We start from the raw sequence: 110,150 nt of genomic DNA, 5'->3' as shown, positions 1-110,150 counted from the left end.
ACGCTCCCGCATTCGGTCTCTTCGTCGTCGGTCTTCGCGCTGTAGGACAGCAGCGACTTCAGCGGCTCGTACGGCTGCCCGAAGTCGCGCGGCATGACCTCGGTCCAGTAGGCCTGCGCGTCGGCGATCGCGGCGATGGCGAGCTGGTCGTCTTCGGAGCCGTCCTCGTTGCGGACCTGCAGATCCGGCTTGGGCGCGTTCGGCTTCAGCCCGCTCTCGAAATGGGTGACCGGCAGGCCCGCGATGTCACCGGCGCCCGGCTGGCTGCCCTGTTGACCGGTCGAGCTTCCCTTGTCGCTGCAAGCGCTCAGCCCGAGGGCCAGCACCGTCGCGACCGCGATCAGAGCCGGGCGGCGAAAGCCTCGGACTCCCCCTTGGATCATGTTCACTCGCTTGTCGTCAGGGCCCCGACCGGGCCGCGTACTCCGGCAAGCAGGCACCCTACCCAGCGCTTATGGCCCGCGTGCAGGTAATCCCCGAAGTGGGTCTTGAGCGGGGCGGGGTCCCTGCCGATATGGTCGCTCCTCATGAGAGCAGTCCGCCGGTTCACCGTCCGCGCGAGCCTGCCGGAGTCGCTCTCCGGCCTCGGTGACCTCGCCACGAATCTGCGCTGGACCTGGCATCCGCCCACGCGCGACCTGTTCGCGTCGATGGACGCGGAGCTGTTCAACCGCGTCCGCGACCCGCTGCGGATGCTCACCGCCCTGCCCCCGGCCCGCCTCGACGAACTCGCCGTCGACGACGCCTTCCTCGCCCACGCGCGCGAGGCGGTCGCCGATCTGGAGCGCTATCTCGCCGAGCCGCGCTGGTACCAGAAACAGGACGACGCCGACCTCCCGCCCGCCGTCGCGTACTTTTCGATGGAGTTCGGCGTCACCGAGGCGCTGCCGAACTACTCGGGCGGTCTCGGCGTGCTCGCCGGGGACCACCTCAAGGCGGCGTCGGACCTCGGCGTGCCGATGGTCGGCGTCGGGCTGCTGTACCGCGCCGGGTACTTCCGGCAGGCGCTGTCGCTCGACGGCTGGCAGGTCGAGCACTATCCCGTGATCGATCCGAACGCCTTCCCGCTGGAGCTCGTGACCGACGGCGGCGAACCGGTGCTGGTCGACGTCGCGATGCCCGCCGGTCGCACGCTGCACGCGCAGATCTGGAAGGCCCGCGTCGGCCGGATCCCGCTGCTGCTCCTGGACACCGACACCGAGGCCAACGACGAAGACCTGCGCGCGGTCACCGACCGGCTGTACGGCGGCGACGCCGACCACCGCATCCGGCAGGAGATCCTGTCCGGGATCGGCGGCTTCCGCGCGGTGCGGCGCTATTGCGAGCTGACCGGGCATCCGCAGCCGAAGGTGTTCCACACCAACGAAGGCCACGCCGGCTTCCTCGGGCTGGAACGCGCCCGCGAGATCATCCAGGCCGACGGGCTGGCGTTCGACGAGGCGCTGCCCGCCGTCCGCGCCGGCACCGTGTTCACCACGCACACCCCGGTCAGCGCCGGGATCGACCGGTTCCCCGTCGACCTCGTCCAGCGGTACTTCACCGACGGCAGGCTGGTCCCGGACGTCGATCCGCGCCGGGTGCTCGCGCTCGGCGCCGAGGACAACCCCGGCCTGTTCAACATGGCGCATATGGGCTTGCGGCTGGCCCAGCGCGCGAACGGCGTCTCCGCGTTGCACGGCCGCGTGTCGCGGCGGATGTTCTCGCGGCTGTGGCCCGGGTTCGACTTCGACGAGGTGCCCGTCTCGTCGGTCACCAACGGCGTCCACGGGCCGACCTGGGTGGCGCGCGAACTGAGCGCGCTGCTCGGGCGCAACCACGAGGAGCTGGGTCTCGACGGCGTGCAGGGCAAGCCGCTGCGGGACGGCGTCAGCGACGATCAGCTGTGGGCGCTGCGGCGTGAGCTGCGGGAGAAGCTGGTCGCGGAGGTGCGGCGCAGGGTGCGGGCCGCGTGGATGCAACGCGGAGCGTCCGCGCTCGAACTCGGGTGGACCGACACGGTCTTCGACCCGGACGTGCTGACCGTCGGCTTCGCGCGCCGCGTGCCGACGTACAAACGGCTCACGCTGATGCTGCGCGACCCGGATCGCCTGCGCGCGCTGCTGCTGGACGAGCGGCGCCCGATCCAGCTCGTCGTCGCGGGCAAATCGCATCCGGCCGACGAGGGCGGCAAGCAGCTGATCCAGCAGATCGTCCGGTTCGTCGACGATCCCGAGGTCCGGCGCCGCATCGTCTTCCTGCCGGACTACGACATGTCGATGGCGCGCTACCTCTACCGCGGCTGTGACGTCTGGCTGAACACGCCGGTGCGGCAGCTGGAGGCGTGCGGCACCTCGGGGATGAAGTCCGCGCTCAACGGCGGGCTCAACCTGTCCATCCGAGACGGCTGGTGGGACGAGTGCTACGACGGCAGCAACGGCTGGGCTATCCCGACCGCGGACGGTGTCACCGACCCGCTGCGCCGCGACGAACTCGAGGCCGCGGCGCTCTACGACCTGCTGGGCCACCAGATCGCGCCGTTGTTCTACGACCGCGGCGCCGACGGCGTTCCCGGCGGCTGGATGTCGATGGTGTGGCACACGCTGGAGACCCTCGGGCCACGCGTGCAGGCCGCGCGAATGGTGCGGGAATACGTCGAATCGGGTTATCTGCCCGCCTCGCGCATGGTCGCCGAAGCCACGGGTGACGGATACCGCGGCGCGCTGTCGCTGGCCGACTACCGGACCAAACTGGACGTCTCGTGGCCGCGGGTGCGGATCTTCGACACCGAACTGCTCGTCGAGGGTTCCGCGCCGATGGTCACCGGGACCGAGGTGACCATCCGGGCGCGGATCGACCTCGCCGGTCTCGAACCGTCCGAAGTGGACGTTCAGGCCGTCGTCGGGAAGGTGGGCGACGGGGACGAACTGAGCGACCCCGTCACCGTCGGCATGTCGGGCGACGGGATCGGCGCGTTCGCGGCGCGGCTGAAGCTGCCGCATCCCGGCTCGATCGGCTACACCGTGCGCGTGCTGCCGAAGCACCGTCTGCTGGCGACACCCGCGGAACTGGCGCGGGTCGTCCACGCTTAGGCCGGTACCGAACAAAAGAAACAGCCGATTCTCGATTTCCGCCGGACAATGCGGAACGGCCCGGTGAAATAGACTTCGCCGGGCCGGTCCGAATGGCGGAGGAATGGTGGCTTCGGCTAAGGAAACGAAAACATCGCGCAGAGCCAAGGACCGGCTGCACCATGTCCACGCCCGGGCCGGGATCCGGCAGGAAGGGCTGCTCCCCGCGCTGGGGCCGGAATTGCGCGGCATCTGGGGAATCGCCGAGGACGCCGAGCCCGGCCGGGCACGCGAAATCGTTCTTCTCCGGCTGAACCGCGTTCTCGAACGGTTCACCGACCCGCTCATGCCCGAGATCGTCTGGACCGCCTACAACCTCGGCGTGGATCCGGTGCACGGTGGGGCGGGCATGGTCGGCCGGATCAGGACCATGGTCGGCCGGGGCCGGGTGCCGGTCTCCGAGCGCACCTGCACCCGGCGGTTCTACGACTTCCTCGGCAGCGTCAAGAACAGCCTCGACGGTTTCCAGGAGGACCTCACCGGCGAGGACTTCCGGCTCGCCGCGCGGTGGCTCGCCGAGAACACGCGCCCGGAGCGGGAGCAAAGCCCCCGCGAACCCGTTCCCTCGGTCATGCGGATGTTCCTCGACGGCACGGTGTGCGGCCCGGCGGACGAGGCGGGCGCCCCGGTCCCGGCCCGGCTCGGCGCGCACGGCGACTGGCTCTGCGTCTTCACCGACGAGCGGTTGCTGGCCGAGTACCGCGCGGTCACCGGCGCGGGCTGGGGCCGGATCCGGCACCGGACCGGCCGCGAGGTCGTGCTCGCGGCCGCCCGCCGTGCCGCGGCGACAGGCGTGCTGGTCAACCCCAGGCCGACACGGGGAGCCGGGATCCACGCCGCGCTCCCGCTCTCGCCGGAGTCGGTCGCCAGGCTGGCGGTCCGCCGCTAGGGGACGGCGGGGGTGGCGCCTTCCCGGACCGGGAGCCCCGCCGAACGCCAGGCCCGGAACCCGCCTTCGAGGTCGGTGGCCCCCGGCAGGCCGAGCCGCTGCAGGTCGGCGGCCGCGAGGCTCGACGAGTACCCCTCGTTGCACACGACGATCACCGTCGAATCCGGTTTCACCTGCGGCAGCCGCCATTCGCTGTCCGGCGCGAGCCGCCATTCGAGATGGATCCGCTCGACGACCACCGAGCCGGGGATCTCGCCCTCTTCGGCCCGGTTGACGTGCGGGCGGATGTCCACGATCAGGGCGCCGTCCCGTTGCAGCCGCAGCGCCTGCTCGGGTTCCGCCCGGTCCAGTCCGGCCCGGGCGGCGGCCAGCAGGCTGTCGATCGCACTCATCGGCCCAGTATCGGGGCCAGCGAGGGGATCTCGGCGGGAACGTCGGCGAGCGTGGCGTATTCGCGCGTCGCGACCAGCGGCGGCGAGTAGGCGTGGACGCTGGCGGCGGGCTCGGTGCCGATACCGGTCACCTGATGCGCGCGTCCCGCGCCGAAGCCGATGCCCTCGCCCGCGACGTGGGTGCGGCGCCGGACCGGGCCGCCGGGGTAGCGGTACTCCTCGCCGATCTCGCCCTGCAGCACGGTGAACGACCCGGACGCGCCGCCGTGGTCGTGCGGTTTGGTCTGCTGACCGGGCAGCCACGACAGCAGCCACAGTTCGACGCCGTCGGTCAGCGCGAGCCGCGCCCACCATCGTTGGCCGGCGTCGAAGCGCAGCAACCCGCGCAGGCCCGAGGTCAGCTCGGTGGTGACCGTGGAGGTCAGCTCGGCCAGTTCGCGGGGCGTCCAGAGCAGGCGATCGGGGTGCAGCAGTTCGGGAAGCAGCGGGTCGGTCAGCTGCGGGTGGATCTCGAAGTCCTGGCGGGGCGTGATGGATGTGGTCACGGAGAGGCTCCTCGTGAGATTCGCGGGCGCGGAAGGCAAGGCGCGGCGCGACACGGGGAGTGCCGTCGGGAAGAGGAACTCAGCCGTGTCGCGCGGTGGTACACCCGCACGAGGCGACGAGGAGCAGGTCGATGGTCCGGCGGCGCCAGAAAGAGCCCCCGATGACGGGGAAGGCGGCGGACACGGACCTGATCACGTCGCCGATGGTGCCACAACGTCCCGCCGGAGGTCGCGTCGTCCCACTTCCTGGACCAGCCGGTTTCCGCCGACCGGCGGCCCGGTGCACACACGCGCGCGAGTGCGGACACAATGGGCGCGTGAGCGAGCCGATCCAGCCCAGCGAACTTGACGACCTCGTGGTGAGGATGACCGGTGTCGGGGTCCGCCGAACAGGCAACGACCTCCTCGCCGACCTCGATTGGACCGTGGAACTGGACGAGCGCTGGGTGGTGCTCGGCCCGAACGGCGCGGGCAAGACCACCCTGCTCCGGCTGGCCGCGGCCGAGCTCCACCCGACCACCGGAACGGTCGATCTGCTCGGCGACCGGATCGGCAAGGTCAACATCTTCGAGCTGCGCCCGCGGATCGGGTTCACCTCGGCCGCGATCGCCCAGCGTGTGCCGGGTGAGGAGCGCGTCGTCGACGTCGTGGTGAGCGCCGGGTACGCCGTCGTCGGCCGCTGGCGTGAGGAATACGACAGTCTCGACACCGACCGCGCCATGGAGCTGCTCGGCGCCCTCGGCATCGCGCAGCTGGCGGACCGCACCTTCGGGACGCTGTCGGAGGGCGAGCGCAAGCGGGCCCTGATCGCGCGTTCGCTGATGACCGACCCGGAGATGCTGCTGCTCGACGAGCCCGCCGCCGGGCTCGACCTCGGCGGCCGCGAGGACCTCGTCGCCCGCCTCTCCGAGCTGGCCCTCGACCCGGAGGCCCCGGCCATGGTGCTCGTCACCCATCACGTGGAAGAAATCCCGCCGGGATTCACCCACGCGCTGTTGCTGCGCGACGGCCGCGCGGTCGCCTCCGGCCTCGTGGACGACGTCGTGACCAGCGACAACCTGTCCAAGACCTTCGATCAGGACCTCCTGCTCGAACGGTCCGGTGATCGCTTCTTCGCCCGTCGCCGCTGACGGGTCGTACTGACCGGTAGCCTGCACTCTGTCTTGGACGGTTAAGGAGGACGGCGTGGGAGAGTTCGTAAGTCTCGAGGTCGAAGGCGGGGTCGGCACGATCCGGCTGGACCGCCCGCCGGTCAACGCGCTGAACAACCAGGTGCAGGCGGAGCTGGCCGAGGCGGCCCGTGAGGCCTCCGAGCGCGACGACGTGCGCGCCGTGATCCTCTACGGCGGCGAGAAGACCTTCGCGGGTGGCGCGGACATCAAGGAGATGGCCGAGCGCACCTACCCGGAGATCGCGAAGTTCGGCGCGGCGCTGACGGCGTCGCTGGCCACCATCGCGAACATCCCGAAGCCGGTCGTCGCGGCCATCACCGGCTACGCGCTGGGCGGCGGCCTCGAACTCGCGCTGACCGCCGACCGCCGGATCGCCGGCGACAACGTCAAGGTCGGCCAGCCCGAGATCCAGCTCGGCGTCATCCCCGGCGCCGGCGGCACGCAGCGCCTGGCGCGGCTCATCGGCCCGAGCAAGACCAAGGACCTCGTGTTCACCGGCCGGTTCGTGAAGGCCGAGGAGGCCCTCGCGCTCGGCATCCTCGACGAGGTCGTGGCCCCGGACGACGTCTACGCCGCCGCGCACAAGTGGGCGTCGCAGTTCGCGAACGGCCCGGCCGTGGCGCTTCGCGCCGCGAAGGCGGCCATCGACGGTGGTCTCGACACCGACCTCGCGAGCGGCCTCAAGCTCGAATCCCACCTCTTCGCCGCGCTCTGGGCGACCGAGGACCAGCGCAACGGCATGAAGTCGTTCATCGAAAACGGCCCTGGCAAGGCCACCTTCGAGGGGAAGTAGGCGCGATGACGCAGGTGAACGATCCGGCGCCGAATCCGCACGCCACCGCCGAAGAGGTCAAGGCAGCCTTCGACGACCCGAAGCTCGCCAACGTGCTCTACCACGACTGGGAAGCCGGGACCTACGACGAGAAGTGGTCCATCTCCTACGACGAGCGCTGCATCTCCTACGCGACGGACGTGTTCAACGCCGTCGCCGGTGAAGACGGCCAGCCGTACCCGACCGCGATGGAACTGGGCAGCGGCACCGGTTTCTTCCTGCTGAACCTGATGCAGGGCGGGGTGATCAAGAAGGGTTCGGTCACCGACCTCTCGCCGGGCATGGTGCAGGTCGCGCTGCGCAACGCCGAGAACCTCGGCCTCGACGTCGACGGCCGGGTCGCCGACGCGGAGCGGATCCCGTACGAGGACAACAGCTTCGACCTCGTCGTCGGGCATGCCGTGCTGCACCACATCCCGGACGTCCGCGCGGCGTTCGCCGAGGTGCTGCGGGTGCTGAAACCGGGCGGCCGGTTCGTCTTCGCGGGCGAGCCGACGAAGGTCGGCGACTTCTACGCGCGCAAGCTCGGCCAGGTCACGTGGTACCTCACCACCAACCTGACCAAGCTCCCGGTGCTGAACGGCTGGCGGCGTCCGCAGGAGGAGCTCGACGAGTCCTCCCGCGCGGCCGCGCTGGAGGCCGTGGTCGACATCCACACCTTCGACCCGTCCGAACTCGAGTCGATGGCCCGCGGCGCGGGCGCGCAGGACGTCCGCGCGGTCACCGAGGAGTTCGCCGCCGCGCTCGCGGGCTGGCCGATCCGGACCTTCGAGGCCGCCGTGCCGCAGGAGAAGCTGACCCTGCGCTGGCGTCTGTTCGCGTACCGGCTGTGGCTGCGGCTGTCCGCTTTGGACAAGAAGCTGCTCGCCAAGGTGCTGCCGCGCGAGCTGTTCTACAACGTGATGATCACCGGTACCAAGCGATCGTAGGTTGCCGTACCAGTTCACCCTCGACGACGTCGCCTTCCTGCGCTCCGGCGCGGGAAGCGCGGCGCTCGCCGAATGCTCGTCCCTGCCGCTGACCGACAGGACCCGCATCGCCGACGTCGCCGCCGTGCGCCGGATCGCCCCGGACCACGCGGCCGCGGTGCTGGAAACGGTGGTGCTGCGGCGGAAGTCGGCGTACAAACTGGACGCCGCCGGCTCGTGGCTGTTCACCGGCGACGCCCTCCAGCAGGCCAGCGCCACACTGGTCGCCCGGCACCGGGCTTCGCGGCTGGCGGGTCGTGACGTCCACGACGTGACGTGTTCCGTCGGCGCCGACCTGATCGAGATCGCCCGCGTCGCGGAGAAGGCGCTGGGTTCGGATCTGGACGACGTCCGCCTGGCGATGGCGCGCCACAACGCTTCCGAGGCCGGGGTTTCGCCGACTCTGCTCAGGGCCGACGCGTTGCGGCCGGTCAGCCGGGCTTCGGTCGTCGTCGCCGACCCCGCCCGCCGTGACTCCGCCGGGCGCCGCGCGTGGAAGCCCGCCGATTTCCTGCCGCCGCTGGACAGCCTGGTCGACGCCTATCCCGGACGCGAGCTTTCGGTCAAATGCGCGCCTGGCCTCGATTTCTCCATCGCGCCCTGGGCGGACGAGGTCGAACTGGTCTCTTTGGACGGTCAGGTCCGCGAGGCGTGCCTGTGGCGCGGTGCGGGCTCGACGGTGTCGCGCCGGGCGACGGTGCTGCGTTCCGACGGTACACAGTGGACGGTCACCGACGCCGACCCCGACGAGATCCCCGCGCGGGAGCCGGGCGAATGGATCGTCGACCCCGACGGCGCCGTCGTCCGGGCCGGACTCGTGCGGCACTACGCGGCGCGGCACGGTTTGTGGCAGCTCGACGAGCGCATCGCGTACCTCACCGGGGGCACCCCGCCGCCCGGGATCCGGGCGTTCCGGGTGTTCGAACACGGACCGTACAGCGAGAAGAGCCTTCGTGCGTCGCTGAAGAAGCACGACATCGGCCGGTTGGAGATCCTCGTCCGCGGTCTCGACGTGGACCCCGACGCGTTGCGACGCAAGCTGAAACCTCGCGGTGGTGCGGAAGCGACCCTGGTGCTGACCAGGATCGGTCGTGCCGGAGTGGCGTTCCTCTGCCGCGCGGAAGTACGCGCCTGAGGGAATATCCGTGCGGCCGGCGTCGCTGTGCCCGGTATCGGAAACCTTCGAGGGAGCTGATCCATGTCTGACAAGAAGGTGTTGAAGCCCAGCGCCGCCCACCCGATCACGGTGGAGCCGAACAAGGCGCGGGTGGTCGTCACGGTCGGTGGGAAGGTCGTCGCGGACAGCGCGAACGCGCTCACCCTGCGGGAGGCGAACTACCCGCCGGCGCAGTACATCCCGCGCGCCGACGTCGACTTCGGCCTGCTGGAGCGGACGGACCACTCGACGTACTGCCCGTTCAAGGGCGACGCGTCGTACTACAGCATCCGCACCGGTGACGGCGTCGCCGAGAACGCAGTCTGGACCTACGAGGCGCCGCACGACGCGGTCGCCGAGATCAAGGACCACGTGGCGTTCTATCCGACGAAGGTGGACGCGATCGAGGAGCGCTGACCGTCACGGGAGCTGGTTGATCCGGTCCCCGTCGGCCGCGAGCGAGGTGTCGGATTCGATCGGCCACACCTCCAGCCCCGGTGCTTTGACCAGGGCATCCACCAGGGCCTGCTCGCCGGCGACGAGGGTCGAATCGAAGTCGACTTCGGTGGCGACGCACCACGCGCGGTCGTCCGGCCAGAACAGGTTGGGCGACCGCGCCTCGAACCAGTTCGGCCGCGGCCGCCAGCCGAGTTCCGTGGCGGACGTCAGCGGTCCGGTGAAGAGCAGGTAGTCCCGGCCGGGGTGGCGCAGGCGCGGCGCGTCGAGGTGCTCGCGGGAGAACGCCGCCTCGTCGGCCCAGCCGTAGCCGTCCCAGAGGCAGAACCAGGCTTCCGAAGCGGACGTGTGATCGCCGAGAACGGCCAGCAGCGCGGTGAGGCAGTGCGACGGAAGCGTTCCGCGTCCCGGCGGCGAGCCCCGCCAGAGCGAGCCGGTGAGATTCACCGGATCCGGGGAGCCGACCAGCGCGTGCCACTGCATGGCCCCGTGGGCGCGCCGTCCCGTCTCGGCCGCGGCTTCGCTCCAGCTCGCCCAGCCGCCGCGGTCGCGCTCGGCGGGGTGGCAGAGGCGCGCGTAGGCGGCGTAGCCACGCGGAACCGTGCGGCCTGCCGCGCCGAACGTCCCGCCGAGCCTGGGGAAGATCCACTCGGCGGGGGACGGGTCGAGCACCGGTCGCAGCACGGCGGCAAGTCTTCAGCAAGATCAGGTGCGGCGCATCTTGTCGGTGGGCGGGGGCATACTGCCGGACGTGGGTGTTCCGCTGCGTCGCCGTTCGGGCCGTTCGGTGTACCGGGAAAGCACGCCGGGCGCGGCCGTGGCCGGCGTGGTCGAGCGCGCCTGGACGGGTCTGGTGGGCTGCCGCCGGCCGCTGCGGGTGTTCCCGGACGGCTGTGTGGACCTCGTCTGGGACGGGACGGTGCTCGCCGCGGTCACCACGGTGCGCGGCGTGCTGCGGCACGAGCTGCCGTCGGCTGAGTGGACCGTGGGGTTGCGCCTGAGGTGCGGCACCGGGGGCGCGGTGCTGGGACTGCCGATGACGGAGCTGGGCGCGGGTGCCACTCCGTTACGCGACCTGTGGGCCGCTGGGGCGCGCGCGGAAACCAGGATGGCCGGCTGCGGGACGCCCGGCGAGGCGCGCTCGGTCCTGGAAACGTTGGTCGCCGAGAGACTCCAGGACGTCGAGATGGACGGCCTGTCTCTCGCGGCCGCTCGCGCGCTGCGCGTGCCCGGTGCTCGGACCGACCGGGTGGCCGCGGAGCTGGGCGTGAGCGAGCGCGGCCTTCGGCGGCATGTGCGGCACGACGTCGGTGTCGGTCCCAAGGAGTTGCAGCGGGTGCTGCGGTTCCACCGGTTCGTCGGACGCGTCGGGGCCGTGGCACGGGACGAGGCGTCGCTCGCCGACGTCGCCGCCGATGTGGGCTACGCGGATCAGTCCCATCTCGGGCGCGAGTGCCGGCGGCTGTCGGGCACCTCGCCCGGCGCGCTCGTGCGGTCGTGGACTGGCCGAAACGTTCCAGACTGAGCCGGTCCGCCCGGGCGAAGATCGGGTGGTGCCCGAACCTTTCCGCGTCACCATCGCCATCCGCACGGACGATCTCGACATCAACGGTCACGTCCGCGGCCCCGCCTACCTCGCGTACGCCGATCACGCGCGCTGGGAGTGCGTGTGGGCGGCCGGTGTGGACCCGTTGGCGCTCAAGGCCGGGAATCTCGGCCCGGTCAACCTCGAAACGACGATCCGGTTCCGCCGGGAGCTGCATGCCCGCGCGCGGATCGACGTCCTGACCACGTTCACCTGGGAACCGGGCAAGGTGTCACGGGTCGTCCAGGAATTCGTCGCGCCGGACGGCGCCGTCGTGGCCGAGGTGAAAAGCCTTTCCGGGCTGCTGGATCTCGAAAGCCGCCGCCTCGTCGCGGATCCGGGACGGCACTGGCGGCGATACGCGTCACGGCCGGAAATCCTCGGCCTGCCGTGATCCCGCCCGCTTCTGGTAGAGACTGGTGGGCCATCTCGCCTCCGGCGGGTCGGCCACGTGCTCGAAACCCCTGCGCTCGTAGAACCCGCGCAAGGCGGCGTTGTCCCTCGTGGTCGCTACGCGGACGAAGGCTTTGTGGTCAGCTGTGGCCTTCTCACCGACCCAGTCGAGGATCCTGTTCCCGAGCCCGGCTCCGGCCGCTTCCCGCGCCACCGCGAGGCGGCCGAGGTGGTAGGCCGGTTCCGCTTCTCGGCCCCAGAGTTCGGGATCCGCCTCGGTCACCACACAGGTCGCGATCGGCTCGCCGTGCCCGACGACCAGCACCACCTCGCCCGTCTGAATCCGATGCTGTACCGACTCGCGGGGGAAGCGTCGCGGCCATTGGTGGATACCGCGCCCGGCCAGCCAGGCTGCGGCTTCGGCGAGGAGGTCGAGTACGGCGTCCTCTTCGCCCGGCCGGGCCGGACGGATGGTGAGCTCCGCGGTGAGCGGCTCGGGGCCGGTGAGGATCGGCATGGCATCGATGATGCCCGTGCGGTGGTCGAATATCCGTCGCGGGACCGACGAGGCGATGGCGGGGAACGCGAGGCACGTGATCCGGGCGTTGCTGGACGAAGCGTAAATCGCTTGATCCTTCGAACTACGGTTCGATCATGACGAAGACACTCCGGTTGGCCGAGGTCACCGCCGCCAACTTCGAGGCCGCGATCGAACTGCAGGTCCACCCGGCGCAAGCCCATTTGGTCGCGCCGGTCGTGAAGTCCCTCGCCGAGGCCTACGTGCACCCCGGCGTCGCTTGGCCGCGCCTCATTTTCGACGGTGACCGGCTGGTCGGCTTCCTCATGGCCTTCCTGGACATCGACTTCGCCGGCGACGGCACGGGCACGGACATCCGCTCGGGCCTGTGGCGACTCAACATCGCGGCAGGCGAGCAGGGAAGAGGGTACGGCCGGTTCGCGGTCGAGGCCGTGGCCGCCGAGATCCGCCGCCGGGGCGGCGACCGACTCACCGCCTCCTGGCACCCAGGCGACGACGGCCCCGAGCGCTTCTACCTGAGGCTCGGGTTCCGCTTGACCGGGGAGACGAGCGGGGATCAGGTGGTCGGGGAGCTGGCGCTGGACTAGGGATTACGCCTGGCGCCGCGTTGGGGACGCGCAGGTGAGGTGAAGGGGACTCTCCTCGCATCGGATGTGGGGAAGGGCCTTTGGTGCCGTGGTTTCCGGCAGGTGGTGGCGTGGGCGGACCGCGGGGTGGCGGGGCAGGGTGGCCGGTCGTGTTGCGACTGCGGTGAGCGGCCGCCGCGGCGAGGGGTGAGTGGGCGGCGCCGCGGCGGGGCGAGGCGTGAGTGGGCGGCGCCGCGGCGGGGCGAGGCGTGAGTGGGCGGCCCGCGGCGGGGCGAACTGGTCGCGTTGCGAAGAAGTTCGCGCGGCGTAGCAGGGGCGTTCGGCCTGAGGTGGGCTCTCGAGGGCGGAAAGACATGACATAGCCCCCGCCGAACAGGCCTTCTTCGCTCGTCTCAAGAGAAGCAGTCCCCGCGGCGTGGTTCTGGACTGGCTTGCGGGCCGTTCGTGCTTTTCCGGGACACACTCTGGTCGCAGGATGCCCGATTGGTGTCGCTGGGCACGCTTCGCTGCCGACACTTGTGAAGTGTCGGATCGGGTACCGCGACTACTGTCTCATGTGGACAGTCTTGCTCCCCGGCAAGTCGTTCGGCTTCCGGTTCGGCCTACGTTCTGAGGTGCATGGTGTTGCGTCTGGGTGTGCCGGTGGGGTCGAGGTAGGCGGGCGGGGTGAATTCCGGCAGGCCGTCTTGGGCGATCTGGACTTTCCATTCGCTGTGGTGGATCAACCGGTGATGCTTGGTGCACAGGAGCACCAGATTGTCGATCTTCGTTTCGCCGTGGTGGCGCCAGAAGACGATGTGGTGGGCGGTGCAGCGCGGCACCGGCATGTCGCAGCCCGGGAAGGCGCAGCCACCATCGCGGAGGGTGAGTGCGTATTTCTGGGCGAGGGACACGGTCCGTTTCGATCGGCCGATGTCCAGTGGTTCGCCTGCGGTGCCGAGGACGCCTGGTCGCACCCGCGCGTCGCAGGCGAGGATGCGGGCGTCGGTGGCGCTGATCGGCCCGACGAGATCGAGGTGGGCTTCGCCGATGTCCCGGATGAGGTCGTCGTAGGACATGGTGATGAGGATGTGGGTGGCTTCGCCGGCTTGGCCGGGGAGGTTGCGGCTGGTGGTTTTCAGTCGGACGTAGTCGGTGAAGGCGTCGCCGTAGCGTTCGTCCTGGCTGCGGGAGTCTCGTATCCCGTCGATGGCTTTGTGCGGTTTGGCCATGGGGTCGAGGTCGGATTTCAGGCGGGCGTAGGTTTCCAGGTCGAGCCGGGCTTTGAGGCCGAGCGAGCCGTCGCGGTGTTTGACGAATCGCAACTCGGGGCGGGTGTCTTTCGGGTCCTCGTTACGGGGCTCTTTCCCGTCTGGGTCGAGTTTGTCCAGCAGGCGCCGTCCGGCACGGGCGATCTGCCGCGGCCCGGCCCGGCGAGCCAGCTCCACCAGGATCTTCTCTCCGGTCCGCACGTCTTCTTCGGGCACGGTGGACGGGATCCGGGCGAGGGTGCGGATGATCGCGTCGATCTGGCCACCGCCGATCGCGCCTTCGGCGGCGGCCAACGCGGTCAACGGTGCCAGGGGTGGTTCCGCCTCACCGCCGAGGGTGGGGCCGGGATGCAGGGCCAGGACGCGGTCGGCGCGGTCGCCGGCTTCCTTGTCTGTCACGAGGAAGTCCTCGAAAATCAGTGCCGCCAACGTCGAATGACCGGAGCATCCGCGTACGCCGCGGGAGTTGATTTCCGCGAGGATCGCGTTCTGCTCCGCATCCGCCCGGCGCTTCAAGATTTCGAGTTCTTGTTTGCGGGCGTGCAGCGTCGCGGTGTCGACGCGCCACCACTCGGTGGACGTCCCCTGGGGTGCATCGTTGCTGGCCACGACACCGAAGCTACTCCGTATCGAACACTTGCGCTAGCCCAAACGGCCCAATACGAGAAATTGCCGAAAAAATGGCAACAGCGAAGGGAGTCTTAAGCGTGCGAAGCGTCTTTAAGTAAGCGAAGAGCCTTAAGTGCGCGAAGCGTCTTCAAGTAAGCGAAGCGCCTTTAAGCGCGCGAAGAGCCATAGGCCGCCGAACCCATTCGGTCGAGCGAAAGCGTGAGGCAAGAAGATGCGCATCGGCCCAGGCTCGTGCTAACGTCGACCTCGAGCCCCGTATGGGCCTACGCATGGAGGTAGCGGCTACTCGGCCATCAAGAGATCGGCACACACCGTCTCTCGTATTCAGTCATCCCCTTGTGGTGGGAAGACGCCTCCATGTGGTGCGCCCGAAATCGGGCGCGTCCAGGCTCGTGTGCGCTCTTTCGGTGGCGGTTCCGCGCCCTCCTGACGACACATCGACGGGAAGGACCGCATTGACCGGCTTCAACGACCAGGTGATCGAGGAATTCAGGCGGAACAAGGGAAAGCTCGGCGGCACGTTCGAGGGGTGGCAGCTGCTCCTGCTCACCACCACGGGCGCCAAGAGTGGTGTGCGGCGGACGAATCCGTTGGGGTATCTGGAAATCGACGGCAAGATCGTCGTGGTCGCTTCGAACATGGGGGCGCTGGCGCATCCGGGCTGGTATCACAACATCCGGCGTGATCACCGGGTCACGATCGAGCTGGGGAGCGAGACCTGCGAGGCCATCGCGGCCGTTCCGCCCGCGGCGGAGCGCGACGCCTTGTTCGCGAAGATCGTCAGAATGGAGCCGGGTTTCGCCGAGTATCAGGCCAAAACGACACGTGTGCTGCCGGTCGTGATCCTGCATCGGATCGACGATCGGGTGCGGGGGCTGGGGGACTTCCTGGTGGAGGTCCACGGCTGGCTGCGAGACGAACTCAAGACACTGCGCGCCGGGGTGGACGACGTCGTGGCCGGGCGCGCGGACACGCTCCTGATGGAGAAATCCCTGCGGGCGCACTGTATTTCGTTCTGTGAGGCGCTGACCAAACATCACACCGGTGAGGAAATGGGCGCGTTTCCCCTGCTGGCGCAACGGTTTCCGGGGCTCGCTCCGGTGCTGACGAAACTCGGGGAGGACCACGTCGTGGTCGCGGGCCTGCAGAAGCGGATCCGGGAGCTCGTCGAAGGGTACGTGCATGGCGAGAGCGACCCCACCCGCTTGCGCGAAGAGTTCGACGTGCTCGCGGGGACGCTCGAAGCGCATTTCGCCCACGAAGAGCGAACGGTCGTGGCGGCGCTCAACGTGACGGCGCCCGGCTGAGCGATGCGGACGCCCTGGGGTTCCGGCCCCGGGGCGTGTATCGTGAGTGCCGCGGCACGAGGCGGGTGGAATTCGCCCCCGGCCTCGCCGAAGATCGCGAACCCAGCGGTCCCTTCGAAAGGTTTCACAGTCAAAACTCACAGCACCGACGGTGCGCTGTTCAGTCATCCGCTCGACAACCAGGTCGAGCGACAAGAACCCCCGGCCCCGCAAGGCGAGCGATACACGGATCTTTTTCGCGAACCTTCTCACCCCGCACCGGAACCTTCGGCCGACGCCGTTCGTTGACCGGTCAGACCAACGTTTTGGGTGTCGTGTTGTCCAAGCACGCTCGCGCAGAATTCGTCGCGGGCGTCGCTTTCCGCGCGTCGCGCCGTGACACCGGCTGACAGCCGGTACCAGGCTGGCAACGAGCACAGTCCTGGCCATCGACGAGAAGCGGCGATATGACTTCAGTTCTAAGACCCCCGGACAGCGAAGAGCGCCGGGCACCACAGCCCATGCTGTCCGGGGAGCAGAGCACCACCGAAAATCTCCTCGTCAAACTCTTCGCGGTGGTGCCGTTGCTGGCGCTGGCCGCGTCCGTCCCCTTCGCGTGGGGCTGGGGCCTCGGCTGGGTGGACCTCGGCCTGGCCGCCGGGTTCTACTTCCTCACCGGCCTCGGCGTGACCATCGGTTTCCACCGCTACTTCACCCACGGCGCCTTCAAGGCCGGCCGCGGCCTGCGGATCGCCCTCGCGGTCGCCGGCAGCATGGCCATGCAGGGCCCGGTCATCGGCTGGGTCGCCGACCATCGGCGCCATCACGCCTTCGCCGACCGCGAGGGCGACCCCCACTCCCCGTGGCGGTTCGGCAGCGGCCCGGCCGCGCTGGCCCGAGGCTTCTGGCACGCCCACATGGGCTGGCTGTTCGAGCGCGAGAAGACCAACGCGCACCGGTTCGCCCCCGATCTGCTCGCCGACCGTGACATCGTCCGGATCGATCGCCTGTTCCCGCTGCTCACCGTCGTGACGTTGCTCGCGCCCGCCGTCCTCGGCGGCGTGCTCACGATGTCGTGGTGGGGCGCGGTCACCGCGTTCTTCTGGGCGAGCCTGGTCCGCGTGGCGCTGCTGCACCACGTCACCTGGTCGGTGAACTCGCTCTGTCACCTGATCGGCGACCGGCCGTTCGCCGCCCGCGACAAATCCGCGAACTTCTGGCCGCTCGCCATCGCCTCGATGGGCGAGTCCTGGCACAACTCCCACCACGCCGACCCCACCGGCGCCCGGCACGGCGTCCGCCGCGGTCAGCTCGACATCTCGGCGCGGCTGATCTGGCTGTTCGAGAAGGCGGGCTGGGCGACGGACGTCCGCTGGCCCAAGGCCGATCGCCTCGGCCGGAAACTCAACCCGGGCCACGCCCTGTCACTGGGCCGGAGCGCGAACCGGGCCTGAGCCCGTCAGCGAACCGCGCCCGCGATGGCGCCGATCAGTTCCGGTCCGTCGGACAACACCGGATCGTTGTGATCGGCGCCGGGGACCTCGATCGCCGTGGCACCGGCCGCCCGCGCCACGGCACGGCTCTGCTCAGCCGGGACGATCGAGTCCGCGGCGCCGTACACGACGGTCACCGGCGCTTTCACCCGTGCGACGTTCTCCCTCGTCGGGAACTGGTCCCGCAGCAGCCAGCGGACCGGCAGGAACGGGTAGTGCCGTCGCCCGACCGACGCGAGGTCGACGAACGGCGAGCGCAACACGAGCGCGGACGGCGGGCGCTCGGCGGCCAGTTCTGTGACGACCGCGGAGCCGAGGCTCTCGCCGAAGTAGATCAGCGGCGTCCCGGCCTCGCGGGCCAGGAAGTCCTGTGCGGCGCGGACGTCCAGCGCGAGCCCGTCTTCGGACGGTTCACCGGGATTGCCGCCGTAGCCGCGATAGTCCAGGAGCAGCACCGAGAGCCCGCGCGCGGTCAGCGCGCGGGCCATCGGCACGCGATACGACCGGTTCCCGGCGTTGCCCGGCGCGACCAGCACGGCCGCTTTCGCGCCGGTGGCCGGGAAGTACCAGCTCGAAAGGCTCAGCCCGTCCGAGGTGGTGAGTGTGACGTCCCTGCCGCCGGGCAGTAGGTCGGCGGCGCCGGCGAGCGGACCTCCCTCGGGGAGGTAGATCAGCTTGCGCTGGAAGGCGAAGGCGCCACCGAAGACCACGCCGACGATGGTGACGGCCACCGCCAGCGCGATCAACACCCTCTTGCGCATGCTCAGGCCTTCGCCTGGGGAAGGCCGAACCGCGCGAACAGGTCCGCGTCGAGGAACGAGGTGATCTCGCCGATCCGGTCTTCGCGCGGGGTGAGCACGTTGATGGACCAGGCGCGATGGACGGCGTCGGCCGATTCGCCCAGGTAGCAGGCGACGGCGGGCTGCCCGTTGGCCGTGAGGATCTCGGTGCGCCAGCTCGGGCACCGGCCCAGCGGGACGGCGATGGCGAAGGCGGTCACCGCGTCGATGCCGCTGTACCAGCGCGTGAGCGGTGGCATGGACCAGGTGACGTCCTTGGTCAGCAACGCCACGAGCGCGTCGGCGTCGCCACGCTCCAGCGCGGAGGCGAAGTTCGCGGCGAGCTCGCGTGTCCGGCCGTCTTCGAGCTTCTCCGGCGCCGGGATCTTCTCGCCGACGATCGCCCGCGCGCGTTGCAGCGCGCTGTTCACCGCCGCGACCGAAGTGTCCATTGTGGACGCGATTTCGGCGGCGGTGAAGCCGAGGACCTCGAAGAGCACCAGCGCGGCCCGCTGGTTACCCGGCAGGTGTTGCAAGGCGGCGACGAAGGCCAGCTCGACGGTCTCGCGCCGCTCGTACCGGGTGTCGGGCGCGTCCGGATACGGGCCGAGCCACGCCACCTCGGTCGCCGGGGCGTCTTCGAGCACGACTCGCTCGCTCGCCGGGCCCAGGTCCATCGGCAACGCCCGCTTGCCGCGAGCGGCCGCGATGTCCAGGCAGGTCCGGGTGACGATGGTGTAGAGCCAGGTGCGCATCGAGCTGCGGCCCTCGAACCGGTCCATCCCCCGCCAGGCTCGCAGGAGCGCGTCCTGCAGGGCGTCGTCGGCGTCGTGGACCGAGCCGAGCAGCCGATAGCAGTGGGCGTGCAGCTCGCGGCGAAGCGGCTCGACCAGCCGATCGAACGCCGCGTCGTCGGTGGGCACGACGGCTACTTGGCGCGGAGCGCGGTGACGGCGGGCGTGAACATCGTCGTCTTGATCGCGGACAGGGTGCCGCGATCCTTGCCTGCCAGCGGGCGGACGAGTTCGGCCGCGTACTCGAGCAACGCGGGCTTCTCGGCGACGGCGTCGACGAGCCCCAGATCCCGCGCGTCCGTCCCGCCGAACCGGCGTCCGGTGGTCATCGACGCGATCGCGGCGGCGGGGGTGAGCTTGCCCTGGATCAGCGCCGCCATCCCCGGCGTGAACGGGATGTTGATATCCGCTTCGGGGAAGCAGAAGTACCCGCGGTCGGCGCGCATCACCCGGAAGTCGTGCGCCATCGCCAGCATGGCCCCGGCGCCGAACGCGTGCCCGTTGATCGCGGCGACCGTGTGCACGCCGAGGGTGAGCACACGGGCCAGCAGCTCGTGGACGTCGGCGACGTAGTGCGCGGCCTGAGCGGGATTGCTGGTGAGCCATTCGAGATCGAGGCCGTTCGAGTAGAACTTCCCGGAGCCGACGGTGACCAGCACGGCCGGATCCGGATAGGCGACGACGGTGTCCAGCTGGGAATGGACGGTTTCCAGCCAGGAGGGCGAGAAGCGGTTCTCGTCGTCGCCGAGGTCCAGCAGGAACACCGGGGCGTCGTGGCGCAGTGTGGGCATTTCAGTCCTTCCGTGGGGGTGGGAGCAGGAGTATGGCGCGGACCGCGGCGGTGAGCCGCGCGCGGGAGTCTTCGGAGATCGGTTCGCCCGCACTGAACGCGCGGCGGAACAGGGCCGTCGGCAGATCGACCACGCAGGTGGTCAGCACCTCGACGGCCAGCGCGTCCCGCCGGTTCCAGAGCCGGTCGGCGAGCCGGACCAGGAGCGCGACCAGGCGCTTGTCGAGTGCCAGAAGGTCGCCCGCGAGGTCGTCGGGGATCTGTGGGCCGAGCAGGTGCTCCTTCTTGACCGTGATGAGCAGTCGGGCGGCTTCCGGCCTGCGGTCGGCGAACACGGCCGGCGCGCCCGCGGTGGCGGCGACCGCCGCGGCGGGGTCTTCGGCTTGGGCGGCCAGCTCGGTCTGGAGGTCGAGGAACTCGCCTGCGGCGCGAAGCCAGACACGGGCCAGCAGCGCGCCGAGGGAGCCGAAGGCGTGATAGATCGTGCCGTTGGACACGCCCGCGGCGGTCGCGAGCGACCGGACGGTGACGCCTTGAGCGCCGGCCTCGACGACGAGGCGCTCGGCCGCGTCGAGCAGCCGGTCCAGGTCGTGCACGCGGGGGCGGGCCATCACGCGAGAATAACAGAGCACTCGCTCTAAAACTTTGTCAGGCGGAGAAGCCCGCCATGGCGGGATGTGACGGGGGTCATGAACGGCTCTGCGGCCAGGTTGTCACATCCGGTGGACGGCCGGGGTCAACCCGCTGAACCACCGAGAAGCCAAGGAGAAACCGAAATGACCACCGCCTATGTCATCGTCACCGTCGTCGGAGCGTTCATGGCCGCGTTCTCGGCCGCCTCGATCTTCTTTCGCGCCAAGTGGGTCGTGCGGCCGCTGGCCGACTACGGCGTCCCCCGCGGCTGGTGGACGCCGCTCGGCGTCGCCAAGGCGGCGGGCGCGCTCGGCCTGATCACCGGCCTGTGGGTGCCCGCGCTCGGCGTCGCGGCCGGGATCGGCCTGGTGCTCTACTTCACCGGCGCGGTGATCACCGTGCTTCGCGCGCACTGGCCGTCGCACGTCGCGTTCCCGCTGATGTACATGACGCCCGTCGCCGCCTCCTTGGTGCTCGGCTTCGCCGCTTGAGGTCAGGAATCCGGGGACCACACCGCGAGTTCGGCGCCGCCGGGCTCGCGGAAGTGGAACCGGCGCCCGCCGGGGAAGGAGAACGGCTCGACGGTGACGACTCCGCCCGCGGCCTCGACGGAAGCCTTCGCCCGGGCGAGGTCGTCGGTGCGGATCGTCACCAGTGGCGCGGCCGTCCGCTGCGCGGCGTCCTGCTGGAAGCCGAACGAGACCACGCCGCCGCTCTGGACGTCGGTATACGTCGGGCCGTAGGCCGCGGCCGTCCACCCGAAGGCCTTTTCGAAGAACTCGCCCGAGCCCTCCGCCGAACTCGACGGGAACTCGACGAAGTCGATTTCGTACATGGCCCGGAAGCTACTCCGGACCACCGACAGAAAGTCTCAGACGCTGCGCAGGACCGACACCACGACGCCGAGCACGGTCGCGCGGTCCCCGTCGATGACGTCGTAGGCGGGGTTGCGCGGTTCGAGGTACACGTGGCCGTCGCGGCGGCGGTACACCTTGACCGTGGCCTCCTCGTCGATCATCGCGGCGACGATCTGGCCGGAATGCGCCTCCCGCTGCTGCTTCACCACGACGATGTCGCCGTCGCAGATCGCCGCGTCGACCATCGAATCACCGCGCACCCGCAACCCGAAGACGGTGCCGCGGCCGGTGAGTTCACGCGGAAGGGTCATCACGTCGTCGACGTGCTCGACGGCCGAGATCGGCGTTCCCGCGGCGATGTCACCGACGACGGGGACCGGCACGGAGTCCTCTGTGGACGCTTTCGGCGAGGTGCCGTGCAGGAAGGCGCGGACGTCGATGGGGCGGGAGATCGAGCTGCTGCGGCGGAGGAAGCCCTTCTCCTCCAAGGCCGCGAGATGCTTCGACACCGAGGACGTCGAGCGGAGCCCGACCGCTTCACCGATCTCGCGCGTGCTCGGCGAGTATCCGTACTCCGTCACCCATTCGCGGATGGTCAGCAGGATCTTCTGTTGCCGCTCGGGCAGGGAAGCGGCTTCCTCGAACAGCTCGAGATCTTGGTAGGCGGTCATCAGCGGAATGGTAGTTCGTGCGGACCGCCGCGATCGCCGCGGTATCCGGCTCGCGGGCGCGCGGGGAAATCGCCGTCGAGATCGGCCGGATGGCGGCGCGGGCGGGCCGAAAGTCCGATCCCGTGGCCGGTTCCGCGAGGTTGACTCGATCGTATGAACACGAAGATCACCACGGCGGTTCTCACCGCCGCGACGGCCGCGGTCGTCCTGTCCGGATGCGGTCTCAGGGAAGGACTGACCGAAAAGGCGAACGGACACGTCAAGACGGTCGGCTACGCGACCGGCGCGGAGGGCAAGCGGGACGAGGACGCCCGGCTGCCGGAGTGGGTGCCGGACGGAGCGACGTCGATCACGGAGGTCATCCGGACCACGGGTTCGGAGCGGATCCTGAGATTCACCGGCGGGACGCTGCCCAGCCTCTGCGTGCCGGGGGCGGCCGCGACCCAGCCCGCCACCCTCGCCGCCCAGTGGTGGCCGGTGGGGTTGGAGAGCCGGACCGACCAGGTCTGCGGTGAATGGCACGTGCTGGTCCAGGGCGCCGACGTGTACGCGTTCAAACCGGAAACACTGGTGAGCAAGAGGTCCTGAGTCATTCCTCGGGGGCGAGCGCGTCGGCGCAGGCGGCGAGGTCGTGGAGCAGCCGGTCCCGTTCGTCCGCCGAGAACGGCGTGAGCATCCGGTCCTGGACCGCGCGTACGACGCCGCTGGCGGCGTGAAGCCGTTCGCGTCCCTCGGGAGTGAGGGTGCTGGGGAGGGCCCGGCCCTGGGGCGCGGTCGCCGGGCGGGTGATGAGCCCTCGGTCCTGCAATCCACGCAGGACCAGGTTCATCGACTGCCGGGTGACGAACACGGCCCTGGCCAGTTCCGCGTTGGACAGCCCCGGCCGCTGCGAGAGCACTTCGAGGCAGGAGTACTGCGGCACGGTCAGATCGAGCGGGCGCAACGCTGTGTCCATCGCCGTCCGGAGCGCCGTCGCCGCTCGTTTCAGCAGGTATCCCACCGCTTGGTCCAGAGGGCCGACAAGGTCGCCTTGACTCATGTCAGCATCATGACATACATTGCCTATGTCAACACACTGACATGGAGGCCGACATGACCGTCACCGGACCCGATTTCTTCTCACTGCAGGTGCGCGACCTCGACCGCGCGGCCGCGTTCTACGAGACCCACCTCGGGCTGAGCAGGCTGCCCGTCGCGCCGCCGCACGCGGTGGTGTTCGGCACGAAGACGATCCCGTTCGCGGTGCGGGAACCCGTGCCGGGTACGGATCTCGACGCCATCTCCCCGCGGCCGGGATCAGGGGTGGCGATGTGGCTGCACGCCGACGACGCGCAGGGGCTGCACGACCGGCTGGCCGACGCCGGCGTCACCATCCTCACGGAGCCGTTCGACGGGCCCTTCGGCCGTACGTTCGCCTTCGCGGACCCGGACGGCTACGCGATCACCGTGCACGACAAGGCCTGAGCTCGCCTGCCGCAGCAGCGTGAGGGCCCGCGCGTCCGACGAGCCCGAGGGAGTCGTGCACACGATCAGCAGCTGGTCCGGCGAACGGGCGATCGACAGGGTCTGCTGGGTCACGCTGACCGCGCCGACGACCGGATGCCGCAGTTCGTAGCTTTCGGCGTCGCAGGGGCGGACACGATGGTCGCTCCAAAGCGCGACGAACTCGGTGCTCTTCATCGTCAGCTCGCCGATCAGCTCCGCGAGCAGCGGGTCTTCGGGATGCTTGCCGACGGCGATCCGCAGGCTGCCGACCACCGCGCGGATCTTCCGCTTCCACTCGGCGTACAGGTCCCGGGAGTGCGGATCCAGGAACGCCATCCGCGCCATGTTCGGCCGTCGAGCCGGGTCGTCCGGGGCGTGGAAGTCCAGATGTCCGGCCAGCAGGGCGTGGCCGAGGGGATTCCACGCCAGGACGTCCGAGCGGCGGCCGAGCACCAGCGCGGGAGCGTCGACGGTGGCCAGGAGATCCCGGGTCTCGTCGTGGAGCTTCTCGGGCCGCGGACGGCGTGCCCGCGGGGTGCGGCGGGCGGCGGTGGCGAGCCGTTCGAGGTGTTCGCGTTCGTGGCCGTCGAGCCGGAGCGCGCGGGCGATGGCGTCGAGCACCTCGGCCGAAGCTCCGCGGGACATGCCCTGCTCCAGCCGCGCGTAGTAGGAGACGCTGACTCCCGCGAGCTGGGCCAGTTCCTCCCGGCGCAGCCCGGCGACCCGGCGGCGGGCCCCGAAGTCGCGCAGGCCGACGTCTTCCGGGCGCAGCCGGGCCCGTCGCGCCCGCAGAAAGTCCCCGAGCGGGCCAGGTCCGTCCATGAGCCCGAGTATCCGTGGCGCGGTCCGCGTCAGCCACACCCTCCCGGTGGGAGGAAAAGCCGGGCGTGGCCCGCGTCCGGCCGGGACTCCAGGCTCGGTGGCATGGACGAGATCACCATCGGAGACGTCACCGTCACCCGGGTCAAGGAGTTCTACGGTTCGCTCGGCATGACCCCGGCCGAGTTCCTGCCGGACAGCCCCGGCGGCGCGTGGGACGAACATCGCGACTGGCTCGCGCCCGATTTCTGGAACCCCGAGACCGGCGAGTGCCTTGCGGCGCTCCAGTCCTGGCTGATCCGCAGCGAAGGACGCACGATCCTCGTCGACACCGGGGTCGGCAACCACAAGGACCGGCCGTACGCGGCGGTGTGGAACCGCCTCGACACCGCCTACCTCGACAACCTCGCGGCCGCCGGGGTGCGGCCCGAGGACGTCGACGTCGTGGTGAACACCCATCTGCACATCGACCACGTCGGCTGGAACACCCGTCTCGACGGGCGCACCTGGGTGCCGACGTTCCCGAACGCCACGTATCTGATGCCGCGCCCCGATTTCGACTTCTGGAATCCGGCCGAAGCGCACGATTCCGTGCTGGGGCGCGGAAATCAGAACGTCTTCGAGGACAGTGTCTCGCCGGTGCACGAGGCGGGGCTGACCCGTCTGTGGGACGGCACGCACCGCATCGACCGGAACCTGCGGCTGGATCTCGCCCCCGGTCACACTCCCGGATCGTCGGTGCTCACGCTGGAGTCGGGCGGGGAACGGGCGTTGTTCGTGGGCGACCTCGTGCACACCGCGCTGCAGATCGTCGAGCCGGACACCAATTCGCCCTATTGCGAAGACCCGGCCGGCTCCCGGGCCACCCGGCACAAGCTGCTCGGTCAGGCCGCCGACGACAACGCACTCGTCTTCCCCGCGCATTTCGGTGCCCAGGGCGCCGTGCGGGTCGAGCGCCGCGGATCGAAGTTCGCGATCGCGCGGTGGGCCGGGTTCTCTTCCCTCTCCTGAGGAGTTTTTCGTGTACGTGCAAGCAGAAACCCCGTCCGGTGCGGTGCGCGGCAGCCGTGATTCCTTCGGCGAGCTCTACCGCGCCATCCCCTACGCGGCGGCTCTGGCCGGGCCCGGTCGCTTCCTGCCACCGGCGCCACACCCGGGCTGGTCCGGCGTCCGCGACGGCACGCGGCCCGGCCCGACGGCTCCCCAGCCGCCGCGCGACTTCGGCGGGCTCGACATGACCCCGTATTTCGGCCCCGGCTGGGTACGCGGCGAGGAGTACCTCACCGTCGACGTCCGGACGCCCGCGGCGGACGGTGGCCGTCGTCCGGTCATGGTGTTCGTGCACGGCGGCGGTTTCGTCACCGGGTCGGCCCGTGCCGCGCTCTACGACGGCCGGGCGTTCGCGCGCGACGGTGTCGTCCTGGTGACGGTGAACTACCGCCTCGGCGTCCCCGGTTTCCTGGACCTGGAAGGCGCCCCGCCCAACCGCGGGCTGCTCGACGTGCTCGCCGCGCTCGGCTGGGTGCGGGACACGATCGCGGTGTTCGGGGGCGATCCGGGCAACGTCACCGTCTTCGGGCAGTCGGCGGGAGCGACGCTCACCGGCGCGCTGCTCGCGACGCCGGAGGCCAAGGGGTTGTTCCGCCGGGCGATCGTCCAGAGCGGCAGCGGAACCGGCGCCTTCACACCGGAGCAGGCGGCGAGGGTCACCGCGGCGGCCGCCGCGGCGCTGGGAGCGGAGCCTGCCGCGAAAGCGTTCGGGGAGATCCCGGACGAGCGGTTCGTGGCGATCCTGCCCGCGCTGGCCGGTCTCGATCTGCGGACCGAAACCGCCGAGGATCCGCTGGCCGGGCTGAGCCCGTTCAGCCTGGTATCGGCGGTCCAGCCCGCCGACGGCCCGCTCGACGGCGACGTCGCGCTGCTCATCGGCACCAACACCGAGGAAGGAAACCTTTACGGCCGAACAGATCTCGGGTACACGCTGTTCGGCGCCGGTACCGAGCGGCTGGCGTCGGCGCACTCACGGGCCTCGGGCGGCCACACCCACCGGTACTCGTTCGGTTATCGCTCGACGGCGTTGGACGGGCGGCTCGGCGCCGCCCACACGGTCGAATTGCCGTTCGTCTTCGACGTCGCCGACGAGCCGTGGCTGCACGGGGAGTCGGGCCTGCTCGGGCCCGATCCCGCTCCGGACGGGCTCGCGGCGAGGATGCACGGCGCGTGGGTCGGCTTCGCGAGGACCGGTGACCCCGGCTGGTCCGGAGACGCTGCCGAGTTCTTCGGCTGACAGCGCTTCGCGATGGCCTGAGTCAAGCCTTGCCGGCGGCGAGCGTCTCCAGGCCGCGGACGATCGTCTCCGCACCGGGGGCCCGTTCCGGGGCGACGAGGTGCTGCAGCATCACGCCCGCGATGAGGGCGAACTGGACGGCGCCCGCCGCGTCGGCGTCGGTGGCGGACAGCCGTTCGCCGAGGACCTTGCGCGCTTCGTCCTGGGCGTCGGCGAGCCGTTCGCGCAGTTCCGGGAAGCGGATGGCCTGGGTGGCGCTCTCCAGGACGGCGGTCCACAGGTCGCGCTGCTCGCTGAAGGAGTCGACGAGGCCCTGCCAAGTGGTGGTGAGCGAAGTGTCCTCCGGCTCGCGCAGGTGCTCGACCACCTCGGTGGACAGCTCGATCATGGCCTCGTTCATGAGGGCCTCTTTGGACCCGAAGTGGTATCCGATGGAGCCGAGGTTCGCTCCCGAGGCCGCGGTGATGTCCCGCGCGGTGGTGTGCGCGTAGCCGCGTTCGATCAGGCAGCGCTTGGCCCCGTCGAGGAGGTCCTCTCGTTGTCCCATGCGGCGATCCTACCGGCAGGCTGTGACAAGTGTCTTATACAAATGTATTATACAAATGTTCAAGACACCTCGCAGCAAGGAACCCGACGATGAACCGCTACGTCCTGGGCAACTTCGCCCCGGTCACCGAAGAGATCACCGCCTTCGACCTGCCCGTCACCGGGAAGATCCCGGACGACCTCGACGGCCGCTACCTGCGTATCGGCCCGAACCCGCTCGGCCTCGAAGACGCGTCGGCGCATATCTGGACCCTCGGGGAGGGCATGGTCCACGGCGTGCGCCTGCGCGACGGCCGCGCCGAGTGGTACCGCAATCGCTGGGTCCGGTCGGCCTCCGTGGCCGACCGGCTCGGGGAACCGCGGCGCGGTCAGGTCGCCGACGAGCGCCTGGACTTCGCGCCGAACGTGCAGGTCGCGGGCCACGGCGGCCGCCTCTACGCGCTCATCGAAGGGGGCCTGGCCCCGTACGAGCTGACCGGCGAACTCGACACCGTCGGGCCCGCTTCCCTCGGTGCGACGGAACAGGGTTTCTCCGCCAACGCGCACAGCAAGTACGACCACGCGACCGGCGAACTGCACTCGCTGGCCTTCCGGTACGGCGCGGATTTCGTGCAGCACATCGTGATCGGCCCCGACGGGCGCAACCGGAGCGTCACCGACATCAAGGCGCCCACGTTGCCGTACATGCACGACTTCGCGCTCACCGAGCACTACGTGGTGGTCTACGAGTCCCCGATGGTCTTCCTGCCCGAACGCCTGGCAACGGGTGTTCCGTTCGGCTGGAACCGGGAACTGCCGGCACGGCTGGGATTGCTGCCCAGGGTGGGCGGGACGGTGCGGTGGTTCGAGACCGCGCCCGTCATGGTCGGTCACACCCTGAACGCCTTCGAGGACGACGGAACCGTGGTGGTGGATGTGATCGTGCATCCCCGGCCGATCGACTTCGCCGACATCGGCGCCTCGAAGCCCGTGCTCGAACGCTGGACGGTGGACCTCGCGGCCGACCGGGCCACGCGCGCGCCGCTGCACGACCGTCCGCAGGATTTCCCGCGGCTCAACGGCCGGTTCGCCGGGAAGCCCTACCGCTACGGCTATTCGGCGGCCGCCGAGCTGTACGCCACCCCGAGCGCCACGGAACCGGACCGCCCCGACGAGGGTTTCAGCAGCGCCCTGCTCAAACACGACCTCCTGACCGGCGTCACCGAAGCCCACGAATTCGGCCGCGACGCGAGCGCGGGGGAGACCGTGTTCGTCCCGTCGGCTCGCGCGGTCGCGGAGGACGACGGCTACAACCTCGTCTACGTCCACGACCGCGACCGCGGTGCGGCGGATCTGGTGATCCTGGCGTCGCAGGACTTCACCGGCGAGCCCCTGGCGAGGGTCCATCTGCCCGCCCGTGTCCCGCTGGGACTGCACGGCAGCTGGATCCCCGCCGCCTGATCGCCGGCTTCCCGGCCGGGCGGTTTTCAGGCCCAGCCGAGCTTTTCGTAGAACGGCGTGATCCACGCCCGGAACCGCTCCCCGTGGGCCTCCTGGGCCGCGGCCACGACGCCGTCCGGATCCCCGGCCGGCGTCAGGCCGCGCTCCCGGAGCCAGCCGACGTACAGCTCGTGCGAGCCGCTGTGGTCGTCGTCTTCCTCGCGGTAGTAGTACGCCGAGTCGTGGTCGACCATGATTTCGGCGTCGAAACCCAGCAGCCGCAGGAAATCCGTGAAGTCGCGGGCGATGATGTGCTGACCGCCTTCGTCGCCGAAGACCACGATCGGCGACCGGGCGACGTCTGTCTCGTCGTCGGCTCGCCAGAACGCGTACGTCGAACCGCTGCCGTTCGCCTGGGCGAAGGGGAGCAGCCGCGAGAGGAACTCGGGGTCGTCCAGCTCCTGGGGGAACCGGCCTTTGTCGTCGTAGTCGTGCAGCTCGAAACCGTCGGCGAGATAGTCGCGCGTCGAGTCGTGAAGGTCCTTGAGCTCGTTCAGGACCGGGATCGGTGAATACACGCGATCACCCTAGGCCGGTGCTCTTGACAAAGCGGGTGCCTCCGCTTATAAAACCATCAGGCTATGAAACCGGAGGGTTATGGAAATGGTTGCAAGCGACACGCTGGACGCGACGTTCGCGGCGCTCGCCGACCCCACCCGGCGGGCCATCCTGGCCAGGCTCGCGGCCGGCGACGCCACGGTCACCGAGCTGGCGGCGCCGTTCGCGATGAGCCAGCCGGCTGTCTCCAAACACCTGCGAGTGCTCGAACGGGCGGGCCTGATCAGCCGCAGCCGCGACGCGCAACGACGGCCATGCCGGCTGGTGGCCGAGCCGCTCAAGACGGCAACGGACTGGCTGGCCGACTACCGCGACTACTGGGAAGCGAGCTACCGGAAACTGGACGCCCTGCTGGACGACCTGCAGGACGGCAGGCCGTGACCGCATCGCACCCCGGCCTCGGTCTGCGCGTCGCCGCGTCCGGGGCCACCGACCTCGTCCTCACCCGGACCTTCGCCGCTCCCGCGCCGCTGGTCTTCGCCGCGCTCACCCAGCCGGACCTGCTCCGCCGCTGGTACGGCGCCCGCGGCTGGCAGCTCACCGTGTGCGACGTCGACCTGCGCCCAGGCGGTGCCTGGCGATTCGTCTCGGCCGGGCCGGGCGGCGCCGAGATGGAACAGCGCGGGCTGTTCCGTGAGGTCGTGCCACCGGTTCGGCTCGCGCAGACCGAGATCCACCGTGACTGGGCCGACGGCGCGGCACTGGTCACCACCGTTCTGGAGGAGTCGGACGACCACACCACCATGACCGTCACCGCGCGCTATTCCTCGTCCGAAATTCGCGACATGGTCGTGCGCGGCCCCATGCGACGCGGTGCCGGCGAAGGATACGACCGCCTCGCCGCCGTACTCGCCACCCTGCCGCACCACCCCGAAGAAAGGCGCCATCCATGACCGACGCACCCGCCCCCGTCACCGAGATCCCGGCCGACCTCGGGGAAGTTCCCCAGGACCCCGGCAACCCGCCCGTACCGCCTGGCACGCTGCTGCTGGAGCTCGTGCCGGTCCCGGTCACCGACATCGAACGGGCCAAAGCCTTTTACCAGGACCGGCTCGGGTTCCGCCTCGACGTCGACGTCAACCCGAAGCCCGGTATCCGCATCGTCCAGCTCACGCCGCCCGGTTCGGCCTGCTCGATCACCCTCGCCGAAGGCCTGCCCACCCTCGACATGCCGCCGGGCACCCTGCGCGGCCTGCACCTGGTGGTGGCCGACATCGAGGCGTCCCGCGCCCAGCTCGTCGAGCGTGGCGTCGAGATCAGCGAGATCGAGGACTCCGGCGGCGTGTTCTACGCGCACTTCGCCGACCCGGACGGCAACACCTGGTGCCTCCAGCACATGCCCTGGCGTTAGGTCGGCCGGCCGGCTCCGGCGTAGTCGTCGCCCTGCTTCCGGTAGGTGTGGACCTGCACCGCCTGCCCGGTCTGCGGGGCGTCGATCATCTGCTGATTCCCGATGTACAGCCCGACGTGGTGGATCTTCGTGTTCGGCTCGCCGTAGAAGATCAAGTCGCCCAGCTGGGGATCGGTCACCTTGTTCACGCTGTGGTACTGCGTGTGGGCGGTGCGCATGAGCTTGACGCCGGCACTCGCGTACGCGGCCGTCGTCAGGCCTGAGCAGTCGAAACCGGGGTCGCTGCCGCCGGTGCCGTTGCCACCCCAGACGTAGGGGAGCCCGATCTTGTCGATGGCGAAGTTGACCGCGCTCAGGGCCGCCGCGTTCGGCGGCTGCGGGCTCTGGCCGACCGTGCCGTAGACGTTCACCGTCGCGAGCGTGCGGTGCATCAGCAGCGGCGCGGGCTGCAGCGTGCTCACCGCGTTCCACCACGTCTGGCCCTGGCCGAGGTCGCGGCCGCCCGCGCACAGGGCCCGCCCGGCGGTGAGCGTGGCGTCGTCGACGTTCTGCGGATCCGGCTTGCCGCCGCCTGCCGAGGCCTGGAACTGGTTCCACACCGACGGCGTCAGCTGCAGCGGGCCACTGGCGTTCGCGGAGGAGACGACCTTGTCGTAAAAGTCGCGGACCTCGACCGCGCCGAGCGGTTTGGTCATCACGCCGTCGGCGTTCAGGCCGGACCCGGCGGCGCGGCCGTGATCGGAGGCGATCTTCCCGAGCGCGGCCAGCGTCACCCAGGAAAGGCGGCACCCCGGCGTTTCCTTGCTCAGCGTGACGGTGGTCTTCGCGTATCCGGTCATCGCGCGCAACGGGATGTCGAGCCAGCCGCTGGTCTTCGACACCCAGGCGTCGAACTCCTGCCCCATCTGCTGCGGGACCTTCGGCTGTTCCTTCGGCATCTCCGCCGGGGCGGACGACGACGGCGGCGGAGGTGTGGGCGGGGCCGACGACTGGACCGCGGCGGCTTCCGTCTTCGGCTCGTCCTTCGGCGCGAAGGTGATGGCGGCGACCAGGGCCGCGGCCGCGACGACCACGGCCGCGCCGATCACCGGAAGCCTGCGTCGGCGCGAGGTTTCCTGTTCCATCACCGGCCCCCGGTGATCCGGCCGAGGACGAATTCGCGGAAGCCGTCGATGTCGGTGGACAGCGCGACGTCGATGGTGCGGCCCGGTACGGCCTGCGGATCGGTGCTTCGCAGCCTTCGCCGGTCCACCAGCGTGGCGCCGCGCGCGGGGCCGAAGCCGCACTCGACGTCCACGGGGTACGCCTCGACGTCGAGGATGCCCGGCCGGATCGCCTCGGCCACCGCGACCGCGTCGTGCATGACCATCCCCGGCATGCCGAGGATCGGGGTGTAGTGCTTCACGTACGTCGGGGTCAGTGCTTCGAGCGCCGCGCCGAGCGGGCCGGACGCGGCGAGTTTGCCGAGCCAGTCCGTGTCGACCGAACACTGGTGCGTGATGTCCAGCGGGACCAGCACCGTCGGGATGTCCTCGTCGACCAGCACCCGGCGCGCGGCCTCGGGGTCGCTCCAGATGTTGAACTCGGCCGCCGTGGTGGAGTTCCCCTTGGTCACGCCTCCGCCCATGACGACGATCCGCCCGATCTTCTCGCGGATGTCCGGATGGGCCGCCAGCAGCAGCGCGATGTTCGTCAGCGGGCCGATCGGGGCGATGGTCACCGGTTCGTCGGCGGCTTCCAGCAGATCCACCAGCAGGCGGACGGCGCCGCGTTCGTCGAGCGGGCGCTTGGCCTCCGGAAGCGTCCCGGCGTGGCCGGACAGGCCGTCCTCGCCGTGGACGAACCCGGCGGGCTTGGCGTTGTCGTAGACCATCGGCCGCGCGGCACCGGCGGCGACGGGGACGTCGTCGCGGCCGAAGAGTTCCAGCAGGCGGCGGGCGTTGGCGGTGGTGTGGCTCAGCGGGACGTTGCCGAACACCGTGGTCACGCCGAGGAGTTCGACGTCCTCCGATTGCGCGGCCAGCGCCAGCGCGAAGGCGTCGTCGACCCCCGGGTCGGTGTCGATGATCAGCTTGGTGCCCATGCGCGTGCTCCCCTTTGCGGTCGGCGGCCTGAACACAGGTTACGGTCACCGGTATGACGTCCATGTGGGGTGCGCCCGCGCTGTCGCGGCTCCGCGCTTGGGGCCAGGCCCGCCGTGATCCGCGCCAGGCGAAGTTCCTGACCAAGGACTCGCTGCGCTGGGTACTGCGAAACCGCGCGTACACGCCTTGGTACCTGGTCCGCTACTGGCGGCTGCTGAAGTTCCGGATCGCGAACCCGCACATCATCCTGCGGGGGATGGTGTTCCTCGGCAAGCACGTCGAGATCCACTGCCGCCCCGGCTACGGGCGGCTGGAGATCGGCCGCTGGGTGCACATCGGCGACGGCAACGCGATCCGCTGTCACGAGGGTTCGCTGCGCATCGGCGACAAGGCGGTGTTCGGGCGGCAGAACGTCCTCAACGGCTACCTCGACATCGAGCTCGGCGCGGCCACGCTCGTCGCGGACTGGGTGTACATCTGCGACTTCGACCACGTCACCACCGACATCACCGTCCCGATCAAGGATCAGGGCATCGTGAAGTCGCCGGTGCGGATCGGGCCGGACACCTGGATCGGCACCAAGGTCTCCGTGCTCAAGGGCACCCGGGTCGGGCGCGGCTGCGTCCTCGGCGCGCACGCCGTGGTGCGGGGCGAGATCCCGGACTACTCGATCGCCGTCGGTTCGCCCGCGCGCGTCGTCCGGAACCGGCAGGACGACTACGCCGCCGACGCCGCCCGCCGCGAAGCCGTCGCCGACATGGCGCGCAAGGCGAACAAGGCACTGCAGAAAACCCTGGGCGTCGACTCGTAACTCGCGTGATCAGAGACGTAACTCGCGTGATCAGAGACGTAACTCGCGTGATCGGAAGCCGCACACACGAGTTACGCCTCTGATCACGTGAGTTACGCCTTCAAACACGCGAGTTCGGCCTCTGATCACGCGAGAACTAGCCGCGCAGCTGTTCGCGGACCTCCATGAGCGCGAAGCCCAGGAGGTTCTGCCCGCGCCAGTAGTCGGGGCGGGTGGCGTTCTTGTCCTCGCGGGCGAGGCCGCTGCCCCAGACCAGGTCCATCCTGGACGCCTCGACGATCACCTTGTCGCCCGTGCTCAGCAGGAACTCGCGCTCTTCGGCATGCTGGCGGAACTTCTCGAGGTTGCCGTCGATGACGATGTCGAAGCGGTGCCGCTCCCAGACCTCGGCGTCGAAACCGGCGACCTCGCGGCCGAGGATCTTGGCGGTCTTGGGATCCGGCGCCTGACGGATGTTCGCCGCGGCCTCGTGATCGCCGAACAGTTCGGCCTTGCTCGCCATCATGTAGTGCTCGGCGGTCGGGTACCGCTCGCCGCCCGCGACGAACGGCGCCAGCCACCACTGGCTCAGGCAGGCCGCGTTGACCCGGCCGCTCTTGAGCGGGGTGTGGCCGTAGAAGAGCTGGTACTCGGGCTCCGCGCCGCTGTGGACCAGCTCGCGCAACGCATCGAGACTCCGGACTCCGTCGACCTTGCTCACCATGCCGACCAGTGGACCACAGGCCACCGACAAGTCCCTCAGTGGCCCACCGCGGCGGTTCAGACCAGGAAATGGAACAGCGGGCTCCCCGGTTCCACCCGCTCCACCTGCAGCGGGCTCGCCTCCAGCCGGTGCAGCAGCCCTTCCAGGTCACCGGGCCGCGCGAGTTCGACGCCGATCAGCGCCGGGCCGGTCTCGCGGCTGTTGCGCTTCACGTACTCGAACCGTGTGATGTCGTCGTCCGGCCCGAGGACCTCGTCGAGGAACCGCCGCAGCGCGCCGGGCTCCTGCGGGAAACCGACCAGGAAGTAGTGCTTCAGTCCTTCGTGGATCAGCGACCGTTCGAGCACTTCGCCGTAGCGGCTGACGTCGTTGTTGCCGCCGGAGACGACGCACACCACGATCTGCCCGGGGTCGATCTTCACCGCCGTGCCCAGCGCGGCGGTCGCGAGCGCGCCCGCGGGTTCGGCGATCACGCCGTCGGACTGGTACATCGCGAGCATTTCGGTGCAGATCGCGCCCTCGGCGACGTCGGTGAGCTCGACGCCGCCGTCGCGGACCAGCGGGTACGTCACCGATCCGGCCTGCGCCACCGCCGCGCCGTCGACGAAGGTGTCGACGTTTTCGAGCCGCACCGGCTCTCCGGCCGCCAGCGCGGCCGCCATACAGGTCGCGCCCGCCGGTTCGACGCCGACGATCCGCATCTCCGGCGCCCGTTCCGCGGCCCACGCGGCGATCCCCGCGAGCAGCCCGCCGCCGCCGACCGGCACCACCATGACGTCCGGGACGAACCCGAGCTGCGCCACGACCTCCATCGCGACCGTGCCCTGCCCGGCGACCGTCTCCGGCGCGTCGAAGGCGGGGACCAGTGTCGCGCCGGTGCTCTCCGCGTCGTGCTTCGCGGCGGTGAAGGCGTCTTCGTAGGTCTCCCCGACGACGATGACTTCGATGTGCGAGCCGCCCAGTGTCGCGATCCGCTCGCGCTTCTGCCGGGGGGTCGTGCCGGGGACGTAGACCCGGCCGTTCGCGCCGAGGCGGCGGCACGCGTACGCGACACCCTGCGCGTGATTGCCCGCGCTCGCGCAGACGACGCCGCGCTCCCGGTGCTCCGCGTCGAGCTGGACGATGAAGTTGTACGCGCCGCGGATCTTGTACGAACGCACGGTCTGCAGGTCTTCGCGTTTGAGCCAGACCCGGGCGTCGACCCGCGCCGAGAGCCGCTCGTTCGGTTCGAGCGGCGTGCGGGTCACCACCCCGGCCAATCGCTTGGCGGCCTCTTCGACCGTTCGGGCGCTCACCGTTTCGATCCCTTGCACGAATGCTGAATGTACTGACCGGCCCCGGCCACGACGGAGACACGTCCGCTTTCCGCCGGGCGCGGTGCAACCGAACCGGCCAGGACACCGTCTCCCGGTCATGACGGTGTTCACCCGGTCCCTCGCGCTCGGCCTGGTCGTGGTGCTCACGGCCTGCGGAGCGGAACCCGCCCGCGAAGAACCGCCATCGCCGCTGCCCGTCACCCAGCAGGTGACCTCCGGCACGGCCGCGGCGGTCAAGGCGGCCGACGCCTTCGGGCTCGACCTGCTCACCGCGCCGGCGCTGGCGGGCGGGGCGAACCTGGTGCTGTCCCCGGCGAGCGTGTCCACCGCGTTGCAGATGGTCGGCGCGGGCGCGATGGGCGAAACCGCCGCGCAGATCCGGAGGGTGCTGCGGCTTCCCGAAGACGGGCCTCCCGTCCCGCCGGTCTCCGGTCACGAGGATCTGAAGGTGTCGAACACCGCCTGGATCCAGCGGGGGCTCGGCATCAAACCCGGCTACCGGGACGTCTTGCGCGACCGGTTCGGTGCGGCGACGAGCGACGAGGACTTCGTCACCGACCCCGGCGGCGCCCGCGAACGGATCAACCGGACGGTGGCGGACCAGACCGAGGGGAGGATCGAAGACCTGTTCCCGGAGAAGTCGATCACCGGCGAAACCCGGCTGGTCCTCGCCAACGCGCTGTACCTGAAAGTGCCCTGGGCGCGGGAATTCCCCCGCGACCTGACCGCGGACGCGCCGTTCACCAGGGCCGACGGGTCGACGGTGACGGTCCCGATGATGCGCACCGCGCCGGAGGCCCGGCTCGGCTACGCCGAAGGGCCGGGCTACCAGGCGGTCACGCTGCCCTACCGCGGCGGGCGGCTGGCCTTCACCGTGATCGTTCCCGCCGCGATCGACGCCTTGCGCGGCAAGGGGATCGCCGCCCTGCTCGGCGAGATCCGGCCGGCCACGGTGGAACTGGCCATGCCCAGGTTCACCGTCCGGTCCGCGCTGGATCTGACGGCGCCGCTCAAGGAGGCGGGCATGCCCACGGCGTTCGAGCCCGGCGCCGACTTCAGCGGCATCACCGACGAAGCCCGGCTACGGATCGCTTCGGTGCAGCACAAGACCTTCGTCCAGGTGGACGAGGAGGGCACCGAGGCCGCGGCGGCCACGGGGGTCGACGCCCGTGCCGTGTCCGCGGAGCTGCCGCGCACGGTGACCGTCGACCGTCCCTTCCTCTTCGTCATCACCGACACGGCCACCGGGTCGCCGCTGTTCCTCGGCCGGATCGGCGACCCGGCGGCGTGACCCCCTCCCGCGTTTCGTCCTCTAGTTGCGGTCGTTGCACGTGCAACGACCGCAACTAGAGGACGAAACGCGCCTAGCGGAAAGCGGCCAGATGCGTCCGTGCCCAGGTCGCGAACGGCCGCGGCGCCCGTCCGGTGAGGTCCTGGACGGCACCCGTGACCGCGGAGTCGTCGAACTCGCCCTCGGCGAAGAAGCGGAAGAAGGCGTCGACGTACTTCTCCGGCATCTCCGCGCTCATCGTCGCGCGGGCCTCGGCGTCCGGAAGCGGCTCCAGCCGTAGCTCCCGCCCGAGCAGCTCGCTCAGGACACGCAGCCGATCGCCGGGCCGGAGCGAGCCCGGCCCGGTGATGGCGTACGCGAGCCCCTCGTGTCCCGGCGTGGTCAGCGATTCCGCGGCGACGGCGGCGATGTCGTACGGGTCGATCGTCGCCACCGGCACGTTCGCGAACGGCTCGCGCACGATGTCCCCCGCGCGAAGCTGCGGGACCCACTGCAGCGAATTCGACATGAACCCGCTCGGCCGCAGGAAGGTCCACGCCAGCTTCGAAGCGCGCACCGCCGCCTCGGCCGCCATGTGCATCCCGGCGACGGCGTTGTCCGCGTGCCCGCCGACGACCGAGCGGGACGACAGCAGCGTGACGTGCTCGACGCCCGCGTCCCGCATCACCGCGAGCGCGCCCGGCATGTCCTCGTAGCCGCCGAGCAGGAAGACCGCCCGGACACCCTCCAACGCGGGCTTCAGGCTCGTCGCCTCGTTGAGATCGCCCACCACCGCTTCGACGCCGTCCGGCAACGGCCGCGGCGTGCGGACCAGCGCCCGGACGGGATGCCCGCCGCGCGCCAGGATTCCGGTCAGTTCCGAGCCGACGTTGCCGCCTGCCCCGGTCACCAAGATCATGTGTTTCTCCCCAGTGCGGTGGCCGCCGTCACAGGCCGCGGCCGTCGCCGGTCACCCTGCCAGGGAGATCAGGGCGGCTCAAGGCGACTTGGGCACCGCCGGGTACGGGACGAAGGTGCTGGTGTTCTCGTCCACGGTCAGCTGTTTGCCGATCGTCGGGAACGCGCGCTGCGAGCAGGCCGGGCGTTCGCAGACTTTGCAACCCATGCCGATCGGGGTGGCCGCGGCGCGGTCGTCGAGATCGAGCCCGGTGGAGTAGATGAGCCGTTTCGCGTGCCGCAGTTCGCAGCCGAGGCCGACGGTGAACGTCTTTCCGGGGCTGCCGTAGCCGCCGATGTTGCGGGACACCGTCCGCGCGACCCAGAAGTAGCTCTTGCCGTCGGGCAGGGTCGCGATCTGGGTGAGGATCTTGCCGGGCTGGGCGAACGCCTCGTAGATGTTCCACAGAGGACACGCGCCGCCGACGCGGGAGAAGTGGAAACCCGCGGCGGACTGGCGTTTCGACATGTTCCCCGCCCGGTCGACCCGCACGAACGAGAACGGCACACCGCGGTTCTTCGGGCGCTGCAAGGTCGAGAGCCGGTGGCAGACCGTCTCGAAGCCGACGCCGAAGTGGTCGCAGAGCCGCTCGATGTCGTAGCGGAAGCGTTCCGCGCTCGCCAGGAACGGTCCGTAGGGGAGGATCAGCGCGCCCGCGAAGTAGTTCGCGAGCCCGACCCGGGCCAGCGAACGCGCGGCGGGCCCGGAGAACGCCCACGAGTCGGCCAGTTCGGTGATCAGGTCGTCGTATTCGAGCAGCGCGATCTGCGAAGCCATCCGGAACGCCTGCTGCCCGACCCGCAGGCTCGGCGCCAGCCGCAGCACCCGCGGCCCCGGTTCGTAGCGGTGCTGTTCGCCGTTGGTCTCGTCGATGCCTTCGCTCGTGACGTCGACGCCGTAGCGCTGGATCAGCGTCTCCTTCAGCGCCGCGAGCACCTGACCGCGTTGCAGCGGGATGTCGTGCGCCATCCGTTCGGCGCGCTCGTCCAGCTCGGCGACGTAGTTCTCCCGCTCGTAGAAGAAGTCGCGGACCTCTTCGTGCGGCAGGGCGGTGGCGGCGCTTCCGTGCAGGCCCAGGCCGTTTTCGGTGGTCAGCGCGGCGGTGTTCTCGACGGCGTTGCGATAGCTGCGGTGCAGTTTGACCAGTGCCTGGGCGATCGTCGGCAGGTTCGTGGCGAGGTCGTTGAGTTCGCTGTTCGTGACGTCGACGCCGAGGACCTCGTCGAGCAGCGCTTCCTTCACGTCCGCGACCAGCCGCGCGGTGTCGTTGTTCGCGAAGAACTCGGTGTCCACTCCGAACGCCTGCGTGATGCGAAGGAGCACCGGGACGGTCAGCGGACGCGAGTTGTGCTCGATCTGATTGAGGTAACTGGGTGAGATCTCCAGCACACGAGCGAGATCCGCCTGGCTCATCGACCGGCTTTCGCGCAGATGCCGCAGCTTCGCTCCGGCGAAGGTTTTGTCCACTGAGGCCTCTCTGTCCGCAAGGTTTCCGGGCCTGAACGATTCAGTGAACGGTCAAGCACGGGAAATTTCGCTCCGCTTGCGAATCTGCGATTCGCAACCTTTGCAAGATGCTACGGAAGCTTCGCAGAAATTGGCAAATTGGAGGCCTGGATCGGATTTCCCCTGTCATGTCAGGGTCGGATCAGGAAAGGCGATCACTCGCAAACTTCGCAACACCGGGAGAATCCGATGACTCAGCACGCGCAGCAGCTGGAGCAGGCGGCCGCCGAACTGGCCAAGCAGTGGGAGACCGACCCCCGCTGGGCGGGCGTGAAGCGTTCGTACTCCGCGGCTGACGTGGTCAAGCTGCGCGGCAGCGTGGTCGAGGAGCACACGCTCGCTCGCCGCGGCGCCGAGAAGCTGTGGGACCTCCTGCACAACGAGGACTACGTCCACTCGCTGGGCGCCCTGACCGGTAACCAGGCCGTGCAGCAGGTGCGCGCCGGCCTGAAGGCCATCTACCTGTCGGGCTGGCAGGTCGCCGCCGACGCCAACCTCTCCGGCCAGACCTACCCGGACCAGAGCCTCTACCCGGCCAACTCGGTGCCCGCCGTCGTCCGCCGCATCAACAACGCGCTGGGCCGTGCCGACCAGATCAACTGGGCCGAGGGCAATACCGACATCGACTGGTACGCCCCGATCGTCGCCGACGCCGAGGCAGGCTTCGGTGGCCCGCTCAACGCCTTCGAGCTGATGAAGGGCATGATCGCCGCCGGTGCCGCGGGTGTGCACTGGGAGGACCAGCTCGCTTCCGAGAAGAAGTGCGGTCACCTCGGTGGCAAGGTGCTGATCCCGACCAAGCAGCACGAGCGCACGCTGAACGCCGCCCGCCTCGCCGCGGACGTGCTGAACGTGCCGTCGCTGATCGTCGCCCGCACCGACGCGCAGGCCGCCACGCTGATCACCAGCGACGTCGACGAGCGTGACCGCAAGTACGTCACCGGCGAGCGCACCGCCGAGGGCTTCTACAACGTCACCAACGGCATCGACCCCTGCATCGACCGTGGTCTGGCCTACGCCGAGTACGCCGACCTGCTGTGGATGGAGACCTCCAAGCCGGACCTCGAGGTCGCCCGCCAGTTCGCCGAGGCGATCAAGGCCAAGTACCCCAACCAGATGCTGGCCTACAACTGCTCGCCGTCGTTCAACTGGAAGAAGCACCTGGACGACGCGACGATCGCGAAGTTCCAGCGCGAGCTCGGCCACATGGGCTACAAGTTCCAGTTCATCACCCTGGCCGGCTTCCACGCCCTGAACTACTCGATGTTCGACCTGGCGCACGGTTACGCCCGCGAGGGCATGACCGCCTACGTCGACCTGCAGGAGCGCGAGTTCGCTTCGGAGGACCGCGGTTACACCGCCACGAAGCACCAGCGCGAGGTCGGCACCGGCTGGTTCGACAACGTCGCGACCGCGCTGAACCCGGAGAGCTCGACCACCGCGCTCGCCGGCTCCACCGAAGCCGAGCAGTTCTGATCCCTCGCAAGTAGGTGCCAGGTGGCGGTCTCCGGACTCCCAGCGGAGACCGCCACCTCCCATCCCCTTCTATCTCTCTCGCGAAGCCCAGCGGAGGCACACCATGGTCGAGAAGCTGAACTACCGGATCGACGTCTGCGGACCCGCCGGTGACCGGTTCGACGAGATCCTCACCCCGGCCGCGCTGGACTTCGTGGCCAAACTGGACAACGCGTTCGCCGGCCGCCGCCGCGAACTGCTCGACGCGCGCCGTCTGCGCCGCGAGAAGCTGCAGTCCGGCGAGGAGCCGCTGGGCTTCCTGCCCGAGACGCACGCGATCCGCGACGACAGCAGCTGGTCGGTCGCCCCGGCCGCGCCCGGTCTCGAAGACCGCCGCGTCGAGATCACCGGCCCGACCGACCGCAAGATGACGGTCAACGCGCTCAACTCCGGCGCGAAGGTCTGGCTCGCCGACTTCGAGGACGCGACCTCGCCGACCTGGCACAACGTGATCGACGGGCAGCTCAACCTGTTCGACGCGATCCGCCGCAACATCGACTTCACCACCGCTGTGTCCAATGCCGCCTCCGCGGGAGGGAGTACGTCGGCGGAGGGCAAGCGCTACACGATCGGCGACGAACCCGCGACGATCGTCGCCCGCCCCCGCGGCTGGCACCTGGTGGAGAAGCACATCCGCATCGACGGCCGCCCGGTCTCGGCGAGCCTGGTCGACTTCGGCCTCTACTTCTTCCACAACGCGCGCCAGCTGCTGGCCCGCGGCAGCGGCCCGTACTTCTACCTGCCGAAGCTCGAGAACCACCTCGAAGCGCGCCTGTGGAACGACGTCTTCCTGCTGGCGCAACGGGAACTCGGCATCCCGCGCGGCTCCGTCCGGGCGACCGTGCTGATCGAGACGATCACCGCCGCGTTCGAGATGGAGGAGATCCTCTACGAACTGCGCGAGCACGTCTCCGGGCTGAACGCCGGCCGCTGGGACTACATCTTCAGCGTCATCAAGAACTTCTCCTCGCACGGCGCGGACTTCGTGCTGCCGGACCGCGCGCAGGTGACGATGACCGTCCCGTTCATGCGGGCCTACACCGAACTGCTGGTGCGCACCTGCCACAAGCGCGGGGCGCACGCCATCGGCGGCATGGCCGCGTTCATCCCGAGCAAGGACCCGGAGATCAACGCGACCGCGCTGGAGAAGGTCCGCCAGGACAAGGAACGCGAGGCGAACGACGGTTTCGACGGCTCGTGGGTCGCGCACCCCGGCCTCGTCCCGGTCTGCCGCGAGGTGTTCGACGAGGTGCTCGGCGGCTGGCCGAACCAGCTCGGCAAGCTCCGTGAGGACGTCGTCGTCACCGCCGAGGACCTGCTCGACGTCGCCAGCGCGGGCGGCGAGGTCACCGAAGCGGGTGTCCGCGCCAACATCAACGTCGCGCTGCGCTACATCGACGCGTGGCTGCGTGGCACGGGCGCGGCGGCGATCCACAACCTGATGGAGGACGCCGCCACCGCCGAGATCGCGCGGTGCCAGGTGTGGCAGTGGATCCGCAACGGCACGAAGCTCGAAGACGGCACCGCGCTCACCCGCGAGCTGGCTGTGTCCTATTTGGACGAAGAGCTGGCGTCGGTGCGGGCGGAACTGGGCGAGGGCAACCGGCTCGGCGACGCCTACGAGATCTTCACCGAGACGGCGCTGGGCGAGAAGCTGCCGAGCTTCCTCACCACCGGCGCGTACGCGCGATACCTGACCGCGCGGTGACGCAGGCTCCGGCCGCCTCTACCTGACGCGGGGCGGCCGGGTTCCACACCGGTTTGGGACGGTGTGGCCCAACGGGTCCGGTGGCGGCGGCTCCCCGCCACCGGACCCGCTTCACGCGCGCGCCCCTCCGGTAGCGCTGTCGGGCGTGCGCTTCGCCGCGGAGGCCCCGTCCTCACCACACCACCGTGGACGGGGCCTTCGCGGCTTTCTCATGCCGTAACTCGCGTGATCGAAGGCGTAACTCGCGTGATTGAAGGCGCAACTCGCGTGTTTGGAGGTGGATCATCGTGTTACGCCTCCAAACACGCGAGTTACGCATTCAGACACGCGAGTTACGGCTCTGATCACGCTCACGGGACCGGACGAATCCGTCACGGACCGCGAATAGGTAGGGGTACCTAGTGAAGCCCCCGTTGTTTCGGCGGCGGGGCGCGCGGATGCTCGGCGCCGGGTGGGGATTCCGCCCGTTTCCCCGAGGAGTCACCATGAAGAAGCAGTTGAGGGCCCTCTTGGCCGCGACCTTCGCCGTCCTCGCCGTCGCCCTCGCCGCCCCGGCGGTGTCCGCTTCGGCCGGGGTCTCGGCGCAGCCGGACTGTGTCCGGCCCTGCCACTTCTGATCTTCGCCACCTAGAGCAGCCCCGGGGGTCGCGCCCCTCGCGACCCGCGACGTTCGTGGAGGGGGATCCGGGGCCCCCGACGTCCCGGATTCCCCTCCGCCCCACTGCCCGTGCGCGCATGTCGCGAAAGCCACTTTCGGGACATCAGACGTCGCGAAAGTGGCTTTCGCGACATGCTCCGGCCGACCGCGGTGAGTGCTCAGGGCTCGAAGGCGTTACCGGTCGCGATCTTCGGCCGCCCCAGCTCCACCGGCTCCCCGACGCGAGCCCGCCGGTAGACCGCCACGGTCGCCTCGGCGATCCGTCCCCAGTCGAAGTCCGCGGCCAGCCGCGACTGCGCGGTCAGCGCTCGCCGGGCGGCGGCGACCTCGTCGTCCAGCACCGCCTCGACGGCGTCCCCGAGGGCGTCGACGTCGCCGGGGCTGAACGCGAGGCCGGTCTCGCCGTCGACGACGACCTCGCCGAGCCCGCCCGCGGTCGAAGCGACCAGGGGTGCCTTCGCGGCCGCCGCCTCCAGCGCGACGATCCCGAACGGCTCGTACCGGCTGGGCAGCACGACGGCGTCGGCCGCGGCGAGCACGGCCCGCAGTTCGCGGTCGGACAGGTGCCCGACGAAGTCCACCGCGCGCCGGACGCGCAGCTTGCGGGCCTGGTCGACCAGTTCCTCCAGATGCCGTCCCTTGCCGGCGACGACCAGTCGCGTCCCCGGTTTGGCGCGGCGGATCCGCGGGAGCGCGGCGAGCAGGTCCTGCACGCCCTTCTCCCACTCCAGCCGTCCGAAGTACAGCAGCAGTGGCGCGCCGGAGGGGCTGTAGACCTCGCGCGCGTGCGCGACCTCTTCGGCGGGCACCTGCCAGGTGCGTTCCTCGATGCCGTTGTGGATCACGGTGACCGCGTCGGCGTCGACCTCGAACAGGTGCGCCACCTCGCGGCGCATGGCCTGCGAACAGGTGATCAGCGCGTCCGAGCGGTTCGCGAGCCACCATTCGACCGAGTGAACCTGCTGATTCAGCGGATGCGAGAGCCAGCCCGAGTGCCGTCCGGCCTCGGTGGCGTGGATCGTGCCGACCAGCGGCACGCGCGCCGCCTCCGCGATCGCGATCGCGGGATGGGTGACCAGCCAGTCGTGCGCGTGCACCACGTCCGGCTGCCAGGTGCGCAGCAGGTCGGTGGCGGCGCGGACCATCGCGTGCCCCATGGCCAGCGTCCACGCGACGAGGTCCCGCTCGAAGGTCACGTGCATCGGATCCTCGGCGACCCGGATGATCCGGACGCCCTCGACCACGCGATCGGTCCTCGGATGGGTCTCGGCGTCGGTGCCCGCCGTGTGACGGCACAGGACGACCACGTCGTGCCCCTGCCGGGCGAGATGCCGGGCCAGGGCGTGGACGTGCCGTGCGAGTCCGCCGACGACCACGGGTGGGTACTCCCACGACAACATCAGCACGCGCATGGGTGGAGGTTACTCGTGAGTCGGTCGTCACCGGGACGGGGCGATCACCCCTCCCGGTGAACCCGATCGAGGGCGACAGGAGCGTCGATCTTTGCCACCATCGGGTCGATGACGTCCTCGGTGAACGCGCCAGGCCCGGCCTTCAAGCCCGTCGAACCGGTGCTCTCGACGCCGTGGTCCGCGCAGGTCGGGCCCGCCGGCGCGCTGCCGGAGTACCCGCGTCCGCGACTGGTCCGCGAACGCTGGCTGAACCTCAACGGCGTCTGGGAGTACGCGGGCAGCGGCGCGCCCGGCCGGAACGGATACGGCGAGCGGATCCTGGTGCCGTTCCCGCCGGAGTCGGCGCTCTCCGGTATCGGACGGCGGGACGAAACCCTCTGGTACCGCAAGGTTTTCGAGGTCCCGTCCGGCTGGGACGGTCAGCGCGTGCTGCTCCACTTCGGCGCCGTCGACCAGTCCGCCGAGGTCTGGGTCAACAACCAGAAGGTGGCCGTCCACGAAGGCGGATACACGGCCTTCGGCGCGGACGTCACCGACGTGCTGCGTCCGTCCGGATCGCAGGAACTGACCGTCCGCGCGACGGATCGGACGGACGCCTCGACGCACCCCGTCGGCAAGCAGCGAAACGACCCGGAGGGGATCTTCTACACCGCCGCGTCGGGGATCTGGCAGACCGTCTGGCTGGAGCCGGTGCCGTCCGCGCACGTCCGGGATCTCCAGGTGACGCCGGATCTCGATGGGGTGACGGTTGTGCCCAAGGTCACAGGCGGCGCCAGGGTGGAGCTGATCGTCAGCGAAGCCGGCGGCGCGGAGGTGACACGCGTCGAAGGAGAGGCCGGACAGCGGTTGCGCGCGAAGGTGCCTTCGCCGCGCCTGTGGACCCCTGACGATCCGTATCTCTACGACCTCCAGGTCCGCTTGCTCGACGAGAGCGGCAACCCGATCGACGTCGTCGAGTCCTACACCGGGCTCCGCACGATCGGGACGGTGACGGACGCGCAAGGCAGGCCGCGGATCGCGCTCAACGGCCGGATCACCTTCCTCCACGGCCCGCTCGACCAGGGGTACTGGCCGGACGGGATCCACACCGCGCCCACCGACGAAGCGTTGCGGTTCGATCTGGAGAAGACCAAGGAGCTCGGCTTCAACTTCGTCCGCAAGCACGTCAAGGTCGAACCGGAACGCTGGTATCACTGGACGGATCGGCTGGGCCTGCTCGTCTGGCAGGACATGCCGTCGCTCACCGTCTCCTTCGACGGCCCGCCCGGCACCGCGCCGGACCCGGTCCCGGAGGCCCAGGCGCGGTTCGAAGCCGAATTGACCGAGATGATCGAGCAGCTGCGCGGGGTGACCTCGATCGTCGGCTGGGTGCCGTTCAACGAGGGCTGGGGCGAATTCGACACCGCGCGGATCGCGAAGCTGGTGAAGGACCTCGACCCGACCAGGCTCGTCGTCGCGAACAGCGGGGTGAACTGCTGCTTCTCGCGGCCGGACGCCGGCGCGGGCGACGTGTACGACGACCACACCTACGTCGGGCCGGGGATTCCCGCGCTGCGGGACGGCAGGGTGATCGTCGACGGCGAATACGGCGGCCTCGGCCTGGTCCTCGACGAGCACCGCTGGCCGGGGGAGCCGCAGGCCTATGAGATGACGCCGACCTCGGCACAGCTGACGAAGCGCTATGCCGAGGTCAGCGAACAACTCGAACGGATCATCGCCGGAACCGGCCTCTCCGGCGCGATCTACACCCAGACCACCGACGTCGAGAACGAGGTCAACGGCCTGCTCACCTACGACCGGCGGGTGGTGAAGGCGGACGCGGCGACCGTCGCGGCCCGCAATCGCGCGGTCATCGAAGCGGGTCAGTCCGGCTGAGCCTGGACCGGGCCGCCCGAATCCCGGATCCGGACGGGCACCCCGAGCAGCTGAGAAGGCAGCTGCCCGGGGTCGTGACCGGGGTTCATCCACACGTCGATCGTGGGTGCCCCCTCGGTCTCGCCCTGCCCGACGCCGACCACTCCGGGGACGTCGTCGAGCCACCGGGACGCCGCCACCAGCGCGGCGTCGATGTCGGAGACTTCGTCGGCCACTACGGGTGCACCCGGATCCCGAGCGACGCTTCGACCAGCGAGATCCGGTTGATCACGGTGACCACCGGCGAACCGGCGAACAGCAGGCCGACGGCGTTCTCGCTCAGGTCGGCCACGAGGCTGCCCGAGTCGCCACCGGCCGACATGTCGGTGGTCAGCAGCTGCTGCGCGAACCGGGCCACCCGGCCGCCGCCGTAGTTCACGTCGACGGTGGCGTTGATGTTCGTGATCCGCCCGGTCGTCCAGTTCGTGGTCCGGCCGGTCTTCTGCACCAGCGTGCCGACCGTGGGCGCCACGTTGGTGCCCTTGAGTTCGCCGACCCAGAAGATCCGGCGGTCGAGGTCGTGGAACTGGCCTTCGGCGATCGCGGCGTCGACGAAGTTCAACGGCACCGGCTGCCCCGGCTGGATGAACTTGATCGGCACGAACCGGCTCAGCCTGGCGATGACGTCGGTGGGGACGACGCCGCCGTCGAACGGGCCTGGCTGCAGGATCGGGTCGCCGATGGCGGCGGCGTTGGAGTTCGCCAGCACGTGGTTGTTGCTCAGGATGTAGTACCTCGGCGGTTTGCCGGGCAGCGCCGTCGCGTCGTAGACCGCGGTGCCGTAGGTACCGGCGGTGATCTTGAAGTGGCCGACGCTCAGCCCGCCGAACGCCGGACGGAACTTCTTGGCGAGGGTGAACGGGCCGACCTGCTCACGGGCGAGTTCGTCGGGTCGGCTCAGCGCCGGCGCCGGTACGTCGTCGAGCACGGTGGACGAGCCGTTCACCTTCGGCGGCGCGATACTGCGGCCCGCCTGCAGCACGCCGACCTCCTGGACGTCGGTGGGCACGCCCGCCAGCGTCGCCGGGACGAGGTCGTCGTCACGCAGCATCTCGTGCGGCAGTTTCGTGTCGACCAGCACGGTGATCGCCTTCTCGCCGGTGTCCCTGCCCCCGGACCATTTGGTCCCGAGCGCGACACCCACCACGTTCTGCCGGTTCAGCAGCGTCTCCTCCTCGGCCGCCTGCACGCTCGCGAGGGAGAGGAAATCGTCCGGGATCATATTGTTTTCGATCATGTCGGCCACACTTTTCTGGTTGTCGGCGTTGAAGAAGTGCGGGAGTCCCGACGAAAGAGTCTTCCCCTGTCCACGGGTCGGCGCCATAGTGCAATCGGGTACGGCGCTTCACTGATGAAAGTCAGTCTTTCCCTTGTGTGGCAAGGGTTTGTGACCGGGTAACCGGCCATCGCGCGAGTGGCCGGGATATTCGGGGACTTTGGTCACCGGATATCCGGAAAAGGAAACAGGCCGGCTGCGAGAGCCGGCCTGTTTCGAGGGAAGCGGGGATCAGCCGATCGTGGCGTCGATCGCCTTGGTGATCGTCTCGTCCTCGGGTTCGGTGCGCGGGCGGAATCGTCCCACCACTTCACCGGACGGGGCGACGAGGAACTTCTCGAAATTCCACTGCACGTCGCCGGCGGCGCCTTCCGCGTCGGCCGCCTTGGTCAGTTCGGCGTAGAGCGGGTGCCGGGTTTCGCCGTTCACGTCCAGCTTTTCGAACAGCGGGAACGAAACGCCGTACGTGGTCGAGCAGAAGGTCTGGATCTCCTCGGCGGTGCCCGGCTCCTGGCCCGCGAACTGGTTGCACGGGAACCCGACGACGGAGAAACCCTTGTCCGCGTAGCGTTCCTGCAGTTTCTCCAGTCCGGTGTACTGCGGCGTCAGCCCGCATTTCGACGCCACGTTCACCACCAGCAGCGTCTTGCCCTCGAGCGCGCCGAGCGTCGTGTCCTCGCCCGCGAGCGTCTTCAGCGGAATGTCGTGGATCCCCATGCTCTCCCTTTCGTCATTTCCTCAGCAGATCACGCGCGTCGACGTGGCCGAACGGTCCGTCGTCGCGCCGGAACGCGGCCGCGGTCTCCCGCGCGCGGCCGAGCGCACCTTCGCGGAGCAGCCCGGCGAGCGTGTCGAACCGTTCGGTGTGCACCTTCGCCCGCCGCCGCGCGTAGTCGGCGGCGGAATCCTTGGTGACCATGAACGCCCAGTCGCTCGAAAGCGCCAGCATCGCTTCGGCGACGGCCTGATCGCGGACGGCGTCGCGGGTCGCGGTGTCCATCCCGGCGACCAGGTCCAGCATCCGGTGCTGCAGCGCGCTGTTGTCGCGCACCATGTCGGCGACCTGCTCGCCGTCCCAGACCCGCCAGTCCTTGCCCGAGCCCCACGACGACGCCGGGAGATCGACCTTCCCGCCGAGGTGGCCCGCTTCGAGCGCGCCCTTGAGCGTCGTGACGCGGACGCCCGCCTCGGGCAGTGCGCGCAGGACGCCTTCGAGCCAGGCCGGGCCCTCGTGCCACCAGTGCCCGAACAGTTCGGTGTCGTACGCGGCGACGACGAGCGATTCGCGGCCGTGCTCGGCCTTGAGCGAGCGCAGCCGGGCGACGACGGTGTCGACGAAGTCCTGGACGTGGCCGCCGAGGGTGGCCGTCGCCATCGCCGGGTCGTACGGCGCCTTGTCCGGCGGCTCGACGGTCTTGCCGGTCACCCGCGACGGTTTGAGGCCGACTTCGTGCGCCCAGGTGTGGAAGTCGCGATACGCGGCGTTGCCGGGGTAGCCGGCCTTCGGCGACCAGACGCGATACGTGACTTCGAGGTCGCGGCCGAAGCAGACGACGTCGGAGTCGCCCACGGTCCGGGCCGCCGAGGTGTCGCCGTGCAGGGAGGGCCCATCGACCATGAACCGCCGGACGCCCGCGGCGGCGTAGCCGGCCTCCATTCCGGGCGCGTAACCGCATTCGGGTGCCCAAATGCCCTCGGGCCGCCGCCCGATCCGGAGCGCGGTGTCGGCCAGCCCCCCGCGCAGCATGAAGTCGCGGACGGCCGGGTCGAGCAGCGGCTGGAACGGATGCGCCAGCGGGCCGCCGAGCAGTTCGATCGTCCCGTTGTCCACAAAGGACCGGAGGATCGGCGAGAAACCGTGCCGCCAGCTCGTTTCGAGTTCTTCGGATGCCTTCAGCGCCGTCCGGTACTCGCTCGCGGCGAGCTCGCGCAGCAGCGGGTCTCCGCGCCAGAGCGTGGACGCGTGCCAGGAGCGCAGCTGCCAATGGCCGAGCCAGTCGTGGAAGGCGTCGATGCAGTACGGGTCGTCGAGCTGGGCGGCGAGGATCGGCGTCATGCCGAGGGTGAGGACGTCTTCGCGACCCTCGTCGGCGAATCGGCGCAGGAGATCGACCATCGGCAGATAGGAATGCGCCCACGCCTGATAGAGCCATTCCTCGCCGACCGGCCAGGATCCGTGATGCGGCAGCCACGGCAGGTGGCTGTGCACGACGAGGCAGAACGTGCCCTCGTACTCGCTCACCGCCGCACCGCCACGGCCACGAGGTCGAGGCTGGCGTCGAGATCGTCACCATGGATCGCGAAGTCCGCGGCCTGGATGGCTTCGACGTCGGCGAGCAGTTCCGCCGGCCAGGCCGCCTGCCCGGGCAGCTGCCCCATGACGACGTCGAGCTGTGCGTCGATGATCGAGCCGCCGTACTTCGTGTCGAGCTTCGCGACGCCTTCGCCGTGGTGGAGACCGTGCAGCGTCTCGACCTCGAAACCGGCGTCACGGAGCAGTTCGTCCAATTCGGACGGTGCGAGTTCCCTGGTGTGGAACGGGTTGAGCGGGGTGTCGCTGTCCGGGGTGAAGGTCAGCCGGTTGGGCGTGGTGACGATCAGCCGTCCGCCGGGGGAGAGCACTCGGCGGCATTCGGCGAGGAAGGCGCCCTGGTCCCAGAGGTGCTCGATCACCTGGAAGTTGGCGACGACGTCGACCGAGGCGTCGCGCAGCGGCAGGAACACCAGGTTCGCCCTGGCCACGCCGATGCCGGGGTAGCGGCGGGCGACGTGTTCGGTGGTGGGGACGTCGTAGTCGAGGGCGAGCACCCGCTCGGCGACCGTGGCGATGAGCCCGGCGCCGTAACCCTCGCCGCAGCCGGCCTCCAGGACGATCTTGCCTTCGCACAGGGGGAGGAGCTGTTGATACGCGGCCTCATGGCGGCGGTACCAGTAATTCTCCTCGGCGATGCCCGGCACGGTGCGTTCACCGGTGAGGTGCAGCGCTTCGGCCCTGGTGGCTGGGGTGGTCACGCCGCGACCCTACCGGCCGGTCACTTCCCGCTCCGCCGCAGTTGGTCCTCTAGTTGCGGTCCTTGCACGCGCAAGGACCGCAACTAGAGGACTAAACGCGTGTCACGTTTCGCGGCGCTGTCCAGTCCAGGAGGTATGCAACGGACATTCACCCGCGTACTGCTCGTCGTCTTCGGCCTCATCGAACTGCCCGTCGGGCTGTGGCCGCTGTTCAGCCCGGAGGGCTTCTACCGGGACTTCCCGGGGTTCCGCACCGGCTGGGTGGCGATGGACGGCCCCTTCAACGAACATCTGATCCAGGACTTCGGCGGCCTCAACCTCGCGCTCGCGGCCATGCTGATCGGCGCCGCCGTGATCGGGACGACCGCCGTGGCCAGGCTCGCCGCGCTCGCCACCTTCTGTTTCGGGCTTCCGCATTTCCTCTACCACCTGGGGCACGTCTCGCATTTCGAGCCGGTGGACCAGGTGCTGATCATCGTGACCACGGCGCTGGGCGCGGTGCTCCCGATCGTGTTGGCGCTGATCCCCTCGAAGCGCGCTACACCGGCGACACCGTGATGCCGATGGCACCCGGCCCGAGGTGGGCGCCGAGGATCATGCTGGCGTCCACCAGGGTGCTGTCGACCATATGCGGCAGCCGCGCCCGCAGCCGTCCGCCGATCTCCAGGTCGCGTTCGTCCGGGCCGAACCGGGTGATGGCGACCTCCACGTCCTGATCGCCCGCGCAGTCCACCGCGAGATCGACGAGTTTGTTGAGCGCCCGCCGCTGGCCCGGGACCCGGGTCAGCGGGGCGACCTCGCCGTTCTTCACCGTCAGCAGGGGTTTGATCGAGAACGCCGAGCCGAGGAAGGCCTGCGCGGCGCCGATGCGGCCGCCTCGGCGCAGGAACTCCAGCGTGTCGACGTAGAGGATCTCCCGGCTGCCGCGGAACCGGCGCTCGGCCGCGTCGATGACGCGGGTGGCCTGCCCGCCGGCGGCGGCGACCTTGGCCGCCGAGGTCGCCGCGAAACCGAGGCTCATCCCGGTGGTCCCGCTGTCGAGGACGTGCACCGGGACGTTCACCTGCTGGGCGGCCTCGCGGGCGGCGTTCACCGTCTCCGACATCCGTCCCGAGATGTGGACGCTGACGATCGCGGACGCGCCCTTGCTCGCGGCGTCCTGGAACGCCCAGAAGAACGCGGCGACCTCGGGCGGTGCCGTCTTCACCGGCGTCCCGGCCCGGAGATGGCCGATGATCTCCTCGCGGTCGTAGCGGTTCTCCTCGTCGAACTGCTCGCCGACCTGCAGTTGGACCTGAACGACGCCGATTCCCCAGCGTTCGGCGACCGGGGCGGGAAGGCAGGCGGTCGAGTCCGTGATCACGGCGACGGGGCCGGGCATGGAACGCATGGTGGGGCAGGTTATCCCCTCACCCTCTCCGCGAGTACCCCGGAATACGGCCGTTCGGGTTAGTCGGCCGGTTACACTCACTTCCGGGTGAATTACCTGGACGATGGTCCCACTAAAACGTGCATCCAGGTGAATGAGGTCACCTCGGCGGGCCGGGGCGCTGAAATGGCCCTAATCTACCGGCCAGTAGAGCTGTTGCCCCGTGGCCGACGCCGGCCACCAACGGGAGGTCGAAGTAGACCCATGACGAACATCGTTGTCCTGGTCAAGCAGGTACCGGACACCTACTCGGAGCGGAAGCTCTCCGGTGCCGACAACACTCTTGACCGCGAATCCGCCGACGCCGTGCTCGACGAGATCAACGAGAAGGCCGTCGAAGAAGCCCTGAAGATCAAGGAAGCCGGCGAGGGCGAGGTCACCGTCGTCTCGGTGGGTCCCGACCGCGCGACCGACGCGATCCGCAAGGCGCTGTCCATGGGCGCCGACAAGGCCATCCACGTCTCCGACGAGGCCCTGCACGGCTCCGACGCGATCGCCACCGCCAAGGTGCTGGCCGCCGCGATCTCGAAGGTCGAAGGCTTCGACCTGGTCATCACCGGTAACGAGGCCTCCGACGGCCGCGGTGGCGCCGTGCCGGCGATCATCGCCGAGCTGCTCGGCCTGCCGCAGCTGACCCACGTGAACGAGCTGACCGTCGACGGCACCTCGATCAAGGCCGACCGCTACACCGAGGACGGCGTCACCCACCTCGAAGCGAACCTGCCCGCGGTGGTGAGCGTCGGCGAGAAGATCAACGAGCCGCGCTACCCCTCCTTCAAGGGCATCATGGCCGCGAAGAAGAAGCCGGTCGAGACGCTGACCGTCGCGGACCTCGGCGTCGACGCCGGCGAGGTCGGCCTCGGCAACGCCTGGTCGTCCGTGCTCGAAGCCTCCCCGAAGCCGCCGCGCACCGCCGGCGAGCGCGTCGAGGACGAGGGTGACGGCGGCAGCAAGGTGGCCGCCTACCTGGTCGCGCAGAAGCTCATCTGAGACAGGTTTCGAGGAGGAATAGGGAAATGGCTGAAGTACTCGTCCTCGTCGACCACGTCGACGGTGAAGTCAAGAAGGTCACGCTCGAGCTGCTGACCGCCGCTCGTGAACTGGGTGAGCCGTCCGCGGTCGTCGTCGGCCCGACCGGCACCGCCGCCAAGGCGAAGGAAGCCCTCGCCGCGCACGGCGCCGCCAAGGTGTACGTCGCCGAGGGCGACAACGCCACCGGCTTCCTGGTCACCCCGAAGGTGGACGTCCTCGCCGCGCTCGTGGAGCGGACCTCCCCGGCCGCCGTGCTCGTCGCGGCCAGCGCCGAGGGCAAGGAGGTGTCCGCCCGGGTCGCGGTCCGCCTCGGCTCCGGTCTGCTGTACGACGCCGTCGGCGTGAACGGCGACGGCAGCGTCGACCAGTCCATCTTCGGTGGCGCGTTCTCGGTGAAGTCCAAGTCCACCAAGGGTGTCCCGGTCATCTCGGTCCGCCCGGGCGCGGTCGAGGCCGCCCCGGCCGAAGGTGCGGCCGCCGAGGAGACCGTCGAGGTTCCCGCGGGTGACCCGGCGAAGTCCGCCAAGATCACCGGCGTCGAGCCGATCGTCGGTGGCGACCGGCCGGAGCTGACCGAGGCCTCGGTCGTCGTCTCCGGTGGCCGCGGTGTCGGCTCGGCCGACAAGTTCGACGTCGTCGAGGCGCTCGCCGACTCGCTCGGTGCCGCCGTCGGTGCTTCCCGCGCCGCCGTCGACTCGGGCTACTACCCGGCGCAGTTCCAGGTCGGCCAGACCGGTAAGACGGTCTCGCCGCAGCTGTACATCGCGCTCGGCATCTCCGGCGCGATCCAGCACCGCGCCGGTATGCAGACCTCGAAGACCATCATCGCGGTCAACAAGGACGCCGAGGCGCCGATCTTCGAGATCGCCGACTTCGGTGTGGTGGGCGACCTGTTCAACGTCGCGCCGCAGCTGACCGAAGAGGTCCAGAAGCGCAAGGGCTGAGGTCCTCGATCGAAGCGGGGCCGTCCGGGATTTCTTTCCCGGGCGGCCCCTTTTCTGTTACCCGGAAGTGATCTTCCATCCTGAGAGAAGCCTGAGAACCCGCAATTAACTGAACGTGCACTATTCGGCCATCGGGCGCATTGTCGTTGGTACCCCCCGGGGAGTAGACCTTGGGTCATGACGACGTCACAGCTCCTCGTCAGTACTGACCAGGCAGGTGTCGAACTCCCGGCCGACGCGCCGCGCTACTCCCTCCTCGTAGCGAATGGGAACGAAGAAGTCGTTGCCGCGCAACGCCTTCGCCATCAGGTGTTCGCCGAGGAAATGGGGGCGACGCTCAATTCCCTCGAACCCGGGCTCGACGTCGACTACTTCGACGAGTTCTGCGACCACCTCGTGGTGCGGGACGACAACACCGGCGACATCGTGGGCACGTACCGGATGCTGCCGCCCGATCGGGCCGCGCGGGCGGAAAAGCTGTACTCCGACAGCGAATTCGACCTCACCGCGCTCGATTCGCTGCGTCCTTCGCTGGTCGAGACGGGGCGTTCGTGCGTGCACCCCGACCACCGCAGCGGCGCCGTGGTGAGCCTCGTCTGGGCGGGGATCGGGCGCTACATGCTGCTGGCCGGGCATCGGTATCTCGCGGGCTGTGCCTCCGTGCCGCTGACCGACGGCGGGGCCTACGCGGCGGGCGTCTGGGATGTCCTGCGCGCCAAGCACTACTCGGATGACTCCCTTCGGGTGACACCGCTCAACCCGTGGCCGACCGAGGGTGTCGAGCGGCCCGCCCGCGCGATCCTCCCGCCGCTCATCAAGGGCTACACCCGCCTGGGCGCGAAGGTCTACGGCCCGCCCGCGCTCGACGCGGACTTCGGTGTCGCGGACTTCTTCGTCCTGCTGGATCTGCACAACGTCGACGAGCGGTACCTCAAGTTCTTCCTGGGAGAGCAGGGATGAGCCACGCCTGGATGCCGAAGTCGCCGTGCGGCGACGGCTGCCTGAGCGAAGGGGCGCCGACCGTGGCGTTCGGCCGGCGCGTCCTGCGGTTCACCGCGGCGATCGGCGTCATCTTCGGCGCCTTCGTGAGCGCGCCGCTGGTGCTCGTGCTGCGCGGCAAGCCCCGGGAACGGTTGGTGCGCCTGCTTTTCGCGGGGATCCTTCGCTCGTTCGGGGTGAAGCTGCGCGTGCTCGGCGACGAGCGCTTCCGCGCCGTGCCCGGCCGCGGCGCGCTCGTGGTGAACAATCACATCTCGTGGCTGGACATCATCGCGGTCAACGCAGTCCAGCCGATGCGGGCGCTCGCCAAGAAGGAGGTCGGCGCCTGGCCGGTGCTCGGCCTGCTGGTGCGCCGCGGCGGCAGCATCTTCCTCGACCGGGAGAATCTGCGGAGCCTCCCCGCGACGATGGACGAACTCGCCGCCGCGATGCGCGGCGGATCACTCGTCAACGTGACGCCGGAAGGCACCACCTGGTGCGGTCTCGGCTCGGGCCGGTTCCGCCCGGCGACCTTCCAGGCCGCGATCGACGGCGGTGTCCCGGTGCGGCCGCTCGCGCTGCGCTTCCGGCTCGCCGACGGGCGGGAGACGACCCAGCCGGCGTTCATCGGGCCGGAGTCGCTCATCGCCTCGCTGCGGCGGGTCGCGGCGCTGCGCGGTCTGGTGCTGGAGGTGCACGTGTGCCCGGAGATCGCGCCGGGCCGCGCTTCGGACCGGCGGGAACTGGCCGCACTGGCGGAATCCGCCGTGCAGGCGGCGCTGGGGCGGGTGCAGATCCCGGCTCAACGGCGACGGCGCCCTGTTCCGGCCCCGGCCCCGGCTCCGATCGCTCCTTCGGCGCCTTCCGCACCCGAGGCGGTCTCGCAGTAACTCCCGGATGTGTCATGAAAGGGTCGTTCAGGACGTTTTTCGTCCTGAACGACCCTTTCATGACATCCGCCACGGGTTGTGCGACCGCGGTGGCAGCTGTGGCTTTGGTCGAGGTGGTCGTGAGTGGCGTTTCGTGTTCTCACCCGAATCGCCACTCACGACCACCCGGGTCGGGCACCTGAAGTACATGAAGGGCCCCTTCCTTGCGCTAGACGCAGTGAAGGGGGCCTTCATGTACTTGGAGAGGGTGTGAAGGCCTCCATCACTACCTTCAAGGTAGGCAAGGAGGCCTTCACGGACCCGACCCGCGATCAGCCACAGCCAAAGTTCAGTAGGTACCTAAGGCACCCTTCGCCCTAACCCGAAACGCCACTCACGACCACCTGTACCGATCGGCCGCACTCGCGTGATCGAAGGCGTAACTCGCGTGCTCAGCGGCGTAACTCGCGTGCTCAGCGGCGTAACTCACGTGTGCGGCCTCCAAGCACGCGAGTTACGTCCCTGATCACGCGAGTCACGCCTTCACGCACGCCGCGCAGTCACTCACGACCCGGTCGCGAAAGTCCCTCTCGGCACCTCGCGCGTGCTAGGAACGGTCCTTTCCTTGCACATTTCGCTAGGAAAGGACCGTTCCTAGCGTCCGGGGTTGACACAGCCCGGCATCACTCCAGCGTCAGCGTGATCTTCCCGCCCGCGTGCCCCGTCGCGCTTTCCCGGTGCGCCGAGGCGGCATCGGCGAGCGCGTAACTCGAACCCAGCTTCAGTTTCAGCCCCCGCGCGACGAGATCCTCGAGCACCGCGACGGTTTCCGAGCCGCCCGCCGAGAACTTCAGCCCCTGCGCGTAGGCCGCCGGATCCGCGATGGTGATCAGCCGGTCGGGTGAGCCGAGCAGCTCGACGGAATCACCCAGGACGCCGAACCCGGCGGCGTCGAACACCGCGTCCACGCCGTCCGGCGCCGCCGAGCGGACCCGCGACACCCAGCCGTCGCCGTACTGGACCGGGACCGCGCCGAGCTCTTTCACCTCGTCCAGCGACGAAGCCCCGGCGAGCCCGACGACCGTGGCGCCCAGTGCGATGGCGGCCTGCGTCGCGATCCGGCCGACCTGGCCGCTCGCGCCGTGGATCACCAGCGTCTCGCCCGGCTTGACCTCGAGTTCGCCCAACACCCGCAACGCCGTCTCGCCGACGATGGGCAGCGAAGCGGCTTCGGCCCACGTAAGGCCGGCGGGTTTGCGGATCACCTTGCTCGCCAGCGCGTACTCCGCGTACCCGCCGGTGTCGGACCAGCCGAAGACCTCGTCCCCGACGGCGAAATCGGCGCCTTCGCCGACCGCGTCCACGACGCCCGCCAGTTCCAGGCCGAGGATGTGCGGGAATTCGACCGGGCGGACCTCCGCCATCGCGCCGGACCGGATCTTCCAGTCGATCGGGTTGACGCCGGCGGCCTTGACCGCCACCCGCACCTGGCCAGGGCCGGGCTCCGGCAGCGGCGCGTCGGTGAGCCGCAGGACGTCCGGTTCGCCGTACTGGGTGATGGTGATCGCTCGCATGTTCACTCCTATTGGGTTTCTTCGCTGCGATCAGTCAACCGGCGCCCGGACTCCGCCCGAATCAGCCGGACGAGCAGTGTTCACTAGCCGGGAGAGCAGCGTCCCCGAGCCGGGACGGGCCTACTGTGGACTCATGGATCCGCTGCACGTGCTGAGCCAGGTCGAGTACATGCTCGCCGCTCCGCGTCCCGAACTCCTGCCGCGTTTTTCCGCGACGGCCGCGGCCGTGTTGCCGCACCACGCCGCCGCCATGGAGACCGGTGACTGCTCCCGGCTGCCGATCAAGGTCCACGGCGATCCGGAGATCACCGGCGCGGTCACGAGCGCCGAGCTCCGGCGGCTCGCCGCGCTCGGTGTTCCGGGCCGGGCGGTGGTGGCCGAGGAGACGCTCGGCGGGAAGCGCCGGAAGCTGGTCGTCCTCACCTCGGCGCCGGTGATCGGCAAGGGCGCGATGATCGCGCTCGTCCCCACCGAGGACGAACCCGCGGACGGCCCGCTCGAATTCGCCGCCAAGCTGTGGGACATCGTCAGCGTGAACGCCGCCCAGCGCGCCACCGACCCCGAACCCGCCGTCCTGGAGAGCAACATCGCGGCGGCCACCGCGCGGGCGCGGGCGATCACCGATCTGGGGCAGACCCACGCGACCACGTTGACGTCGTTGCTCTCGGTGCTGCGATCACGGCGCCTCGGCGACGCCGCCGCCCGGCAGACCGCGACCGACCTCGCCGCGACCGCCCTGGTCGAACTGCGCTCGATCGCCGACCGCGATCAGGAGCTCTCGGCGGAGCCGGCGTCGGAGGCGTTCGGCACCCTCGTCACACAGCTGGCTCCTTTGGTGCGCCACAACGACGTGACCGTCGATCTCGCCGGGCCGGACGACGAACGGCCACTCCCGCAGGACATCGCGCACACCGCGCGCACGGTCTCGCGCGGTCTCGTGCTCGCCGCGCTGGAACGGGATAGCGGCCGGGTCCGGGCGTCCTGGCGGATCGACGGGCAGCACCTCCGGGTGACCGTGCGCGACGACGGCCCGGACGTCGCCCGCGCCGTGCCCGCCACGGGCCTGACGGAGCGGATCACCCCGCTGGGTGGTCGCTGGGAGGTCGACGCCGTCCCGGACTGGGGCGCCACGATCACCGCCGTCCTGCCGCTGGGCGTGCAGGAGACGCCGGAACCGCGCCCGCTGGACCGGCTGAACCCGCGTGAACTCGAAGTCCTCGCCGGGATCGCGCGCGGGAAACGCAACCGGCAGATCGCCGACGAGCTGGCGCTGACCGAGCACACGGTGAAGTTCCACGTGCGGAAGATCCTGGGGAAGCTGGAGGTCACGTCTCGCGGCGAGGCGGCCGTGCTGGCGCGGGAGCTGCGCCTGGAGCCGGCGTCGTGAGCTTGACCTCCACCGGGCTGGAGGTTGCAGGCTCGTCGTATGACGATCACTGGGGACGAGGCCAAACCGAAGGGTGTGCTCTGGACACCTGAGCACCGCGTGACCACCGTCGGGCTGCTGCTCATGGTCACGCTCATCGCGTTCGAGAGCATGGGCGTCGCCACCGCGATGCCGACGATGGTGGCCGATCTCGACGGCCTCGCGCTGTACGCCTGGCCGTTCACCACGTTCCTGGTCGCCAGCGTGGTCGCGACCGTCCTTTCCGGACGCCTCGGCGACCGCAAGGGACCGGCGCCCGCGTTGCTCGCCGGTACCGCGTTGTTCGCGGTCGGGCTGCTGGTCGCGGGGCTCGCCCACGACATGCCGCTGCTCCTGCTCGGCAGGGCGTTGCAGGGTTTCGGTTCCGGGCTCCTGCTGGTCTCGGTCTCGCTGCTGATCGCGCTCACCTTCAGCGACCGCGAACGTCCGGTGATCTACGCGGCCAACGCCGCCGCGTGGGTGCTGCCCGCGGTGATCGGTCCTTCGATCGCGGGAGTGGTCACCGTGAGCGTCGGCTGGCGCTGGGTCTTCCTCGGGCTGATCCCGCTGACCGGGATCGGGCTCGCCCTGCTGATCGTGGTCACGCGCAAGCTGCCCCGGCACCTGGCCGCCGAATCCGCGCGGCGCGCCGGGGTCGTGCCCGCGGTGGTGGCCGCCCTCGGCGTCGCCGCGCTCACCTGGGCCGCGCAGCACCCGTCCCTCGTCGCGCTGGCCTACGGCGGCGCCGGCTTGGCCGCCCTCGCGTACGCGCTCCGCAAACTCCTGCCCGCCGGGACGCTGACGTCGCGACCGGGGTTGCCCACAGTGATCGCCTCGCGCGCGCTGATCGCGGGCGCGTACGCCGGGATGGAGGCCTATCTGCCGCTCACGATGACCGAGGTCCACGGGTACAGCCCCGCGCTGGCCGGGCTGCCGCTGACGGTGACCGCGCTGGGCTGGTCGGCGGGGTCGATGCTGCAGGGCCGCATGCTCGACTGGTCGCGTGAGGCGTCGTTGCGGACCGGGTTCGCGCTGGTCGCGGCCGGTCTGGCGATTTTCGTCTTCGTCCCGCTGCCTTCGTTCCCCGGCTGGATGGCGTTCGTGGCGTCGGCTGTCGGCGGTTCCGGGATGGGGATCGCGATGCCCGCGATCTCGGTTCTGCTGCTCCGGTACTCGCCGGAGGCCGAACGCGGGTTCAACACCTCGGCGCTGCAGCTCGGTGACTGGGTCGGATCGGCTCTGACCATCGGTTTGGGCGGGGTTCTGCTCGCTTCGCTGGCGTCGGCGAAGGAGCCGTCGGTGGCGATCTTGGTGCTTTCGGTGGTGCTGACCGGCATCGCGCTGCTGGGGGTGCGGCTGACCGGCCGGTGGCCGTCGGATATGAGCGCCGCCACCCGCTGACCAGGGTGGGCTTGGTCACGCCCCGGAACGGGCTACCCTGAAGGATGCGATGACCTATCTCGACCACGCGGCGACCACCCCGATGTTGCCCGAAGCCGTAGCGGCGATGTCCGAGGCGCTGTCCACAGTGGGCAACGCCTCCGCGCTGCATTCCTCGGGACGCCGCGCCCGCCGCCGGGTCGAAGAAGCCCGCGAGGTGATCGCGGAGGCGCTGGGCGCCCGGCCGTCGGAGGTGATCTTCACCGCGGGTGGCACGGAGAGCGACAATCTCGCGGTCAAGGGCATCTTTTGGGCCCGCAACGGCGAGGATCCGAAGCGGATCAGGGTGCTGTGCGGCACCGTCGAGCATCACGCCGTGCTCGAATCCGTCGAATGGCTGGAGCAGCACGCGGGCGCCGAGATCACCTGGGTCGAGGTCGACCAGACGGGCCGGGTCACTCCCGAGTCGCTGCGCACCGCCATCGGCGACAGCCCGGAGACGGTCGCGCTGGTCACCGTGATGTGGGCGAACAACGAGGTCGGCACGGTCAACCCGGTCGCCGAGCTCGCCGCGGTCTGCGCCGAACACGAGATCCCGCTGCACACCGACGCGGTCCAGGCCGTCGGCGCGATACCGGTCGATTTCGCCGAAAGCGGCGCCGCGGCGCTGACCCTCACCGCGCACAAGCTGGGCGGCCCGTACGGCGTCGGCGCGCTGCTGCTCGGCCGCGACACCGCGTGCGTCCCGGTCCTGCACGGCGGCGGCCAGGAACGCGCCGTGCGCTCGGGCACGCTCGACGTTCCCGCGGTGATCGCGTTCGCGACGGCGGTGAAGGTCGCGGTCGACGGCCGCGAGGAGTACGCCAAACGCGTCGCCGAGCTGCGGGACGACCTGATCGAGGCCGTCCGGCGCGAGGTGCCGGACGCGGTGCTCAACGGCGGCGAGGGCGAACGGCTGCCCACGCACGCCCATTTCACCTTCCCCGGTTGCGCGGGGGACAGCCTGTTGATGCTCCTGGACGCCAAGGGCATCGAATGTTCCACCGGTTCGGCGTGCACGGCGGGTGTCGCGCAGCCGAGCCACGTGCTGCTGGCCATGGGCGCCGAACCCGCGGCCGCGCGCGGGTCGCTGCGGTTCTCGTTCGGGCATACCTCGGCGCCGGAAGACGTTGAAGCGGTTTCGAGGGAGATCGCGGGCGTCGTCGACAGGGCGAGGCAGGCGGGGCTCGCCGGAATGCGCAAGCAGACGCAGAAGCAAGAGGTGTGAGGAAGATGCGCGTACTGGCCGCGATGAGCGGGGGAGTGGACTCGGCGGTGGCCGCCGCGCGCGCCGTGGACGCCGGGCACGAGGTCGTCGGGGTGCACCTGGCGCTGTCGGCGAAGCCCGGCACGCTGCGCACCGGATCCCGCGGCTGCTGCACGATCGAGGACTCCGGTGACGCGCGGCGCGCGGCCGACATCCTCGGCATCCCGTTCTACATCTGGGACTTCGCCGAACGGTTCACCGAAGAGGTCATCGAGACCTTCGTCGGCGAGTACGCCGCCGGCCGGACGCCGAACCCGTGCGTCACCTGCAACGAGAAGATCAAGTTCGAGGCGTTGCTGGACAAGGCGATGGCGCTCGGCTTCGACGCCGTCGCCACCGGGCACTACGCCCGCCTGTCCCTTGTGGACGGTGTGCCGGAGCTGCGGCGCAGCGTCGACACGGGCAAGGACCAGTCCTACGTGCTGGCTTCGCTCACCCCGGAGCAGCTGCGGCATTCGCTGTTCCCGCTGGGTGATTCGTGGAAGACCGACGTGCGCGCCGAGGCCGCGAGCCGGGGCCTGTCGGTGGCGAAGAAGCCGGACAGCCACGACATCTGCTTCATCCCGGACGGGGACACGAAGAGCTTCCTGGAGAAGCGGCTCGGCCAGCGTCCCGGGCAGCTCGTCGACGCCGAGACCGGCGCCGTGCTCGGCGAGCACACCGGCGTGCACGGTTTCACCGTCGGCCAGCGCAAGGGCCTCGGCATCGAGGCGCCGGCGCCGGACGGGCGGCCGCGCTACGTGCTTTCGCTGGAGCCGGTTTCGGGGACGGTGAAGGTCGGTTCCGCGCGGGACCTCGGCGTGGACGTGATCGAGGCGGACCGCCCCATCTGGCCGAGCGAGCGGCCGCTGGACGGCCCGACCGAATGCGTCGTCCAGGTGCGCGCGCACGGCGGGATCGTCGAGGCCGTCGCGGAGGTCTCCGGCGACTCGGTCACCATCCAGCTCCGTGAGCCGCTGCGCGGCGTCGCTCCGGGGCAGGTCGTCGTGCTGTACCGCACCGATGCCGCCGAAGGCGACCTGGTGCTCGGCAGCGCGAAGATCTCCGGAACCCGCTGACCGCCCGCGTTTCGTCCTCTAAATGCGGTCCTTGCGCGTGCAACTACCGCATCTAGAGGACTAAACGCGGGGCGGGCTAGAACTTCAGCTTGAAGCCGGTGTGCGTGGCCTCGAAACCGAGGCGTTCGTAGAACCGGTGCGCGTCCTCGCGTTTCACGTCCGACGTCAGCTGCACCAGCGCGCAGCCACGCCGCCGCGATTCGTCGATGGCCCACGTCATCAGCTCGCCGCCGAGGCCGGAGCCGCGATGGCTCGCCCGCACCCGGACGGCCTCGATCTGCCCGCGAAGCGCGCCTTTCCTGGCCAGGCCGGGGATGATCGACAGCTGGAGCGTGCCGACGGCCTCCCCGCCGTCGTCGGCGACGATCAGCAGCTGCGCCGGATCGGCGTCGATCTGCTCGAAGGCCTTCAGGTACGGCGTGAGGTCGTCGGCGGAATCACGGGTGCTGCCGATCTGGTCGTCGGCGAGCATCCCGACGATCGCCGCGACGTCCCCCTGTCGCGCTTCACGGATGATCATGAGGCGTAGTGTCGCACCCCGTCGGTCTCGGCCGCGGTGAGTTTCCCTTGAGCCACCAGCAGATCCAGATGCGAGCCGGTCTCGAGGACGGCGAGCATCTGGTTGAACGGGTCCATGTCGGGAAGTTTGCGCTGCCTGCGCGTCCAGCCCAGCCGCAGCGCGACTTCGTACGCGGTCGTGACTTCCGCGGTGATCTCGGCGCCCATGACTTCGAGCCGGTCCTGGTGGTGCTCCAGCAGTTCGTCGACGCGGGCGTGCACGCTGCCGGTGACCGGCCCGTGCGCGGGGAGCATGCGCCGGTCCGGCATCTCGCGGACCAGCCGCAGGGAGTCGAGGTAGTCGCTCAGCGGCAATTCGGTGGGTACCGGCTGGAAGCCGATGGACGGCGTGATGTGCGGCAGTACGTGGTCGCCGGAGAACACCAGCCCGGCCTCGTCGTCGACGAAGACGACATGCCCGTCCGTGTGGCCGGGCGTGTGGACGATGTCGAACTCGCGGCCGGGCACGATCGGGCGTTTGCCGGGGACGAGCCACTCGTCGGGCTGCTCCCACAGATGCGCCTCGGTGTGCCGGACTCCGCCGAAGGCCTTGGCGAGTTCCTCGACGACCGGCCCCGCGCCACAGCGTTCGAGCAGGCCGACCTGCGCCTCCATCGGGAAGCGGTCCGGGTCGCCGGAGCGGACCAGCGACGGCTCCTCCCGTTTCCCGAGCCCGAGCGTGCCGCCGAATTCGCGGCGCAGTTCCACGGCGAGGGTGTAGTGATCGCGATGCACGTGGGTGATCAGGAATTCGTCGATGTCGCCGAGATCGGCGCCAAGCGCCTTCAACCCGCGCGAAAGCCGCTCGCGCGCGGACTCCAGTGCCCAGCCCGAATCCACGAGGACCAGGCGTGTGCCGTCGGTGACGACGTAGACGTTGACCGCGCGCAACGCGTCGTGCGGCAAGGGCAGCGGGATCCGGTGGACCCCCGGCGAAACCGTGTAGACGCCTGGCTCGGCCCAGTCCCGTTCGCCGTCTTCGGGCAACGGCTCCATGGTGACCCTCCGTCCCGGACGCACTCCAGCGTGCCGCCTCAGTCCCTCCACCTTGTGCCGCCGGAAGCCGAGTGTCCACTTCAGGAGTGTGAGACCCCGGTCACTCGCCCGCGTTTAGTCCTCTGGATGCGGTCCTTGCGCGTGCAACTACCGCATCCAGAGGACTAAACGCGGTGTGTCAGCCCTTGTCGTCCTGCTTCAGCGCGGTGTCGATCGTCAGCGCCGAGGCGACCACCATCGAAGCCAGCGGATCCCGCAGCGGCCGGTGGATTTCGACGACGTAGTTGTCGGCGGTGGTGAACGCGGCCTTCACGAAACCGCCCCAGGTCTTCGTGATCCGCGCGATCTCGACGTCCGCCTCGTCCTTGATCACGAAGTTCCACGCCCGCCAGTTCTCCGCGAAGATCCCGCCGACCTTCCGCCCGTCGACGACGAACCCCAGCCGGATCTTGCCGAAGACGTTCTCCTGAACGATCTCGCCGATCGGGGAGTCGTCGGCCTTCGTCACCAGGAACCGGGATTTGAACACCTTCGCCGGCCGTGTCACCTTCAGCACGGTGCTGTGGTTCGCGTCGCGGATCTCGAAGCGGTGGGTCAGGAACTGGTCGTAGTTCGTGAGCAGCCGGATGGCCTTCTTCAGCGTGCTCTGCCCGACCTGGACGACGCCGCCGAGGCGGTTCCCGTTCTGGTCGAACACGCCGAACTCGTTCGACATCTCGATGAGTTTCGCGCGCTGGTTGACCACCAGCACGGGTTCGGAGAACAGCGTCCCGCCGCCGACGACCCCGCTGCCGCGGCCTTGGGTGCCCCTCGCCGCCTGTGCCCGGATCTTGTCCGGGTCATGCGCGCCTTCGATGTCCAGCTCGATCATCTCGGCGTCGTGCGACGGCCGCGTGTTCGCGGTCCAGGCCTGCCCGTCCCACCACCGGTACATCCGGGGGTTCTGCTGGTCGGGATACCAGCCGGCGGGCTGTGGAGAGCTCGTCATGGCAGGTCAGCGTAGTGCGCTCGGTGCCGTCTCGGGCTCGTCGACGGCAATTGCGTCGAATGTCCGTGTCCTCCCGTGCCCCGCCTCCCCGCACAGTCGGACCAAGGGGAGAATCCGGGTGTGAACGAACGACCTTGGCCTCGTGGCGCGGCCACCGCGATCGGTTCCCTCCCCGGTACCGATCCGGTCGAGGCCGCTTCGATCGTGTTCGGCGAGCTGCCCGAATTCCCCTGTATGCCCGAACTTCCCGCCCGCGGCGTCGGGGCCGACATGATCGGCCGGACGGCGGCGCTGCTGGTCGACCTCGCGGTCGAGGTGGTGCCGAGCGGTTACCGGGTCGCCGCCCGTCCGGGGCACGACCACCGCCGCGCCGTGGACCTGATGAGCTGGGACCTCGACGCCGTCCAGGAAGCGCGGGAAAAGGCGGGGGCCGCGCCGCCCGCCTTCAAGATCCAGGTCGCCGGGCCGTGGACGCTCGCCGCGAACGTCGAGCTTCCGCGCGGGCATCGGATCCTCACCGACAAGGGCGCGCTGCGCGATTTCGCCGCGTCGTTGCTCGACGGACTGGCGGAGCACGTCGCGGAACTGAAGTCCCGGATCGGCGCACCGGTGGTGATCCAGTTCGACGAACCGTCGCTGCCCGCGGTGCTCGCCGGAGACCTCCCGACCGCGTCCGGCTACGGCACCGTTCCCGCCGTGCCCGCACCGGAGGTGCGCGAACTGCTGTCGACGGTGATCTCCGGGGCGGAGCGCGTCACCGGTCAGCCGGTCGCGGTGCACTGCTGCGCCGAAAAGCCGCCGATCTCGTTGCTGCGCGCGGCGGGGGTCCAGGCGATCGCGTTCGATTTCACCCTGCTGAAAGGCGCTTCGCCCGCCCAACTCGACGAGATCGGCGAGGCGCTGGATTCCGGGACGACGCTGCTGCTCGGCCTCGTCCCCACGAGCGACCCCGGTGTCCCCGTGGAGCTGCGTGACGTGGTCAGCCCCGTGTTCAAACTCGTCGACCGGCTGGGTTTCCGCCGCGAGATCCTCGCCGACCGGGTCGTCCCGACCCCGGCGTGCGGCCTCGCGGGTGCCACTCCCGAGTGGATGCGCCGCGCGCTCACGCTCAGCCGGGAGTCCGGCAAGGCTTTCACCGAACCGCCTGAAGGCTGGTGAGCGGCGCGGTAGCGTGCCCGTCATGCGTTTGTTCCGCCGCTCCCGCAAAGCCGAGGACGTCCCCGACCCCCGCACCGCCTGGCCGGAGCAGCCGGTCCCCGAGGACGCGGCCGCCGCGGCGGAGAAGTTCTGGGAGGCCTGGTTCGCGCTCCTGCCCGAGGTCAGCGCCGCGCTCGGCGACCGTGAACCGCATCGGGTGGAACACGATCTCTGCACCATCGTCGAGGCGCTGCATCCCCGGCTGCACTTTTCCCTCGATCGTGGGCACCGGGCGATCTACTCGCTGGTGCTGACCGGCCAGGAGGATCCGGAGCTGCGCCCGTACACCGACGCGTGGAAGGCCGCGGCGCCGCCGGAGGACGCCATCTGGGAGTACCACGACTCGGTGCCGCCGGTGCCCGATCCGAGTGAGGTCACCGTCAACCTCGGTGAGACGCGGATCGCGCTCGCCGACGTCCGGGTGACCGCGAAGGTGGACGAATCAGCCGGACGGGTGGACGTGACCGTGTTCCATCCGCTGATCGGCGAGCTCGCTCCGGAGGCCCGGACGACCATGACCTTCCTGCCGCTGGACGCCACGCTGGGTGAGCGTGTCGCGGCCGAACGCCTCGGCAAGGTCGAGCTGGTGACCGAGGCCCAGGACGGGCGGCTGACCCTCTTGGAACTGCGCGAGGTGGTCGGCAGGTTGTCCGAAAATGTCGGTACCCCCGACTAGGGTTACCCCCGTGAGCAGCGAACTTCCCGAAAACCTCGAGCCCGCACAGGACGTCACGGACGTACCCGCCGACGTCCGTGAAAGGCATGCCGAGCTGGCGGAGGAGATCCGCGGTCATCAGTTCCGGTACTACGTGCTCGATTCACCGATCGTGTCCGACGGCCAGTTCGACGAGCTGCTCAACGAGCTCCAGGCCATCGAAGACGAGCACCCCGGGCTGGTGACGCCGGAGTCGCCGACGCAGAACGTCGGCGGCACGTTCTCCACCGAGTTCGTCGCGCACGACCACCTCGAACGCATGCTCAGCCTGGACAACGTCTTCGACACCGGCGAGTTCGAGGCGTGGGTCGAGCGCGTCCAGAAGGAGATCGGCGCGACGAAGTACCTCGCCGAACTGAAGATCGACGGGCTCGCGATCAACCTGCTGTACGAGAACGGCCGCCTGACCCGCGCGCTGACCAGGGGCGACGGCCGCACCGGCGAGGACGTCACGCTCAACGTCCGCACGCTGGAGCAGGTGCCCGAGCGGTTGACCGGGACGGACGAGTTCCCGGTTCCCGCGCTGGTCGAGGTCCGCGGTGAGGTGTTCTTCCGCGTCGAGGATTTCCTGGCGCTGAACGCGAAGATGGTCGAGGCAGGCAAGGATCCGTACGCGAACCCGCGCAACACCGCCGCCGGGTCGTTGCGGCAGAAGGATCCGAAGATCACGAAGTCGCGCAATCTGCGGCTGATCTGCCACGGTCTCGGCAAACGTGAGGGCTTCGAGCCGAAGCGCCAATCCGAGGCGTACGACGCGCTCGCCGCGTGGGGCCTGCCGGTCTCGCCGCACAGCAAGGTGCTCGGTTCGGGCAAGGAACTGCTGGACCACATCGAATACTGGGGCGAACACCGGCACGACGCCGAGCACGAGATCGACGGCGTCGTCATCAAGGTCGACGAGGTCGCCTTGCAACGCCGTCTCGGCACGACGTCGCGGGCGCCGCGCTGGGCGATCGCCTACAAGTACCCGCCGGAAGAGGCGATCACCACCCTGCTGGACATCCAGGTCAACGTCGGCCGCACCGGGCGGGTCACCCCGTTCGCGGTGATGGAGCCGGTGAAGGTGGCCGGGTCCACGGTGGCGATGGCGACGCTGCACAACCAGGAAGAGGTCAAACGCAAGGGCGTGCTGATCGGGGACAAGGTCGTCATCCGCAAGGCCGGCGACGTCATCCCCGAGGTGCTCGGCCCGGTCGCCGACGCGCGCACCGGTGAAGAGCGCGAGTTCGTGATGCCGTTGCGCTGTCCCAACTGCGACACCGAGCTGGCGTACCAGAAGGAGGGCGACATCGACATCCGTTGCCCGAATTCGCGGTCCTGCCCGGCGCAGTTGCGTGAGCGGCTGTTCCACCTGGGCGGCCGGGGCGCGTTCGACATCGAGGTGCTCGGTTACGAGGCCGCGGTCGCGATCCTGGACGCCGGTGTCGTGCACGACGAGGGCGACATCTTCGATCTGGACGAGGAAAAACTGCTCCAGGTGGAGTTGTTCCGCACCAAGGCGGGGGAGCTGTCGGCCAACGGGCGCAAGCTGCTGGACAACCTGGAGACGGTGAAAGACCGTCCACTGTGGAAGGTCATCGTCGGCCTGTCGATCCGGCACGTCGGCCCGACGGCGGCGCAGGCGCTCGCGCGGGAATTCGGTTCACTGGAACGGATCGAGAACTCCTCGGAGGAGGAGCTCTCCAGTGTCGACGGCGTCGGCCCGACCATCGCCCGCGCGGCGAAGGAGTGGTTCGAGGTCGGCTGGCACCGCGAGATCGTCGAGAAATGGCGCGCGGCGGGCGTGCGGATGGAGGAGGAGCGCGACGAGTCCATCCCGCGCAACCTCGAAGGCCTGTCCATCGTCGTCACCGGTTCGCTGAACGACTACTCCCGCGACGAGGCCAAGGAGTTCATCATGGCCCGCGGCGGGAAGGCGGCCGGTTCGGTGTCGAAGAAGACGGCGTTCGTCGTCGTCGGCGACGCGCCGGGCACGAAGTACGACAAGGCCGTCCAGCTGAAGGTGCCGGTGCTCGACGAGAACGGCTTCCGCGTGCTGCTCGAAAGCGGCCCCGAGGCCGCGGCGGAGCTCGCGTTGCCGACCGAGGAGGGCGCCGGCGCGTGACTTGGAGGTCCGGCCCGCCCGCCCCGGGGAGCTGACGGCGATCGGGGAGCTCACGCCGGCCGCGTACTCCGCGGAGCAGACCCTCGTCGACGGCGTCGGCTACGCCACCGAACTGCCGCCAAGCGGGCGGAGCCGGCCGAGCTGCTGGTCGGACGGCACCCTCGTCGGCACGGTCACCATCGCCCTGCCGGGCACCCGAGTTCGCCGAGCTGTCCCGCGAGGGCGAGCTGGGTTCCGGATGCTCGGCGTGCTGCCCTCGGCGAAGCGCTGACCAGGGGGTCGTCGCGCGGGGTCGGGAACTCGGGGTGGCACGGGTGGTGCTGTACAGCCTGGTCACGATGCAGCGGGCGCACCGGAGCCGCATCCCGGGGTGACCCTGATCGCGTACCGCCGAGGTCGTGCCCGAACTTCGAGCCGAGGCGATCTTCGACTCGTGAGCTGAGCCTTCGCGGACGTCATGAAAGGGTCGTTCAGGACGAAAAATGTCCTGAACGGCCCTTTCATGACATCCAGTGAGCGGCTCAGCTGTCCAGGACGACGGCGACGATCCCCGCGAAGTGCGCCAGCCGCGCCACCTCGGCGGCCCGGAAGTTCGGCCCGCCCGGCCGCGCGACCAGCAGCGCCTTTCCCGGCTTGCCCAGCGGCGTCGCCGCGAGTTCGGTCCCCAGTTCCTTCCACGTCTCCGGCACCCAGGCCTCCTCGGCGTCGAGGATGGTGGCGCGTTCCAGCGGTAGCCACGGCAGGTCGGTGATCGGCGTTTCGGGCGCGGCGTTGGACGACGCGAGCCGGATCGCGCCCGCCTCGGCGTGTTCGACGACGACGGCCCAGCCCGCCCGGATGATCCGCGGCACACCTTCGGCGAGGATCTCCAGCCCCGAAGCGGGCTTCGCGGCGATCTCCTCGACCAGTTCGAGTTCGCGATGGGTGTCCAGCACCCCGGCGTACGGGCGGACGGCGTCGACCTCGACCCCGTCGACGCTTTCGGCGGCGGTGATGAGCGCGTCCGGCAGCCTGCCGGACGGGATTTCGACGACGAGGTCGTCGACGGCGACACCGCCGCCGCGTTCGACCACGTCCACACTCAGGATGTCGGCGCCGACGGTGCCGAGCGCGGTGGCGACCGCGCCGAGGGTCCCCGGGGTGTCCGGTAATTGGACCCGGATCAGGAACGACACACGCGCCCCTCTCGCCTCAGGCGTCCCAGCCTCGCCGTGGAACGCGCTACGCCGGGCGCCGATTGTGACAGACCGGACGAGGTAATGGGGACCGACGTCCGGGGCGCGGGATAACGAACCAGGCACTCCTTACCCGACATGGGAGCGCAGGCCGCGGCATAACCCAGTCGAGTCCGCCGACGCCGCCACCATAGACTTGCAGCTTCCGACAGAACCCGCACAGCACACCCCGGGAGTCACCCGCGTGCCCAACATTTCCCGCGACGAGGTCGCACACCTCGCCAAGCTGGCCAGGCTTGCCGTCACCGAAGAGGAGCTGGACGTCTTCGCAGGCCAGCTCGACCAGATCCTGGACTCGGTGGCCAAGGTGAGCGAGGTCGCAGGCGAGGATGTCCCGCCCACGTCGCACGCCGTGCCGCTGACCAACGTGTTCCGTGAGGACACGGTCCGACCGGGGCTGACCCAGCAGCAGGCGCTGGCCGGCGCGCCGGCCAGCGAAGAGGGTCGTTTCCGGGTGCCGCGGATTCTGGGAGAAGAACAGTGACCGAACTCATCAAGCTGACCGCCGCCGAGCTGGCGGAGAAGATCCAGTCCCGCGAGGTTTCGGCCGTCGAGGTCACACAGGCCCATCTGGACCGGATCGCCGAGGTCGACGACCACATCCACGCGTTCCTGCACGTCGACACCGAGGGCGCGCTCGACGCGGCCCGCGCGGTGGACGCCGACGTCGCCGGGGGCAACGCGCCGAAGTCGGCGCTCGCCGGGGTGCCGCTCGCGCTCAAGGACGTGCTGACCACCAAGGGCATCCCGACCACGGTCGGTTCGAAGACCCTGGAGAACTGGCTCCCGCCGTACGACGCCACCGTGACGCGCAAGCTGCGCGAGGCCGGTGTCGTGGTGCTCGGCAAGACCAACATGGACGAGTTCGCGATGGGCTCCTCCACGGAGAACTCCGCGTTCGGCCCGACGCACAACCCGTGGGACCACGCCCGTATCCCGGGCGGTTCCGGCGGTGGCTCGTCGGCGTCCATCGCCGCGTTCGAGGCCGCGATCGCGATCGGCACCGACACCGGCGGCTCGATCCGCCAGCCCGGCGCGGTCACCGGCACCGTCGGCGTGAAGCCGACGTACGGCGGTGTCTCCCGCTACGGTCTCGTCGCCTTTTCCTCCTCGCTCGACCAGGCCGGTCCCTGCGCGCGGACGGTGCTCGACGCCGCCCTGCTGCACGAGGTCATCGCCGGGTACGACCCGATGGACTCGACCTCGATCGACGCGCCGGTCCCGCCGGTGGTCGCCGCGGCCCGCCAGGGCCTGACCGGTGACCTCAAGGGCGTCCGTGTCGGCGTGGTGAAGGAATTCGCCGGTGACGGCTACCAGCCGGGCGTGTTGCGGTCCTTCGAGGCCGCCGTCGAGCAGCTGCGCGCGCTCGGTGCCGAGGTCGTCGAGGTCTCGTGCCCGAACTTCACCTACGCGCTGCCCGCGTACTACCTGATCGCGCCGAGCGAGTGCTCGTCGAACCTGGCCCGGTTCGACGCCATGCGCTACGGCCTGCGCGTGTCCGACGACGGCGCGCACAGCGCCGAAGAGGTCATGTCGCTCACCCGCGAGAAGGGCTTCGGCCCCGAGGTCAAGCGCCGCATCATGCTCGGCACGTACGCGCTTTCCTCGGGCTACTACGACGCCTACTACGGCTCGGCGCAGAAGGTCCGCACGCTCATCACGCGGGACTTCGAGGCCGCGTACGAGAAGGTGGACGTGCTGGTCTCGCCGACCACGCCGACCACGGCGTTCAAGATCGGTGAGCGCGTCGACGACCCGATGGCGATGTACCTGGCGGACCTCTGCACCATCCCGTCGAACCTCGCCGGCAACGCCGCGATGAGTGTCCCGAGTGGACTGTCGCATGAGGACGGCCTGCCGGTCGGCCTGCAGATCATGGCCCCCGCGATGGCCGACGACCGGCTGTACCGCGTCGGCGCCGCCTACGAGGTCGCGCGCGACGCCGCCAACGGGGGCTCGCTGGTGCACGAGGTTCCGGAGCTGGGAGGAAAGAAGTGACCGCCGTGGTGGAACTCATGGACTACGCCGACGTCATCGAGCGGTTCGACCCGGTGCTGGGCCTCGAGGTGCACGTCGAGCTGAACACGAACACCAAGATGTTCTGCGGCTGCGCCAACGAGTTCGGCGGCGAGCCGAACACCAAGGTGTGCCCGACCTGTCTCGGCCTGCCCGGTTCGCTGCCGGTCGTGAACGGCAAGGCGGTCGAGGGCGCGATCCGCATCGGCCTCGCGCTCAACTGCGAGATCGCCGAGTGGTGCCGGTTCGCCCGGAAGAACTACTTCTACCCGGACATGCCGAAGAACTTCCAGACCTCGCAGTACGACGAGCCGATCGCCTTCAACGGCTACCTCGACGTGACGCTGGACGACGGCGAGGTCGTGCGCGTCGAGATCGAGCGCGCCCACATGGAGGAGGACACCGGCAAGTCGCTGCACGTCGGCGGCGCCACCGGCCGGATTCACGGCGCCGAGCACTCGCTGCTCGACTACAACCGCGCCGGCGTGCCGCTGATCGAGATCGTCACCAAGACGATCGAGCACACCGGCGGCCGCGCCCCCGAGGTCGCCCGCGCGTACGTGAGCGCCCTGCGTGACCTGCTGAGCGCGCTCGACGTCTCCGACGTCCGCATGGACCAGGGTTCCCTGCGCTGCGACGCGAACGTCTCGCTGATGGCCAAGGACGCGACCGAATTCGGCACGCGCACCGAGACCAAGAACGTCAACTCCCTGCGCAGCGTCGAGCGCGCCGTGCGCTACGAGATGACCCGTCAGGCGGCGATCCTCGCCGAGGGCGGCTCCATCAAGCAGGAGACGCGGCACTTCCAGGAGGCCGACGGCACCACGTCGCCGGGCCGCACCAAGGAGACCGCCGAGGACTACCGGTATTTCCCGGAGCCCGACCTGGTCCCGATCGCGCCGTCGCGCGAATGGGTCGAGGAGCTGCGCAAGACGCTGCCGGAGATGCCCTCGGAGCGCCGCAAGCGCATCCAGCGGGAGTGGAACCTGACCGACGAGGCGCTGCGCGACCTGCTCAACGTCGGCGCGGTCGATCTGGTCGCCGCCACCGTCGAAGCGGGCGCGACGCCGGACGAGGCCCGCAGCTGGTGGGTCAACACGCTGGCGCAGGAAGCCAACTCCCGCGAGATCGAGCTGGCCGAGCTGGCGATCACCTCGGCGCAGCTGGCCGAGGTCATCGCGCTGGTCAACGCCGGTGAGCTGACCAACAAGCTGGCCAAGGAGGTCGTGCAGGGCGTGCTCGCCGGCGAGGGTTCGCCGTCCGAGGTCGTCGAGAAGCGCGGCCTGAAGGTCGTCTCCGACGATTCCGCGCTCATCGCGGCGGTCGACGAGGCGCTGGCCGCGCAGCCCGACGTCGCCGAGAAGATCCGCGGCGGCAAGGTGGCCGCGGCCGGGGCGATCGTGGGCGCGGTCATGAAGGCCACCAAGGGCCAGGCCGACGCCAAGCGCGTGCGCGAACTGATCGTCGAGCGAGTCGGTGCCTGATCTCGCTTTGAAGAAGGTCACCTGGCGGGAGTGGCTCGGCCTCGCGGCCGGGCTGCTCGCGCTGGTGGCCTTGTTCCTTCCGTGGACGACGCTGACCGCCTCGCGCCCGGAGATCGAGGACGTGCTGACGACGTTGCCCGCCGACGACGTCACGCGCGACGCGTGGCACTCGGGTTTCCTCGCCTGGGCGCCGCTCTTCCTCCTGCTGCTGCCCGGGGTCGCCGTCGTGCTGTTCGGCCGCGTCGACGCCGTCCGCCGCGCGGGCCTGCCGCATCTGTGGCTGATGGCGGCCATCGGGGCGCTGCTGCTGATGGTGCTCGGCTGGACCACCCTCGACTGGCAGTTCGACGCCGACCAGCGCGGGATCTTCTCCGCCGCCGGCATCGAGATCGGGACCGGGCTCGGCCGCTACCTCGGCCTGCTCGCCGCCGTCGGTTCGGTCGTCGTGGCGTTCTTCGACGTCCGCCTGCTCCGCGCCGAGACCCGCACCCGCCGCTAGTCCTTGCCGCCCCCGCCGGAGCTGGGCGACGGCGTGATGATGACGACGCGGTCGTCGCTCGAAACCGGGGTGCCGCCGTCCTTGTTGACCGTCCCGGCGACCGCGATCTGCGGATTGACCATGCTCATCGAGGACAGCCTGCCGAAGGTCTTCGGCGGCTTGCCGACCTTGCCGTCCATGAACACGTTCGGCTTGCCGGTCACCGCGCCGTCGGGGGTGACCGGCAGGTTCTGCAGGTTGCCCGCGATCGACGTCGTGATCGTGAGGTAGCCGGTGGCGCCGACGAAATCCGCGCAGCCCGCCACGCCGGGCCGGTCGGTCCAGCTCCAGGCCGGGGTGGTCAGCGGCTGGCCGCCGCGGAGCCGGTACAGGACGTCCTTGTCGGCCAGCCGGTCGGTCAGCCAGACGCGGGAGCCGCTCTGGTCGCGGCAGATCCCGCCGGGGGAGTGCACACCGGTCGAGAAGACCGCCGAACCCGGCGTGGGGTTGCCGGCCGCCGGTTTGCCCGACGTGTCGACGCGCAGCACCTTCCCGGCCAGCGACGCCGGATCGGCCGCGAGTCCGGGGTTGCCCGCGTCGCCGGTGGCGACCAGGAGCGCGCCCTTGGCGTCGGTGCCGATCGCGCCGCGGTTGCCGGTGGCCCCCTTGGGGATGCCGGTCAGCACCGGTTTCGGCGCCTGGCCCTTCGCCAGCCGGACGACCCGGTTGTCGGTCGGGGTGGTGATGTAGGCGAAGACGAGCTGGTCTTCGGCGAAGCCCGGGGAGAGGGCGAGCGAGGTGAGTCCGCCGTCGCCCGAGCCGTCCACGGGGACGGTCGCCCAGTCGGCCGGGTCCTTCTCCGCGACGGCGAGCATGATCCGGCCGCTCTTGCGTTCGCCCGCGAGCGCGCTGGGCGCGGTGCCGTCGCCGGGGATCGCGGCCACGGCGGCGACGGTGTCCAGGCAGGTCGCGATGACGGCCTTGTCGAAGTCTTTGCACCCCTGCGGCGGCGGGACCGGCGTCGGCGTCTGGTTCCGCCCGTTGCCGCGGCCTTGGCCGGGGTCGCCCGCCTCACCGCCGGGCCCGACCTGGGGTGGGACCTCGGGGGACGGCGGGTTGACCGGGGTGAACTTCTGCCCGGCGGCGGTGTTGTCGAATTCGGCGCAACCGGAGAGCATCAACGCGCCGCAGGCCAGCATGGCCAGCGGCGCGGTCCATTTCCGCCGGTACCGGGTGCGCACGGGGCAAGCCTAGGTGGGCGTACGTGAGCCGCGGGTAAGAGCCTCTGGATACCGTGGTGATCATGACAGTGACCGTTCTCGTGCCCGACGAAGAGGGAGTGGCCGCGCTTTCGGAGATCGACGGCGTGCGCCCGGTGGTGTACCGCCGTGGGGAGCCGGTGCCCGCCGAAGCCGCCGAGGCCGAGGTCCTCGTGTCCGGTGACGGGCCCAGCGCCGAACTCTGGCGCGAACTGCCGAACGTCAAACTCGTGCAGCTGCTGGCGGCCGGCGCCGAGGACTGGATCGGCAAGGTGCCCGACGGCGTCCTGCTCTCGACCTGCCGCGGCGCGCACGGCGGGAGTTCGGCCGAATGGGTCGTCGCGGTACTCCTGGCGATCTACCGCGGTCTCGACGGTTTCACCGAGGGTCTGCGGCGGAAGCACTGGGAACGCCGGACCACCGACACCCTGCAGGGCAAGCGGGTCCTCATCATCGGCGCGGGCGACCTCGGCAGGCATCTGCGTCGCCGGCTGGAGACGTTCGACGTGCGCTGCACGATGGTGGGCGCGAACGCTCGCGAAGGTGTCCACGGCACCGACGAACTCCCCGCCCTGCTGCCCGACCACGACGTCACGGTGCTCATGGTGCCGCTCACGCAGCACACTCGGGGCATGGTCGACGCGGAGTTCCTGGCCGCGATGCCGGACGACGCGATCCTCGTGAACGTCGCGCGGGGCCCCGTCGTGGTCACCGAAGCGCTCGTCGCGGAACTCACGTCGGGACGGCTGCGCGCCGCGCTCGACGTGACCGACCCGGAGCCGCTACCCGCCGGGCACCCGCTGTGGGACTGTCCTGGACTGCTGCTGACACCGCACGTCGCGGGCTCCGTGAGCGGGCGACGGCAGCGCGCCTACGCGGTGGTGGTCCGGGAACTGAGCCGCTATCTGGGTGGGGAGCTGCCGAAGAACCTGGTCCACGGCGAATACTGAGCATCGTGGCGAATCTTCAGGTCGGCTGCGCGATGTGGACGCACAAGGCGTGGGCCGGGCGGTTCGTCCCGCGGTCGCTGCCCGCCGGGGAACGCCTGCGGGCGTACGCCGGCTGGTGCAACGCGGTCGAGGGCAACACGACCTTCTACGCGACCCCCGCGAGGGAAACCGTCGAGACGTGGGCGCGGCAGACCGGCCCCGGCTTCCGGTTCGTCATCAAGCTGCCCAAGGTCGTCACTCACGAGAAACGTCTCGCCGGTGTGGAGACCGAGATGCGGGCGTTCCTGGACGCGGTCGAACCCCTCGGCGACCGGGCGGTCCTGTGGACCCAGCTGCCCGGCTCGTTCGGGCCGCCGGACGCCGATGCCCTGGGCCGCTTCCTGCGCCGTCTTCCCGTCGGCCTCCGGCGTGCCGTCGAGGTGCGCCACCCGGCGTTCTACTCCGAAGCGACCTCGCTGCTGGAGAGGACTCTCGCCGGCGCGGACGCCGAGTGGGTGCCGTTCGACACCACGGTGTTCTTCTCCAGCCCGCCGGTCAGCGAGGCCGAGCAGGACGCCTGGGCCAAGAAACCCCGGCTGCCGCGGCGGACGCGGGCGCTCACCGACCGGCCGATCGTCCGATATCTGGGCCGGGATTCGGCCGAGGAGACCGCGCGGGGCTGGGCGCCGTGGGCCGAGGTGGTCGCGGGGTGGCTGCGTGACGGCCGGTCGCCGACGGTCTTCGTGCACACGCCCGACAACGACGACGCCCCCGCGCTCGCCCGCCGCTTCCACGACGACGTGCGCGCCCTGGTACCCGGCCTCGACCCGCTGCCCGAGCCCGAACCGATCGAACCCGCGACCCTGTTCTGAGCCGTCCCGTCACACGAGATGTCCGTTTCGACACGGGGAAGTCCGGCGGTTCGGTCGCCTGACGGGCCGGTTTCCCCTACCCTTCGCGCGTGAGCGATGACTACCAGACCAGCATGATCTCGGATGTGGCCGAGCCCGACAACGGCCCGGCCCCGGCGGAGACCAGGGGCGGGATCGATCTCGGTCTGCTCGTCCTGCGAGTGGTGCTCGGCGTGACGATGGGCGCGCACGGGCTCCAGCACCTCTTCGGCGCCTTCGGCGGCCCGGGGGTCGGCGGTTTCGCCAGGGCACTCGGCGAATTCGGCTACACCAGCCAGACCACGCTGCTCTCGTGGATCACCGGGATCAGCGAGGTGGTCGGCGGCGCGCTCGTGCTGGTGGGGCTGTTCACCCCGATCGGTGCCGCCGCGCTGCTCGGCGTCTGCGCGAACATCGTCTACGTGAAGTTCGGCGGCGGGTTCTTCCAGAAGCAGGGGCAGGGCTTCGAGTTCGAGCTCCTGCTCGCCGCGGCCTCGCTGACCGTGCTGCTCGCGGGCTCCGGGCGGATCGCGCTGGACGTCAACACCCCGTGGCGGAAGCGGCCGCTTTCGTTCGGGCTGATCGGGTTGCTGCTGTCGGCGGCGGCCTCGGTCGTGGTGATCGTCCTGTGCCGCTGACCGCTCGCATTTAGTCCTCTGAGTGCGGTTTTCGCGAGTGTCATGAAAGGGTCGTTCAGGACAAAAGATGTCCTGAACGACCCTTTCATGACATTTGGGGGAGGGTGACCGCTACTTGTTCGGGTCCCGGACGGCGCCGGTGTCGGCCGAAGTCGCCATCCGCGCGTAGGCGCGCAGCGCGGCGGTGATCTTCCGGTCCCGCGAGACCGGCTGCCACGGCCGCTCGCTCGCCTCCATTTTCGCGCGCCGCTCGGCGAGGACGTCCTCGTCGACGAGCAGTTCGAGACGGCGCTCGTGGACGTCGAGCAGGATCCGGTCGCCGTTCTGGACCAGGCCGATCGCTCCACCGGCGGCGGCCTCGGGCGAGATGTGCCCGACCGAGATGCCCGACGAGCCGCCGGAGAACCGGCCGTCGGTGATCAGCGCGCATTTCTTGCCCAGCCCCGAGCCCTTGAGGAACGCCGTCGGGTGCAGCATCTCCTGCATCCCCGGGCCGCCCGCCGGGCCTTCGTAGCGGATCACCAGCACCTCGCCGGGCTGGATCTCCTTCTTGAGGATGGCCGAGACCGCCTCCTCCTGGCTTTCCAGCACCCGGGCCGGGCCCTCGAAATGCCACAGTTCCTCGTCGATGCCCGCCGACTTGATGACGGCGCCGTTCTCGGCGAGGTTGCCGCGCAGGATCGCGAGCCCGCCGTCCTTGGTGTAGGCGTGCTCGACGTCGTGGATGCAGCCGCCGGCGGCGTCGGTGTCCAAAGAGGACCAACGGTTCTCGGTCGAGAACGCCTCCGTGGTGCGGACCCCGCCCGGAGCGGCGTGGAACAGCTCGATCGCGCGCTCCGACGGCTCCTTCGCCCGGATGTCCCAAGTGGACAGCCACGACTCCAGGTCCGGCGAGTGCACGGAGTGGACGTCGGTGTTCAGCAGGCCGCCGCGGTACAGCTCGCCGAGGATCGCCGGGATTCCGCCGGCGCGGTGGACGTCCTCCATGTGGTAGTCCGAGTTCGGCGCGACCTTCGACAGGCACGGCACGCGGCGGCCGATGGCGTCGATGTCGTCGATGGTGAAGTCGACCTCGCCCTCCTGCGCGGCGGCGAGGATGTGCAGCACCGTGTTGGTCGAACCGCCCATCGCCATGTCGAGGGCCATCGCGTTCTCGAAAGCCTTCTTCGACGCGATCGAACGCGGGAGCACGGACTCGTCGTCCTGCTCATACCAGCGCTTGCACAGCTCGACGACCGTGCGCCCGGCGTCCTCGAACAGCGCCTTGCGGGCGGCGTGCGTGGCGAGGGTGGAGCCGTTGCCCGGCAGAGAGAGCCCGAGCGCCTCGGTGAGGCAGTTCATCGAGTTCGCGGTGAACATGCCCGAGCACGAGCCGCAGGTCGGGCAGGCCGAGCGCTCCACAATGGACAGCCCGTCCTCGTCGACCTCGCTGCTGGCCGAAGCCGCGATCGCGGTGATCAGGTCGGTCGGCGCCTGCGCGACCCCGCCGACGACCACGGCCTTCCCGGCCTCCATCGGCCCACCCGAGACGAACACGACCGGGATGTTCAGCCGCATGGCGGCGTTCAGCATGCCGGGGGTGATCTTGTCGCAGTTGGAGATGCAGACCAGCGCGTCGGCCTGGTGCGCGTTCACCATGTACTCGACGGAATCGGCGATGATCTCGCGCGAGGGCAGCGAGTACAGCATTCCGCTGTGCCCCATGGCGATCCCGTCGTCGACGGCGATCGTGTGGAACTCGCGGGCGACCCCGCCCGCCTCCTTCACCGCGCCGGCCACGATCTCGCCGAGGTCCTTGAGGTGCACGTGCCCCGGCACGAACTGGGTGTAGGAGTTCGCGATGGCGACGATCGGCTTGCCGAAGTCGCTGTCGGTCATTCCCGTGGCGCGCCAGAGCGAGCGGGCGCCCGCCGCGTTGCGGCCGTGGGTGGTGGTCCGGGAACGGAGTTGAGGCACGGCTGACTCCAAGGTTCGGGATGAGGACCAGGGCGAACGAGCGCCAAACTGGTCCTACCAATCCTACTCCCCGGAATCGCCGCTCTTCTCCGGAGCCTTGCCGAGGTCGTCCGTCAGCCCGGAGGGGTCGGCCATGTGGCCCGCGCTGACCAGCGAGATCACCGGCAGATGACGGGTGCGCACGGCGGGAAGGGGGATCTTGGACTCGTCCTTCAGCACCGCCTGCACCTTCGCCTTGTCGGTGATGGCGAGCCCCTTGAGCGAGGTCCACGGCAGATCCTTCCGCCCGAACATCGTGCGGACCTCGAGCCCCTTGGCCGTCGCCGTCGTTCGGGTCCGGATGACGAACACCGCGAGCGCGATCGGGAAGATGTAGAGCCACTGGAGATACGGCACATCGCCGAACGCGACAGGCGTCACACAGACGACCAGGAAAGCGATCGCCAGCAATGCCGTGTTCGGGATCTTGAAGACGGCCTTGCGGTCCTCGTTCGCCTGTTCCTGCTGCTTTTCTTCTGCCACGTCAAAGATGGTGCACCGCCGCCTCGAAGGCCTCGAACGCGGGTCGTGCGACGCGGCCGAGGTGTCCAGCATGCGGAATCGCCGTCCCGCAGAGTTGACACTCTTGACGGCGACCGGCTAGCTTCACTCTCGTGACAACGCAGACCGGCCTCGTACTTCCCAAGCGCGTCGACGCTTAGGGAAGTCTCCGCTGCGTCGACGCGCGACCCTCGTGCGACCACTCCGGTCGGCGGGGGTTTTTTGTTGCCTGGAACAATTTCACTGCCGAACCAGCCAATGAATACCCGAACGAGTGACTAGACAAGACGAGGCAAACAGCGATGACTAGTGCCACCTCGCGAGCTGAAGCGAACTCCGGTACCTCCGGTGCCCGACCCAAGCCGGCGCCGCCCGCCGGGACCCCGGTGCGGGTCACGGGCGCGCAGTCGCTCGTCCGCTCGCTCGAAGCGGTGGGCGCGGAGGTCGTGTTCGGTATTCCCGGCGGCACCATTCTCCCGGCGTACGACCCGCTGCTCGACTCGACGAAGGTCCGCCACGTCCTGGTCCGCCACGAACAGGGCGCCGGCCACGCCGCCACCGGGTACGCGCAGGCCACCGGCAAGGTCGGCGTGTGCATGGCCACCTCCGGTCCCGGCGCGACCAACCTGGTCACCCCGCTGGCCGACGCGAACATGGACTCGGTCCCCGTCGTCGCCATCACCGGGCAGCAGTCCCGCGCGCTGATCGGCACGGACGCCTTCCAGGAAGCCGACATCTGCGGCATCACGATGCCGATCACCAAGCACAACTTCCTGGTCACCGACCCGGCGGACATCCCGCGCACCATCGCGGAGGCCTTCCACCTCGCCTCGACCGGCCGCCCCGGCCCGGTCCTGGTGGACATCCCCAAGGACGTCCTGCAGGAGATGACCTCCTTCTCCTGGCCGACGGAGCTGCGGCTGCCGGGCTACCGGCCCACGCTGCGCCCGCACGGCAAGCAGGTCCGCGAGGCCGCGCGGCTGATCAGCAAGTCGCGGCGCCCGGTGCTCTACGTCGGCGGTGGCGTGGTCAAGGCCGACGCCTCGCGCCAGCTGATGGAACTGGCCGAGCTGACCGGGATCCCCGTCGTCACCACGCTGATGGCGCGCGGCGCTTTCCCCGATTCCCACCCGCAGCACCTCGGCATGCCGGGGATGCACGGTTCGGTCGCCGCCGTCGCCGCGATGCAGCGAGCGGATCTGCTGATCGCCCTCGGCGCCCGCTTCGACGACCGCGTCACCGGGCAGCTGTCCTCGTTCGCGCCGGACGCCGCCGTCGTCCACGCCGACATCGACCCGGCCGAGATCTCCAAGAACCGCAAGGCGGACGTGCCGATCGTCGGCGACTGCGCGGAGATCATCACCGAGCTGATCGAGGCCGTCCGCGCCGAGACCGACAAGTCCGCGAAGCCGGACCTGAAGGACTGGTGGACGCAGGCGAGCGCCTGGCGCGACGACTACCCGGCCGGGTACGAGTGGCCCGAGGACGGGACGCTTTCGCCGCAGTACGTCATCGAGCGCATCGGCTCGCTCGTCGGCCCGGACGCGGTCTACACCGCGGGGGTCGGCCAGCACCAGATGTGGGCCGCGCAGTTCGTGAAGTACGAGAACCCGCGCACCTGGATCAACTCCGGTGGCCTCGGCACGATGGGGTTCGCCGTTCCCGCCGCGATGGGCGCCAAGTTCGGCGTGCCGGACAAGCAGGTCTGGGCCATCGACGGCGACGGCTGTTTCCAGATGACCAACCAGGAACTGGCCACCTGTGCCATCGAAGGCGCGCCGATCAAGGTCGCCGTCATCAACAACGGCAACCTGGGCATGGTCCGCCAGTGGCAGAACCTCTTCTACTCCGAGCGGTACTCCAACACCGATCTCGGTACCCACAAGCACCGCATCCCCGACTTCACCCTCCTCGCGGAGGCGCTCGGCTGCGCCGGGCTCCGCTGCGAGACCAAGGAGGACGTCGACGCCACCATCCGGCGTGCCATGGAGATCAACGACCGCCCCGTCGTGATCGATTTCGTGGTGGGGAAGGATGCCCAGGTGTGGCCCATGGTGGCCGCGGGCACCGGTAACGACGAAATCATGGCCGTGCGCGGGATCCGCCCGCTCTTCGACGACGACGAGGTCGCCGCCGAGGCGGAGCTGAACGCCGCCACAGAAGGAGACGCCCGATGAGCGTGCACACCCTGAGCGTTCTGGTCGAGAACAAGCCCGGTGTCCTCGCGCGGGTTTCCGGACTGTTCTCCCGGCGTGGTTTCAACATCGAATCCCTCGCCGTCGGGCCCACGGAGAATCCCGAGGTGTCCCGGATGACGATCGTGGTCGCCGTTGAGGAGCTACCGCTCGAACAGGTGACCAAACAGCTCAACAAGCTGGTCAACGTCATCAAGATCGTGGAACTGGAAAAGTCCACAGCCGTGCAGCGTGAACTGCTGCTCGTGAAGGTCCGGGCCGACAACACCGTGCGCAGCCAGGTCCTCGAAACAGTGCAGTTGTTCCGCGCGAAGGTGGTGGACGTGTCGCCCGAGGCGCTCACCGTCGAAGCCACTGGGACCTCGGACAAGATCGGTGCCCTGCTCCGGATGCTGGAGCCCTATGGCATCCGTGAGCTGGTCCAGTCCGGCATGGTCGCGGTCGGCCGGGGCTCCCGCTCGATCACCGCCACCTCCGCTCGATAACTTTGTAAGTCAGGAAAGGAAGTAGTACCCCTCATGGCAGTGGAAATCTTTTACGACGACGACGCGGACCTTTCGATCATCCAGGGTCGCAAGGTCGCCGTGATCGGCTACGGCAGCCAGGGCCACGCGCACTCGCTGAGCCTGCGCGACTCCGGCGTCGACGTCCGCATCGGCCTGCCCGAGGGCTCGAAGTCGCGGGCCAAGGCCGAGGAGCAGGGTCTCCGCGTGCTCACCCCGGCCGAGGCCAGCGCCGAAGCCGACCTGATCATGATCCTCGCGCCGGACACGAAGCAGCGCTTCATCTACGAGCAGGACATCGCGCCGAACCTCAAGGACGGCGACGCGCTCTTCTTCGGGCACGGCTTCAACATCCGCTACGACCTGATCAAGCCGCCGTCGAACGTCGACGTCGCCATGGTCGCCCCGAAGGGCCCCGGCCACCTGGTCCGCCGCCAGTTCGTCGACGGCAAGGGCGTCCCGGCGCTCATCGCGGTCGAGCAGGACGCCTCCGGCAACGCGCAGGCGCTCGCGCTCTCCTACGCGGCCGCCATCGGTGGCGCCCGCGCCGGTGTCATCAAGACGACCTTCACCGAGGAGACCGAGACCGACCTCTTCGGCGAGCAGGCCGTGCTCTGCGGTGGCGCCTCCGCGCTGGTGCAGACCGGTTTCGAGGTGCTCACCGAGGCCGGCTACGCCCCGGAGATCGCCTACTTCGAGGTGCTGCACGAGCTGAAGCTGATCGTCGACCTCATGTACGAGGGCGGCATCGCGCGTCAGCGCTACTCGATCTCCGACACCGCCGAGTACGGCGACCTGACCCGCGGCCCGCGTGTCATCTCGCCGGCGGTCAAGGAAGAGATGAAGAAGATCCTCGGCGAGATCCAGGACGGCACGTTCGCCCGCGAATGGGTCGCCGAGGACGAGGCCGGACGGCCGAACTTCACCAAGCTCGAGGAGCAGGGCAACCAGCACCCGATCGAGGAGACCGGCAAGAAGCTGCGCGACCTGATGTCGTGGGTGGACCGGCCGATCACCGAAACCGCCTAGTCGTGGGCCGAAGGGGCCCTTCACCGCATGCGATGCGGTGAAGGGCCCCTTCGTTTTGCGTGCCGGCAAGCGATAGCGTGGACACCATGAGTGAGCAGCCGGTGGACGACAAGGCTCAGGTCAGGCCCGATCTGGACCTGAGCGACGCGGTGTGGATCCGGGGCGAACCGGAAGGCGCGAACCTCAAGGACGCGGTCGAGTACGCGCTGGTGCCGCACGCCGACGGGGTCACCTACACCGCGATGCGCCGGGTCGTCGAACCCGACGGGCATCTTCTCGTGTTCACGCCTAGTGAATGGGACGCGTTCCTGAAAGGCGTCCGGGACGGCGAATTCGACCTGCCCGCCTAGACCAGCGCTATCAGCTCGTCGAGCCGCCCGGTCGCGCCCGCGATCGCGAGATGATCGACGTAGTCACGCGATTCGACGATCAGCCCGTCGCGCACGCGCAGCACGAAGATGGTGGAAACGCGGAATTCCGTGCTGCCACCCGCCGTCCCCTGGTAGTCGAATTCGCCGATCACGACTTCCGGATCGAGGGATTCGTGGATCACCAGATCCCGGACCTGGAACCGGACCTCGCCCCGCTCGCCGAACTTGAAATGCTCACGCAGGTCTTCCCGGGTCTTCAGGACCGCCGCCCCGGGCAGAAACGGGTGTGTGACATGGGTTTCCTCGGCATACAGCTCCGGTAGCCCGGCCCAATCACCGTCCGCGACACCGTAGGCGAGCCTCTCGAAAACGCCGCGTGGGCTCTTCGGATCCGCCGTCGACGCGGGGCGCGGCGGCACCGGCGTGACCTCCCGCTCGGCGGTGTCGAAGCCCTTCTTCAGCTTCTCCAGGCCATTCTGTGCCGCGATGAGCGGCAAGTGGTCGTGGTAATCGCGTGAATGGACGATGAGCCCGTCGCGCACGCGGAGGACCTGGATGTTGGCGATGTCGAAGGACTTCCCGGTGTCCAGTGCCTCGCCGACGTTACGGTACTCGGCGACGATCACCTCCGGGTCGGTTGTCCCGTGAATCAGGACATCCGCCCTGTCCATGCGCACGTTCAGGCCTCCGCCGAAGTGCTTCCGTAGGGCTTCCCGGCCTTCGTACCTGGAAGGAACCGGTGGTCGCTGCGGGTTTTCGACGACGGCGTCCTCCGCGTAAAGCTCGAAAATCTCGTCCCAGCGCCGGGCGGTGATGCGTTCGGAAAGCGCGTCGAAGACGTCGCGGGGTGTGGTCATGAAGGTCTCCCAGTTGGACATAAACGGAGTCTGTAGTCCGCCTTTGACGATACGGACTACAGACTCCACTTGTCCACCGTTCACTCCACGACGGAGAGTACGACTTTCCCCGTGGTCTTGCCCGTCGCCACGAGTTCTTGGGCCTTCGCGGCCTCTTCCAGCGGGAACACCGTGTCGATGGTCGGCTTGAGCCGTCCGCTGCCGACGAGTTCGGCCAGTGCGAGCAGGCCGGTGCGGTCCGGTTCGGCGAGGGTGAACCCGGCGGTGACTCCGGCGGCCTCGGCCAGTTCCGGCATCCGCTCGTCGTTCGTGCGGGTGAGCTGGACGAGCCTGCCGCCGCGGCGCAGCGTCTTGAGCGAGCGGGGCCCGTACTCCAGGCCGATCGTGTCGAGCACGACGTCGACGTCGCGGACCTCCTCGGCGAAATCCGTCGTGCGGTAGTCGATGAGTTCGTCCGCGCCGAGACCGCGGAGGAACTCGTGTTTGGCCGCGCTGGCCGTCCCGATCACGTACGCGCCGCGCGCCTTGGCGATCTGGACCGCGAGATGCCCGACGCCGCCCGCCGCCGCGTGGATCAGGACCCGTTGCCCTGGCTGGATATCCGCTGTGTCGACGAGGCTCTGCCAGACGGTCAGCCCCGCGAGCGGGACCGCGGCCGCGTGCACATGGTCCAAAGTGGACGGCTTGCGCGCGAAGTGACGGCTCGGCGCGGCTACGAATTCCGAGTACGCGCCCGCCTGGAACGGGAACGACGGCATGCCGAAGACCTCGTCGCCGGGGGAGAACAGGGACGCGCCCGCGCCGACCTCCTCGACCACGCCGGACACGTCCCAGCCGAGGATGAACGGCGGATCGCCCATCGGGCCGATGCCGCCGGTCTCGCGGGTCTTCCAGTCGACCGGGTTGACGCCGGCGGCGTGCACGCGGACCAGGATCTGGGTCGGGCCGGGGACGGGTCTTTCGACGTCGACGAGTTCGAGGACTTCGGGGCCGCCGAGGCGGTTCTGGCTGATCGCTCGCATGAGGTCCATTGTTCGGCGAGCGTCGTACTTTCGGCGAGGGTCCGGCGGGCCAGGGGGCGTCAGGATCGGGACACGCCTCTCGCGGATGTCATGAAAGGGTCGTTCCTGACGTTTTTCGTCCTGAACGACCCTTTCATGACACTTGGGTGACCGGCGGCCGTGCCATGAACGGTCCGTTCCTTGCAAATTTTGCGAGGAACGGACCGTTCATGGCGTACGAGTCGGGGGTGGGGGTGGTGCCGACGCGGCCGGTCGGGCGCCTCCGCGACCGTCCCGCCCGTCGCGGAGGTTGCGAAAGCCACTTTCGCAACCTTCAACGTTGCGAAAGTGGCTTTCGCAACACCTACGGCGGGGGACTCTCGCAGGCCGGCCTCAGGGCTCAGGCGCCCCGCAACACCGCCAGGATCTCGGTCTGCTCGAAGTGCCCGGCCCACCCCAAGGCCGACGACGAGTACAGCGAGTCTTCCAGCGAAGGATCCGCTCCGACGTCGAGCAACGCCCGCACGGCGTCCACGTGCCCGCCCTGCACGGCCAGGTGCAGCGCGGTGACACCTTCTCCGTGCGAAAGCCCGCCGAAGGTGCCCTGGCGGTTCACCGAAGCGCCCAGCTCCGCCAAGGTCCTGATCGCCGAAGCCTTCCCCTGGGCGGCCGCCCACGTCAGTGCCGTGCTGCGGTAGACGTCGGCGTCCACATGGGCACCCCGCTCCACCAGGGTGCGCACAGCGGAGGTCCGGTCGTTCCGTGCCGCCCACGAAAGCGCCTCGTCGCGGATCTCGGCCGGATCCTCGCTCGGCCGCCATTCCGGGAAACCGCTGTGCGGCCGGTGGAATTCGCGATGCGCGCCCGCCGTGGGGGCGAGCGTGCCGTCCGGCGCGAGCAGCTCGTCGAGCAGGTCGGCCCGGCCGAGCCCCGCCGCCACCCGCAGGTTGCCGGGGGAGATGCTGCGCGAAGCCAGCAGTTCCGCCGCCTCGCGATGGCCCCAGAACAGCGCGACCACCAGCGGCGTGCCGCCGTCGCCCCGGGCCGGGACGTCGACCGGGGCGCCCGCTTCGAGCAGCATCGTGACCAGCAGCGGCAGCCCGGCGTACCCGGCCTGGTGCAACGCCGTCCAGCCGTGCACGTTGGCCGAAGCCGGATCGGCGCCGTGGTCGAGCAGGATCCGGCACAGCCGCTCGTCGCAGGTCGCGGCGGCCATGCCGAGCAGGTCGTTTCCGTTCTTCCCGTGCGCGTGGACAAGCGTGGGCAGGTCGCCGATCAGGCGCGCGAGCCCGGCGAGGTCTCGCGCGTCGATCAGTTCCCGTGCGTTCTCGAAGGCGAGCTCAGCCGGTGACGTCACGCTCCCGCACGCTACCCCCGACCCCCGACAGAATCCGCCACTCGGCCAGCGGGATCCGCTCGTCCCCGGTCAGGACCTGCAGGCAGACGTGATCCGCCCCGGCGTCCAGATGTGCCCGCACCCGTGCGGAGATCTCGTCCTCCCCGACGGCGACCAGCGCGTCCACCAGCTTGTCGGAGCCGTAATCCTCCTCGGTGAACCCGAACCGCCGCAGATTCGCCCGATGGTGGGCGGCCAGCTCCAGGTACGTCGACACGTGCCGCCGCGCGATCCCCCGGTCCGGCCCCAGTACGACGGCCTGCTCGACGGCGAGGAAGGCCGAGGGGCCGATGGCTTCCCGCGCCAGCGCGGTGTGCTCGACGGGAACGAAGTACGAATGCGCCCCATCGGTGCGTTCCGCCGCCAAGGCGAGCATCTTCGGCCCCAAGGCGGCCAACACTCTCCGGCGCGGCGAGTCCGGTGTGGACAGTTCGGTCCGGTCCATTTCGTCGAGATAGCCGCGCATGGCCTCCAGCGGTTTCGTGCCCGGAAGGTGCCCGCCCAGGCCGAGGACGAACCGGCCCGGATAGGCCTCGGCGAGTGTCCGTTCGGCGGCCGCGGCCGCGACGGGTGCCCGATGGGAGAACCGCGCGATACCGGTGGCGACGGTCAGCCGCGACGTCGCCGCCAGGAGCAGGCCCGCGTGCGTGAACGCCTCCCGCCCCAGGTACTCCCCGAACCACAAGGTGTCGAACCCGAGCTCCTCGACTTCCGCGGCCGCCTCGCGCACTTCGCCGATTTCCTTGCCGTCGAACGCGAACGTCCAGATTCCGACGCTCATCGGGTCACCGCCGTCAGTGCCGGGGCCAGCCGTTCCAGCTGGTCCACGATGGACTTGAGATCGTCCCCGACCGGATTGACGAGCACGGTGTCCGCGCCGGCGTCGACGAGTTCCTCGAGCCGCCCGGCGATCCGCTCTTCGTCGCCCCACGCGGTCAGCCCGTCCACGAGCCGGTCGCTGACGTCGTCGATGTCGGCGTCGGTGTAGCCGAGCCGCTTCCATCCCTTGAAATAGTGCGGGATGCCGTACTGCTTCATCAGCCCGATATCCCTCGCCACGCTCTTCCGCGCCTGCTCACGGTCGCCGAGCAGAACCGAATGGGTGGGGATGAGCAGCTTGTCCGGGCCGAGGATCTCGCGGGAATACGGCGTGTGCTCGAAGGGCTGGGCGAACGGATGTGCCCCGTCCGTGAGCTCCCGCGCGAGTTCGAGCATTTTCGGCCCGACGGCGGCCAGGACGCGCGGAAACGGGACCGGGGAAGGGAATTCCGTCGCCGCCGCGGCCATGGCCGTGAGGTAGTCACGGGTCTGTTCGAGCGGCCGGTAGTCCGAGCCCGCCTTCGCCGCCTGATGCGAGTGCCCGATCCCGACGCCGAGCACGAACCGGCCGGGGAAGGCCTGCGCGAGGGTCCGGCCGCCGCTGTGGGCGGTGTACGCGGGCCGCGACCAGATGTTCGCGATCCCGGTGCCGACCACCACCCGTTCGGTGGCGGCCAGCGTGATGGCGCTGTAGGCGAACAGCTCCCGGTTGCCGGGCCCCTCGCCACCCCAGACGGTGCGGTAACCCAGCTCCTCCAGGCGTCGCATCGCTTGCCGTTCCTCGTCCGGTGTCGGCGTGAACATGCCGACCGGCAGCCAGACACCCACCGCTCCGAGCCGGTCGCGGGTTTCTTCGATCAAGGTCATTTCCGTCTCCCCAGCTAACATGAGGCAGCCTCCGCTTACGTCGCCGACTATACGGAGGCTACCTCCGATTTGTCGAGACTAGGCTCGGGAGCGCGATGGACACCGAGAAGAAGCCGCTGCGGGCGGACGCCCGGCGCAACTACGAGCGCCTCCTCGAAGAGGCGAGGCACGCCTTCGCGGCGAACGGGGTCGAGGCGTCGCTGGAAGAGATCGCGCGCCGGGCCGGTGTCGGCATCGGGACGCTCTACCGGCACTTCCCGACGAGAGAGGCGCTGGTCGAGACGGTGCTGCGGGAGGGCTTCGACGCCCAGGCCGCCGCGGCCCGTGAACTCCTGGACTCCCCGGAACCGCTGGACGCGCTGAAGGCCTGGCTCGCCGGGATGGGTGAACAGTCGGCGCGCTACCGCGGGCTGCCCGAACTGATGGTCGACGTCCTCAACGACGAAGCCTCGCCGCTCTACGCGTCCTGTCATGCCATGCGGGACCAGGTGTCCCACCTGGTGGAAAGGGCGAAGGCCGCGGGGGAGCTCCGGGCGGACGTCACAGTGCCCGAAATCCTGGTGGTGCTGCACGCGCTTTCCTGGGCCAGTGAACACCTTTCGGGTGACAAGGGCCTCGAACGCCTCCTCGATCTCGTTTTCGCGGGATTACGGGCGAGTTAACAATCCCCTGTCACCAGGTCTAAACTGCGGCGCAACCGGGCACAACGGCGTGACCGTCCTCAGAGAGTCGCAGGCACAGACCAGATAGTGGGAGCCGTATCGTGACCAAGCCGAACAAGCCCGTCGTCCTCATCGCCGAGAAGCTCGCCCCGTCGGTGTTGAGCGTCTTCTCCGACGAGGTCGAGGTCCAGCATGTGGACGGCACGGACCGCCCCGCGCTGCTCGAAGCCGTGAAGACGGCGGACGCGCTGCTCGTGCGGTCCGCGACCAAGGTCGACGCCGAGGTCCTCGGCGCCACCACCTCGCTCAAGGTCGTCGCCCGCGCCGGCGTCGGGCTGGACAACGTCGAGGTCCCCGCCGCCACCGAACGCGGTGTCCTGGTGGTCAACGCGCCGACGTCGAACATCGTCTCCGCCGCCGAGCACGCCGTCGCGCTGCTGCTCGCCGTCGCCCGCCGGGTCCCGGCCGCGGACCAGAGCCTCCAGGGCGGCGCGTGGAAGCGCAGCGCCTACTCCGGCGTCGAGATCCAGGGCAAGACCATCGGTGTGGTCGGCCTCGGCAAGATCGGCCAGCTGTTCGCGCAGCGGCTCGCCGCGTTCGACACCAAGCTCATCGCCTACGACCCCTACGTCTCGGCCGCCCGCGCCGCGCAGCTCGGCATCGAGCTGGTCACGCTGGACGAGCTGCTGGAGCGCGCCGACGCGATCTCCATCCACCTGCCGAAGACCCCGGAGACCAAGGGCCTCATCGGCGCCGAGGCGCTCAAGAAGACCAAGCAGGGCGTCATCATCGTCAACGCCGCGCGCGGTGGCCTCATCGACGAGCAGGCGCTGGCGGACGCGGTCAGCTCCGGCCATGTCGGCGGCGCCGGAATCGACGTGTTCGTCACCGAGCCCACCACCGAGAGCCCGCTGTTCGGCCTGCCGAACGTCGTCGTCACCCCGCACCTGGGCGCCTCGACCGCCGAGGCGCAGGACCGCGCGGGCACCGACGTCGCCAAGTCTGTCCTGCTCGCGCTGCGCGGCGACTTCGTGCCCGACGCGGTGAACGTCGCGGGCGGCGGCACGGTCGGCGAGCACGTCCGGCCGTACCTCTCGCTCACCCAGAAGCTCGGCACGGTGCTGACCGCGCTGAACCCGAAGGCCCCGGCCTCGGTCACCGTCGTGGTCAAGGGCGAGCTGGCCGCCGAGGACGTCAGCGTGCTGCCGCTCGCGGCCGAGCGCGGTGTGTTCTCCGGCGTCGTCGAGGACCAGGTCACCTTCGTGAACGCACCGCGCGTGGCCGAAGAGCTGGGTGTCCAGGTCGATCTGGTCACCGAGACCGAAAGCCCCAAGTTCCGCAGCCTGGTCACCGTCCGCGCGGTGCACGCCGACGGCTCGACCCTTTCGGTTTCCGGTTCGGTCACCGGCAAGGACGAGGTCGAGAAGCTGGTCGAGGTCAACGGCCGTCACTTCGACCTGCGTGCCGAGGGCAACGTGCTGCTGCTCGAGTACCCGGACCGCCCCGGCATCATGGGCCGCGTCGGCACCCTGCTCGGCGAGGCGGGTCTCAACATCGAGGCCGCGCAGATCAGCCAGACCACCGACGGCGCGGACGCGGTGATGCTGCTGCGCGTGGACCGTTCCGTCGACTCGCACCTGCTGGAGCCGATCGGCGCCACGGTGGGCGCGCACACGATCCGCGCGGTCAACTTCGGCTGACCTCCGATTAGCGCGTGAAGGCCCCCTTCCCTCGGCTCAGCCGAGGGAAGGGGGCCTTCACGCGCATTCCGCAATTAGTCGACTAATTGCGGTTGTTGTGTGTGTGAGGTTCGCGGGATCGCAGAGCAAGATTCAATAACGGTGAAAAATGCCTACTGAAGTCGGGCTGGTCCCCGGATAGGTTCTTCCGGCGAGGCCGAACCATCGCGTCGTCAAGGGCACGGCGCGGCGCCGGGGCTCACCGTCGGGGGTGTGTTCGAGCGGTAGGCAGGTTCCGAGTCCAGGCCTCGAGTGAGGGCACGTACTCATGAACAGATCCCGCGTACCCCGATGGGCGATCCGCTCGTCGGCCGCGGTCTTCGCCGCGTTGCTCGTGACGTCCGTGACCGGGGCGTCCGCTGCCGCGCAGGATGTCCCCCTCGCGGACGGCGTCACGCCGGCGAAGATCGACCGTAACGGATTCCAGGGGAAGGTCGAGCCGAAGCTCAAGGCCGCCCAAGGCAAGATCACCGCCTTCGTCGAGCTGGCCAAGCAGCCCGCCGTCGACGCCTTCAACGCCGAGCAGAACAAGGGCGCGGGCAAGGAAAAGGCGAAGAAGGCCGCGAAGGACGCCAAGGCCGACGCCGCCGCGACGGTGAACTCCGTCGTCGGGCAGCTCAAGGCCGCCGACGCCGGCACCCAGCTGGTCACGCAGACCGCCAACGCGGTCGCCGGCGCGGTCGTCACGGCCGACGCGGCGAAGATCCGCGAGCTGGCGAAGCGGCCGGACGTCGTTTCGGTCAAGAAGGTCGTGCCGAAGACCCGCACCAACTCCAGCGCGGTCCAGCTGACCAACACGCTCGCCTCCTGGCAGCAGACCGGCCGCTACGGCGACGGCATCCGCGTCGGCGTGATCGACGACGGCATCGACTACACCCATGCCACCTTCGGCGGCCCGGGCACGGCCGAGGCGTACAAGGCGATCAACCGCGACCAGGCCACTCCCGCCTTCCCGACCGACAAGGTCGTCGGCGGTATCGACCTGGTCGGCGACGCCTACGACTCGGGCAGCGACGACCCGGCCCTCAACACCCCGAAGCCGGACCCCAACCCGATCTCGTGCGGCCACCACGGCACGCACGTCGCGGGCACCGTCGCCGGTTTCGGTGTGGACGAAGCCGGCAAGACCTTCACCGGTGACTACAAGAAGCTGAACAAGAAGAAGATCGAAGCGATGCGGATCGGCCCGGGCACCGCGCCCAAGGCCCTGCTGTACGCGATCAAGGTCTTCGGCTGCGACGGCTCGACCAACGTCACCTCGCAGGCGCTCGACTGGTCGCTCGACCCGGACGGCGACGGCGACTTCACCGACCACCTCGACGTGGTGAACCTGTCGCTGGGCGGCGACTTCGCCACCCCGGACGACCCGGACTCGCTGTTCGTGCGCAAGATCGCCGCGAACAACGTCGTCCCGGTGTTCTCCGCGGGCAACGGCGGCGACCTCAACGACGTCGGCGGCGCGCCGGGCAACACGCCCGAGGCGCTCACCGTCGCCAGCAGCCGTGACGCGTCCGTCCTTCGCGACGCCGTCGAAGCCGTCGCTCCCGACGGCGTGAAGGGCGCGAAGACCGGCCAGTTCAGCCAGAACTACGCGACCTACGACACGCTCGACGTCACCGCGCCGGTGGTCACGCTGTCGGCCGACAACGCCGTCGGCTGCAAGCCGTACTCCGAGGCCGACAAGGCCAAGGCCGCGGGCAAGATCGTGTTCCTCGAATGGGACGACAACGACGCGACCCGCGCCTGCGGTTCGGGCGCCCGTTCGAACAACGCGCAGGCCGCCGGTGCCAAGGGCGCGCTGTTCTCCTCGACGCTGGAGCACTTCTCGGCGGGTATCGCGGGCAACGCCGCCCTGCCGACGTTCCAGCTGACCGGCAGCGCGACCGCCTCGGTGCGCCCCGCGGTGGCCGCGGGCACGCTGCAGGTCCGCATGACCGGCAAGGGCCGCGTGTCCGTGCCGACCACCGATCAGTCCATTGTGGACACCCCGAGCTCGTTCACCTCGCGTGGCGGGCGCGGCCCGGCCGTCAAGCCGGACGTCGCGGCGCCCGGTGACTCGATCTCGTCGGCGTTGTCCGGTAGTGGAGCGGGCCGCCTGGTCATCTCCGGGACGTCGATGGCGGCTCCGCACACCTCGGGTATCACCGCCCTGATCCGTCAGGCGCACCCGGACTGGTCGGTCGAGGAGGTCAAGGCCTCGGTCATCAACACCGCGGGCCACGACATCCGTGACGCGTCGGGCCGGGTCTACGGTCCGCAGCGCGTCGGCAGCGGCCGGATCGACGCGAAGGCCGCGCTCGACAACCAGGTCCTGGCCTACGTCGTCGACAACCCCGGCTTCGTCTCGGTCAACTTCGGCGTCGTCGAAGCGGGCGGCCCGGTCACCCTGACCAAGACGGTCAAGGTGGTCAACAAGGGCATCAAGCCGGTCGAGTACTCGGTGGGCTACGAAGCCGTGAACTCGCTCCCCGGTGTCGAGTACACAGTGGACAAGCCGACGGTGAAGCTGAGCCCGCGCGGTATCGCGCTGGTGAAGGTGACCCTGAAGATCGCCGACCCCAAGGCGCTCCGCAAGGTCATGGACCCGACCATGGCGGCCACGCAGGTCGGCCTCGCCCGGCAGTTCGTGGCGGACGCCTCCGGCCGGATCGCGTTCACCCCGAAGAGCGGCACGACCGTTCCCCTGCGGCTCTCGGTGTACTCCGCGCCGAAGCCCGTCTCGTCCATCAACACCCCGGGCAACGTCAACTTCGGCGCCGGCCAGAACCAGGCCGTGCTGAACCTGACCGGCAAGGGCGTGGACCAGGGCTCCGGTGCGCAGCGGTACCGCTCGCTGATCAGCGTGCTCGAACTGCAGGCGGAATCCCCGCAGCTGCCGGAATGCGACGGCGACGTCACGACCGACTGCACGCTGAACCAGACCGCCAAGGGTGCCGACCTGCGCTACATCGGCGCGGCGTCGACCGCTCCGCTGGCGAAGGCGCAGGGTGAGCCGGAGAACGCGTTGCTGGCCTTCGGTCTCACCACCTGGAGCGACCTGGCCAACCTGGGCAGCAACACCTCGCCGTTCGTGGACATCGACACCACGGGCGACGGGCAGCCGGACTTCGAGACCTATGTGACCAAGGTGACGTCGACCGACGTCCTCGTGGCGGTCACCGTGGCCCTGAAGCCGGGCTTCCCGCAGGTGGACATCCAGCCGATCAACGGCCAGCTCGGCGACGTCGACACGAACGTGTACGACACCAACGTCGTCGTGCTGCCGGTGAGCATCGCCGCGCTGGGCATCGACCCGAACGCCGCGTCGCACAAGATCAGCTACACCGTCGGGACCTCCGGGTTCTACGCGGCGCCGGGCGCGGACTCGTCGACGATCGACTACGTCGGCACGCCGCTTTCGTTCGACGCCTTGGCTCCCGCGTACACCGTCCAGGGCGGCGGCGACTCCGCGCTGGGCTACGTCGCGAAGCCGGGCACGGCGCTGGTGGTCAACCGCAACGCGGCCGCGCAGGACACCGTGCTGGGCCTGCTGGCGATCGAGCACCACAACGCCTCGGGCAACCGGGCGAACGTGGTGAAGATCCAGACGAACAACGGCAACGGCGGCACGGGCGTCGACCGGCCGGGCAACGGCGGGCGGCACACCGGACGTCAGCCGATCGGTGTGGGCTGACGCGATAGTGCGCTGACCCGCGTTCGATGAGGTGAGGGACGCCCTGGCGGCATGCTTTGCGCCAGGGCGTCCCTTCTTGTTTTCACTCTTTCGGCTGTCTCGCTCTGTGGGAGATTCCGGCATAAGGGTGGTGCGGCTACGGCTACCGGGCTACGGCCGGTAACCTTCCGCTGCTGGCGTTTTCTTGCGGATGGGCCATCCGGACTGCCGGTGGCCTGGTCTACGGAGGTGTGTGGATGCGGCTCGCGGTGATCCCAGGAGACGGGATCGGGCCCGAAGTGGTCTCCGAGGCGCTCAAGGTGCTCGGTGAGGTCGTACCGACTGCGGAGATCACGAACTACGACCTCGGCGCCGCCCGGTGGCACTCCACCGGCGAGCTGCTCCCGGAGTCGGTACTCGGTGAACTCCGTCAGCACGACGCGATCCTGCTGGGCGCGGTGGGCGACCCGACGGTGCCGAGCGGCATCCTGGAGCGCGGGCTGTTGCTGCGCCTCCGGTTCGAGCTCGACCACCACGTGAACCTGCGCCCGGCCCGGTTGTACCCGGGTGTGCGCGGACCGCTCGCCGAGGCGGGCGAGATCGACATGGTCGTCGTGCGTGAAGGCACTGAAGGCCCGTACGCGGGCAACGGTGGCCTGCTGCGGAAGGACACCGAGAACGAGATCGCGACGGAGGTCAGCGTCAACACGGCGTTCGGCGTCCGGCGCGTGGTGACCGACGCGTTCAACCGGGCCGAGGCGCGGCCGCGCAAGCACCTGACGCTCCTGCACAAGACGAACGTGCTGGAGTACGCGGGCTCGCTGTGGTCGCGGATCGTCGAAGAGGTCTCGCTGGAGCACCCGGAGGTGACCGTCGCCTACTCCCATGTGGACGCCGCGACCATCCACCTGGTGACCGACCCGTCCCGCTTCGACGTCGTGGTGACGGACAACCTGTTCGGCGACATCATCACCGACCTGGCGGCCGCCGTGACCGGTGGCATCGGGCTGGCGGCGAGCGGGAACCTCGACATCACCCGGCGGAACCCGAGCATGTTCGAGCCGGTGCACGGCAGCGCGCCGGACATCGCGGGCCAGGGTCTCGCCGACCCGACCGCCGCGGTGCTCTCGGTCTCGTTGCTGCTGGACCACTTGGGACAGAAGGAAGCGGCGCGGCGGATCGAGGCCTCGGTGGCCTTCGACCTCGCGACCCGCGACCAGGCGTCGCCCGGTGCGACGCACGCGATCGGTGACCGGCTGGCGGCCCTGGTGTCGTCGAACGTGCGCCCGGTCACTCAGTAGTTCTTGGAAGTACGTGAAGGCCCCCTTCATTGCGCTGGACGCAGTGAAGGGGGCCTTCACGTACTTCGGGGCCTGGCGACCTGGTGGTGTGTCGCGAAAGCCACTTTCGCGACGCCTGGTGTCCCGAAAGTGGATTTCGCGACGCACCCGATGCGACCTCGCTCCGCGTGTCGCGAAAGCCACTTTCGCAACCTTCAACGTTGCGAAAGTGGCTTTCGCAACGCCTGCGACCCGGGGATGCGTCCCGAAGTGTGGAACCTTTCGCCCGGCTTGTGGACGCCCGGCGAAGCGTGTGCCATGATGCGTCCGTGACCTCCTGCACCATCATTATCGCCGAGCGCGCCGGATAACAGCTCCACAAGAGCCCCCGGCGCGCAACCTCTCGCACCCATGCGGGAGGTTTTTTTGTTGCCTGAACACGTTTTGCCACCACCACGAGGAGATTCCCGTGACCCGCAAGGAGCCCGCCGATACACCGCTCGGCGACGCCTTCCACCTGTACGACACGACGTTGCGCGACGGCGCGCAGCGTGAGGGGATCTCCTACTCCGTCACGGACAAACTGGCGGTGGCGAGGCTGCTCGACGATCTCGGGGTCGGGTTCATCGAAGGCGGATGGCCGGGCGCGCTGCCCAAGGACACGGAATTCTTCGCCCGCGCCGCTTCGGGCGAGCTGAAACTCCGCCACGCCGCGCTCGTCGCCTTCGGTGCGACGCGCAAGGCAGGCACCAAGGCCGAGCAGGACCAGCAGGTGCGGGCCCTGCTCGATTCCCAGGCGCCGGTGGTCACCCTGGTGGCCAAAGCGGATCTGCGCCACATCGAACGCGCGTTGCGGGTCGACGTCGACGAAGCGTGCGAGATGGTGCGCGACACCGTCGCGTTCCTCGTCGGTGAAGGACGTCGCGTCTTCCTTGACGCGGAACACTTTTTCGACGGCTACGCGTTCTCCCCGGACACCGCGCTGAAGGTGCTCGACGCGGGAGTGAACGCGGGTGCCGACGTCGCCGTGCTGTGCGACACCAACGGCGGGCAACTGCCGCTCGGTCTCGCGGAAACCGTCCGCGAGGTCAAGGAAAGGACCGGATTCCGGCTCGGAATCCATTGTCAGGACGACACTTCCTGCGCGGTGGCGAATTCCGTCGCCGCCGTGCAGGCCGGCGTGACGCACGTCCAGTGCACCGCCAATGGTTACGGCGAGCGGGCGGGTAACGCCGATCTTTTCGCCGTGACAGGGAACTTGGTGACCAAGCTCGGTATGGAGGTGCTCCCGACCGGAGGCGCCGCCGAGCTCACCCGGGTCTCCCATGCCCTTGCCGAAATCGCGAACATCGCCCCCTACACCCACCAGGCTTACGTAGGGGCGTCGGCCTTCGCCCACAAGGCGGGACTGCACGCGAGCGCGATCAAGGTGGATCCGTTGCTGTACAACCACATCGATCCAGCTTCCGTCGGCAACGACATGCGGGTACTGGTCACCGAGATGGCCGGCAGGGCCAGCCTGGAGCTCAAGGGACGTGAGCTCGGGGTCGACCTTGCCGGCCAGCCCGAGGCGCTGACGAGCGCCGTGAAGAAGGTGAAACGCCTCGAATCCGAAGGCTGGTCCTTCGAAGCCGCGGACGCCTCACTGGAACTGCTGCTGCGGCGGGAGGTCGACGGCCCGCAGAGCGACGTCCTCGACGAACCGCCGTTCGAACTCGAGTCCTACCGGGTCGTCCTCGACCACCGGTCCGACGGCGAGGTCGTCTCCGAGGCGACGGTGAAGGTGCACGTCGCCGGGCAGCGCGTGATCGCGACCGCCGAGGGCAACGGCCCCGTGCACGCGCTCGACGCCGCCCTGCGCGAGGCGCTCAGCCCGCATCTGTCCTGGTTGGACAGTGTGGAGCTGGCCGACTACAAGGTGCGGATCCTGCCCGGCCATCCGGGCACCGACGCCGTCACCCGCGTGCTCGTCGAGACCAGCGACGGCGAGCGCGAGTGGACCACCGTCGGCGTGCACGGCAACATCGTCGAAGCGAGCTGGCTGGCGCTGTGCGACGCGCTCGTGCACAAGTCCCTCAGGGAGGGCCCGGCGTGAGGAGTCGTACAGTGGGGGAGTGCGTCTAGCCCGAATTGCTCATCCCGGTGGTGTCGCGTTCGCTTCGATCGAAGGGGACGGCGATGACGCCCAGGTACTGGAAATCGCCGAGCACCCCTTCGGCAACCCCAACTTCACCGGCAAGCGCTGGCCGCTCGCCGACGTCCGGCTGCTCGCGCCGATCCTGCCGTCGAAGGTGATCGCGGTCGGCCGGAACTACGCCAAGCACGCGGCCGAGTTCGGCAACGAGGTCCCGCAGGACCCGATGCTGTTCATCAAGCCGTCGACCACGGTGATCGGGCCGAACGTGCCCATCCGCCGTCCGCGTGGCGTCGGCCGGGTCGACTTCGAGGGCGAGCTGGCGATCGTCATCGGCCAGCCGGTCAAGAACGTGCCCGCCGCCCGCGCGGCGAGTGCGATCCTCGGCTACACCGTGGCGAACGACGTCAGCGCCCGTGACCTGCAGAAGTCCGACGGCCAGTGGGGCCGGGCGAAGGGTTTCGACACCTTCTGCCCGCTGGGCCCGTGGATCGAGACCTCGCTCGACCCGGCCGACCTCGCGCTCAAGTCCGAGGTGGACGGTGTGCTCAAGCAGGACGGCCGGACGTCGGACCTGGTGCACAAGATCCCGGAGCTGGTCGAGTTCGTGTCCGGGGTGATGACCCTGCTGCCCGGTGACGTCATCCTGACCGGCACGCCCGAGGGCGTCGGCCCGATCGAGGACGGCCAGTCCGTGTCGATCACCATCGAAGGCATCGGCACGCTGACGAACCCGGTCCAGGACGTCTGACGCGCTATGAACGGTCCGTTCCTTGCAAATTTTGCAAGGAACGGACCGTTCATGGCATCCGGACGCTAACCGGCCGGTTCCATCGCCCGCCGCGCGAACGCCGGGGCGTGCTCGGGCCGCAGCCCCAGCCCCAGCAGCCGCGCGGGGAGGTAGGACAGCACGGGGAACCGGCCGAACAACTTCACCATCACCGGCGGCGGACCGTTGCGCTCGCCCGCCATCACCGGCCCCATGACGTTCTTGTGCAGCATCCGCTGCAGTCCCTGCACCAGCATCGTGGGCGCGAGACGGCGCTTGCGGACCTTCGCCAGATCCGCCACCGACGGCCTGCCCCGCCGCAGCGGCTCGGCGAGCAGGGTGGCGGCCGCGACCGCGTCCTGCACCGCGAGGTTGATGCCGACCCCGCCGACCGGCGACATCGCGTGCGCCGCGTCACCGATGCACAGCAGCCCGTCGACATGCCACTTCCGAAGCAGATTCATCTTGACGTCGAGGAATTTGACGTCGTCCGTCGTCTTCAGCTCGTCGACCCGGTCGGCCAGGTCGGGCAGGATCGCGGCCACGTTCTCCCGGAACGCCTCGATGCCGTTTTCGCGGAGGTCCTGGCCCTTGGGACTGAGATAGGCGATCTGGAAGTAGCCCTTGCGCGGCAGCGGCACGGCGAAGCGGCGATCCCGCATCTTCGGCGTGAGCATGCCCTCGCGTTCCCCCTCTCGCCGCGAGATCCGGAACCACCACGCGTCGAACGGGATGGGGTAGTCCTTCGTCATCAGCCCGGCCTCACGGCGGGCCAGCGACCAGCGGCCGTCCGCGGCGATCACCAGATCGGCGCGTAGTTCGCCGGTCTTCCCGTCGGCGTCGCGGTAGCGGACCCCGCTCACCCGGCCCTGTTCGAAGATCAGCCCGGTCATCTCCGTGCTCTGGCGCAGCGTGAACCCGGTCTCCTTCGCGCCGGCGTCGGCGAGCAGGTCCAGGAAATCCCACTGCGGGACCATCGCGATGTACGGGTGCGCCACCTTCAGCCGGGTCAGGTCGGCGAGGCGCATCATCGTGCCGTCCTCGGCCGGGAAACCGGCGTAGGCGATCTGGCTGTGCGGCAGGCTGAGGAATTTCTCGCTGAGGCCCAGCTCGTCCAGCAACGTCAACGTCGACGGGTGCACGGTGTCGCCGCGGAAGTCTCTCAGGAAGTCCTTGTGCTTCTCCAGCACTGTGACCTCGACCCCGGCCCTGGCCAGCAGCAATCCGGCGACCATGCCCGCGGGGCCACCGCCGACGACCACGCAGTTCGTGCGTTCGCTCATCCGTCCCACCCCTTCGAAACCCTTATTCATCACTTGTTGAATAAGCTCAGCATGCACCTGCCCGGCCGGTGCGTCAAGCGCCATCCGGGCGGATACGCCGTTCGGGCTATGGCCGGGATCTCACCGGTCCGTGGACCGTGTCTACTGTCCAAAAAGGACGAAGATGGCGCGGGAAAAGTCCCGGAAGGACGCCGATCGCGGAAATGCCCTTGTGGACGGTCCGCGACTCGAAGCGGCGTAAGGATTTCGTTGCCGTCACAGGGTGTGCGCACCCCGAATCGACCAGGAGGCGACGGCGTCGTAATTCACCCGGCCGCTCGCGTTAGCCGTTGGCCGGTAACTAAAACACGTCATCTCACCAACTGGGAGTAGAGTGCCCGCGCCGGAACAGACCAGCCTTAATCACCTCATCGGCAGAGTCGCGATCGCGCTGAGTGCCCTAGCCTCACTTGGTGGATTTCGCTCTCGTGCCCCGGACCCCGTCACGAACCACGCCGGACGCTCCGGACGGAGCGCCGTGGGAGCCGCCGGAGTTACGGTTGGTGTGCCTCGACATCGATGACACGTTGATCGACTGCACGGCGGCGATCCGGCTCAGCCTGGGGGCGCTCACCGGCCGGAACGACCTTTGGCCGCTGTGGGATCTCATCACCGAAGAGCATGTCGCGCTGGTGGTGGCGGGCGAAATCGATTACGCGACCATGCATCACAGGCGTACTGAATGTTTCCTGGCCGAGATCGGCATTTTGGCCGACGAAGACCAGGTCAGCGGCTTCGAAAGACGTCGTCGTGAAATTCTCACTCGTTCGTGGCAATTGTTCGAAGATGTCGTCCCGTGCCTGGAATGGTTGAGAGCCGCGGGTGTCCTCGTGGCCGCCGTCACGAACGCCTCCGGCGCACATCAGCGCAAGAAGATCGCCGACCTCGGGCTCGCCCGGTTCTTCGACCACGTGGCCATCGCCGGTGAACTCGGAGTAGCCAAACCGGACCCGGCGATGTTCCACTCTGTCTGCCTCGGCCTCGGCTGCGACCCGGCTCAGGCGGTCCACGTCGGCGACAAGCTCGACACCGACGCCATCGGCGCCCGCGACGCCGGCCTGGGGGCCGTCTGGCTCGATCGGGACGGCATCGCCGAGCGCGCCCCGGCGGGCGTGCACACCATCTCCGGTCTCGACGAGCTGCCTGAGCTGCTCGTTTCCGAGTTCGCCAAGCTCGGCGTCCCTGTTCAGCGCGCTACGGAGACCCCCGCTTTCACGGTGCGGAACAGCGTGCTCTAGTATTCTTTCTCGTGCGGCACCGAGCCGGTCAAGGCCGGAACGGTACCTCACTGGGGTATGGTGTAATTGGCAGCACGACTGGTTCTGGTCCAGTTAGTCTAGGTTCGAGTCCTGGTACCCCAGCTGGAGAACTCTCCGGAGTGAAACACAGAGTGACCCCCCTGCGAAGGCGGGAAACCCGGTCTGGTAAGTTTCTCCACAGCAACACAGCAGGTGAACAACTGAAAACCTCCTTCTGAAGGAGGAAGTTCCTAGCCCCCGTCGTCTAGCGGCCTAGGACGCCGGCCTCTCACGCCGGTAGCGTGGGTTCGAATCCCATCGGGGGTACAAGCGGTATCCAATCGAAAAGTCCCGACCGTAGCGGTCGGGACTTTTTGCATTTCGGTGGAGCTCGTCACGTCGTCGGCCCTTTCCGCGGCTACGACTGTTTCCGGTACCTGTGAGCTGCGTGATTTCGAAGAGGCGACGAAGCAGCGCCTCGGCGAACGCTCCGTCCTGGGCCGCTGTCGTCCACTGTGGTCAGAACGGCTTCGGGCAGTTGTCCTCATGAAGTCCGGCGTGGGGCACCGGGACGCCGCGGTTGTTCTTGCGCCGCCCGAGACTGTGGAAGACCCATTCCGCGGAAGGGTTAGGCCTTTGTCCGAGGGCGTCCTTGCGATTTCGCCCTCGGGGTCTCGGCGAAGGCCGCGCCACGTGCCCGACCAGATCATCGCCGTGCCCGCCCTGCCACACACCATGACCGGCAAACGAGTCGAGGTCCCCGTCAAACGCGTCCTCCAGGGCGCCGCACCGGCCAGTGTCGCCAACCCCGCCGCCCTCGACGACGCCGACGCGCTCGCCCGGTTCGCCACGATCGCGGCCGACCGGAAAACAGCCACGGACAAGCTCGACTGAGGGTTCAGCATCGGGCGTCGCGTTCGGCGGCGGTGAGCCGGGCGGTGCGGTCGGCGAGCGGACCGCCCGCGCGGAGCAGGTCGCTCAGGGTTTCCAGTGGTTCGGGGACGACGCTGTACCAGCTCCAGGTGCCGCGTCGTTCTCGTTCGAGGATGCCGGCGGAGACCAGTACCCGCAGGTGGTGGCTGAGTGAGGGCTGGGGCATGTCGAATTCTTCGGCGAGGTCGCAGAAGCACGCCTCGCCACCGGGGGAATACCGCACCAGTGACAGCAGACGGATCCGCACCGGGTCAGACAGCGCCTTGAACAGTTTCGCGGCCGTGTCGGCCTCGCCGGGGTCGACGACCGCGGCGGGTTCGGCCATGAGCAGCGTGACCGCGACCGGTTTCCGGGTGCGGCTGTTCTCGCTCGTCACGTGCCCTCCCCCGCGCAAGATGCTTCTCGCGGTCCACCCTACCGGCTGGATTGACAAAGCTCGATACAAGCTCTTCAATTGCATTGACAGAAGTCGATCCAGTGGTCTCGTGAGGAGACGCCATGCCCCATGCGACCGAGGGATTTCCCGGCCGTGAGGTGCTGGACCAGCTCGACCGGATCACCGACGAGCTGACCGACCGGTTCCATGGAACATTCGGCCGCAAGATGGAGGAGACCTTCCGGCTGCTGGATCGCTCGACGACGGTCAAGATCCATCTGCCGACGCTGACCGCTCATTTCGCCTGGGAGCGGCTGGTCGACCTCGCCAAGGTCGACGGGCTCACGCTGGTGACCGCGCCGCGGGTGCTGTTCGTGTGCGTGCACAACGTCGGCCGTTCCCCGCTGGCCGCGGCGCTGCTCGATCACCACGCCTTCGGGCATGTGATGGTCCGCTCCGCCGGATCACAGCCCCAGGGCGGGATCCCGCCGGTGATCACCGAGGCGCTGGGGGAGAAGCCGCTGACCGACGAGGTCGTCCGCGCCGCCGATGTCGTGGTCACGATGGGCTGCGGAGACGCGTGCCCGATCTTTCCCGGCAAGCGGTACCTGGACTGGGACGTGGCCGACCCGATGGGACAGCCGCTGAGCGTGGTCCGCGGCATCCGCGACGACATCGGCCGCCGCGTGCGGCACCTGCTCGACGAACTCATCGACTGACATCCCCGCAAGGAAAGGAAACCGGGCATGACCCGCACGCCGGAAGTGCTGTTCGTCTGTGTCCACAACGCCGGCCGCTCGCAGATGGCCGCCGCGCTGTTGCAGCACTACTCGCTCGGGCGGATCGCCGTCCGCTCGGCGGGATCGGAGCCCGCCGAGAAGGTCAACCCGGCCGCCGCGGCCGCGCTCGCCGAATGGGGCCTGGACATCACCGCCGAGGTGCCGAGCAAGCTGTCCACTGAGGACGTCGAGGCCTCCGATGTGGTGATCACCATGGGCTGTGGTGACACGTGCCCGGTGTTCCCTGGCAAGCGGTACCTCGACTGGCCGCTGGAGGATCCGGCCGGGCAGGGCGTGGACGCCGTGCGCCCCATCCGCGACGAGATCGACCGCCGCGTCCGTGGCCTGGTCGCCGAAATCCTCGACGCCTGACCCCTCGCCTCCCGCCTTCCCGTACTTCTGGAGCCAGCCCGTGACTCAAACCGCCGACAAGGCCGACACCGACGTCCTGCACAAGCTGTCCTTTTTGGACAGGTTCCTTCCGGTCTGGATCATCGTCGCGATGGGCGCCGGGCTGCTGCTGGGCAGTGTCATCCCCGGTCTGCAGGGTGTGCTGGACGCGGTGAAGATCGGGCAGGTGTCGCTGCCGATCGCGCTCGGGCTGCTGCTGATGATGTACCCGGTGCTGGCGAAGGTCCGCTACGACCGGCTCGACACGGTGACCAAGGACAAGCGCACGATGGTGCTTTCCTTGGTGCTCAACTGGATTCTCGGTCCCGCGCTGATGTTCGCGCTCGCCTGGCTGATGCTGCCGGACCTGCCGGAGTACCGGACCGGGCTGATCATCGTCGGTCTCGCCCGGTGCATCGCGATGGTGATCATCTGGAACGACCTCGCCTGCGGTGATCGTGAGGCCGCCGCGGTGCTGGTCGCGCTGAACTCGGTGTTCCAGGTGATCATGTTCGGCGTGCTCGGCTGGTTCTACCTCGATCTGCTGCCCGGCTGGCTGGGTCTCGACACCACGAGCATCGACTTCTCGCCGTGGGAGATCGCGCTCAGCGTGCTCATCTTCCTCGGGATCCCGCTCGCCGCCGGATATCTGTCCCGCCGCCTCGGGGAACGGGCCAAGGGGCGTGACTGGTACGAAGGCACGTTCCTGCCCAAGATCGGCCCGATCGCGCTCTACGGGCTGTTGTTCACGATCGTGATCCTGTTCGCCTTGCAGGGCGACACCATCACCTCGCGGCCGCTGGACGTCGCGCGGATCGCGCTGCCGCTGCTGGTGTACTTCGCGATCATGTGGATCGGCGGGTATCTCGTGGGCAAGGCTTCGGGCCTGTCCTACGAGCGCACCACGACGCTGGCGTTCACCGCCGCGGGCAACAACTTCGAACTCGCGATCGCCGTCGCCATCGGCGTCTTCGGCGTCACCTCCGGGCAGGCGCTCGCCGGAGTCGTCGGACCGCTCATCGAAGTGCCCGTGCTGGTCGCCCTGGTCTATGTCAGCCTCTGGCTGCGGAAACGCTGGACCGCGAAAGCGCCCACGGAGTGACCGGAGCCGCGCGGGTAGTGGTCATCGGCGGCGGCCAGGCCGGTCTCGCCGCGGGCTACTACCTGCGCCGCGCCGGGCTCGGCTTCGTCGTCCTCGACGCCCAAGCCCAACCGGGCGGGGCCGCGGTGAACCACACCAGGTTCTGTGCCAGCGCGACGGCCACCACCGCGGGCACCGCCAGCACTGATCCGGCGCTCATCACCGATAACGGCCGGCACGCGGCGCAGCCCGGACGCGGTCGACCCGGGCGACGCCGCGGCGGTCGCGATCGGCATCGCTGGTCAGCGCACCGCGGCCGACGGCGCGGACAGCGTCAGGACCTCCGGCTCCGGTGCCGCGCAACAGCCTCCGGCCGCCGGTGCGTCGTCCGGTTCGTCGAACAGGCCCGCGCCGCCGCAGACTCCGGTCTCGGCCATCCGCAGCTCGACCCGCGCGGCCGCCTCGTGGTCCCCGGCGAGCTGTGCGGCGATGCTGCGCACCTGTTCGTAACCGGTCATCGCCAGAAAGGTCGGCGCGCGGCCGTAGCTCTTCATCCCGGCCAGGAAGAAGTTCTTCTCCGGGTGGGCGAGTTCCTTGGCACCGTGCGGATACACGGTTCCGCAGGAGTGCACGTTCGGATCGATCAGCGGTGCGAGCGCGACCGGTGCCTGCAACGTCGGGTCCAGCTCGAGCCGGATCTCCGACAGCCAGGTGAGATCGGGCCGGAAGCCGGACAGGGTGACGACCTCGTCGACCTGCTCGATCCGCTGTCCGGCCGAGGAGACCAGGGTCAGCCGTCCGTCGCGTTCGACGGTCTCGGTGCGGAACCCGGTCACCACCGTGATCAACCCGGCGGCCACCGCTTCCTGGGCGCGCTGGCCTAGAGCGCCCCGCGCCGGGAGCTGGTCGGCCTCACCGCCGCCGAAGGTGTTGCCGACCGAACCGCGGCGCAGCACCCAGCTGATCCGTGTCTCCGGCGAGTCCTTCGCGAGCCCGGACAACGCGACCAGCGCGGTCAGCGCCGAATGCCCGCTCCCCGCGACGACCACGTGCTTGCCCGCGTACCGCGCCCGCACCTCTTCGTCGCCCAGATCCGGGACGCGGTAGGTGATCCGGTCCGCCGCGGCACGTTCTCCGACGGCGGGCAGTCCTTCGCCGCCGAGCGGATTCGGCGTCGACCACGTGCCGGACGCGTCGATCACGGCCCGCGCCGCGATCCGCTGCTCCGCCCCGCCGGCGGCGCGAACGTGCACGGTGAACGGCTCCTCGTCGCGGCCACTGTCCACGACCCGGTCCCGTCCCCGCCGGGCGACGCCGACCACCTCGGCGCCGAACCGGACCCGGTCGCCGAGCGCCGTCGCCAGTGGCCGCAGATAGAGCCCGGCCCAGTCCGAACCCGTCGGGTACGCCTCGCCGTCGGGCCGGGCCCAGCCTGTGGGCTCCAGCAGCCGCCCGGCTGCGGGAGCGACGAGCTCGGACCACGGCGAGAACAGCCGCACGTGATTCCAGGCCGCCACGTCCGCACCGGCGTGCGTGCCGCGCTCCAGCACCACCGGCTCGAAACCCCGTTCCACCAGCTCGGCGGCGGCCGCCAGCCCCACTGGCCCGGCCCCGATCACCACGACAGGCAGCTCGTTCATCCCCATGTACCTTTCATCGATCCATCTCGATTGAAGCGATGCTGGGACTGTATCGACCGGAGTCGATTGACGCAACCATCGATTCTGGTCGATACTGGGTGCCATGACGACGGTCGTACCCGCTTCCCTCGCCGGTCTCCTGCCCGAGCGCGAAGCCGCCACCTATGCCGGATGGTTCGCCTGTCTGGCCGAGCCGATGCGGGTGAAACTGCTGCACGCGGTCGCGACGTCACCCCGCGGACTGACCGTGGGTGCGTTGACCGAAATCCTCGGCACCAGTCAGTCCACGTGCTCGCATCACGTGCGGAAGCTGGCCGACGTGGGCTTCGTGCACCTGCGGAAGGAGGGCACCGCGACGGTCGTGACGATCAACCAGGCCTGCTGCAGCGGGCTCCCGCACGCCGCCGACGCGGTCATGGGTCTGCTCGCGCCGCGTCCGTGCTGCCCGGACAACCTGCCCGACGACGTCACCCTCCGCGCCCAACGCGACGACGACTGGACCACGGTGCGCCGGATCTACGGCGAAGGCATCGCGACCGGACTCGCCACCTTCGAAACCGAAGTCCCGACTCGCAAAGCCCTCGCCGCGAAATGGCTGCCCGATCACCGCTGGATCGCCGAGATCGACGGCAAGGTCGCCGGCTGGACGGCGCTCGCCCCGGTGTCGGGCCGCGACTGCTACCAGGGCGTCGCCGAGACCTCGGTCTACGTCGCCGAAGACCACCGCGGCCGCGGCGTGGGAAAAGCCTTGCTCTACAAACAGGTCACCGAAGCCGACGCCGCCGGGATCTGGACGCTGCAGACTTCGATCTTCACCGACAACCGCGCCGGTATCGCCCTGCATCACAGCGCCGGCTACCGCACCGTCGGCATCCGCGAACGCATCGCCCAACGCGACGGCGTCTGGCACGACACCGTCTTCCTCGAACGCCGCAGCCCGGTCGACTAGCCCTGGCGATATTTCGCAACTCTGTTCTCAGACGCGGTGTTGCCAGGTGCACAAGCAGACCTGGTTGCCTTCGGGGTCGGCGAGCACCCAGTAGCTGGGCGCTTCCGCGCTGCTGACCAGTGTGCCGCCGGCCGCGAGTGCCGCGTCGATGCGAGGCTGGACCTGCGCGGGATCCACCCACACGTCCGGGTGCCAGCGCTGGCGGGGTTCCTCGCTGCCGGAGGCTTGGAACCAGACGGTCGGCAGGCTGCCGGCGGGGTCGTGGAGTTCGTCGCCGAATCCGGGCCCGGACAGATGTTCCATCGCCAATACCGCGGCCCAGAACGGGTGCACGGATTCGTGGTCCGGTGTGTCGAGGGCGAGTTCGAGCCGCGAGACGTTCTCGGGCTCCAGCCGCACGCTCGCTTCCTCGGCGATCGAGGTGACGGTCCGGGCGAGCCGGATGTCGCGGTCGGTGACCCCGCGTTCGTCGTGGCTGGTCAGCCGAACGTCGACGTGGCTGTGGCGGAGGTCGAGTTGGGGGTGATGGTTCATGTCCCCGGCCGCCGCGCCGATGGCGCCGACGACCGAGAGCCCGGTGGCGAAATCCCGGGTACGGATGCGGGTTTGCAGGCCACCGAGCAGATGGACCCATCCGTGGAGTCCTTCGTCGGCGATCTGCTGTCCGGTCAGTGTGGTCATCGGATCATGGTCCCAGGCCGGCGCGCGGGCGTAGGCTGTCCGGGATGCGGATCGGCGAGCTGTCCCAGCGCACGGGCGTGAGTCCGCGCTCCCTGCGGTACTACGAGGAGCAAGGCCTGCTGGCCAGCTCACGTTCCGGCACGGGGCAGCGGCACTATTCCGACGCCGAGGTCCAGCGTGTGTCGCTCATCCGGCGGCTGTTCGACGCGGGGATGTCCAGTCAGGTGATCGCGACCGTGCTGCCCTGCGTGGACATCCCGGGCGACCTCGACGTCGCCGAGGAGACGTTCGCGGCGATGATGCTCCAGCGCGAGCGGATCGACGCCGACATCGCGCACCTGATCGAAACCCGGGACGCCCTCGACGCGCTCATCGAAGCCAACCGCCGGCACCGGGCGAAACTGTCCAGCACCGCGCAGGTGTGACCCGCGCCTCAGCCGCTTGCCTCTTACACCGATGTCAGCGGTGAGGATGGCGACAGCGCCCGGAAACGCCGGGCCGGTCATCCAGGAGGCGGCGGAAAATGGGGCAGGCATGGGGTTTCGGCGAGCACGGCGGGCCCGAGGTGCAGGAGTTCTTCGATCGTCCCGATCCCGTCCCCGGTCGCGGCGAGGTGCTGATCCGAGTGGACGTCGCCGGCGTGAACCCCCTCGATCACGCGGTGCGTTCGGGGCTGGTCCCCGGGCTCGACGGTGGACGCCCGTTCCCCCGCGTACTGGGTATGGAGGCGGCCGGAACCGTGCTCGCACCGGGCGAGGACGTCGACGGGCTCGAGGTGGGCGACGCGGTTTTCGGTTTCGCGCTCACCGGCGGCGGCACCTACGCCGAGACGACGGTGCTGTCCGCGCCGAACACCGCGCGCGTCCCGGCCGGCCTGTCCGCGACCGTGGCGGCGACGCTGCCGGTGGCCGGGACGACCGCGGTGGACGTGCTCGACCAGCTCGGCCTGCCGGCCGGTGCCACGATCCTGGTCAACGGGGTCGGCGGCGGTGTCGGCCTGGCCGTCGCCCGGCTGGCCGCCGCGCGCGGGCTGCTGGTGGTCGGCACCGGCAGTACCG

At 69.5% G+C, this 110,150-nt stretch carries 110 protein-coding genes, 2 tRNA genes and 2 pseudogenes (2 of these 114 running past the window's edge); 68 read left to right on the top strand and 46 right to left on the bottom strand.

The features are described from left to right. On the bottom strand, positions 1 to 389 hold the 5' end (the start) of the coding sequence (locus ACOCEP_RS02705; RefSeq protein WP_482335584.1) for a neutral zinc metallopeptidase. Its footprint begins 1,081 nt before the window's first position; the window shows 389 of its 1,470 coding nt (coding positions 1-389); it begins with the start codon at positions 387 to 389; its stop codon lies off the left edge, out of view. Positions 390 to 527: 138 nt separating this feature from the next. Between ACOCEP_RS02705 and glgP the strand changes: the two genes are divergently transcribed. Together glgP and ACOCEP_RS02695 are read left to right on the top strand one after the other, a co-directional pair. Continuing rightward, a complete protein-coding gene (glgP, locus tag ACOCEP_RS02700; protein ID WP_482335583.1) occupies positions 528 to 3,068 on the top strand; it encodes an alpha-glucan family phosphorylase in 2,541 nt (846 codons plus the stop codon). A 103-nt stretch (positions 3,069 to 3,171) separates the two neighbouring features. Next, positions 3,172 to 3,996, top strand: a complete 825-nt coding sequence (locus tag ACOCEP_RS02695; RefSeq protein ID WP_482335582.1) for a hypothetical protein — start codon at positions 3,172 to 3,174, stop codon at positions 3,994 to 3,996. Here the strand turns inward: ACOCEP_RS02695 and ACOCEP_RS02690 are convergent. After that, entirely contained in the window at positions 3,993 to 4,388 is a 396-nt protein-coding gene (locus ACOCEP_RS02690; protein ID WP_482335581.1) for a rhodanese-like domain-containing protein, read from the bottom strand. The two genes, ACOCEP_RS02695 and ACOCEP_RS02690, sit on opposite strands and share 4 nt — an antisense overlap. Beyond that, positions 4,385 to 4,933, bottom strand: coding sequence for a cysteine dioxygenase (locus ACOCEP_RS02685; RefSeq protein ID WP_482335580.1), 549 nt, complete (start codon positions 4,931 to 4,933; stop codon positions 4,385 to 4,387). The genes ACOCEP_RS02690 and ACOCEP_RS02685 overlap by 4 nt, the downstream gene beginning before the upstream one ends. Before the next feature lie 317 nt (positions 4,934 to 5,250). Here ACOCEP_RS02685 and ACOCEP_RS02680 point away from each other — a divergent pair, with 317 nt between their 5' ends. The 5 genes from ACOCEP_RS02680 (at position 5,251) to ACOCEP_RS02660 (ending at position 9,478) form a co-directional block, all read left to right on the top strand. Further along, positions 5,251 to 6,063, top strand: coding sequence for an ABC transporter ATP-binding protein (locus ACOCEP_RS02680; RefSeq protein WP_482335579.1), 813 nt, complete (start codon positions 5,251 to 5,253; stop codon positions 6,061 to 6,063). Positions 6,064 to 6,118: 55 nt separating this feature from the next. After that, complete coding sequence (locus ACOCEP_RS02675; RefSeq protein ID WP_005167845.1) at positions 6,119 to 6,898, top strand: enoyl-CoA hydratase/isomerase family protein; 780 nt, start codon at positions 6,119 to 6,121, stop codon at positions 6,896 to 6,898. 5 nt (positions 6,899 to 6,903) lie between these two features. Then, positions 6,904 to 7,866 (top strand): methyltransferase domain-containing protein, encoded by a 963-nt coding sequence (locus ACOCEP_RS02670; RefSeq protein ID WP_482335578.1) that lies wholly within the window; start codon positions 6,904 to 6,906, stop codon positions 7,864 to 7,866. Between the two features lies 1 nt (position 7,867). After that, the gene (locus ACOCEP_RS02665) at positions 7,868 to 9,040 is read left to right on the top strand and encodes a class I SAM-dependent methyltransferase (protein WP_482335577.1); all 1,173 of its coding nucleotides are present in this window, start codon (positions 7,868 to 7,870) and stop codon (positions 9,038 to 9,040) included. Positions 9,041 to 9,103: 63 nt separating this feature from the next. Continuing rightward, positions 9,104 to 9,478, top strand: a complete 375-nt coding sequence (locus tag ACOCEP_RS02660; protein ID WP_482335576.1) for a DUF427 domain-containing protein — start codon at positions 9,104 to 9,106, stop codon at positions 9,476 to 9,478. A gap of 3 nt (positions 9,479 to 9,481) precedes the next feature. On the opposite strand, the gene ACOCEP_RS02655 is transcribed toward ACOCEP_RS02660, so the two are convergent. After that, a complete protein-coding gene (locus ACOCEP_RS02655; protein ID WP_482335575.1) occupies positions 9,482 to 10,201 on the bottom strand; it encodes a hypothetical protein in 720 nt (239 codons plus the stop codon). A gap of 67 nt (positions 10,202 to 10,268) precedes the next feature. Here ACOCEP_RS02655 and ACOCEP_RS02650 point away from each other — a divergent pair, with 67 nt between their 5' ends. Then, positions 10,269 to 11,042, top strand: coding sequence for a helix-turn-helix domain-containing protein (locus tag ACOCEP_RS02650; RefSeq protein WP_482335574.1), 774 nt, complete (start codon positions 10,269 to 10,271; stop codon positions 11,040 to 11,042). Positions 11,043 to 11,070: 28 nt separating this feature from the next. Continuing rightward, the gene (locus ACOCEP_RS02645; protein WP_482335573.1) at positions 11,071 to 11,496 is read left to right on the top strand and encodes an acyl-CoA thioesterase; all 426 of its coding nucleotides are present in this window, start codon (positions 11,071 to 11,073) and stop codon (positions 11,494 to 11,496) included. Here ACOCEP_RS02645 and ACOCEP_RS02640 read toward each other — a convergent pair. After that, on the bottom strand, positions 11,467 to 12,012 hold the full coding sequence (locus ACOCEP_RS02640) for a GNAT family N-acetyltransferase (protein ID WP_482335572.1): 546 nt from the start codon (positions 12,010 to 12,012) through the stop codon (positions 11,467 to 11,469). The two genes, ACOCEP_RS02645 and ACOCEP_RS02640, sit on opposite strands and share 30 nt — an antisense overlap. 137 nt (positions 12,013 to 12,149) lie before the next feature. Here ACOCEP_RS02640 and ACOCEP_RS02635 point away from each other — a divergent pair, with 137 nt between their 5' ends. Then, positions 12,150 to 12,620, top strand: coding sequence for a GNAT family N-acetyltransferase (locus ACOCEP_RS02635; RefSeq protein WP_482335571.1), 471 nt, complete (start codon positions 12,150 to 12,152; stop codon positions 12,618 to 12,620). Between the two features lie 602 nt (positions 12,621 to 13,222). On the opposite strand, the gene ACOCEP_RS02630 is transcribed toward ACOCEP_RS02635, so the two are convergent. Then, positions 13,223 to 14,479: an HNH endonuclease signature motif containing protein gene (locus ACOCEP_RS02630; RefSeq protein ID WP_482335570.1), complete on the bottom strand. Its 1,257-nt coding sequence runs from the start codon at positions 14,477 to 14,479 to the stop codon at positions 13,223 to 13,225. Between the two features lie 476 nt (positions 14,480 to 14,955). Here ACOCEP_RS02630 and ACOCEP_RS02625 point away from each other — a divergent pair, with 476 nt between their 5' ends. Both ACOCEP_RS02625 and ACOCEP_RS02620 read left to right on the top strand, forming a co-directional pair. Then, complete coding sequence (locus ACOCEP_RS02625) at positions 14,956 to 15,807, top strand: nitroreductase/quinone reductase family protein (RefSeq protein ID WP_482335569.1); 852 nt, start codon at positions 14,956 to 14,958, stop codon at positions 15,805 to 15,807. 446 nt (positions 15,808 to 16,253) lie between these two features. Beyond that, positions 16,254 to 17,240, top strand: a complete 987-nt coding sequence (locus ACOCEP_RS02620) for an acyl-CoA desaturase (protein ID WP_482335568.1) — start codon at positions 16,254 to 16,256, stop codon at positions 17,238 to 17,240. Positions 17,241 to 17,245: 5 nt separating this feature from the next. Here the strand turns inward: ACOCEP_RS02620 and ACOCEP_RS02615 are convergent, their stop codons facing one another. From ACOCEP_RS02615 to ACOCEP_RS02600, 4 genes are read right to left on the bottom strand one after another with little or no spacing between them, the layout of a single operon-like run. Continuing rightward, the gene (locus ACOCEP_RS02615; RefSeq protein WP_482335567.1) at positions 17,246 to 18,040 is read right to left on the bottom strand and encodes an alpha/beta hydrolase; all 795 of its coding nucleotides are present in this window, start codon (positions 18,038 to 18,040) and stop codon (positions 17,246 to 17,248) included. Positions 18,041 to 18,042: 2 nt separating this feature from the next. Next, the gene (locus ACOCEP_RS02610; RefSeq protein ID WP_482335566.1) at positions 18,043 to 18,981 is read right to left on the bottom strand and encodes a sigma-70 family RNA polymerase sigma factor; all 939 of its coding nucleotides are present in this window, start codon (positions 18,979 to 18,981) and stop codon (positions 18,043 to 18,045) included. A gap of 5 nt (positions 18,982 to 18,986) precedes the next feature. Further along, entirely contained in the window at positions 18,987 to 19,643 is a 657-nt protein-coding gene (locus tag ACOCEP_RS02605; protein WP_482335565.1) for an enoyl-CoA hydratase-related protein, read from the bottom strand. A 1-nt stretch (position 19,644) separates the two neighbouring features. Beyond that, a complete protein-coding gene (locus ACOCEP_RS02600) occupies positions 19,645 to 20,253 on the bottom strand; it encodes a TetR/AcrR family transcriptional regulator (RefSeq protein WP_482335564.1) in 609 nt (202 codons plus the stop codon). 165 nt (positions 20,254 to 20,418) lie between these two features. On the opposite strand from ACOCEP_RS02600, the gene ACOCEP_RS02595 reads away from it, so the two are divergent. Beyond that, positions 20,419 to 20,766 carry a DoxX family protein gene (locus ACOCEP_RS02595; RefSeq protein WP_482335563.1) on the top strand — a complete coding sequence of 116 codons (348 nt, stop codon included), beginning with the start codon at positions 20,419 to 20,421 and terminating at the stop codon, positions 20,764 to 20,766. 2 nt (positions 20,767 to 20,768) lie between these two features. Here ACOCEP_RS02595 and ACOCEP_RS02590 read toward each other — a convergent pair whose 3' ends face one another. Together ACOCEP_RS02590 and lexA are read right to left on the bottom strand one after the other, a co-directional pair. Then, entirely contained in the window at positions 20,769 to 21,110 is a 342-nt protein-coding gene (locus ACOCEP_RS02590) for a VOC family protein (RefSeq protein WP_482335562.1), read from the bottom strand. 36 nt (positions 21,111 to 21,146) lie between these two features. Then, positions 21,147 to 21,803: a transcriptional repressor LexA gene (gene lexA, locus ACOCEP_RS02585; RefSeq protein WP_482335561.1), complete on the bottom strand. Its 657-nt coding sequence runs from the start codon at positions 21,801 to 21,803 to the stop codon at positions 21,147 to 21,149. A gap of 153 nt (positions 21,804 to 21,956) precedes the next feature. Between lexA and ACOCEP_RS02580 the strand changes: the two genes are divergently transcribed. Next, positions 21,957 to 22,391, top strand: coding sequence for a hypothetical protein (locus tag ACOCEP_RS02580; protein WP_482335560.1), 435 nt, complete (start codon positions 21,957 to 21,959; stop codon positions 22,389 to 22,391). 1 nt (position 22,392) lies between these two features. Here the strand turns inward: ACOCEP_RS02580 and ACOCEP_RS02575 are convergent, their stop codons facing one another. Further along, positions 22,393 to 22,842, bottom strand: coding sequence for a MarR family winged helix-turn-helix transcriptional regulator (locus tag ACOCEP_RS02575; RefSeq protein WP_482335559.1), 450 nt, complete (start codon positions 22,840 to 22,842; stop codon positions 22,393 to 22,395). A gap of 53 nt (positions 22,843 to 22,895) precedes the next feature. Here ACOCEP_RS02575 and ACOCEP_RS02570 point away from each other — a divergent pair, with 53 nt between their 5' ends. Further along, entirely contained in the window at positions 22,896 to 23,267 is a 372-nt protein-coding gene (locus tag ACOCEP_RS02570) for a VOC family protein (protein ID WP_340683549.1), read from the top strand. A gap of 24 nt (positions 23,268 to 23,291) precedes the next feature. On the opposite strand, the pseudogene ACOCEP_RS02565 reads toward ACOCEP_RS02570, so the two are convergent. Beyond that, positions 23,292 to 24,110 (bottom strand): annotated as a pseudogene (locus tag ACOCEP_RS02565) (helix-turn-helix domain-containing protein); the annotation flags it as partial. 102 nt (positions 24,111 to 24,212) lie between these two features. On the opposite strand from ACOCEP_RS02565, the gene ACOCEP_RS02560 reads away from it, so the two are divergent. Both ACOCEP_RS02560 and ACOCEP_RS02555 read left to right on the top strand, forming a co-directional pair. Beyond that, entirely contained in the window at positions 24,213 to 25,118 is a 906-nt protein-coding gene (locus ACOCEP_RS02560) for an MBL fold metallo-hydrolase (RefSeq protein WP_482335558.1), read from the top strand. A gap of 10 nt (positions 25,119 to 25,128) precedes the next feature. Beyond that, a complete protein-coding gene (locus ACOCEP_RS02555) occupies positions 25,129 to 26,394 on the top strand; it encodes a carboxylesterase/lipase family protein (RefSeq protein ID WP_482335557.1) in 1,266 nt (421 codons plus the stop codon). Between the two features lie 22 nt (positions 26,395 to 26,416). Here ACOCEP_RS02555 and ACOCEP_RS02550 read toward each other — a convergent pair whose 3' ends face one another. After that, positions 26,417 to 26,941, bottom strand: coding sequence for a TetR/AcrR family transcriptional regulator (locus ACOCEP_RS02550; RefSeq protein WP_482335556.1), 525 nt, complete (start codon positions 26,939 to 26,941; stop codon positions 26,417 to 26,419). Positions 26,942 to 27,030: 89 nt separating this feature from the next. On the opposite strand from ACOCEP_RS02550, the gene ACOCEP_RS02545 reads away from it, so the two are divergent. Beyond that, on the top strand, positions 27,031 to 28,380 hold the full coding sequence (locus ACOCEP_RS02545) for a carotenoid oxygenase family protein (protein WP_482335555.1): 1,350 nt from the start codon (positions 27,031 to 27,033) through the stop codon (positions 28,378 to 28,380). 26 nt (positions 28,381 to 28,406) lie between these two features. Here the strand turns inward: ACOCEP_RS02545 and ACOCEP_RS02540 are convergent, their stop codons facing one another. After that, positions 28,407 to 28,937: a hypothetical protein gene (locus tag ACOCEP_RS02540; protein WP_482335554.1), complete on the bottom strand. Its 531-nt coding sequence runs from the start codon at positions 28,935 to 28,937 to the stop codon at positions 28,407 to 28,409. 85 nt (positions 28,938 to 29,022) lie between these two features. Here ACOCEP_RS02540 and ACOCEP_RS02535 point away from each other — a divergent pair, with 85 nt between their 5' ends. From ACOCEP_RS02535 to ACOCEP_RS02525, 3 genes are read left to right on the top strand one after another with little or no spacing between them, the layout of a single operon-like run. Beyond that, positions 29,023 to 29,358 (top strand): ArsR/SmtB family transcription factor, encoded by a 336-nt coding sequence (locus ACOCEP_RS02535; protein ID WP_482335553.1) that lies wholly within the window; start codon positions 29,023 to 29,025, stop codon positions 29,356 to 29,358. Further along, positions 29,355 to 29,870, top strand: a complete 516-nt coding sequence (locus tag ACOCEP_RS02530; protein ID WP_482335552.1) for an SRPBCC family protein — start codon at positions 29,355 to 29,357, stop codon at positions 29,868 to 29,870. The genes ACOCEP_RS02535 and ACOCEP_RS02530 overlap by 4 nt, the downstream gene beginning before the upstream one ends. Further along, positions 29,867 to 30,328 carry a VOC family protein gene (locus tag ACOCEP_RS02525; RefSeq protein ID WP_482335551.1) on the top strand — a complete coding sequence of 154 codons (462 nt, stop codon included), beginning with the start codon at positions 29,867 to 29,869 and terminating at the stop codon, positions 30,326 to 30,328. The genes ACOCEP_RS02530 and ACOCEP_RS02525 overlap by 4 nt, the downstream gene beginning before the upstream one ends. Here the strand turns inward: ACOCEP_RS02525 and ACOCEP_RS02520 are convergent. Both ACOCEP_RS02520 and ACOCEP_RS02515 read right to left on the bottom strand, forming a co-directional pair. Next, complete coding sequence (locus ACOCEP_RS02520) at positions 30,325 to 31,452, bottom strand: C40 family peptidase (RefSeq protein ID WP_482335550.1); 1,128 nt, start codon at positions 31,450 to 31,452, stop codon at positions 30,325 to 30,327. The two genes, ACOCEP_RS02525 and ACOCEP_RS02520, sit on opposite strands and share 4 nt — an antisense overlap. After that, a complete protein-coding gene (locus ACOCEP_RS02515; RefSeq protein WP_482335549.1) occupies positions 31,452 to 32,411 on the bottom strand; it encodes a nucleoside hydrolase in 960 nt (319 codons plus the stop codon). The genes ACOCEP_RS02520 and ACOCEP_RS02515 overlap by 1 nt, the downstream gene beginning before the upstream one ends. Before the next feature lie 53 nt (positions 32,412 to 32,464). Between ACOCEP_RS02515 and ACOCEP_RS02510 the strand changes: the two genes are divergently transcribed. After that, positions 32,465 to 33,223 carry an acyltransferase gene (locus ACOCEP_RS02510; protein ID WP_482335548.1) on the top strand — a complete coding sequence of 253 codons (759 nt, stop codon included), beginning with the start codon at positions 32,465 to 32,467 and terminating at the stop codon, positions 33,221 to 33,223. Positions 33,224 to 33,359: 136 nt separating this feature from the next. Here the strand turns inward: ACOCEP_RS02510 and ACOCEP_RS02505 are convergent, their stop codons facing one another. Both ACOCEP_RS02505 and ilvA read right to left on the bottom strand, forming a co-directional pair. After that, a complete protein-coding gene (locus ACOCEP_RS02505; RefSeq protein ID WP_482335547.1) occupies positions 33,360 to 33,926 on the bottom strand; it encodes an NADAR family protein in 567 nt (188 codons plus the stop codon). Between the two features lie 56 nt (positions 33,927 to 33,982). Then, the gene (gene ilvA / locus ACOCEP_RS02500; protein WP_482335546.1) at positions 33,983 to 35,239 is read right to left on the bottom strand and encodes a threonine ammonia-lyase IlvA; all 1,257 of its coding nucleotides are present in this window, start codon (positions 35,237 to 35,239) and stop codon (positions 33,983 to 33,985) included. A gap of 100 nt (positions 35,240 to 35,339) precedes the next feature. Here ilvA and ACOCEP_RS02495 point away from each other — a divergent pair, with 100 nt between their 5' ends. After that, positions 35,340 to 36,533 (top strand): serpin family protein, encoded by a 1,194-nt coding sequence (locus ACOCEP_RS02495; RefSeq protein WP_482335545.1) that lies wholly within the window; start codon positions 35,340 to 35,342, stop codon positions 36,531 to 36,533. 73 nt (positions 36,534 to 36,606) lie between these two features. On the opposite strand, the gene ACOCEP_RS02490 is transcribed toward ACOCEP_RS02495, so the two are convergent. Both ACOCEP_RS02490 and ACOCEP_RS02485 read right to left on the bottom strand, forming a co-directional pair. After that, complete coding sequence (locus ACOCEP_RS02490) at positions 36,607 to 37,431, bottom strand: NAD(P)H-binding protein (RefSeq protein ID WP_482335544.1); 825 nt, start codon at positions 37,429 to 37,431, stop codon at positions 36,607 to 36,609. Between the two features lie 78 nt (positions 37,432 to 37,509). Further along, complete coding sequence (locus tag ACOCEP_RS02485) at positions 37,510 to 38,937, bottom strand: short-chain fatty acyl-CoA regulator family protein (protein WP_457951764.1); 1,428 nt, start codon at positions 38,935 to 38,937, stop codon at positions 37,510 to 37,512. 228 nt (positions 38,938 to 39,165) lie between these two features. On the opposite strand from ACOCEP_RS02485, the gene aceA reads away from it, so the two are divergent. From aceA to ACOCEP_RS02470, 3 genes are all read left to right on the top strand, one after another. Next, positions 39,166 to 40,452, top strand: coding sequence for an isocitrate lyase (gene aceA, locus ACOCEP_RS02480; RefSeq protein ID WP_007031644.1), 1,287 nt, complete (start codon positions 39,166 to 39,168; stop codon positions 40,450 to 40,452). 103 nt (positions 40,453 to 40,555) lie between these two features. Next, positions 40,556 to 42,199, top strand: coding sequence for a malate synthase A (aceB, locus tag ACOCEP_RS02475; protein WP_482335543.1), 1,644 nt, complete (start codon positions 40,556 to 40,558; stop codon positions 42,197 to 42,199). 485 nt (positions 42,200 to 42,684) lie between these two features. Next, positions 42,685 to 42,816: a hypothetical protein gene (locus tag ACOCEP_RS02470; protein WP_482335542.1), complete on the top strand. Its 132-nt coding sequence runs from the start codon at positions 42,685 to 42,687 to the stop codon at positions 42,814 to 42,816. 199 nt (positions 42,817 to 43,015) lie between these two features. Here the strand turns inward: ACOCEP_RS02470 and ACOCEP_RS02465 are convergent, their stop codons facing one another. Continuing rightward, on the bottom strand, positions 43,016 to 44,269 hold the full coding sequence (locus ACOCEP_RS02465) for a glycosyltransferase family 4 protein (RefSeq protein ID WP_482335541.1): 1,254 nt from the start codon (positions 44,267 to 44,269) through the stop codon (positions 43,016 to 43,018). A 108-nt stretch (positions 44,270 to 44,377) separates the two neighbouring features. Here ACOCEP_RS02465 and ACOCEP_RS02460 point away from each other — a divergent pair, with 108 nt between their 5' ends. Then, positions 44,378 to 46,144, top strand: a complete 1,767-nt coding sequence (locus ACOCEP_RS02460) for a glycoside hydrolase family 2 protein (RefSeq protein ID WP_482335540.1) — start codon at positions 44,378 to 44,380, stop codon at positions 46,142 to 46,144. Here the strand turns inward: ACOCEP_RS02460 and ACOCEP_RS02455 are convergent. From ACOCEP_RS02455 to ACOCEP_RS02435, 5 genes are all read right to left on the bottom strand, one after another. Then, complete coding sequence (locus tag ACOCEP_RS02455) at positions 46,132 to 46,359, bottom strand: hypothetical protein (protein ID WP_482335539.1); 228 nt, start codon at positions 46,357 to 46,359, stop codon at positions 46,132 to 46,134. The two genes, ACOCEP_RS02460 and ACOCEP_RS02455, sit on opposite strands and share 13 nt — an antisense overlap. Then, positions 46,359 to 47,420 carry a chymotrypsin family serine protease gene (locus ACOCEP_RS02450; RefSeq protein WP_482335538.1) on the bottom strand — a complete coding sequence of 354 codons (1,062 nt, stop codon included), beginning with the start codon at positions 47,418 to 47,420 and terminating at the stop codon, positions 46,359 to 46,361. The genes ACOCEP_RS02455 and ACOCEP_RS02450 overlap by 1 nt, the downstream gene beginning before the upstream one ends. Before the next feature lie 270 nt (positions 47,421 to 47,690). Next, positions 47,691 to 48,176 (bottom strand): glutathione peroxidase, encoded by a 486-nt coding sequence (locus ACOCEP_RS02445; RefSeq protein WP_192743028.1) that lies wholly within the window; start codon positions 48,174 to 48,176, stop codon positions 47,691 to 47,693. Positions 48,177 to 48,189: 13 nt separating this feature from the next. Beyond that, positions 48,190 to 49,701 carry a 1,4-alpha-glucan branching protein domain-containing protein gene (locus tag ACOCEP_RS02440; RefSeq protein ID WP_482335537.1) on the bottom strand — a complete coding sequence of 504 codons (1,512 nt, stop codon included), beginning with the start codon at positions 49,699 to 49,701 and terminating at the stop codon, positions 48,190 to 48,192. Continuing rightward, positions 49,698 to 50,471, bottom strand: a complete 774-nt coding sequence (locus ACOCEP_RS02435) for a class I SAM-dependent methyltransferase (RefSeq protein WP_482335536.1) — start codon at positions 50,469 to 50,471, stop codon at positions 49,698 to 49,700. Before ACOCEP_RS02435 ends, ACOCEP_RS02440 begins: the two co-directional genes overlap by 4 nt. A 135-nt stretch (positions 50,472 to 50,606) precedes the next feature. Here ACOCEP_RS02435 and ACOCEP_RS02430 point away from each other — a divergent pair, with 135 nt between their 5' ends. Then, positions 50,607 to 51,029 carry a hypothetical protein gene (locus tag ACOCEP_RS02430; protein WP_482335535.1) on the top strand — a complete coding sequence of 141 codons (423 nt, stop codon included), beginning with the start codon at positions 50,607 to 50,609 and terminating at the stop codon, positions 51,027 to 51,029. Here the strand turns inward: ACOCEP_RS02430 and ACOCEP_RS02425 are convergent. Next, positions 51,010 to 51,861: a DegV family protein gene (locus tag ACOCEP_RS02425; protein ID WP_482335534.1), complete on the bottom strand. Its 852-nt coding sequence runs from the start codon at positions 51,859 to 51,861 to the stop codon at positions 51,010 to 51,012. The two genes, ACOCEP_RS02430 and ACOCEP_RS02425, sit on opposite strands and share 20 nt — an antisense overlap. A 243-nt stretch (positions 51,862 to 52,104) precedes the next feature. On the opposite strand from ACOCEP_RS02425, the gene ACOCEP_RS02420 reads away from it, so the two are divergent. The 4 genes from ACOCEP_RS02420 (at position 52,105) to ACOCEP_RS02405 (ending at position 55,744) form a co-directional block, all read left to right on the top strand. Beyond that, complete coding sequence (locus tag ACOCEP_RS02420; RefSeq protein WP_016336566.1) at positions 52,105 to 52,890, top strand: electron transfer flavoprotein subunit beta/FixA family protein; 786 nt, start codon at positions 52,105 to 52,107, stop codon at positions 52,888 to 52,890. 26 nt (positions 52,891 to 52,916) lie between these two features. Continuing rightward, positions 52,917 to 53,876, top strand: coding sequence for an electron transfer flavoprotein subunit alpha/FixB family protein (locus ACOCEP_RS02415; RefSeq protein WP_482335533.1), 960 nt, complete (start codon positions 52,917 to 52,919; stop codon positions 53,874 to 53,876). A gap of 177 nt (positions 53,877 to 54,053) precedes the next feature. Next, the gene (locus ACOCEP_RS02410) at positions 54,054 to 54,836 is read left to right on the top strand and encodes a GNAT family N-acetyltransferase (RefSeq protein ID WP_482335532.1); all 783 of its coding nucleotides are present in this window, start codon (positions 54,054 to 54,056) and stop codon (positions 54,834 to 54,836) included. Further along, positions 54,833 to 55,744 carry a lysophospholipid acyltransferase family protein gene (locus tag ACOCEP_RS02405; RefSeq protein WP_482335531.1) on the top strand — a complete coding sequence of 304 codons (912 nt, stop codon included), beginning with the start codon at positions 54,833 to 54,835 and terminating at the stop codon, positions 55,742 to 55,744. Before ACOCEP_RS02410 ends, ACOCEP_RS02405 begins: the two co-directional genes overlap by 4 nt. A 662-nt stretch (positions 55,745 to 56,406) precedes the next feature. On the opposite strand, the gene ACOCEP_RS02400 is transcribed toward ACOCEP_RS02405, so the two are convergent. Further along, entirely contained in the window at positions 56,407 to 57,297 is an 891-nt protein-coding gene (locus ACOCEP_RS02400; protein ID WP_482335530.1) for an NADP-dependent oxidoreductase, read from the bottom strand. A 133-nt stretch (positions 57,298 to 57,430) separates the two neighbouring features. Between ACOCEP_RS02400 and ACOCEP_RS02395 the strand changes: the two genes are divergently transcribed. From ACOCEP_RS02395 to mnmA, 4 genes are read left to right on the top strand one after another with little or no spacing between them, the layout of a single operon-like run. Beyond that, positions 57,431 to 58,684 (top strand): helix-turn-helix transcriptional regulator, encoded by a 1,254-nt coding sequence (locus tag ACOCEP_RS02395; protein WP_482335529.1) that lies wholly within the window; start codon positions 57,431 to 57,433, stop codon positions 58,682 to 58,684. Between the two features lie 24 nt (positions 58,685 to 58,708). Continuing rightward, positions 58,709 to 60,103: an MFS transporter gene (locus ACOCEP_RS02390; RefSeq protein WP_482335528.1), complete on the top strand. Its 1,395-nt coding sequence runs from the start codon at positions 58,709 to 58,711 to the stop codon at positions 60,101 to 60,103. A gap of 49 nt (positions 60,104 to 60,152) precedes the next feature. Beyond that, positions 60,153 to 61,349: a cysteine desulfurase family protein gene (locus tag ACOCEP_RS02385; RefSeq protein ID WP_482335527.1), complete on the top strand. Its 1,197-nt coding sequence runs from the start codon at positions 60,153 to 60,155 to the stop codon at positions 61,347 to 61,349. Between the two features lie 5 nt (positions 61,350 to 61,354). Then, positions 61,355 to 62,446, top strand: a complete 1,092-nt coding sequence (gene mnmA / locus ACOCEP_RS02380; RefSeq protein ID WP_016336558.1) for a tRNA 2-thiouridine(34) synthase MnmA — start codon at positions 61,355 to 61,357, stop codon at positions 62,444 to 62,446. 76 nt (positions 62,447 to 62,522) lie between these two features. Here the strand turns inward: mnmA and ACOCEP_RS02375 are convergent, their stop codons facing one another. The 3 genes from ACOCEP_RS02375 to ACOCEP_RS02365 all read right to left on the bottom strand — a co-directional run bounded on the left by ACOCEP_RS02375 (position 62,523) and on the right by ACOCEP_RS02365 (position 64,988). Then, a complete protein-coding gene (locus ACOCEP_RS02375; protein WP_482335526.1) occupies positions 62,523 to 62,966 on the bottom strand; it encodes a GNAT family N-acetyltransferase in 444 nt (147 codons plus the stop codon). Next, a complete protein-coding gene (locus ACOCEP_RS02370; RefSeq protein WP_482335525.1) occupies positions 62,963 to 64,000 on the bottom strand; it encodes an MBL fold metallo-hydrolase in 1,038 nt (345 codons plus the stop codon). Before ACOCEP_RS02370 ends, ACOCEP_RS02375 begins: the two co-directional genes overlap by 4 nt. 178 nt (positions 64,001 to 64,178) lie before the next feature. Further along, positions 64,179 to 64,988: an LURP-one-related family protein gene (locus tag ACOCEP_RS02365; RefSeq protein WP_482335524.1), complete on the bottom strand. Its 810-nt coding sequence runs from the start codon at positions 64,986 to 64,988 to the stop codon at positions 64,179 to 64,181. 120 nt (positions 64,989 to 65,108) lie between these two features. Here ACOCEP_RS02365 and ACOCEP_RS02360 point away from each other — a divergent pair, with 120 nt between their 5' ends. From ACOCEP_RS02360 to ACOCEP_RS02345, 4 genes are read left to right on the top strand one after another with little or no spacing between them, the layout of a single operon-like run. Beyond that, entirely contained in the window at positions 65,109 to 66,146 is a 1,038-nt protein-coding gene (locus ACOCEP_RS02360; RefSeq protein WP_482335523.1) for a methionine synthase, read from the top strand. Between the two features lie 22 nt (positions 66,147 to 66,168). After that, positions 66,169 to 66,861 (top strand): hypothetical protein, encoded by a 693-nt coding sequence (locus ACOCEP_RS02355; protein ID WP_482335522.1) that lies wholly within the window; start codon positions 66,169 to 66,171, stop codon positions 66,859 to 66,861. Positions 66,862 to 66,871: 10 nt separating this feature from the next. Next, a complete protein-coding gene (gene ligA / locus ACOCEP_RS02350; protein WP_482335521.1) occupies positions 66,872 to 69,004 on the top strand; it encodes an NAD-dependent DNA ligase LigA in 2,133 nt (710 codons plus the stop codon). A gap of 1 nt (position 69,005) precedes the next feature. Further along, positions 69,006 to 69,275 (top strand): hypothetical protein, encoded by a 270-nt coding sequence (locus tag ACOCEP_RS02345; RefSeq protein WP_482335520.1) that lies wholly within the window; start codon positions 69,006 to 69,008, stop codon positions 69,273 to 69,275. Positions 69,276 to 69,525: 250 nt separating this feature from the next. On the opposite strand, the gene ACOCEP_RS02340 is transcribed toward ACOCEP_RS02345, so the two are convergent. Further along, positions 69,526 to 70,179, bottom strand: a complete 654-nt coding sequence (locus ACOCEP_RS02340; RefSeq protein ID WP_378443154.1) for an ACT domain-containing protein — start codon at positions 70,177 to 70,179, stop codon at positions 69,526 to 69,528. 244 nt (positions 70,180 to 70,423) lie between these two features. Here ACOCEP_RS02340 and gatC point away from each other — a divergent pair, with 244 nt between their 5' ends. The 4 genes from gatC to ACOCEP_RS02320 are packed head-to-tail and all read left to right on the top strand — an operon-like array spanning position 70,424 to position 74,238. Continuing rightward, positions 70,424 to 70,723, top strand: a complete 300-nt coding sequence (gatC, locus tag ACOCEP_RS02335; protein WP_005162012.1) for an Asp-tRNA(Asn)/Glu-tRNA(Gln) amidotransferase subunit GatC — start codon at positions 70,424 to 70,426, stop codon at positions 70,721 to 70,723. After that, complete coding sequence (gene gatA / locus ACOCEP_RS02330; RefSeq protein ID WP_482335519.1) at positions 70,720 to 72,237, top strand: Asp-tRNA(Asn)/Glu-tRNA(Gln) amidotransferase subunit GatA; 1,518 nt, start codon at positions 70,720 to 70,722, stop codon at positions 72,235 to 72,237. Before gatC ends, gatA begins: the two co-directional genes overlap by 4 nt. Then, a complete protein-coding gene (gatB, locus tag ACOCEP_RS02325) occupies positions 72,234 to 73,739 on the top strand; it encodes an Asp-tRNA(Asn)/Glu-tRNA(Gln) amidotransferase subunit GatB (RefSeq protein WP_482335518.1) in 1,506 nt (501 codons plus the stop codon). Before gatA ends, gatB begins: the two co-directional genes overlap by 4 nt. After that, positions 73,732 to 74,238: a hypothetical protein gene (locus tag ACOCEP_RS02320; protein ID WP_482335517.1), complete on the top strand. Its 507-nt coding sequence runs from the start codon at positions 73,732 to 73,734 to the stop codon at positions 74,236 to 74,238. Before gatB ends, ACOCEP_RS02320 begins: the two co-directional genes overlap by 8 nt. On the opposite strand, the gene ACOCEP_RS02315 is transcribed toward ACOCEP_RS02320, so the two are convergent. Then, positions 74,235 to 75,458, bottom strand: coding sequence for a PQQ-dependent sugar dehydrogenase (locus ACOCEP_RS02315; RefSeq protein WP_482335516.1), 1,224 nt, complete (start codon positions 75,456 to 75,458; stop codon positions 74,235 to 74,237). The genes ACOCEP_RS02320 and ACOCEP_RS02315 overlap by 4 nt on opposite strands. A 62-nt stretch (positions 75,459 to 75,520) precedes the next feature. Here ACOCEP_RS02315 and ACOCEP_RS02310 point away from each other — a divergent pair, with 62 nt between their 5' ends. From ACOCEP_RS02310 to ACOCEP_RS02300, 3 genes are all read left to right on the top strand, one after another. Beyond that, positions 75,521 to 76,426, top strand: a complete 906-nt coding sequence (locus ACOCEP_RS02310) for a 2-hydroxyacid dehydrogenase (RefSeq protein WP_482335515.1) — start codon at positions 75,521 to 75,523, stop codon at positions 76,424 to 76,426. A 32-nt stretch (positions 76,427 to 76,458) separates the two neighbouring features. After that, complete coding sequence (locus ACOCEP_RS02305; RefSeq protein WP_482339547.1) at positions 76,459 to 77,277, top strand: DUF72 domain-containing protein; 819 nt, start codon at positions 76,459 to 76,461, stop codon at positions 77,275 to 77,277. 113 nt (positions 77,278 to 77,390) lie between these two features. Beyond that, positions 77,391 to 77,933 (top strand): DoxX family protein, encoded by a 543-nt coding sequence (locus ACOCEP_RS02300; RefSeq protein WP_482339545.1) that lies wholly within the window; start codon positions 77,391 to 77,393, stop codon positions 77,931 to 77,933. A gap of 111 nt (positions 77,934 to 78,044) precedes the next feature. On the opposite strand, the gene ilvD is transcribed toward ACOCEP_RS02300, so the two are convergent. Continuing rightward, positions 78,045 to 79,889 carry a dihydroxy-acid dehydratase gene (gene ilvD, locus ACOCEP_RS02295; RefSeq protein WP_482335514.1) on the bottom strand — a complete coding sequence of 615 codons (1,845 nt, stop codon included), beginning with the start codon at positions 79,887 to 79,889 and terminating at the stop codon, positions 78,045 to 78,047. A 63-nt stretch (positions 79,890 to 79,952) separates the two neighbouring features. After that, positions 79,953 to 80,411, bottom strand: a complete 459-nt coding sequence (locus ACOCEP_RS02290; RefSeq protein WP_482335513.1) for a PH domain-containing protein — start codon at positions 80,409 to 80,411, stop codon at positions 79,953 to 79,955. 320 nt (positions 80,412 to 80,731) lie between these two features. Between ACOCEP_RS02290 and ACOCEP_RS02285 the strand changes: the two genes are divergently transcribed. From ACOCEP_RS02285 to ACOCEP_RS02270, 4 genes are all read left to right on the top strand, one after another. Next, a complete protein-coding gene (locus ACOCEP_RS02285; protein ID WP_125689461.1) occupies positions 80,732 to 82,606 on the top strand; it encodes an acetolactate synthase large subunit in 1,875 nt (624 codons plus the stop codon). Continuing rightward, positions 82,603 to 83,109, top strand: coding sequence for an acetolactate synthase small subunit (ilvN, locus tag ACOCEP_RS02280; RefSeq protein ID WP_005162051.1), 507 nt, complete (start codon positions 82,603 to 82,605; stop codon positions 83,107 to 83,109). Before ACOCEP_RS02285 ends, ilvN begins: the two co-directional genes overlap by 4 nt. Before the next feature lie 33 nt (positions 83,110 to 83,142). Next, positions 83,143 to 84,156 (top strand): ketol-acid reductoisomerase, encoded by a 1,014-nt coding sequence (ilvC, locus tag ACOCEP_RS02275; RefSeq protein WP_016336537.1) that lies wholly within the window; start codon positions 83,143 to 83,145, stop codon positions 84,154 to 84,156. An 86-nt stretch (positions 84,157 to 84,242) separates the two neighbouring features. Then, positions 84,243 to 84,506, top strand: a complete 264-nt coding sequence (locus tag ACOCEP_RS02270) for a DUF397 domain-containing protein (RefSeq protein WP_482335512.1) — start codon at positions 84,243 to 84,245, stop codon at positions 84,504 to 84,506. On the opposite strand, the gene ACOCEP_RS02265 is transcribed toward ACOCEP_RS02270, so the two are convergent. From ACOCEP_RS02265 to ACOCEP_RS02245, 5 genes are all read right to left on the bottom strand, one after another. After that, complete coding sequence (locus tag ACOCEP_RS02265; protein ID WP_482335511.1) at positions 84,503 to 85,384, bottom strand: nuclear transport factor 2 family protein; 882 nt, start codon at positions 85,382 to 85,384, stop codon at positions 84,503 to 84,505. The two genes, ACOCEP_RS02270 and ACOCEP_RS02265, sit on opposite strands and share 4 nt — an antisense overlap. Positions 85,385 to 85,464: 80 nt before the next feature. Next, complete coding sequence (locus tag ACOCEP_RS02260; RefSeq protein ID WP_482335510.1) at positions 85,465 to 86,406, bottom strand: NADP-dependent oxidoreductase; 942 nt, start codon at positions 86,404 to 86,406, stop codon at positions 85,465 to 85,467. A gap of 379 nt (positions 86,407 to 86,785) precedes the next feature. After that, positions 86,786 to 87,742 (bottom strand): ankyrin repeat domain-containing protein, encoded by a 957-nt coding sequence (locus tag ACOCEP_RS02255; protein WP_482335509.1) that lies wholly within the window; start codon positions 87,740 to 87,742, stop codon positions 86,786 to 86,788. Next, positions 87,726 to 88,562, bottom strand: a complete 837-nt coding sequence (locus tag ACOCEP_RS02250) for a TIGR03620 family F420-dependent LLM class oxidoreductase (protein ID WP_482335508.1) — start codon at positions 88,560 to 88,562, stop codon at positions 87,726 to 87,728. The genes ACOCEP_RS02255 and ACOCEP_RS02250 overlap by 17 nt, the downstream gene beginning before the upstream one ends. Further along, the gene (locus ACOCEP_RS02245) at positions 88,559 to 89,467 is read right to left on the bottom strand and encodes a TIGR03620 family F420-dependent LLM class oxidoreductase (protein ID WP_482335507.1); all 909 of its coding nucleotides are present in this window, start codon (positions 89,465 to 89,467) and stop codon (positions 88,559 to 88,561) included. The genes ACOCEP_RS02250 and ACOCEP_RS02245 overlap by 4 nt, the downstream gene beginning before the upstream one ends. A 95-nt stretch (positions 89,468 to 89,562) precedes the next feature. On the opposite strand from ACOCEP_RS02245, the gene ACOCEP_RS02240 reads away from it, so the two are divergent. From ACOCEP_RS02240 to ACOCEP_RS02215, 6 genes are all read left to right on the top strand, one after another. Next, positions 89,563 to 90,129, top strand: a complete 567-nt coding sequence (locus tag ACOCEP_RS02240) for a TetR/AcrR family transcriptional regulator (protein WP_482335506.1) — start codon at positions 89,563 to 89,565, stop codon at positions 90,127 to 90,129. Between the two features lie 101 nt (positions 90,130 to 90,230). Next, a complete protein-coding gene (gene serA, locus ACOCEP_RS02235) occupies positions 90,231 to 91,829 on the top strand; it encodes a phosphoglycerate dehydrogenase (RefSeq protein ID WP_219149318.1) in 1,599 nt (532 codons plus the stop codon). A gap of 307 nt (positions 91,830 to 92,136) precedes the next feature. Continuing rightward, entirely contained in the window at positions 92,137 to 95,541 is a 3,405-nt protein-coding gene (locus tag ACOCEP_RS02230) for a S8 family peptidase (RefSeq protein ID WP_482335505.1), read from the top strand. Positions 95,542 to 95,777: 236 nt separating this feature from the next. Next, entirely contained in the window at positions 95,778 to 96,821 is a 1,044-nt protein-coding gene (locus tag ACOCEP_RS02225; RefSeq protein ID WP_007031599.1) for a 3-isopropylmalate dehydrogenase, read from the top strand. A 448-nt stretch (positions 96,822 to 97,269) separates the two neighbouring features. Next, on the top strand, positions 97,270 to 98,895 hold the full coding sequence (cimA, locus tag ACOCEP_RS02220; RefSeq protein WP_482335504.1) for a citramalate synthase: 1,626 nt from the start codon (positions 97,270 to 97,272) through the stop codon (positions 98,893 to 98,895). A 19-nt stretch (positions 98,896 to 98,914) separates the two neighbouring features. Further along, the gene (locus ACOCEP_RS02215) at positions 98,915 to 99,685 is read left to right on the top strand and encodes a fumarylacetoacetate hydrolase family protein (RefSeq protein ID WP_482335503.1); all 771 of its coding nucleotides are present in this window, start codon (positions 98,915 to 98,917) and stop codon (positions 99,683 to 99,685) included. A 65-nt stretch (positions 99,686 to 99,750) separates the two neighbouring features. Here the strand turns inward: ACOCEP_RS02215 and ACOCEP_RS02210 are convergent, their stop codons facing one another. Beyond that, the gene (locus ACOCEP_RS02210; protein ID WP_482335502.1) at positions 99,751 to 100,986 is read right to left on the bottom strand and encodes an FAD-dependent oxidoreductase; all 1,236 of its coding nucleotides are present in this window, start codon (positions 100,984 to 100,986) and stop codon (positions 99,751 to 99,753) included. A gap of 542 nt (positions 100,987 to 101,528) precedes the next feature. Here ACOCEP_RS02210 and ACOCEP_RS02205 point away from each other — a divergent pair. The 4 genes from ACOCEP_RS02205 (at position 101,529) to ACOCEP_RS02190 (ending at position 103,157) form a co-directional block, all read left to right on the top strand. After that, positions 101,529 to 102,263: an HAD family hydrolase gene (locus ACOCEP_RS02205; protein ID WP_482339544.1), complete on the top strand. Its 735-nt coding sequence runs from the start codon at positions 101,529 to 101,531 to the stop codon at positions 102,261 to 102,263. A gap of 51 nt (positions 102,264 to 102,314) precedes the next feature. Then, positions 102,315 to 102,386 (top strand) — tRNA-Gln (locus ACOCEP_RS02200). 131 nt (positions 102,387 to 102,517) lie between these two features. Continuing rightward, positions 102,518 to 102,590: transfer RNA gene (locus ACOCEP_RS02195), tRNA-Glu, on the top strand. Positions 102,591 to 102,956: 366 nt separating this feature from the next. Then, complete coding sequence (locus ACOCEP_RS02190; RefSeq protein WP_482335501.1) at positions 102,957 to 103,157, top strand: hypothetical protein; 201 nt, start codon at positions 102,957 to 102,959, stop codon at positions 103,155 to 103,157. Positions 103,158 to 103,161: 4 nt separating this feature from the next. On the opposite strand, the gene ACOCEP_RS02185 is transcribed toward ACOCEP_RS02190, so the two are convergent. Then, positions 103,162 to 103,572: an ArsR/SmtB family transcription factor gene (locus ACOCEP_RS02185; protein WP_482335500.1), complete on the bottom strand. Its 411-nt coding sequence runs from the start codon at positions 103,570 to 103,572 to the stop codon at positions 103,162 to 103,164. 122 nt (positions 103,573 to 103,694) lie between these two features. Between ACOCEP_RS02185 and ACOCEP_RS02180 the strand changes: the two genes are divergently transcribed. From ACOCEP_RS02180 to ACOCEP_RS02165, 4 genes and pseudogenes are all read left to right on the top strand, one after another. Next, positions 103,695 to 104,291 carry an arsenate-mycothiol transferase ArsC gene (locus tag ACOCEP_RS02180; RefSeq protein ID WP_482335499.1) on the top strand — a complete coding sequence of 199 codons (597 nt, stop codon included), beginning with the start codon at positions 103,695 to 103,697 and terminating at the stop codon, positions 104,289 to 104,291. 27 nt (positions 104,292 to 104,318) lie between these two features. Beyond that, on the top strand, positions 104,319 to 104,723 hold the full coding sequence (locus ACOCEP_RS02175; protein WP_478234302.1) for an arsenate reductase ArsC: 405 nt from the start codon (positions 104,319 to 104,321) through the stop codon (positions 104,721 to 104,723). A 40-nt stretch (positions 104,724 to 104,763) separates the two neighbouring features. Continuing rightward, the gene (arsB, locus tag ACOCEP_RS02170; protein ID WP_482335498.1) at positions 104,764 to 105,843 is read left to right on the top strand and encodes an ACR3 family arsenite efflux transporter; all 1,080 of its coding nucleotides are present in this window, start codon (positions 104,764 to 104,766) and stop codon (positions 105,841 to 105,843) included. Continuing rightward, positions 105,840 to 105,965 (top strand): annotated as a pseudogene (locus ACOCEP_RS02165) (FAD-dependent oxidoreductase); the annotation flags it as partial. The gene arsB and the pseudogene ACOCEP_RS02165, both read left to right, overlap by 4 nt. A 159-nt stretch (positions 105,966 to 106,124) precedes the next feature. Here the strand turns inward: ACOCEP_RS02165 and ACOCEP_RS02160 are convergent. Further along, on the bottom strand, positions 106,125 to 107,462 hold the full coding sequence (locus ACOCEP_RS02160) for an FAD-dependent oxidoreductase (protein WP_482335497.1): 1,338 nt from the start codon (positions 107,460 to 107,462) through the stop codon (positions 106,125 to 106,127). A 103-nt stretch (positions 107,463 to 107,565) separates the two neighbouring features. Here ACOCEP_RS02160 and ACOCEP_RS02155 point away from each other — a divergent pair, with 103 nt between their 5' ends. Further along, positions 107,566 to 108,411: a helix-turn-helix domain-containing GNAT family N-acetyltransferase gene (locus ACOCEP_RS02155; RefSeq protein WP_482335496.1), complete on the top strand. Its 846-nt coding sequence runs from the start codon at positions 107,566 to 107,568 to the stop codon at positions 108,409 to 108,411. A gap of 27 nt (positions 108,412 to 108,438) precedes the next feature. Here ACOCEP_RS02155 and ACOCEP_RS02150 read toward each other — a convergent pair whose 3' ends face one another. Further along, a complete protein-coding gene (locus tag ACOCEP_RS02150) occupies positions 108,439 to 109,092 on the bottom strand; it encodes a VOC family protein (protein WP_482335495.1) in 654 nt (217 codons plus the stop codon). Positions 109,093 to 109,136: 44 nt separating this feature from the next. Between ACOCEP_RS02150 and ACOCEP_RS02145 the strand changes: the two genes are divergently transcribed. Both ACOCEP_RS02145 and ACOCEP_RS02140 read left to right on the top strand, forming a co-directional pair. Continuing rightward, the gene (locus ACOCEP_RS02145) at positions 109,137 to 109,517 is read left to right on the top strand and encodes a MerR family transcriptional regulator (RefSeq protein ID WP_482335494.1); all 381 of its coding nucleotides are present in this window, start codon (positions 109,137 to 109,139) and stop codon (positions 109,515 to 109,517) included. A gap of 98 nt (positions 109,518 to 109,615) precedes the next feature. Beyond that, positions 109,616 to 110,150, top strand: the 5' portion of a protein-coding gene (locus ACOCEP_RS02140; protein ID WP_482335493.1) for an NADP-dependent oxidoreductase. It continues 389 nt past the right edge of the window; only the first 535 of its 924 coding nucleotides appear in the window; its start codon is at positions 109,616 to 109,618; the stop codon falls past the right edge of the window.

Source organism: Amycolatopsis sp. CA-211722 (genome assembly GCF_056828465.1).
This window is presented reverse-complemented; position numbering and strand designations above follow the sequence as displayed.

Excerpts from the sequence above, each read along its gene's own strand:
- ilvC (WP_016336537.1), top strand. The coding sequence starts at position 83,143 with ATGGCAGTGGAAATCTTTTACGACGACGACGCGGACCTTTCGATCATC.
- ACOCEP_RS02470 (WP_482335542.1), top strand. The coding sequence starts at position 42,685 with ATGAAGAAGCAGTTGAGGGCCCTCTTGGCCGCGACCTTCGCCGTCCTC.
- ACOCEP_RS02590 (WP_482335562.1), bottom strand. The coding sequence starts at position 21,110 with ATGTACGAAATCGACTTCGTCGAGTTCCCGTCGAGTTCGGCGGAGGGC.
- aceA (WP_007031644.1), top strand. The coding sequence starts at position 39,166 with ATGACTCAGCACGCGCAGCAGCTGGAGCAGGCGGCCGCCGAACTGGCC.
- ACOCEP_RS02580 (WP_482335560.1), top strand. The coding sequence starts at position 21,957 with ATGAACACGAAGATCACCACGGCGGTTCTCACCGCCGCGACGGCCGCG.
- aceB (WP_482335543.1), top strand. The coding sequence starts at position 40,556 with ATGGTCGAGAAGCTGAACTACCGGATCGACGTCTGCGGACCCGCCGGT.
- ACOCEP_RS02495 (WP_482335545.1), top strand. The coding sequence starts at position 35,340 with ATGACGGTGTTCACCCGGTCCCTCGCGCTCGGCCTGGTCGTGGTGCTC.
- ACOCEP_RS02265 (WP_482335511.1), bottom strand. The coding sequence starts at position 85,384 with ATGACCACACCCCGCGACGTCTTCGACGCGCTTTCCGAACGCATCACC.
- ACOCEP_RS02595 (WP_482335563.1), top strand. The coding sequence starts at position 20,419 with ATGACCACCGCCTATGTCATCGTCACCGTCGTCGGAGCGTTCATGGCC.
- ACOCEP_RS02515 (WP_482335549.1), bottom strand. The coding sequence starts at position 32,411 with ATGGGCACCAAGCTGATCATCGACACCGACCCGGGGGTCGACGACGCC.
- ACOCEP_RS02410 (WP_482335532.1), top strand. The coding sequence starts at position 54,054 with ATGACGACGTCACAGCTCCTCGTCAGTACTGACCAGGCAGGTGTCGAA.
- ACOCEP_RS02550 (WP_482335556.1), bottom strand. The coding sequence starts at position 26,941 with ATGGGACAACGAGAGGACCTCCTCGACGGGGCCAAGCGCTGCCTGATC.
- ACOCEP_RS02415 (WP_482335533.1), top strand. The coding sequence starts at position 52,917 with ATGGCTGAAGTACTCGTCCTCGTCGACCACGTCGACGGTGAAGTCAAG.
- ACOCEP_RS02525 (WP_482335551.1), top strand. The coding sequence starts at position 29,867 with ATGACCGACGCACCCGCCCCCGTCACCGAGATCCCGGCCGACCTCGGG.
- mnmA (WP_016336558.1), top strand. The coding sequence starts at position 61,355 with ATGCGCGTACTGGCCGCGATGAGCGGGGGAGTGGACTCGGCGGTGGCC.
- ACOCEP_RS02600 (WP_482335564.1), bottom strand. The coding sequence starts at position 20,253 with ATGGCCCGCCCCCGCGTGCACGACCTGGACCGGCTGCTCGACGCGGCC.
- ACOCEP_RS02385 (WP_482335527.1), top strand. The coding sequence starts at position 60,153 with ATGACCTATCTCGACCACGCGGCGACCACCCCGATGTTGCCCGAAGCC.
- ACOCEP_RS02365 (WP_482335524.1), bottom strand. The coding sequence starts at position 64,988 with ATGACGAGCTCTCCACAGCCCGCCGGCTGGTATCCCGACCAGCAGAAC.
- ACOCEP_RS02670 (WP_482335578.1), top strand. The coding sequence starts at position 6,904 with ATGACGCAGGTGAACGATCCGGCGCCGAATCCGCACGCCACCGCCGAA.
- ACOCEP_RS02660 (WP_482335576.1), top strand. The coding sequence starts at position 9,104 with ATGTCTGACAAGAAGGTGTTGAAGCCCAGCGCCGCCCACCCGATCACG.
- ACOCEP_RS02695 (WP_482335582.1), top strand. The coding sequence starts at position 3,172 with ATGGTGGCTTCGGCTAAGGAAACGAAAACATCGCGCAGAGCCAAGGAC.
- ACOCEP_RS02620 (WP_482335568.1), top strand. The coding sequence starts at position 16,254 with ATGACTTCAGTTCTAAGACCCCCGGACAGCGAAGAGCGCCGGGCACCA.
- ACOCEP_RS02545 (WP_482335555.1), top strand. The coding sequence starts at position 27,031 with ATGAACCGCTACGTCCTGGGCAACTTCGCCCCGGTCACCGAAGAGATC.
- ilvN (WP_005162051.1), top strand. The coding sequence starts at position 82,603 with ATGAGCGTGCACACCCTGAGCGTTCTGGTCGAGAACAAGCCCGGTGTC.
- ACOCEP_RS02605 (WP_482335565.1), bottom strand. The coding sequence starts at position 19,643 with ATGCCCACACTGCGCCACGACGCCCCGGTGTTCCTGCTGGACCTCGGC.
- ACOCEP_RS02225 (WP_007031599.1), top strand. The coding sequence starts at position 95,778 with ATGCGGCTCGCGGTGATCCCAGGAGACGGGATCGGGCCCGAAGTGGTC.
- ACOCEP_RS02490 (WP_482335544.1), bottom strand. The coding sequence starts at position 37,431 with ATGATCTTGGTGACCGGGGCAGGCGGCAACGTCGGCTCGGAACTGACC.
- ACOCEP_RS02690 (WP_482335581.1), bottom strand. The coding sequence starts at position 4,388 with ATGAGTGCGATCGACAGCCTGCTGGCCGCCGCCCGGGCCGGACTGGAC.
- ACOCEP_RS02430 (WP_482335535.1), top strand. The coding sequence starts at position 50,607 with ATGCAACGGACATTCACCCGCGTACTGCTCGTCGTCTTCGGCCTCATC.
- ACOCEP_RS02560 (WP_482335558.1), top strand. The coding sequence starts at position 24,213 with ATGGACGAGATCACCATCGGAGACGTCACCGTCACCCGGGTCAAGGAG.
- ACOCEP_RS02445 (WP_192743028.1), bottom strand. The coding sequence starts at position 48,176 with ATGGGGATCCACGACATTCCGCTGAAGACGCTCGCGGGCGAGGACACG.
- ACOCEP_RS02210 (WP_482335502.1), bottom strand. The coding sequence starts at position 100,986 with ATGAGCGAACGCACGAACTGCGTGGTCGTCGGCGGTGGCCCCGCGGGC.
- ACOCEP_RS02520 (WP_482335550.1), bottom strand. The coding sequence starts at position 31,452 with ATGGAACAGGAAACCTCGCGCCGACGCAGGCTTCCGGTGATCGGCGCG.
- ACOCEP_RS02505 (WP_482335547.1), bottom strand. The coding sequence starts at position 33,926 with ATGGTGAGCAAGGTCGACGGAGTCCGGAGTCTCGATGCGTTGCGCGAG.
- ACOCEP_RS02310 (WP_482335515.1), top strand. The coding sequence starts at position 75,521 with ATGACAGTGACCGTTCTCGTGCCCGACGAAGAGGGAGTGGCCGCGCTT.
- ACOCEP_RS02535 (WP_482335553.1), top strand. The coding sequence starts at position 29,023 with ATGGTTGCAAGCGACACGCTGGACGCGACGTTCGCGGCGCTCGCCGAC.
- ACOCEP_RS02570 (WP_340683549.1), top strand. The coding sequence starts at position 22,896 with ATGACCGTCACCGGACCCGATTTCTTCTCACTGCAGGTGCGCGACCTC.
- ACOCEP_RS02640 (WP_482335572.1), bottom strand. The coding sequence starts at position 12,012 with ATGCCGATCCTCACCGGCCCCGAGCCGCTCACCGCGGAGCTCACCATC.
- ACOCEP_RS02465 (WP_482335541.1), bottom strand. The coding sequence starts at position 44,269 with ATGCGCGTGCTGATGTTGTCGTGGGAGTACCCACCCGTGGTCGTCGGC.
- ACOCEP_RS02300 (WP_482339545.1), top strand. The coding sequence starts at position 77,391 with ATGATCTCGGATGTGGCCGAGCCCGACAACGGCCCGGCCCCGGCGGAG.
- ACOCEP_RS02245 (WP_482335507.1), bottom strand. The coding sequence starts at position 89,467 with ATGACCTTGATCGAAGAAACCCGCGACCGGCTCGGAGCGGTGGGTGTC.
- ACOCEP_RS02635 (WP_482335571.1), top strand. The coding sequence starts at position 12,150 with ATGACGAAGACACTCCGGTTGGCCGAGGTCACCGCCGCCAACTTCGAG.
- ACOCEP_RS02230 (WP_482335505.1), top strand. The coding sequence starts at position 92,137 with ATGAACAGATCCCGCGTACCCCGATGGGCGATCCGCTCGTCGGCCGCG.
- ACOCEP_RS02240 (WP_482335506.1), top strand. The coding sequence starts at position 89,563 with ATGGACACCGAGAAGAAGCCGCTGCGGGCGGACGCCCGGCGCAACTAC.
- lexA (WP_482335561.1), bottom strand. The coding sequence starts at position 21,803 with ATGACCGCCTACCAAGATCTCGAGCTGTTCGAGGAAGCCGCTTCCCTG.
- ACOCEP_RS02575 (WP_482335559.1), bottom strand. The coding sequence starts at position 22,842 with ATGAGTCAAGGCGACCTTGTCGGCCCTCTGGACCAAGCGGTGGGATAC.
- ACOCEP_RS02285 (WP_125689461.1), top strand. The coding sequence starts at position 80,732 with ATGACTAGTGCCACCTCGCGAGCTGAAGCGAACTCCGGTACCTCCGGT.
- ACOCEP_RS02420 (WP_016336566.1), top strand. The coding sequence starts at position 52,105 with ATGACGAACATCGTTGTCCTGGTCAAGCAGGTACCGGACACCTACTCG.
- ACOCEP_RS02510 (WP_482335548.1), top strand. The coding sequence starts at position 32,465 with ATGACGTCCATGTGGGGTGCGCCCGCGCTGTCGCGGCTCCGCGCTTGG.
- ACOCEP_RS02150 (WP_482335495.1), bottom strand. The coding sequence starts at position 109,092 with ATGACCACACTGACCGGACAGCAGATCGCCGACGAAGGACTCCACGGA.
- ACOCEP_RS02460 (WP_482335540.1), top strand. The coding sequence starts at position 44,378 with ATGACGTCCTCGGTGAACGCGCCAGGCCCGGCCTTCAAGCCCGTCGAA.
- ACOCEP_RS02375 (WP_482335526.1), bottom strand. The coding sequence starts at position 62,966 with ATGATCATCCGTGAAGCGCGACAGGGGGACGTCGCGGCGATCGTCGGG.
- ACOCEP_RS02355 (WP_482335522.1), top strand. The coding sequence starts at position 66,169 with ATGCGTTTGTTCCGCCGCTCCCGCAAAGCCGAGGACGTCCCCGACCCC.
- ACOCEP_RS02260 (WP_482335510.1), bottom strand. The coding sequence starts at position 86,406 with ATGCGAGCGATCAGCCAGAACCGCCTCGGCGGCCCCGAAGTCCTCGAA.
- ACOCEP_RS02615 (WP_482335567.1), bottom strand. The coding sequence starts at position 18,040 with ATGCGCAAGAGGGTGTTGATCGCGCTGGCGGTGGCCGTCACCATCGTC.
- ACOCEP_RS02425 (WP_482335534.1), bottom strand. The coding sequence starts at position 51,861 with ATGCGTTCCATGCCCGGCCCCGTCGCCGTGATCACGGACTCGACCGCC.
- ACOCEP_RS02370 (WP_482335525.1), bottom strand. The coding sequence starts at position 64,000 with ATGGAGCCGTTGCCCGAAGACGGCGAACGGGACTGGGCCGAGCCAGGC.
- ACOCEP_RS02400 (WP_482335530.1), bottom strand. The coding sequence starts at position 57,297 with ATGCGAGCGATCACCATCACCCAGTACGGCGAACCGGACGTCCTGCGG.
- ACOCEP_RS02305 (WP_482339547.1), top strand. The coding sequence starts at position 76,459 with ATGTGGACGCACAAGGCGTGGGCCGGGCGGTTCGTCCCGCGGTCGCTG.
- ACOCEP_RS02160 (WP_482335497.1), bottom strand. The coding sequence starts at position 107,462 with ATGAACGAGCTGCCTGTCGTGGTGATCGGGGCCGGGCCAGTGGGGCTG.
- glgP (WP_482335583.1), top strand. The coding sequence starts at position 528 with ATGAGAGCAGTCCGCCGGTTCACCGTCCGCGCGAGCCTGCCGGAGTCG.
- ACOCEP_RS02405 (WP_482335531.1), top strand. The coding sequence starts at position 54,833 with ATGAGCCACGCCTGGATGCCGAAGTCGCCGTGCGGCGACGGCTGCCTG.
- ACOCEP_RS02180 (WP_482335499.1), top strand. The coding sequence starts at position 103,695 with ATGCCCCATGCGACCGAGGGATTTCCCGGCCGTGAGGTGCTGGACCAG.
- ACOCEP_RS02175 (WP_478234302.1), top strand. The coding sequence starts at position 104,319 with ATGACCCGCACGCCGGAAGTGCTGTTCGTCTGTGTCCACAACGCCGGC.
- ACOCEP_RS02395 (WP_482335529.1), top strand. The coding sequence starts at position 57,431 with ATGGATCCGCTGCACGTGCTGAGCCAGGTCGAGTACATGCTCGCCGCT.
- ACOCEP_RS02155 (WP_482335496.1), top strand. The coding sequence starts at position 107,566 with ATGACGACGGTCGTACCCGCTTCCCTCGCCGGTCTCCTGCCCGAGCGC.
- ACOCEP_RS02145 (WP_482335494.1), top strand. The coding sequence starts at position 109,137 with ATGCGGATCGGCGAGCTGTCCCAGCGCACGGGCGTGAGTCCGCGCTCC.
- ACOCEP_RS02250 (WP_482335508.1), bottom strand. The coding sequence starts at position 88,562 with ATGAGCGTCGGAATCTGGACGTTCGCGTTCGACGGCAAGGAAATCGGC.
- ACOCEP_RS02450 (WP_482335538.1), bottom strand. The coding sequence starts at position 47,420 with ATGATCGAAAACAATATGATCCCGGACGATTTCCTCTCCCTCGCGAGC.
- ACOCEP_RS02270 (WP_482335512.1), top strand. The coding sequence starts at position 84,243 with ATGAGTGAGCAGCCGGTGGACGACAAGGCTCAGGTCAGGCCCGATCTG.